The 115,343-nt window shown below is 33.5% G+C and carries 104 protein-coding genes, 3 tRNA genes, 1 rRNA gene and 2 pseudogenes (1 of these 110 only partly in view); 61 read left to right on the top strand and 49 right to left on the bottom strand.

From position 1 onward, the window contains the following. The 3 genes from ACFELV_RS07745 to ACFELV_RS07735 all read right to left on the bottom strand — a co-directional run. Positions 1–425, bottom strand: a 16S ribosomal RNA gene (locus ACFELV_RS07745); it reaches 1,078 nt to the left of the window's first position. A gap of 231 nt (positions 426–656) precedes the next feature. After that, positions 657–1,805, bottom strand: coding sequence for an FAD-dependent monooxygenase (locus ACFELV_RS07740; RefSeq protein WP_375327460.1), 1,149 nt, complete (start codon positions 1,803–1,805; stop codon positions 657–659). Beyond that, a complete protein-coding gene (locus ACFELV_RS07735; RefSeq protein WP_375327459.1) occupies positions 1,802–2,053 on the bottom strand; it encodes a monovalent cation/H+ antiporter complex subunit F in 252 nt (83 codons plus the stop codon). The genes ACFELV_RS07740 and ACFELV_RS07735 overlap by 4 nt, the downstream gene beginning before the upstream one ends. Before the next feature lie 75 nt (positions 2,054–2,128). Here ACFELV_RS07735 and ACFELV_RS07730 point away from each other — a divergent pair, with 75 nt between their 5' ends. Together ACFELV_RS07730 and ACFELV_RS07725 are read left to right on the top strand one after the other, a co-directional pair. Continuing rightward, the gene (locus ACFELV_RS07730) at positions 2,129–3,130 is read left to right on the top strand and encodes an NAD(P)/FAD-dependent oxidoreductase (RefSeq protein WP_375327458.1); all 1,002 of its coding nucleotides are present in this window, start codon (positions 2,129–2,131) and stop codon (positions 3,128–3,130) included. 2 nt (positions 3,131–3,132) lie between these two features. Further along, a complete protein-coding gene (locus tag ACFELV_RS07725) occupies positions 3,133–4,005 on the top strand; it encodes a bifunctional 5,10-methylenetetrahydrofolate dehydrogenase/5,10-methenyltetrahydrofolate cyclohydrolase (RefSeq protein ID WP_375327566.1) in 873 nt (290 codons plus the stop codon). A gap of 253 nt (positions 4,006–4,258) precedes the next feature. On the opposite strand, the gene iscX is transcribed toward ACFELV_RS07725, so the two are convergent. Continuing rightward, positions 4,259–4,468, bottom strand: a complete 210-nt coding sequence (gene iscX, locus ACFELV_RS07720; protein ID WP_375327457.1) for a Fe-S cluster assembly protein IscX — start codon at positions 4,466–4,468, stop codon at positions 4,259–4,261. 258 nt (positions 4,469–4,726) lie between these two features. Here iscX and nadC point away from each other — a divergent pair, with 258 nt between their 5' ends. The 4 genes from nadC (at position 4,727) to ACFELV_RS07700 (ending at position 9,282) form a co-directional block, all read left to right on the top strand. Further along, a complete protein-coding gene (gene nadC / locus ACFELV_RS07715) occupies positions 4,727–5,560 on the top strand; it encodes a carboxylating nicotinate-nucleotide diphosphorylase (protein ID WP_375327456.1) in 834 nt (277 codons plus the stop codon). A 99-nt stretch (positions 5,561–5,659) separates the two neighbouring features. Beyond that, positions 5,660–7,336 carry a Ulp1 family isopeptidase gene (locus tag ACFELV_RS07710; protein ID WP_375327455.1) on the top strand — a complete coding sequence of 559 codons (1,677 nt, stop codon included), beginning with the start codon at positions 5,660–5,662 and terminating at the stop codon, positions 7,334–7,336. Positions 7,337–7,464: 128 nt separating this feature from the next. After that, complete coding sequence (locus ACFELV_RS07705; protein ID WP_375327454.1) at positions 7,465–8,244, top strand: hypothetical protein; 780 nt, start codon at positions 7,465–7,467, stop codon at positions 8,242–8,244. A gap of 504 nt (positions 8,245–8,748) precedes the next feature. After that, a complete protein-coding gene (locus tag ACFELV_RS07700) occupies positions 8,749–9,282 on the top strand; it encodes a BON domain-containing protein (RefSeq protein ID WP_375327453.1) in 534 nt (177 codons plus the stop codon). Positions 9,283–9,567: 285 nt separating this feature from the next. On the opposite strand, the gene ACFELV_RS07695 is transcribed toward ACFELV_RS07700, so the two are convergent. Further along, positions 9,568–10,491, bottom strand: coding sequence for a murein hydrolase activator EnvC family protein (locus ACFELV_RS07695; protein WP_375327452.1), 924 nt, complete (start codon positions 10,489–10,491; stop codon positions 9,568–9,570). 87 nt (positions 10,492–10,578) lie between these two features. On the opposite strand from ACFELV_RS07695, the gene rpiB reads away from it, so the two are divergent. Beyond that, a complete protein-coding gene (rpiB, locus tag ACFELV_RS07690; protein WP_375327451.1) occupies positions 10,579–11,013 on the top strand; it encodes a ribose 5-phosphate isomerase B in 435 nt (144 codons plus the stop codon). Positions 11,014–11,405: 392 nt separating this feature from the next. On the opposite strand, the gene ACFELV_RS07685 is transcribed toward rpiB, so the two are convergent. From ACFELV_RS07685 to trmD, 3 genes are all read right to left on the bottom strand, one after another. After that, positions 11,406–11,618 carry a palindromic element RPE1 domain-containing protein gene (locus ACFELV_RS07685; protein ID WP_375327450.1) on the bottom strand — a complete coding sequence of 71 codons (213 nt, stop codon included), beginning with the start codon at positions 11,616–11,618 and terminating at the stop codon, positions 11,406–11,408. Between the two features lie 428 nt (positions 11,619–12,046). Then, on the bottom strand, positions 12,047–12,469 hold the full coding sequence (gene rplS, locus ACFELV_RS07680; RefSeq protein WP_375327449.1) for a 50S ribosomal protein L19: 423 nt from the start codon (positions 12,467–12,469) through the stop codon (positions 12,047–12,049). Between the two features lie 12 nt (positions 12,470–12,481). Continuing rightward, positions 12,482–13,186, bottom strand: a complete 705-nt coding sequence (trmD, locus tag ACFELV_RS07675; protein ID WP_375327448.1) for a tRNA (guanosine(37)-N1)-methyltransferase TrmD — start codon at positions 13,184–13,186, stop codon at positions 12,482–12,484. A gap of 670 nt (positions 13,187–13,856) precedes the next feature. Here trmD and ACFELV_RS07670 point away from each other — a divergent pair. Then, positions 13,857–13,933, top strand: a tRNA-Pro gene (locus ACFELV_RS07670). A 138-nt stretch (positions 13,934–14,071) separates the two neighbouring features. Further along, positions 14,072–15,745, top strand: a complete 1,674-nt coding sequence (locus ACFELV_RS07665) for a hypothetical protein (RefSeq protein WP_375327447.1) — start codon at positions 14,072–14,074, stop codon at positions 15,743–15,745. Between the two features lie 46 nt (positions 15,746–15,791). On the opposite strand, the gene ACFELV_RS07660 is transcribed toward ACFELV_RS07665, so the two are convergent. Continuing rightward, positions 15,792–16,586 (bottom strand): DNA adenine methylase, encoded by a 795-nt coding sequence (locus tag ACFELV_RS07660; RefSeq protein ID WP_375327446.1) that lies wholly within the window; start codon positions 16,584–16,586, stop codon positions 15,792–15,794. Positions 16,587–16,952: 366 nt separating this feature from the next. Between ACFELV_RS07660 and ACFELV_RS07655 the strand changes: the two genes are divergently transcribed. Together ACFELV_RS07655 and ACFELV_RS07650 are read left to right on the top strand one after the other, a co-directional pair. Continuing rightward, on the top strand, positions 16,953–17,921 hold the full coding sequence (locus tag ACFELV_RS07655; protein WP_375327445.1) for a sensor histidine kinase: 969 nt from the start codon (positions 16,953–16,955) through the stop codon (positions 17,919–17,921). Positions 17,922–18,066: 145 nt separating this feature from the next. Further along, a complete protein-coding gene (locus tag ACFELV_RS07650) occupies positions 18,067–19,899 on the top strand; it encodes an AAA family ATPase (protein ID WP_375327444.1) in 1,833 nt (610 codons plus the stop codon). A 289-nt stretch (positions 19,900–20,188) separates the two neighbouring features. Here ACFELV_RS07650 and ACFELV_RS07645 read toward each other — a convergent pair whose 3' ends face one another. Further along, positions 20,189–20,482 carry a hypothetical protein gene (locus ACFELV_RS07645; RefSeq protein WP_375327443.1) on the bottom strand — a complete coding sequence of 98 codons (294 nt, stop codon included), beginning with the start codon at positions 20,480–20,482 and terminating at the stop codon, positions 20,189–20,191. A gap of 581 nt (positions 20,483–21,063) precedes the next feature. Between ACFELV_RS07645 and ACFELV_RS07640 the strand changes: the two genes are divergently transcribed. Continuing rightward, the gene (locus ACFELV_RS07640; protein WP_375326208.1) at positions 21,064–22,143 is read left to right on the top strand and encodes an IS4 family transposase; all 1,080 of its coding nucleotides are present in this window, start codon (positions 21,064–21,066) and stop codon (positions 22,141–22,143) included. 87 nt (positions 22,144–22,230) lie between these two features. Here ACFELV_RS07640 and ACFELV_RS07635 read toward each other — a convergent pair whose 3' ends face one another. The 5 genes from ACFELV_RS07635 to ACFELV_RS07615 form a co-directional block, all read right to left on the bottom strand. Further along, a complete protein-coding gene (locus ACFELV_RS07635; RefSeq protein WP_375327442.1) occupies positions 22,231–23,400 on the bottom strand; it encodes a hypothetical protein in 1,170 nt (389 codons plus the stop codon). Between the two features lie 408 nt (positions 23,401–23,808). Next, positions 23,809–24,354 carry a hypothetical protein gene (locus ACFELV_RS07630; RefSeq protein WP_375327441.1) on the bottom strand — a complete coding sequence of 182 codons (546 nt, stop codon included), beginning with the start codon at positions 24,352–24,354 and terminating at the stop codon, positions 23,809–23,811. 20 nt (positions 24,355–24,374) lie between these two features. Further along, positions 24,375–25,331 (bottom strand): ParA family protein, encoded by a 957-nt coding sequence (locus ACFELV_RS07625; RefSeq protein ID WP_375327440.1) that lies wholly within the window; start codon positions 25,329–25,331, stop codon positions 24,375–24,377. A gap of 419 nt (positions 25,332–25,750) precedes the next feature. Beyond that, a complete protein-coding gene (locus ACFELV_RS07620) occupies positions 25,751–25,963 on the bottom strand; it encodes a DUF6933 domain-containing protein (RefSeq protein ID WP_375327565.1) in 213 nt (70 codons plus the stop codon). 54 nt (positions 25,964–26,017) lie between these two features. Further along, a complete protein-coding gene (locus tag ACFELV_RS07615; protein WP_375327439.1) occupies positions 26,018–26,476 on the bottom strand; it encodes a conjugal transfer protein TraD in 459 nt (152 codons plus the stop codon). A 353-nt stretch (positions 26,477–26,829) separates the two neighbouring features. On the opposite strand from ACFELV_RS07615, the gene ACFELV_RS07610 reads away from it, so the two are divergent. From ACFELV_RS07610 to ACFELV_RS07600, 3 genes are all read left to right on the top strand, one after another. Further along, the gene (locus ACFELV_RS07610) at positions 26,830–31,701 is read left to right on the top strand and encodes an AAA family ATPase (RefSeq protein ID WP_375327438.1); all 4,872 of its coding nucleotides are present in this window, start codon (positions 26,830–26,832) and stop codon (positions 31,699–31,701) included. Positions 31,702–31,923: 222 nt separating this feature from the next. Further along, positions 31,924–32,487 carry a recombinase family protein gene (locus ACFELV_RS07605; protein WP_375327437.1) on the top strand — a complete coding sequence of 188 codons (564 nt, stop codon included), beginning with the start codon at positions 31,924–31,926 and terminating at the stop codon, positions 32,485–32,487. Between the two features lie 75 nt (positions 32,488–32,562). Continuing rightward, positions 32,563–33,465: an Rpn family recombination-promoting nuclease/putative transposase gene (locus ACFELV_RS07600; RefSeq protein ID WP_375327436.1), complete on the top strand. Its 903-nt coding sequence runs from the start codon at positions 32,563–32,565 to the stop codon at positions 33,463–33,465. A 102-nt stretch (positions 33,466–33,567) separates the two neighbouring features. Here ACFELV_RS07600 and ACFELV_RS07595 read toward each other — a convergent pair whose 3' ends face one another. Together ACFELV_RS07595 and ACFELV_RS07590 are read right to left on the bottom strand one after the other, a co-directional pair. Beyond that, positions 33,568–34,281, bottom strand: a complete 714-nt coding sequence (locus tag ACFELV_RS07595) for a tyrosine-type recombinase/integrase (RefSeq protein WP_375326202.1) — start codon at positions 34,279–34,281, stop codon at positions 33,568–33,570. Next, positions 34,278–37,202 (bottom strand): Tn3 family transposase, encoded by a 2,925-nt coding sequence (locus ACFELV_RS07590; RefSeq protein ID WP_375326201.1) that lies wholly within the window; start codon positions 37,200–37,202, stop codon positions 34,278–34,280. Before ACFELV_RS07590 ends, ACFELV_RS07595 begins: the two co-directional genes overlap by 4 nt. 159 nt (positions 37,203–37,361) lie before the next feature. On the opposite strand from ACFELV_RS07590, the gene ACFELV_RS07585 reads away from it, so the two are divergent. The 4 genes and pseudogenes from ACFELV_RS07585 to ACFELV_RS07570 all read left to right on the top strand — a co-directional run bounded on the left by ACFELV_RS07585 (position 37,362) and on the right by ACFELV_RS07570 (position 42,498). Next, on the top strand, positions 37,362–38,303 hold the full coding sequence (locus ACFELV_RS07585) for a hypothetical protein (RefSeq protein ID WP_375327435.1): 942 nt from the start codon (positions 37,362–37,364) through the stop codon (positions 38,301–38,303). A gap of 7 nt (positions 38,304–38,310) precedes the next feature. Beyond that, positions 38,311–40,658, top strand: a pseudogene (gene pbpC / locus ACFELV_RS07580) (penicillin-binding protein 1C). A gap of 86 nt (positions 40,659–40,744) precedes the next feature. After that, complete coding sequence (locus ACFELV_RS07575) at positions 40,745–41,800, top strand: AI-2E family transporter (RefSeq protein ID WP_375327434.1); 1,056 nt, start codon at positions 40,745–40,747, stop codon at positions 41,798–41,800. 2 nt (positions 41,801–41,802) lie between these two features. Further along, positions 41,803–42,498, top strand: coding sequence for an HdaA/DnaA family protein (locus ACFELV_RS07570; protein WP_375327433.1), 696 nt, complete (start codon positions 41,803–41,805; stop codon positions 42,496–42,498). Positions 42,499–42,879: 381 nt separating this feature from the next. On the opposite strand, the gene ACFELV_RS07565 is transcribed toward ACFELV_RS07570, so the two are convergent. Further along, positions 42,880–43,959, bottom strand: a complete 1,080-nt coding sequence (locus ACFELV_RS07565) for an IS4 family transposase (RefSeq protein ID WP_375326208.1) — start codon at positions 43,957–43,959, stop codon at positions 42,880–42,882. 135 nt (positions 43,960–44,094) lie between these two features. On the opposite strand from ACFELV_RS07565, the gene ACFELV_RS07560 reads away from it, so the two are divergent. Next, positions 44,095–44,937, top strand: a complete 843-nt coding sequence (locus tag ACFELV_RS07560) for an IS4 family transposase (RefSeq protein WP_375326500.1) — start codon at positions 44,095–44,097, stop codon at positions 44,935–44,937. Positions 44,938–45,038: 101 nt separating this feature from the next. On the opposite strand, the gene ACFELV_RS07555 is transcribed toward ACFELV_RS07560, so the two are convergent. Continuing rightward, positions 45,039–45,476, bottom strand: a complete 438-nt coding sequence (locus ACFELV_RS07555) for a hypothetical protein (RefSeq protein WP_375327432.1) — start codon at positions 45,474–45,476, stop codon at positions 45,039–45,041. Between the two features lie 107 nt (positions 45,477–45,583). Beyond that, on the bottom strand, positions 45,584–46,027 hold the full coding sequence (locus ACFELV_RS07550) for a hypothetical protein (RefSeq protein ID WP_375327431.1): 444 nt from the start codon (positions 46,025–46,027) through the stop codon (positions 45,584–45,586). Positions 46,028–46,258: 231 nt separating this feature from the next. On the opposite strand from ACFELV_RS07550, the gene recJ reads away from it, so the two are divergent. The 3 genes from recJ (at position 46,259) to ACFELV_RS07535 (ending at position 49,498) form a co-directional block, all read left to right on the top strand. Further along, positions 46,259–48,040, top strand: coding sequence for a single-stranded-DNA-specific exonuclease RecJ (gene recJ / locus ACFELV_RS07545; protein ID WP_375327430.1), 1,782 nt, complete (start codon positions 46,259–46,261; stop codon positions 48,038–48,040). A gap of 113 nt (positions 48,041–48,153) precedes the next feature. After that, a complete protein-coding gene (locus ACFELV_RS07540; RefSeq protein WP_375327429.1) occupies positions 48,154–48,363 on the top strand; it encodes a hypothetical protein in 210 nt (69 codons plus the stop codon). A 55-nt stretch (positions 48,364–48,418) separates the two neighbouring features. Next, a complete protein-coding gene (locus ACFELV_RS07535) occupies positions 48,419–49,498 on the top strand; it encodes an IS4 family transposase (protein WP_375326208.1) in 1,080 nt (359 codons plus the stop codon). Here ACFELV_RS07535 and ACFELV_RS07530 read toward each other — a convergent pair. Genes ACFELV_RS07530 through hslV form a run of 3 tightly spaced genes read right to left on the bottom strand, consistent with a single transcriptional unit; the run spans position 49,489 to position 51,717 of the window. Further along, complete coding sequence (locus ACFELV_RS07530) at positions 49,489–49,797, bottom strand: magnesium chelatase domain-containing protein (RefSeq protein WP_375327428.1); 309 nt, start codon at positions 49,795–49,797, stop codon at positions 49,489–49,491. The two genes, ACFELV_RS07535 and ACFELV_RS07530, sit on opposite strands and share 10 nt — an antisense overlap. 22 nt (positions 49,798–49,819) lie before the next feature. Then, complete coding sequence (hslU, locus tag ACFELV_RS07525) at positions 49,820–51,160, bottom strand: ATP-dependent protease ATPase subunit HslU (RefSeq protein WP_375327427.1); 1,341 nt, start codon at positions 51,158–51,160, stop codon at positions 49,820–49,822. Then, positions 51,157–51,717, bottom strand: coding sequence for an ATP-dependent protease subunit HslV (hslV, locus tag ACFELV_RS07520; protein ID WP_375327426.1), 561 nt, complete (start codon positions 51,715–51,717; stop codon positions 51,157–51,159). The genes hslU and hslV overlap by 4 nt, the downstream gene beginning before the upstream one ends. 190 nt (positions 51,718–51,907) lie before the next feature. On the opposite strand from hslV, the gene ACFELV_RS07515 reads away from it, so the two are divergent. From ACFELV_RS07515 to ACFELV_RS07490, 6 genes are all read left to right on the top strand, one after another. Continuing rightward, positions 51,908–52,258 carry a DUF2628 domain-containing protein gene (locus ACFELV_RS07515; protein ID WP_375327564.1) on the top strand — a complete coding sequence of 117 codons (351 nt, stop codon included), beginning with the start codon at positions 51,908–51,910 and terminating at the stop codon, positions 52,256–52,258. Between the two features lie 21 nt (positions 52,259–52,279). Then, positions 52,280–52,633 carry an HIT domain-containing protein gene (locus ACFELV_RS07510; RefSeq protein ID WP_375327425.1) on the top strand — a complete coding sequence of 118 codons (354 nt, stop codon included), beginning with the start codon at positions 52,280–52,282 and terminating at the stop codon, positions 52,631–52,633. Positions 52,634–52,711: 78 nt separating this feature from the next. Then, positions 52,712–53,725 carry an aspartate-semialdehyde dehydrogenase gene (gene asd, locus ACFELV_RS07505; RefSeq protein WP_375327424.1) on the top strand — a complete coding sequence of 338 codons (1,014 nt, stop codon included), beginning with the start codon at positions 52,712–52,714 and terminating at the stop codon, positions 53,723–53,725. Further along, on the top strand, positions 53,725–54,696 hold the full coding sequence (locus tag ACFELV_RS07500; protein WP_375327423.1) for a hypothetical protein: 972 nt from the start codon (positions 53,725–53,727) through the stop codon (positions 54,694–54,696). Before asd ends, ACFELV_RS07500 begins: the two co-directional genes overlap by 1 nt. Positions 54,697–54,835: 139 nt before the next feature. After that, positions 54,836–56,599, top strand: a complete 1,764-nt coding sequence (locus ACFELV_RS07495; protein WP_375327422.1) for a type I secretion system permease/ATPase — start codon at positions 54,836–54,838, stop codon at positions 56,597–56,599. Positions 56,600–56,610: 11 nt separating this feature from the next. Further along, a complete protein-coding gene (locus ACFELV_RS07490; RefSeq protein ID WP_375327421.1) occupies positions 56,611–58,134 on the top strand; it encodes an HlyD family type I secretion periplasmic adaptor subunit in 1,524 nt (507 codons plus the stop codon). Positions 58,135–58,389: 255 nt separating this feature from the next. Here the strand turns inward: ACFELV_RS07490 and dnaN are convergent, their stop codons facing one another. Both dnaN and dapD read right to left on the bottom strand, forming a co-directional pair. After that, entirely contained in the window at positions 58,390–59,547 is a 1,158-nt protein-coding gene (gene dnaN, locus ACFELV_RS07485; protein WP_375327420.1) for a DNA polymerase III subunit beta, read from the bottom strand. A gap of 198 nt (positions 59,548–59,745) precedes the next feature. Beyond that, on the bottom strand, positions 59,746–60,570 hold the full coding sequence (dapD, locus tag ACFELV_RS07480) for a 2,3,4,5-tetrahydropyridine-2,6-dicarboxylate N-succinyltransferase (protein WP_375327419.1): 825 nt from the start codon (positions 60,568–60,570) through the stop codon (positions 59,746–59,748). 90 nt (positions 60,571–60,660) lie between these two features. On the opposite strand from dapD, the gene ACFELV_RS07475 reads away from it, so the two are divergent. The 4 genes from ACFELV_RS07475 (at position 60,661) to ACFELV_RS07460 (ending at position 64,505) form a co-directional block, all read left to right on the top strand. Next, positions 60,661–61,353, top strand: a complete 693-nt coding sequence (locus tag ACFELV_RS07475; RefSeq protein ID WP_375327418.1) for an MJ0042-type zinc finger domain-containing protein — start codon at positions 60,661–60,663, stop codon at positions 61,351–61,353. 46 nt (positions 61,354–61,399) lie between these two features. Continuing rightward, complete coding sequence (locus ACFELV_RS07470) at positions 61,400–61,885, top strand: RDD family protein (protein ID WP_375327417.1); 486 nt, start codon at positions 61,400–61,402, stop codon at positions 61,883–61,885. 254 nt (positions 61,886–62,139) lie between these two features. After that, positions 62,140–62,742: a recombination mediator RecR gene (recR, locus tag ACFELV_RS07465; RefSeq protein ID WP_375327416.1), complete on the top strand. Its 603-nt coding sequence runs from the start codon at positions 62,140–62,142 to the stop codon at positions 62,740–62,742. A gap of 596 nt (positions 62,743–63,338) precedes the next feature. Continuing rightward, positions 63,339–64,505: an ATP-binding protein gene (locus ACFELV_RS07460; RefSeq protein WP_375327415.1), complete on the top strand. Its 1,167-nt coding sequence runs from the start codon at positions 63,339–63,341 to the stop codon at positions 64,503–64,505. 96 nt (positions 64,506–64,601) lie between these two features. On the opposite strand, the gene ACFELV_RS07455 is transcribed toward ACFELV_RS07460, so the two are convergent. Together ACFELV_RS07455 and ACFELV_RS07450 are read right to left on the bottom strand one after the other, a co-directional pair. After that, positions 64,602–65,573: a D-alanyl-D-alanine carboxypeptidase family protein gene (locus tag ACFELV_RS07455; RefSeq protein WP_375327414.1), complete on the bottom strand. Its 972-nt coding sequence runs from the start codon at positions 65,571–65,573 to the stop codon at positions 64,602–64,604. Between the two features lie 633 nt (positions 65,574–66,206). Next, the gene (locus ACFELV_RS07450; RefSeq protein WP_375327413.1) at positions 66,207–68,879 is read right to left on the bottom strand and encodes an AsmA-like C-terminal region-containing protein; all 2,673 of its coding nucleotides are present in this window, start codon (positions 68,877–68,879) and stop codon (positions 66,207–66,209) included. 662 nt (positions 68,880–69,541) lie between these two features. On the opposite strand from ACFELV_RS07450, the pseudogene ACFELV_RS07445 reads away from it, so the two are divergent. After that, positions 69,542–70,869: pseudogene (locus ACFELV_RS07445) on the top strand (MFS transporter). Here ACFELV_RS07445 and ACFELV_RS07440 read toward each other — a convergent pair. Next, positions 70,826–71,521 (bottom strand): HD domain-containing protein, encoded by a 696-nt coding sequence (locus tag ACFELV_RS07440; RefSeq protein WP_375327412.1) that lies wholly within the window; start codon positions 71,519–71,521, stop codon positions 70,826–70,828. The pseudogene ACFELV_RS07445 and the gene ACFELV_RS07440 overlap by 44 nt on opposite strands. A 661-nt stretch (positions 71,522–72,182) precedes the next feature. Here ACFELV_RS07440 and rimM point away from each other — a divergent pair. Next, on the top strand, positions 72,183–72,689 hold the full coding sequence (gene rimM, locus ACFELV_RS07435; RefSeq protein ID WP_375327411.1) for a ribosome maturation factor RimM: 507 nt from the start codon (positions 72,183–72,185) through the stop codon (positions 72,687–72,689). 5 nt (positions 72,690–72,694) lie between these two features. Here the strand turns inward: rimM and typA are convergent, their stop codons facing one another. Next, positions 72,695–74,518 carry a translational GTPase TypA gene (typA, locus tag ACFELV_RS07430; protein WP_375327410.1) on the bottom strand — a complete coding sequence of 608 codons (1,824 nt, stop codon included), beginning with the start codon at positions 74,516–74,518 and terminating at the stop codon, positions 72,695–72,697. 117 nt (positions 74,519–74,635) lie between these two features. Beyond that, positions 74,636–75,856, bottom strand: a complete 1,221-nt coding sequence (locus tag ACFELV_RS07425; RefSeq protein WP_375327409.1) for a DUF5410 family protein — start codon at positions 75,854–75,856, stop codon at positions 74,636–74,638. A 489-nt stretch (positions 75,857–76,345) separates the two neighbouring features. On the opposite strand from ACFELV_RS07425, the gene ACFELV_RS07415 reads away from it, so the two are divergent. Both ACFELV_RS07415 and ACFELV_RS07410 read left to right on the top strand, forming a co-directional pair. Then, entirely contained in the window at positions 76,346–76,843 is a 498-nt protein-coding gene (locus ACFELV_RS07415; RefSeq protein ID WP_375327407.1) for a DNA-3-methyladenine glycosylase, read from the top strand. 33 nt (positions 76,844–76,876) lie between these two features. Next, positions 76,877–77,410 carry a 5-formyltetrahydrofolate cyclo-ligase gene (locus ACFELV_RS07410; RefSeq protein WP_375327406.1) on the top strand — a complete coding sequence of 178 codons (534 nt, stop codon included), beginning with the start codon at positions 76,877–76,879 and terminating at the stop codon, positions 77,408–77,410. A gap of 221 nt (positions 77,411–77,631) precedes the next feature. On the opposite strand, the gene ACFELV_RS07405 is transcribed toward ACFELV_RS07410, so the two are convergent. Together ACFELV_RS07405 and ACFELV_RS07400 are read right to left on the bottom strand one after the other, a co-directional pair. Beyond that, positions 77,632–78,627 carry a hypothetical protein gene (locus tag ACFELV_RS07405; RefSeq protein ID WP_375327405.1) on the bottom strand — a complete coding sequence of 332 codons (996 nt, stop codon included), beginning with the start codon at positions 78,625–78,627 and terminating at the stop codon, positions 77,632–77,634. Positions 78,628–78,739: 112 nt separating this feature from the next. After that, positions 78,740–79,819 carry an IS4 family transposase gene (locus tag ACFELV_RS07400; protein ID WP_375326208.1) on the bottom strand — a complete coding sequence of 360 codons (1,080 nt, stop codon included), beginning with the start codon at positions 79,817–79,819 and terminating at the stop codon, positions 78,740–78,742. A gap of 84 nt (positions 79,820–79,903) precedes the next feature. On the opposite strand from ACFELV_RS07400, the gene ACFELV_RS07395 reads away from it, so the two are divergent. Beyond that, on the top strand, positions 79,904–81,154 hold the full coding sequence (locus ACFELV_RS07395) for a YifB family Mg chelatase-like AAA ATPase (protein WP_375327563.1): 1,251 nt from the start codon (positions 79,904–79,906) through the stop codon (positions 81,152–81,154). A 25-nt stretch (positions 81,155–81,179) separates the two neighbouring features. Here ACFELV_RS07395 and ACFELV_RS07390 read toward each other — a convergent pair whose 3' ends face one another. Further along, positions 81,180–81,755: a cysteine hydrolase family protein gene (locus ACFELV_RS07390; RefSeq protein WP_375327404.1), complete on the bottom strand. Its 576-nt coding sequence runs from the start codon at positions 81,753–81,755 to the stop codon at positions 81,180–81,182. 73 nt (positions 81,756–81,828) lie between these two features. Between ACFELV_RS07390 and ACFELV_RS07385 the strand changes: the two genes are divergently transcribed. Beyond that, positions 81,829–82,539, top strand: coding sequence for a M48 family metallopeptidase (locus ACFELV_RS07385; RefSeq protein WP_375327403.1), 711 nt, complete (start codon positions 81,829–81,831; stop codon positions 82,537–82,539). Positions 82,540–82,630: 91 nt separating this feature from the next. Here ACFELV_RS07385 and ACFELV_RS07380 read toward each other — a convergent pair whose 3' ends face one another. The 3 genes from ACFELV_RS07380 to ACFELV_RS07370 all read right to left on the bottom strand — a co-directional run bounded on the left by ACFELV_RS07380 (position 82,631) and on the right by ACFELV_RS07370 (position 84,731). Next, complete coding sequence (locus ACFELV_RS07380; RefSeq protein WP_375327402.1) at positions 82,631–83,557, bottom strand: site-specific tyrosine recombinase XerD; 927 nt, start codon at positions 83,555–83,557, stop codon at positions 82,631–82,633. Between the two features lie 449 nt (positions 83,558–84,006). Beyond that, positions 84,007–84,081: transfer RNA gene (locus ACFELV_RS07375), tRNA-Cys, on the bottom strand. A gap of 107 nt (positions 84,082–84,188) precedes the next feature. After that, a complete protein-coding gene (locus tag ACFELV_RS07370; protein WP_375327401.1) occupies positions 84,189–84,731 on the bottom strand; it encodes a biotin transporter BioY in 543 nt (180 codons plus the stop codon). A 378-nt stretch (positions 84,732–85,109) separates the two neighbouring features. Between ACFELV_RS07370 and ACFELV_RS07365 the strand changes: the two genes are divergently transcribed. The 9 genes from ACFELV_RS07365 (at position 85,110) to ACFELV_RS07325 (ending at position 94,557) form a co-directional block, all read left to right on the top strand. Further along, the gene (locus tag ACFELV_RS07365; RefSeq protein WP_375327400.1) at positions 85,110–86,732 is read left to right on the top strand and encodes a hypothetical protein; all 1,623 of its coding nucleotides are present in this window, start codon (positions 85,110–85,112) and stop codon (positions 86,730–86,732) included. Positions 86,733–87,745: 1,013 nt separating this feature from the next. After that, positions 87,746–89,659: an NADH-quinone oxidoreductase subunit L gene (gene nuoL, locus ACFELV_RS07360; RefSeq protein ID WP_375327399.1), complete on the top strand. Its 1,914-nt coding sequence runs from the start codon at positions 87,746–87,748 to the stop codon at positions 89,657–89,659. A gap of 1 nt (position 89,660) precedes the next feature. Then, the gene (locus ACFELV_RS07355) at positions 89,661–90,005 is read left to right on the top strand and encodes a hypothetical protein (protein WP_375327398.1); all 345 of its coding nucleotides are present in this window, start codon (positions 89,661–89,663) and stop codon (positions 90,003–90,005) included. A 73-nt stretch (positions 90,006–90,078) separates the two neighbouring features. After that, complete coding sequence (locus tag ACFELV_RS07350; RefSeq protein ID WP_375327397.1) at positions 90,079–91,575, top strand: NADH-quinone oxidoreductase subunit M; 1,497 nt, start codon at positions 90,079–90,081, stop codon at positions 91,573–91,575. A gap of 151 nt (positions 91,576–91,726) precedes the next feature. Further along, a complete protein-coding gene (locus ACFELV_RS07345; protein ID WP_375327396.1) occupies positions 91,727–91,963 on the top strand; it encodes a hypothetical protein in 237 nt (78 codons plus the stop codon). Positions 91,964–92,017: 54 nt separating this feature from the next. Further along, positions 92,018–92,575, top strand: coding sequence for a glycoside hydrolase family 25 protein (locus tag ACFELV_RS07340; RefSeq protein ID WP_375327395.1), 558 nt, complete (start codon positions 92,018–92,020; stop codon positions 92,573–92,575). A gap of 155 nt (positions 92,576–92,730) precedes the next feature. Further along, the gene (locus ACFELV_RS07335) at positions 92,731–92,994 is read left to right on the top strand and encodes a hypothetical protein (protein ID WP_375327394.1); all 264 of its coding nucleotides are present in this window, start codon (positions 92,731–92,733) and stop codon (positions 92,992–92,994) included. Then, a complete protein-coding gene (locus ACFELV_RS07330; protein WP_375326263.1) occupies positions 92,970–93,926 on the top strand; it encodes a transposase in 957 nt (318 codons plus the stop codon). The genes ACFELV_RS07335 and ACFELV_RS07330 overlap by 25 nt, the downstream gene beginning before the upstream one ends. Positions 93,927–94,038: 112 nt before the next feature. Then, positions 94,039–94,557, top strand: a complete 519-nt coding sequence (locus ACFELV_RS07325) for a hypothetical protein (protein WP_375327393.1) — start codon at positions 94,039–94,041, stop codon at positions 94,555–94,557. Between the two features lie 9 nt (positions 94,558–94,566). On the opposite strand, the gene tsaD is transcribed toward ACFELV_RS07325, so the two are convergent. The 7 genes from tsaD to ACFELV_RS07290 form a co-directional block, all read right to left on the bottom strand. After that, on the bottom strand, positions 94,567–95,610 hold the full coding sequence (tsaD, locus tag ACFELV_RS07320) for a tRNA (adenosine(37)-N6)-threonylcarbamoyltransferase complex transferase subunit TsaD (RefSeq protein ID WP_375327392.1): 1,044 nt from the start codon (positions 95,608–95,610) through the stop codon (positions 94,567–94,569). Between the two features lie 10 nt (positions 95,611–95,620). Next, positions 95,621–97,069 (bottom strand): Asp-tRNA(Asn)/Glu-tRNA(Gln) amidotransferase subunit GatB, encoded by a 1,449-nt coding sequence (gene gatB, locus ACFELV_RS07315; RefSeq protein ID WP_375327391.1) that lies wholly within the window; start codon positions 97,067–97,069, stop codon positions 95,621–95,623. A 56-nt stretch (positions 97,070–97,125) separates the two neighbouring features. Next, the gene (gene gatA / locus ACFELV_RS07310; RefSeq protein WP_375327390.1) at positions 97,126–98,607 is read right to left on the bottom strand and encodes an Asp-tRNA(Asn)/Glu-tRNA(Gln) amidotransferase subunit GatA; all 1,482 of its coding nucleotides are present in this window, start codon (positions 98,605–98,607) and stop codon (positions 97,126–97,128) included. Positions 98,608–98,620: 13 nt separating this feature from the next. Then, a complete protein-coding gene (gene gatC, locus ACFELV_RS07305; RefSeq protein WP_375327389.1) occupies positions 98,621–98,923 on the bottom strand; it encodes an Asp-tRNA(Asn)/Glu-tRNA(Gln) amidotransferase subunit GatC in 303 nt (100 codons plus the stop codon). A gap of 45 nt (positions 98,924–98,968) precedes the next feature. Further along, positions 98,969–99,529 carry a ribosome recycling factor gene (frr, locus tag ACFELV_RS07300; RefSeq protein ID WP_375327388.1) on the bottom strand — a complete coding sequence of 187 codons (561 nt, stop codon included), beginning with the start codon at positions 99,527–99,529 and terminating at the stop codon, positions 98,969–98,971. A 184-nt stretch (positions 99,530–99,713) separates the two neighbouring features. Then, the gene (pyrH, locus tag ACFELV_RS07295; RefSeq protein ID WP_375327387.1) at positions 99,714–100,430 is read right to left on the bottom strand and encodes a UMP kinase; all 717 of its coding nucleotides are present in this window, start codon (positions 100,428–100,430) and stop codon (positions 99,714–99,716) included. Positions 100,431–100,704: 274 nt separating this feature from the next. Continuing rightward, entirely contained in the window at positions 100,705–101,154 is a 450-nt protein-coding gene (locus ACFELV_RS07290; protein ID WP_375327386.1) for a hypothetical protein, read from the bottom strand. A 359-nt stretch (positions 101,155–101,513) separates the two neighbouring features. Between ACFELV_RS07290 and ACFELV_RS07285 the strand changes: the two genes are divergently transcribed. Together ACFELV_RS07285 and ACFELV_RS07280 are read left to right on the top strand one after the other, a co-directional pair. Next, complete coding sequence (locus tag ACFELV_RS07285) at positions 101,514–101,762, top strand: AbrB/MazE/SpoVT family DNA-binding domain-containing protein (protein WP_375327562.1); 249 nt, start codon at positions 101,514–101,516, stop codon at positions 101,760–101,762. After that, entirely contained in the window at positions 101,755–102,141 is a 387-nt protein-coding gene (locus ACFELV_RS07280; protein WP_375327385.1) for a type II toxin-antitoxin system VapC family toxin, read from the top strand. The genes ACFELV_RS07285 and ACFELV_RS07280 overlap by 8 nt, the downstream gene beginning before the upstream one ends. Before the next feature lie 46 nt (positions 102,142–102,187). Here ACFELV_RS07280 and ACFELV_RS07275 read toward each other — a convergent pair. Continuing rightward, positions 102,188–102,277: transfer RNA gene (locus ACFELV_RS07275), tRNA-Ser, on the bottom strand. A gap of 159 nt (positions 102,278–102,436) precedes the next feature. On the opposite strand from ACFELV_RS07275, the gene ACFELV_RS07270 reads away from it, so the two are divergent. Further along, positions 102,437–102,637, top strand: a complete 201-nt coding sequence (locus ACFELV_RS07270; protein ID WP_375327384.1) for a hypothetical protein — start codon at positions 102,437–102,439, stop codon at positions 102,635–102,637. Further along, the gene (locus ACFELV_RS07265) at positions 102,619–103,086 is read left to right on the top strand and encodes a hypothetical protein (RefSeq protein WP_375327383.1); all 468 of its coding nucleotides are present in this window, start codon (positions 102,619–102,621) and stop codon (positions 103,084–103,086) included. The genes ACFELV_RS07270 and ACFELV_RS07265 overlap by 19 nt, the downstream gene beginning before the upstream one ends. Before the next feature lie 295 nt (positions 103,087–103,381). On the opposite strand, the gene ACFELV_RS07260 is transcribed toward ACFELV_RS07265, so the two are convergent. Further along, positions 103,382–103,690, bottom strand: a complete 309-nt coding sequence (locus ACFELV_RS07260) for a hypothetical protein (protein ID WP_375327382.1) — start codon at positions 103,688–103,690, stop codon at positions 103,382–103,384. Positions 103,691–103,843: 153 nt separating this feature from the next. Between ACFELV_RS07260 and ACFELV_RS07255 the strand changes: the two genes are divergently transcribed. Beyond that, complete coding sequence (locus ACFELV_RS07255) at positions 103,844–104,119, top strand: hypothetical protein (protein ID WP_375327561.1); 276 nt, start codon at positions 103,844–103,846, stop codon at positions 104,117–104,119. After that, positions 104,119–104,580 (top strand): hypothetical protein, encoded by a 462-nt coding sequence (locus ACFELV_RS07250; protein ID WP_375327381.1) that lies wholly within the window; start codon positions 104,119–104,121, stop codon positions 104,578–104,580. Before ACFELV_RS07255 ends, ACFELV_RS07250 begins: the two co-directional genes overlap by 1 nt. Before the next feature lie 350 nt (positions 104,581–104,930). Here the strand turns inward: ACFELV_RS07250 and ACFELV_RS07245 are convergent, their stop codons facing one another. The 3 genes from ACFELV_RS07245 to ACFELV_RS07235 are packed head-to-tail and all read right to left on the bottom strand — an operon-like array spanning position 104,931 to position 107,947. Beyond that, positions 104,931–105,944: a DUF2608 domain-containing protein gene (locus ACFELV_RS07245; RefSeq protein WP_375327380.1), complete on the bottom strand. Its 1,014-nt coding sequence runs from the start codon at positions 105,942–105,944 to the stop codon at positions 104,931–104,933. Then, positions 105,931–106,200, bottom strand: coding sequence for a hypothetical protein (locus tag ACFELV_RS07240; RefSeq protein ID WP_375327379.1), 270 nt, complete (start codon positions 106,198–106,200; stop codon positions 105,931–105,933). The genes ACFELV_RS07245 and ACFELV_RS07240 overlap by 14 nt, the downstream gene beginning before the upstream one ends. Beyond that, the gene (locus ACFELV_RS07235; RefSeq protein ID WP_375327378.1) at positions 106,187–107,947 is read right to left on the bottom strand and encodes a hypothetical protein; all 1,761 of its coding nucleotides are present in this window, start codon (positions 107,945–107,947) and stop codon (positions 106,187–106,189) included. Before ACFELV_RS07235 ends, ACFELV_RS07240 begins: the two co-directional genes overlap by 14 nt. A 386-nt stretch (positions 107,948–108,333) precedes the next feature. Here ACFELV_RS07235 and ACFELV_RS07230 point away from each other — a divergent pair, with 386 nt between their 5' ends. The 6 genes from ACFELV_RS07230 (at position 108,334) to pgsA (ending at position 112,135) form a co-directional block, all read left to right on the top strand. Next, on the top strand, positions 108,334–109,317 hold the full coding sequence (locus ACFELV_RS07230) for a DsbA family protein (protein WP_375327377.1): 984 nt from the start codon (positions 108,334–108,336) through the stop codon (positions 109,315–109,317). 150 nt (positions 109,318–109,467) lie between these two features. After that, positions 109,468–110,196: a F0F1 ATP synthase subunit A gene (locus ACFELV_RS07225; RefSeq protein WP_375327376.1), complete on the top strand. Its 729-nt coding sequence runs from the start codon at positions 109,468–109,470 to the stop codon at positions 110,194–110,196. Positions 110,197–110,358: 162 nt separating this feature from the next. Further along, positions 110,359–110,583 (top strand): F0F1 ATP synthase subunit C, encoded by a 225-nt coding sequence (locus ACFELV_RS07220; RefSeq protein WP_375327375.1) that lies wholly within the window; start codon positions 110,359–110,361, stop codon positions 110,581–110,583. Between the two features lie 5 nt (positions 110,584–110,588). Continuing rightward, entirely contained in the window at positions 110,589–111,068 is a 480-nt protein-coding gene (locus ACFELV_RS07215; protein ID WP_375327374.1) for a hypothetical protein, read from the top strand. Then, positions 111,068–111,565 carry an ATP F0F1 synthase subunit B gene (locus ACFELV_RS07210; RefSeq protein WP_375327373.1) on the top strand — a complete coding sequence of 166 codons (498 nt, stop codon included), beginning with the start codon at positions 111,068–111,070 and terminating at the stop codon, positions 111,563–111,565. The genes ACFELV_RS07215 and ACFELV_RS07210 overlap by 1 nt, the downstream gene beginning before the upstream one ends. Before the next feature lie 21 nt (positions 111,566–111,586). Continuing rightward, positions 111,587–112,135, top strand: coding sequence for a CDP-diacylglycerol--glycerol-3-phosphate 3-phosphatidyltransferase (gene pgsA / locus ACFELV_RS07205; protein ID WP_375327372.1), 549 nt, complete (start codon positions 111,587–111,589; stop codon positions 112,133–112,135). Positions 112,136–112,387: 252 nt separating this feature from the next. Here pgsA and ACFELV_RS07200 read toward each other — a convergent pair whose 3' ends face one another. Beyond that, complete coding sequence (locus ACFELV_RS07200) at positions 112,388–113,203, bottom strand: YihY/virulence factor BrkB family protein (protein ID WP_375327371.1); 816 nt, start codon at positions 113,201–113,203, stop codon at positions 112,388–112,390. Positions 113,204–113,789: 586 nt separating this feature from the next. On the opposite strand from ACFELV_RS07200, the gene ACFELV_RS07195 reads away from it, so the two are divergent. Beyond that, positions 113,790–114,998: an MFS transporter gene (locus ACFELV_RS07195; RefSeq protein WP_375327370.1), complete on the top strand. Its 1,209-nt coding sequence runs from the start codon at positions 113,790–113,792 to the stop codon at positions 114,996–114,998. Positions 114,999–115,343 lie beyond the last annotated feature (345 nt).

Here is a 115,343-nt window from a genome sequence, read left to right as displayed (position 1 = left end):
GAAAAGGGCTTTACAACCCTAAGGCCTTCATCACCCACTCGGTATTGCTGGATCAGGCTTTCGCCCATTGTCCAATATTCCCCACTGCTGCCTCCCGTAGGAGTCTGGGCCGTGTCTCAGTCCCAGTGTGGCTGATCATCCTCTCAGACCAGCTACAGATCGTTGGCTTGGTAGGCCATTACCCTACCAACTACCTAATCTGACGCGGGCCCATCCATCAGCGATAAATCTTTCCTCCGCAGAGAATATACGGTATTAGCATTTATTTCTAAATGTTATTCCGTACTGATGGGTAGATTCCCACGTGTTACTCACCCGTTTGCTACTAACTAATTTAAAGCAAGCCCTAAACTAGTCCGTTCAACTTGCATGTGTTAAGCATACCGAAAGCGTTCGTTCTGAGCCAGGATCAAACTCTCAAGTTTGATTCTGTCTACTTTTTTGTTCAAAAAATTGACAGGTTTAATTCATCACTTATTAGTGATAAGTACAATTTGCTGTCACTACCTATATCTGATTATTTACTTTTAAAAACAGCTATGACCTAAATGGCTCACCTTTTTGTCTAGAAGTGATTATATGTAAGTTCTCCAGCCCTGTCAATTACTATTTACCATTTTTGAAAAATTATTTTGTGCTTTTTGGCCTTGCTCGTTTTATCTTGCTCCTACCGCATATTGTAGTATAGAATTTTTAATAAATTGTACTTTATCGATAGTCCCAAAGCCCAAACGTCTTAAATACCATAAGATTTGTGAATGATTAGAAAAAATATTATTTAAATTTTCGGTAATCATATACATAATAAAATTATCTTCCTTCCTTAGAGTCTGATATTGAGTTAACGTTTTCTCACTTATGCCACTCACAAGAATTAATTGAGTTAAAGTGTCAATATCTTTTATTCCTTGATTTAAACCTTGCCCAGCTAATGGATGAATAATATGAGCGCTATCAGCTATTAATACTATTTTATTATAAAAATACTTGTTAGAGATACGAGCTTTCAAAGGAAAAGCACTAATTTTACTATCTAGCTCAATCATGCCTAAAGAATTTCCACAATTCTTATTTACTAAATACACTATTTCATCTTGGTCTAAATGCAGCAATAAGGGAGCTTGTTGGGCGGAGACAGTCCATATTACTGAGGAGTAATGCGGATTCTTTAAAGGTAAAACTGCAAAAGGTCCTAAAGGCATAAAATGTTCGACAGCACAATTTTCATGGCTTTTATTATGTCGAATATTAAAAGTCAGCGCAGTTTGGTTATATATTTTTTCTATTTTATTAGAAAAGTAATAAGAACGCACTTTAGAATTGACCCCATCACACACAACTAATAAATCACTTTGAATTATTTTGTCATGTTGATCATAGATTATAGTTTGGTCATTTTGACTCTCAACCTTTTGATAATCAAATTGATCTATTATCTCAATTAATATATTTTGTTTCACTTCTTCTAACAAAATTTTTTTTAAGTCGTTATTGCTGATAATATAACCTAAGGGATCATTGTTTTTAACATCTTTTAGCCATAATATTTCAGGGGCTTTATTATCCACAATATATACATCGAGCATTTTACTAGCAAATATTTCAATTTTAGGCCAAATATCAATATGATTTAAGAAGCTTACTGAAGCTGGAGTTAATGCTGTAGTTCTGGTATCTGCGCCAAAATTCATGGTGCCAATGGATTGATATTCAAGAATAGTAGTGGATATATTTCGTTTAGCAAAAGATAAGGCGGTCAGCATACCACTCAAACCACATCCTAATATTACTATTCCCTTTTTCATTTAGGTTGACCCATAAAATATTTTAAATAAGCGCTACTTGCTATAAAACTTAAAAGAAAATATATTAAAGCAATATCTAAATAAGAATTATTCATTTTAAAGGAGCCTAAAAAACAAATAAACAAGCTCACTATGTTAGTTAAGCTATTTAATAATAGAATTTTGCTAAAAATGTTTATCTCTTTAATTAATAACAAGACTATAACGATAATAAATAAGAGCATAAGAATTAAAAAAATATTTATCATAAAATCTACCACACTAACTATTTCAATAAAAATACTATAATTTTTTAACAAATTAATTTAATTTTACAAACTTATATGCACAATACTGATATTATTATCATTGGAGCTGGGCCAATTGGGTTATTTACTATTTTTCAAGCCGGAATGTTAGGTATGCGTTGCCATATCATTGATTCACAAGAAATAATAGGGGGACAATGTAGCCTACTTTATCCAGAAAAACCTATATATGATATACCGGCCTATCCTAAAATCCTGGCTGCAGACTTAATAAAGCAGCTAGAAGAACAAGCAAGACCTTTTAATGCTGTTTACCATCTTAACCAGCAAGCGATCCAAATGCAACAAGAGGAAAATGGTTTTAAAATTACCACTTCTAACAATACTATAATATTCTCTAAAGTCATTATTATAGCTGCGGGCAGCGGCTCTTTTGGGCCTAACAAGCCTCCACTTGTAAATATAGAGGCTTTTGAAGGAAAATCAGTATTTTATTTCATTAATAATCGTAATAATTTTGCTAATAAAGCAATAGTAATAGCAGGAGGAGGCGACTCTGCGGTTGACTGGACAATCTTACTAGCAGAAATTGCCCAAAAAATATATTTAGTACATAGACGTGAAAAATTTAGAGCTGCTCCAGAAAGTATCAGGCAATTACAAGAATTAGCAGTGAAAGGACAAATAGAATTAGTTGTGAATTATCAACTCGACCATTTATTAGGAAATGATGGACAACTCGAAGCAGTAGGGGTAAAGGACTTGACAGGGAATATTCGGATTTTACCTGCCAATATTTTATTGCCTTTTTTTGGCCTTGCTCAAGAACTAGGACCTATAAAAAATTGGGGGCTAAATCTTAAAACTAACCATATACTAGTAGAACCTCAATCCTTTGAAACAAATATTCCAGGAATTTATGCCATTGGCGATATTGCTCATTATCCCGGGAAACTAAAATTAATTCTAACTGGTTTTGCCGAAGCAGCTAGCAGTTTACATCATGCTTATACTCGAGTATTTGAAGGGAAAGCTTTGCATTTTGAATATTCAACTACCAAGGGAGTGAATAATTAGTGATACAACACAATAATGTGATTAATGGTAAATATTTTGCAACGCAAATCTTAGATAAGATAGCCGGGGACATAGCCATTCTAAAACAACAACACCAATTAGTACCTACCCTTGCTATTATACTAGTAGGCACTAATCCAGCAAGTACTATATATATAAGAAATAAGTTAAAAGCTGCAGAAAAAATTGGTATGAAAGCGGTACAAATAAATTTACCAGATGATATTCCCTTAAATCATATAATCAAGGAAATAAACTACCTAAATGAGGATTCCTCTATTTCAGGCATTATTGTGCAGCTCCCCCTCCCTCAACATATAGATAATAATTTAATTTTATCCGCTATTAATCCTAATAAAGATGTTGATGGTTTCCACCCAGTCAATGTTGGTTATCTACATAGTGGTTTAGGTAATGGTTTTATACCTTGTACTTCTCTTGGTTGTATTGAATTACTTAAACAAGTAGAGTCAAATTTAGCAGGTAAGCATGCAGTAGTGATAGGACGCTCAAATATAGTAGGAAAACCCCTAGCAGCTTTATTACTGAAAGAAAATTGTACAGTAACGATATGTCATGCCAGTACTAAAAATTTACCTCGCATAACTACCCAAGCTGATATAGTGATTTCCGCCATTGGGGCTCCCTTAAAATTAACTCACGAATATTTTCATTCTAATTCTATCATTATCGATGTTGGGATCACTAAGCTACCAGGGACTGATAAGGTAGTTGGAGATGTCGATTTTATAAATGTTGTTAATAAAGTACGGTATATTTCTCCAGTACCTGGAGGAGTTGGACCCATGACAGTGGCGTTTTTAATGCAAAATACTCTTAAAGCCGCAATGCAATCTCACAATAAACTTAAATAATCTATCGCATATATTTAGGTTGTGTGAAGGGGTTCTATAGTAGGTAATAGATAATACCATTCTACTTGAAACATGATTTTAATTATTAAAATCATGTTTTGAAGTAAATGAAAAAAGTTCAATGTCTTCGACGAAGCACTTGAGAGGAGATTTTATTTATTTTCCCGATCGATTCAAGATAAGAATAATCATTTTCACCCAGGACTTAAAGGTTAAGAAATAACCTTATATTACTCTTGGATAAGCTAATAATTTATTCTTGGAAATTATTATTTCTAATTTCTTCCCAAGCTTCAAGTATTTCTTTTAATACTTCTCTATTTGTTTCAACCTCATGATCGTCAAATTCACTTAGTGATTTTACTAAATCTTCAAGGTCTTGTAGGGTTAATTCAGATATATCTTCGTCGGGATAATTTTCTTCTAAATGAATAGCGATTTCTTCAACATCATTCCAATGCATTATTTTTACCTAATTATTTTTTTATAATATAAACCTTTTTGCCAAATTCACATTAGCTCGTATATTTGGGGTTAATTCTTGAACGCTGAAGAGTATACACGTAAAAAGATTTGACCCTATCTTATTCTTCCACTAGCCAACCGAATTATAGTTGTTTAAGTTTATTATGATTACTATTACCATTTAACCAGATCTATCAATAAATAATGTATTAGTATATATGTATATGAGTAAATTATTAAAGCCAGTGAGATTATTATGCAACTACATCTAACTTCACTTAAAAATTTTCTTGATAATACCTTATCCGAAGATTTGGGGATAGGAGGCGATATCACCTCGAAATATTTAATTAATGCAAACCAAAATATCGAGTTTTACATTAATGCACGAGAAAAAATGGTCCTTTGTGGACGCCCTATAGTAGCATATTTCTTTAATCATCACTCAAATATTGAATATCAATTCTTTGCAAAAGATGGTGATCATCTTGCTGCAGGTGGACAAATAGTAAAAGGATCTGGCAGGGCTATTGAAATATTAGCTTTAGAAAGAACTATTCTGAACTATTTACAGCATTTATCCGGTATAGCAACTTTAACTAACGAATATGTTAGTAAAATCCATAATAATAAAACTAAAATCTGTGACACCCGTAAAACCCTGCCCGGCCTTAGGCTACTGCAAAAATATGCTGTTACTTGTGGGGGAGGACGTAATCATCGTTTTGCTCTAGATAGTAGCATATTAATAAAAGATAATCATATAGCAATTTGTGGCTCTATTGAAAATGCTATCCACAAAGCAAAAGCGTATGCTCCGCACTATACGAAGGTAGAAGTAGAATGTGATGATTTAGTACAAGTACAAAAAGCTTTAGAATGTGGCGTTGATATTATAATGCTAGATAATATGAGCCTAGAACAAGTAAGCCAGGCAGTAAAACTCATAAATAATAAATGTTTAATTGAAGTCTCAGGGCAAGTAACCTTACAAACGATAGCTCAACTAGCTAATTTAAATGTGGATTTTATCTCAATAGGGCGATTAACTAATTCTGCTCAATCAATGGATATTGGTTTAGATATATAAATTTTACATTGTGCAATTTTTAAGCTATAATGAAGATACCTTAATTTAAGTTTATGATTTCTTAATTTAAGCCTATAGTTTAATTGTTGAGGAGTAAATATGTCAACCAATAAAGAAAAAAATAATGTAGTATTATTTAACATTAATGGTTTTAATGAGCCTGAAAACTATCCTTCACAAAAAGACTCGGATATATTCAATACAACTTTCAAAATATCAAATATTATTAAGCGCGGCACCACTACACAGGGCCACGATATTAGCAATATAAAGAATTTTATAGAATCAATATGGGAGGAAGTAGAGAAGCAAGGTGGCCAACCTGTAGTTAATATTCATTATAACAATAATATTCTACCCTCCTTCGATAATAAGGCCGTATCTTCTTTGATAGAACAACTAAAAAATACAGAGATCAAAGTTTGTTTGTCTTTTAACCATTATGATGCAGAGTTTGAGGCAAAAAAACTACCCTCTTTATGGAAACCGCTTTTTGCACGAGTTGATCAGGTATTTTTTGCAGATGCTATTGACCGAGAGGCTGCAATAGAGAAAGGTCACATCGCAACTGATAAAGCGACAAGTATTCAGTCAATCTCAACGTCTCTCAATTCAGAAGTAAAAAAATTACCGCCAGGGGATCGCCTTACTGTAGTAAATCTTCCCTTAGATAATGCTGATGTTATTACTGACCTGATTATGACTAAATTTAATATTGCCAGTGATAATGCAAAGGATAAAGAAAATCTAAAGGCTGGGATTCTGATTGAAGTAAACGAAATTTTACAAAGTAACGATAAAGTTCCCGAAAAACTAGGACAATACATCTCTGTTATATCACGCCAATTTGAGAAGGACCGCAGCATAGACCAAGACCGAACGATTTCTAATACTAGAGGTATCTACCAAGAAAATCCTATTGATATATATTTCAGCGTCCCACCGAACCAACAACAAAATACCTATAATATGCAACAGAAATTGCATGAAATTCAACAAGAAAATGCTCTCAGGTTAGAAGCTGTCTTAAATAGAACGGTAGCAGCACCAGCAATACAAAATTCCCTTCCTAATGCACCTATACATCAACCTGTTCTTGAACTAGAAAGTATTAATAACTTGACCGATCCAAAACATTTATACAGGGATTATGAAATTAGCAATATAATACGACGCTTCATTGATGAGCAAAAAGTTTCTGTTGTTGATTATGCTTCTCTTACAAACCCGGACTTACTCAACGAGACTATTATCCATTCTGTTCAAGAATTGCAAAATAGGACAAAAGAAGCGGTACTTATTCCTCTTAATACTGGTCATGAACACTGGCTTAGTTTAGCATTCAAGTGTGATGAAAATAATAATATACAATGTATTTATAATGATTCTACTGGGCATCCTATAAGTGACAGATCTGAGTTAATGCAAATAATTACAGGGTTTGTTCCTGTTGAGTCAATACTTGATCTAAAAACTCTTCAACAACAAAATGCTCAAGACTGTGGATCATTCGTTGTAGATAATTTAATTAAGATAGCAAAAGGAGAGCAAATTCTTACCGAAGAACAATCCAAAGGTACAATGGGTACAGAATTAAGGCAACAACATCATGCCGTTAATCAAAAACAGTTAGAGAAGCAAGAAACTAAGGCAGCATCATCACCAAGTATCGGAGTGGTTGAGCATATAAAACAAAACCAGCAAAACGGATTCTGTACCACCCCCTCTATTAGGAAGACCCCTTCGTTTCAGCAGGGGAGTGGGCGTGGACGGTAATTTTATTCCTTAAAGCTTATTAAAAACTTGCAAGTTGCTTTATTCTTTCTTAAAGTTTTTGCATTATGCTTGAATAATTTCAAAAATTATGGAAGAATAAATTTTATTAATTATGAAACCGGTAGAATATGTTCAATATATTTAAAATAAGCAATAAGATGTATAATTATACTGTAAAATTTTTTAAAGAACAAGATAGCAGAGCCTATGGTAAAGATGTTAAAAAAATGTTTCATAAGTTGCTTGACATATCCAAAGATGGGATCAGCGACTTTGCAACACATTATAAAATAGCGGAGCTGGCTATCAATTCAGCATATCAAAATATTTCAGATATATTCTGTAATAAAATGGTCCAGCTAGGAGAATTTATCGAGAATTACTCCCTACGTTTTTCTGCCCCCATTACTTGGTTCTTACCAAAACAAGCTAATAGTTGTGAGGCACAGAAGGAAACATCTATAGAGCCTGAAAGAGTACTGCCGTCAGCCCCGCCAGCTTATGAAGAATCAACTGCCTCTCATCAGCTAGCAACCTATAAGATAGCCACTCCGCAAGCCCCAGTATTACCATCAGCCCCGCCAGCTTATGAAGAATCAACTGCCTCTCATCACCTAGCAGCCTATAAGATAACCACCCCGCAAGCCCCAGTATTACCGTCAGCCCCACCAGCTTATGAAGAAGCCATTACCTCGAAGCCAACTTATGTTCCGCCATTTGCCACGGTAGAAGCGGCAAAAATTATATGTGATGTTTTTTCTATATATCAGACTCTTCTTAATTCAGTATTATTATACTCAAATCACCAAAAAGGTGCGGGGTTGTATACGGTCTTGACTCACATTCACCCCTCCGCTCTATCTTTAATAGAGTTAGTAGGAAGCGATACCGTAATCTTAGACAATTAATAAGGAAATTTTGACAGTACATCTTATTATTACTATATAGTTACTGAATTCTATGTAACAAGTGATACCGAATTCAGCTTTTGAAAATAAGCTCTATATTATCCCAATTCTTTTTATCAATTTATCGCAGTAATTCAAGTAGTAATTAACAAATCTATAGACTGTTTTGCTAATATTAAAATTACCCTTGATAAAAACAATGAATCTAGAGAAATATTAACAAATTTATAACAAAAAGACTAGACAGAGATTAATAAACAATGTTATCTTGTTAGCTATAATCCAATAGGTCGACCATATAAAAATTCTAGTTTTTGAGAGGAAAATTCCAATAAGAATAATTTATAGAAGATTTTAGCTAAAAAATTAGACAGAAGTTTTTGCTATTTGAATAGCAAAAATATTCTTAAGTATTTTTTATTTGACATTGTCTTTGCAGAATCTAGAGGCTCATGCCTAAAAAAATTTAACAATAATTTTTAACATCTAACTAAGGTAATAATTATGAACTTAAAAAAATTTAATATAATAGCGCTATTTATTGTATTTTTATTCAATATTAGTAGTGTAGGCGCAGCATTTGTAGCAAATGCTAAAGATATCGAAATTACCGCTGCCGTTAAAGCTAAATTGCTGCAAGCACATGATGTACCTGTGAAAGATATCAGCGTAGAAACTAAAGATGGAGTAGTAGAATTGAAAGGGGTAGTAGATACAAGCTTGCAATTTAATCATGTGGTAGAGCAAGTTGCTGGTATGAGCAATGTCAATGATGTAGTAACGAAAGACCTAAAAGTCAAAGATAGTAAAGCGCCGTTAGCTGATAGTATAATCACTATAAAAGCTAAAGCGAAAATTACTGCTTTGTCTATTGATAATAAGATAAGTGCTGCTAATAATTTACATGTTGAAACTACTAACCAGAAAATACATGTAGAGGGAACAGTAGGAAACAAAAATGATATTGAAGTTATTAAAAAGTCTTTGCTTAATATTAAAGATGCTAAATCTGTAGAAACAAATATAGAAGTCAAGTAATCACAACATCCTTATAAAGCTGGGTTCTGCAAGCGGGTTTTAATTTTGTCGTTTCTCAAAACATACTTTAAGTATCAATGTTTTAGGCAAAATACATTTACCCGCAAACATCAGAAGGCTTTCCTCCTCTTTTTTGCCGTCAATATATGCCTTGTTGATCTTCCTAGCTTACTTGGTATACTCTTGGCTCCTAGCAATTCTTGATTTTGATTCTATCGTCTATCAACTCTTCAGGTGCGAGCAGTATATCCTCAGTTGCTTTTAAGAATTGTTTGTCAACAGAACCTAATATTTTAAATATTTAAGAGGATCAATAGCTACTTTGCCTTCACGAATAGCAAAATGTAGCTGAGGAGAGTTGACTTCACCAGTATGACCAACATGCCCTATTATTTCGCCTTGAGTAATTAGATCATCCTTCTTCAGTATTAAGTCCTGTAAGTGAGCATAGGCGACATATAGATCTCCTTGCTTTAATTTTATTATTACTAAATTACCAAATCTCTTATCTTTACCTGCAAATGCTACTTTACCCACTGCAATAGAGTGGACTATCTCCCCCTCATTTGCAGCAATATTAATGCCCTTGCTCTCGCCGGTAGGGGTTTGTTCACCAAAGCGCCTAATAATCTTTCCTTCAACCGGCTTGATAAATTTAGAAGCAGTCAGTAATATAGCATTGGAAACCTTAGACTGCGCTAAATTTCTCTCAGTATTCTTCTTATTCAATAGCTCATTACTAACTGGTATTTTTATAAATTGAGATTTTTGTAGATCATAAGCTTGAGAAATATTATTTAATTTCTCTAATTCTGCAACTGTTCGACCATAATCATTAGCAATAGAAGCTAGTGTTTCTCCCTCCTGTACTTGATGGCGAATTAATTTTTCGCTATCAATTAGTTTAGGCATTATTATGGTGTTGGTGTCATCTTGGGCTAGGGTCTGCTCGTCATTAGGGGCTTTTAAGTAGCCAGTATTAGGGGTAAACGATATTTCATCTGGCGAAAGTTGATTATTTATTATTTCCTCTTGTCCATTCTCGAGCATTTTTGCATTCGTATGACTCCCTTTTGGAGATAAACTCATTTCAGACAAAGCGTTAGTATAACTTTTGCCATAATTATATTCAATCGGCGCAGATGCTTGGGTAGCGCAGCCTGAAATGATAAAGGGTACTAAACTAAAAAAAGCTAGATTAATCTTCATAAACTTACCAAAAATTTGCGATTTTATTATGCATTAATCTAACTTTAATGTACAATTATTTTTAAATTTTTTAGTAAAAAATTCGTTATGAAAACTTATAATATTTTAATAGCCAGTGACCATACGGGATTTATCCTCAAAGGTAAGCTTATCGACTATCTAGTGAGCAAGAATATATCAGTCCTGGATTATGGTACTAATAGTCAGTTAGCAGTTGACTACCCAGATTACTCTAAAAAAGTAGTAGATGGAATTCTAGAAAATATTGCTCCTTTAGGAATTCTAATTTGTGGGACAGGGATAGGTATGTCGATTGCAGCTAACCGTACTTCTGAAATTAGAGCAGCTTTATGTTTTGATTTATTTATGGCTGTAAGAGCAAGAGCTCATAATGACGCCAACATCTTAGTGCTTGGAGCGAAAATACCTGAGGAAGAGCTGGCCTATAAAATGGTAGATAAATTTTTGACTACTAGCTTTGAAGGAGGACGTCATACCGCCCGCTTATCAAAAATCAATTAATTACGGCCTGCAAACAACCTAAGCTTGTGTTGACAAAATTTTTATAGGAGTGATTTATAGCAGATTTTAATCGAAAAATAGTAGAAATTTTGCAGGAATAGTATATTTATTGCAAAAAATTTATACCATTTTGTAGATAAAATACGCATCAATCAAACTATAAAAATTTTGTCAACACAAGCTAGAAAATAGGTAGTTCATTTAATCGCAAGAATTAGGTTTTATTTGGCAAGGATGAGCGGGTAGAAGTACAATACTAGCATATTCTTCACCTTTCAAGAGTTTGTTTTTTTATTTTTGCAAAGTTTCACGTACTCACCTGCTGGTTACACCCTACGCACGTCTACTGCTTAAAATAAAATCCAACGCTTGCACCCATTGAGTATACAGGATCATAGCTGAATCCTTGATAAAATAGACTTCTTTTGAAACTCTACTGGCGATGGTAATTTGGACAATGAATCTAGGCTCAAATCCTCACTTACATTTAAGTATGCTGCGGCCCTACGCTCCGAGCCTTCTTCAAATTCCCTACCAGAAGCGAGCTCTAAAAGAAGTCTAATAAAAAAAACAAACTCTTGAATTCTCACTTCCTGAAGTGACATAATATGAATATTGAGAGCTTTGATTAACTTTTTAATATTTTAGAATTAATTTTAGAAGTGAACCAAGATTTATTTATCCTCATCTGATTGATTTTAGATAAACGCGTTAATATAGCTTAGATCAGTAGGATACAAACAAGGTAACATACCAAAGGCATTAATAGATATGCACACTTGGAGATACATATAGTGTCAGCACCTTAACGATTTATGCCATACATCTGCAGGAGATATGCGTGAAAGCATATTGGGAATTTTAAGTATATATAAGCAGTTAAATTTATTTTTATGGATTAAAAAACATTTAAAATGCAATGATGATCCGTGATATAGCAGTATCACTGTTCTCTTATCCCGTTCTTATTAATTCTCGTTTATCATATCAAATTCTACTGCAGAAATAGCTCATATAAAGTAACAGAGTGCCTTCAAGCCGCTCCTAGGGTCTTATGCGCTTTAAGGTTTACTCTCAGTTTTTCTTGAATTCTAGCTGCTTTTCCGCTTAACTTCCTTAAATAATAAAGTTTAGCACGTCTTACAATGCCATATTTAACCACCGTAATAGAATGAACCATAGGAGAACAAATCATAAATCTTCTTTCTACTCCTTCACCGTGGCTAACCTTACGAACAACCAATGAAGAAGCAATCCCACTATTTCTTCTAGCGATCACTACCCCTTCATATGCTTGTAATCTCTCCACTAATTTTTCCTTTCCATCTTTTTCAAATGATCGATCAATTATTTTTACCATAACTTTTACTGTATCACCAGCTTTAAAATCTGGAATTTGTTTGTTTGCTGTTAGTTTAATAATTTGCTGTTGTTCAAATTCTTTAATAATATCCATTAACTTTTGCTCCTACATAGCACTTAATAATTCCGGCCGACGTTTTTTAGTAATTTCAATAGATTGCTTCTGTTTCCACTCTTTAATTAACTGATGGTTACCAGACACCAAAACAGCCGGTACTTTTTTTTCTTTCCACTCTATTGGTCTAGTATACAAAGGACATTCAAGCAACCCATTAAATTCCCCATTCTTTTCAAAAGATTCAGATTGCAATGTTTCTCTATTGAGCAATACGTTAGGAAGTAACCTAATTACACTATCAAGGATAGCAAACGCTGCTATTTCCCCCCCCGAGAGGATATAATCCCCTATACTAATTTCTCCAATATTATACTCTTCAATTAGCCGTTCGTCAATCCCTTCAAAGCGTCCGCACAAAATTATTATTTGTCTTTCCTTAATAAAATCATGTGCCATAGCTTGGGTAAATATCTTCCCTCTAGGAGAGGGATAATATATTTGCACATCCTTTTTGTTAGAGAGTACATGATCTATACAATTGCCTACAACATCTGGCCGCATTATTAACCCACTACCACCCCCATATAGTTCATCATCAACTTTATAGTGCTTAGTTAAACCAAAATTCCTGATATTAACTATATTATAAGTCCAAATCCTTTTCCTCAACGCTTGTCCTGCAAGAGAATATTGTAAAGGACCAGGAAACATATCAGGAAATATAGTTAATATTGTGACGTGTAGTAAAGACATACAGAAAATATTAATAAAATTTATCAACAAAAAAATTGCTTTGCTTTATATTATAGTTTATATAATGAAACAATAGATAGCTATATGTTTTATTTATTTTAGGATCTGAACAGAATTGGTTAGTAGGCTTTTTAAGAAGATTTGTACCGAAGCAAATGGTGATTTTTGTAGAAATAGCCCTCCTATTTCAAAAAATTTACTTATCTCGGTAGGAGAAATATCTCTCAAGAATCCACAAAATTTTATTCATAATTAGAACTAGTGAGAGATACCAGAATAAATTATTAAGTAGGATAAACAAAAGGGATCTGAAGCAGCTGCTATAAACTCTATTTTATTTATTATTGGATTTTTTGCTGTAAGTTCACATAAGTAGTACCCTTTTATGAATTTAAAGTAGTGGCCACTTATGAATTTATGGGCTGTGAAAAAATAGTAAAAACTCCTCCCTGCAATCTTTTAGAATATTAAAAATATCTGTCATAGTTGAAGCTACCTCTCAATCGACATTGGCAGCAGAATAGGAGCGTATCAAAATAAGTTATAGCATACACTATAGTTAGGTATAGACAAGATGGTATGCAGAAAGCAAGATAGAGATTCATACTTGTTAGATCGTATCGTGTTGACACTTTATGGCTATAATACACAAAACTTACTTATTCTTTCTCGGGGCATAGCGCAGTCTGGTAGCGCATCTGGTTTGGGACCAGAGGGTCGGGAGTTCAAATCTCTCTGCCCCGACCATATACTTATCAGCTTTTTAGAGTTTCCTAATTTTAGCAAAAATTCCATATGCTGCATATATGCTGCTTTGCAATTAAGTTATAGGTACTATAATTGCTCTAAAACCCTTTCTGAATCTGATGTTCAGCAGGCAGGATTATGCAGCAATTAGTCAACTTTTCTCTCGCCCCCCACATTTCTACTTATAGTAACAACGATACTATCTTCTATAATTTCGTTGGTAATTTTGTGCCACCAGAGTGGCGGGATCTTCAAGGTAGTGGCGGTAAGGCTTTAAGTAAAACTGCGCGTCAACTCCTCTCTTTGATAGTTTTTCGCCTACAGGTTTGTCATAATAGCGGTAACAATCTGCAAGACGAGGAACTGCAAGAATCTTATCATTTCTTTGAGCAATCATTAGGAGTTTGTCAAAGGCGTATTAGGCAATGCATGCTTGAATTGCAAGAAGGAGGTTTTATTCATCTATATAATGCCACCGTTATCAAACAGCACATCAAATGTCGAAACACCCCATGCATCAAATTGGCAAAATTTTTTCAGCCTTACTCGAAAAAATTTTCGCATGAAGCTGAAAAAAGTTTCGGGTTAACCCGAAAAAAATTTCAGGCACACAATATTATAGATATTCATAATATATCTAGATCTAGCGAATCTGAGTTTCTAAAAAATGTTGTTGATAGAAATGAGCCAGTACCGTCACAAGAGCAAAAACCACTACAGGAGCAAGCAGAACAACAAGCAGTTACCTGTCATAAACCGCAAGAAAATTTTCAGCCTAAGAAGATGCAAGCAGAAGGGAGTATCAACCAAACTGAAGCGCTTGATGACAATACCAACCCAGCTGCAATATCGTTAGCTGCGACCCTTCCCTCGGTGATACAGAAAATTTCTGATTCCAATGCTAGTGAGATGGCAGTATCCCCTTACTTTTATGCTTTAGTGCCTGATATCAATAAGGGCTGGTTCAAAAGAAAAAGATTAGCAGATTTCCATCCACTAACCGAAGCAGATGCTGATTTACTGCAACTCCGCTCAAATAGAGAGTTTAACTTAAGTTTTATTAACAAGCTGTTACTAAAACTAGCAGAGCAATACCCTAACCATCATTTTTGTAACAAAAAAGTTGTGCTGAACTATATGGTCAAAGCCTTGGCGTATGAATTGCGAGAGAGTAGCAAAGCTAATAACAGCAATTTTCAGTTCAAATCTAACGATCCTGAAAAACTAAAAGAGCAATATTTAGAAAAGATAGAACGTAGCACGGATGATAGCAAGCAAGCACAATTAAAGCGGAAAATAGTAGGACTATTTGAGTCTAATACGGCTTATGAGTTATTGACTTCGTGCAAATTTAAAGGAGAAGAGCAAGATCAGTACCAACTGAAGTTACTAAAAGGTATTACCTTGTCAGAGCATATTCAAAACAAAATATTAGAGCAAGTACAAGCGGTTTATGGTAATAAAATTAAGCAGCTACAAATATTACCCTTTAAGCCCGTTACAGTACAAAAACAAGAGGCTAAAGACATTAATGATTTTGCAGGACTAAATAAGCTAGACCCCGATTCAGTATGGTATAAGGTTAGGCGATCTTTGCTTGAAGAACATGGAAAATATGCGGACAGTAGCACCTTCAGTAAATTAGCAGTGGTAGAGGAAGATCATATAGGCAAAAAAATAATTCTTAAAGCCACCACACCCTTTATTGATTACTTCGTAAGACAACGTTATATGGGAGATTTAAGGCTGGCTTTTCAAGCTCAAAATTTTACTTTTGAATTAGCTGATATGGATAAAAGTGGTAAGAATTAATAGGATTATAAAAACTGCTGGAGAATGCCTATTAATTAATTGACCTTCAATAATTTGTCATAATCACTTCATATGAGGTTTTGCGTTTCTCTGGGATAGAATATTTTATATCTACAGTACTGATGTTAAAGGCTTTATAGAGATTTCTGATAAAAGGGGTATCACTATTAGAGATCATGAGCTTAACCCCTTTGCTATCTAGTTCTTTAACAAAATCTCGCAATCTTATTTGTTCATTTTCATCAAAGGGTAAGGTGGTATAAAATGTCTCACCTGATTGGTGGTATGGTGGATCCAAATATACAAAATCGTTCTTTTTAGGTTCAATGAAGGAAAAATCTATGGCGTAAATGCAGGTATTAGCTAAAAAACTGCTACATTGGCGTAGTCTAGCATCAATATCAGAATTAGCATGGATTTTGCTCGAAAAAGACACTGCCAGTTTACCATCTTTCTTTACACGATAGATACCTTTAAAAGCATATCTATTAAGATATATGAACCTTGCAGTAATTTTGCTGGGGTTGTTAACATTGTTATCCCTAACCTGATAGTAATATTCTTTAGAATGGTTTTCTTGATGGGATTCCAGTAATTTACTCACCTCAGCTGGATCTTTTTTAACGCTATTATAGCTAGTAACTAAATCCAAATTAATGTCAGACAAAAAGCATTTGTTAAACATGTGCTTTACTTGGAAAAATAATGCACCACCACCCAGGAATGGTTCGTAATAATTATTGAGCCCTAATGGGATATGTTCAATTAATTTATCGGTAATTTTTCTTTTGCCACCAACCCATTGCAAAAATGGTTGGGGTTTATTGGAAGTAGCTGGCATATCATTACTAGTTTAATATCTTAATAAAAAATTATACCATAAATGCAACTGGAATGCCAGTGGCAGTGCGGGCTGTAGAGGGTTTTTCTGCTGTTGAGTGCAATATTATCACTGTATTTTTTTGGGTGTTTTTATGAAGTATAATTTCCTCCATGTCTCTAATTTGCAGCTCTTTAGAGTTGTTGGTAAAAATCTGAACAACATGCTTAAGAAATCCTCTGTACTCCTCATACTAATGGTGATATCTCTGCTGATTAGATACTACGCTAATGTAGTATTAAGCACAGAAGTTAAATTAAAACCGCAAAGTTAACATATTAACCTCTGTGCTACCCATTTGTTTAACCCAAACAGTACAGGAATAGTATGATAGATAATGTTAAAAATCAACAACAAGATCAAAAGCAAATTGCAGAAAAAGGTTGGATCGTACAATTTGCTCCAGTATTTGCCACACTGGTTCCAGCATCTGAGCATAGAGCTGATATCATTAGTTCTCACGAGAATTATGTAGATATTACTAAATTTAAAAACCTAGAATTAGAATTACAAAAAACAAAAGAAAAATTACAAACAACTGAACTAATTAAAATAGACTTAATCAAGAATATTGGTCATAGTATCAATGTTCCTTGTAATGGAATTTTTGCGCAAGTAGCTGTGCTCTATGAAATAGAGCACAATCCTGAAGTAAAAAATCATTTGGCTACTATTATGGATGGTGCTAAAGCACTGCTAGATTATTCTAATGATCTATATGAGTTTTTGCAACGTAATAGCGGATTAACTTCTATAGTGTTGCAAGCATTTAGCCCCAAGAAACTAGTGGAAGCAATTATTGCTAAAGCTGGGGCTGCAGCATTAAATAAGGGGATAAGATTAGTCTCTAATATTCATTATGAGATGCCAGATGTTTTGGTAGGTGATAGCTACCGCTTACAAGCAATATTAGATCAGTTAGTGGGTAATAGTATTAAATTTACTGAAGAAGGAGTTGTCGTCATTACCGCTAATCTATTTTCTGCTAGAAGTCTAAGACAAGATGAGAATGATTTTGATGTTTTGGAACAAGAAGATAGAGATCGGTTATTACAATTTATTGTCCATGATACTGGTATTGGTATCTCTGAGGAAAAACAACAATATATTTGTGAAGAGATCGGTAGCATTAGTTCTTCTACTCAATGTAAAGGGCTAGGTTTAGGTTTAATGTTTGTTAAACAGTTGATCCATGAAATGCATGGTGCAATTGAATTATCAAGTGAAGAGGGGAAAACCACTACTGTTGAGTGTAAAATACCGGTGAAACTGCCAAACAGTACTGATTCTGAATAGTTTTAGGCTAACAACATGGCTGAGCCTTACAAACTTACAGCCATGTATTATTTGCTTAAATTTATTTAAGTATCCAACTTATTTATGTTATAATTTCTTATATTTAAAAGATCTAGAATAATTCTCAAATATATAATCAACTAATATGATATCTAAACTTTCAGATACTAATATCACTAATACTGTTAGAAGCAACAATAAGCCGCCTAAAATGCTGGTAGGTACGGACGAGTTTTATGATTTAGTAGTTAATAGCGATGTATTTGTTGATAAAAGTTTAATGATTAAAGAATTACTGGAGGATCATGGTAAGGTTATCCTAATTACTCGGCCAAGGCGCTGGGGTAAAAGCTTAAATATGGATATGTTCAAGAAATTCTTGGAAATAGAAGTGGATGAGACAGGTGTCCCTTTACCGGAAGATCAGAAGTTAAATAACAAGCTATTTATTGGTGGTACAATAGATTTAGGTTTTGACGAAACTAAGGAGCTCAAGCCTTTAAAAATTGTTGGTATAGCAAAGGCAATGAAACGTCAAGGTCAATTTCCAGTTATTTCCATAAATTTCAAGGATGTTAAGGGAAGTAGCTACCAAGAGATTGAGAATGGAATAAGGAAGCAAATTATTAAGTTATTTGCGAAGCATTACTACTTAAGGCGTTATCTAACGAACGATATAGAACTACTAAATAATGCTCAAAAAGAAATATTAGAACGGTACTTCACGGGCACGTTTGATCAGGAAGACCTTAAAGATAGTTTAAAATTTTTAAGTGAATTACTTTTTATGCACTTTGGTCAGAAAGTGTACATACTAATCGATGAATATGATACTCCGATCAATAGTTCTTACCTCGAATTTGGCGATAAAGCAAAAGAGTTTAACGATGTTCTAAAAATATTCCGCGGCATGTTTGGTAGCAGCCTGAAAACCAATACACGTTTAGAAAGAGGTATCATTACTGGCATATTACGTATTGCAAAAGCTAACTTATTCTCAGATTTAAACAACGTAAGTGAATATACATTACTGGATAAAAAATTTGCTAAATTTTATGGATTTACCCAAACAGAAGTAGATGACTTATTAACAAAAGTACCAACAAAAACGAATCCTGAAGAGATTAAAGACTGGTATAATGGTTATACCTTTGGTGGAGAAATCATTTACAACCCATGGTCAATAATGCAATGTCTTGCACATGAAGGAGAGCTTGATCATTATTGGCTAGATAGCGGTGGGACAGGACTTGTTGACACAGCACTGTTGTCAGATGAGATGCAGGAAGATTTACAGAACTTAATTACAGGTAAAAATATAATCTCTTCTATCACTAAACAAATAAGTTTTGCTGACATCAATAAACCGGCAGGATTATTTAGTTTGTTACTATTTAGCGGTTATTTAAATCCAGCGGCTAAAGAACCAGAAGAGGATATTTATGAATTGTCTATACCGAACAAAGAAGTAAAATATATATATAAGGTTAGACTGTTACAGTGGGTTAGTAATAAGTTAAAAGTTGATAGCTCTTTCTATTATCCTTTTGCTAGCTTATTACCTGCTTGTAAGATAGTAGAATTTAAATCAAAGCTTCAGGAGCTACTATTAAATGCTACTAGTTTTCATCAGACTGGAGAGGCAAGAGCTGAGTTGTTTTACAGTGGTTTTATGTTAGGTTTGATTAATACATTAGCGTTTGGTTATATCATAGAGAGTGAACGAGAGACAGGAAGAGGTAGGGCTGATATTGTGTTGCTTCCTAAAATTGGCAAGAATGAAAACGCTATTATTATTGAGTACAAGGTCTCTAAAGCGGCAGAAGAACTAGAATCTGCAGCTAAGGCTGGTTTAGCACAGATTAATGACAAGAGATATGATACTAAAATCAAGGAACATAAACACGTTAAAAAGATCATAAAGATCTCTATGGCCTTTTGCGGTAAGGAAGTTGCCCTGCACTACCAAATCGATTAACTCTACCTTCCTATTCTACTTAGCTATTGCCTCCATGCTCAGTATTAATTGTATGTAGCCGGTATTTTGATCTCAGGATATTTCTCGAGTCTAGCTAGAAAATAACTGATATTGTCATTATCAGAATTCATCTCAAAGAAAAGCCCTATCAATACTATGATCAAAGTCTACCCCTTTTTCTTTTTTGGCTATGCGCTTTGCTTCAATTTGTTTCAACAATAAGTTATATTCTTTGCCTAATGTCGGAATAACCTCAAATACAGCCGCTTAAAACTATTAGCAACAACAGTTAGCCATTAGTTTTGGAGTTTGTTTTAGCAGCCCTGTGCTTTTTAGCTAATAATTTACGGGGATCCAGCGTGATGTTAGCTAATTGTATAAATTCCTTTAACATAGGATGCTGCTTATTCTGCTCATTCATAGCAAATAGTAGGAATCCTGCAAGGAGTTGATCATCAATAGTCATGGCATTACAACTACTGACAATCTCTAATAAATCCTCTCTACGAGTTATTAATACTTTCTGTTTTTTCTCCTCAATTTTCTTCAGTTTTTCTAGTGCTGTTACCGGGTCTCTTGGCATAATATATTCTCCTACATTTTAACAGAATAATCAATAATATCTTGGTACAGTTTAGTATACATAATAGTACAATATGTGTCAAGAAAAAGACCTAAATAATAGAAAAAATAAGAAAAAACCAATATACAAAATATTCATATTTTGTCAAAGAAAGTTGCTTTTGCTCTTCTCTATAAACTATAGGCTTAGTTCAGTGTTAATAGGATAAAGATGCTGGTTCAAAGAAAAAGTTTTTAAAGCTTGCATCACTATACTATCTATGGTTTTCTTATATAGAATTTACTTGAGCTTTAGATAAATCTTATAATAAATAACGCTACTAAGTAGCTAAAAACATGTAACATAATTACCGTAAATTATATAATAAATAGTATAAATAAAGTACAATATTGTACTATATTGTACAATAGACTGTATGGAGGAATAAACTTTGTACGATGTTTTTATTTCAACTGACAAGAGTAATAATATGACTAATATCATAGTACCCCACAGATTTTACAGGAGGGTTAAAATAATAAATTGAATAAGTGACTGAGAGTCACTAATCTCCGCTGAGAAACAAGCAACAGGAGGTATTAATGGACTCTCAATCACTATACCAAATATTATACATATTTTTAGATTGGCACCCAGCACGAATTAAAACATTTGCAGAATTAATTTGTGCAGTAGTAAAAGCTAAAACTGTGAGAATCAAAGAATTAGCACTGTATGTCGCTTCTAAAGGCAATTTGCATGCCAAGATTGTTAAAGTTGAGCGTTTGCTTTTAGAACAAAATATGTGCTTTATAAGTTTAGGGAAAATTATTGTTAAATTGCTCTGTCTAACAGGTAAAATTAGCCTTGCCATAGATAGAACCAGCTGGCAATTTGGTATTAAAAATTTGAATTTTTTTGTTGCAACTATCGTTTATGGTAATATTTCAATTCCTATAGCATGGTTGTTACTTGATAAAAAAGGCAACTCTTCTACTAATGAAAGAAAGAAATTGATTGAGCAAATTTTAACAATTATACCTAAGGAAATGATAGAGCTTATCCTTGCCGATCGGGAATTTGTTGGTGAGGAATGGTTGCAATATATGGGTGGAATCCAAAAATTACCTTTTGCTATCAGGCTAAGAAAAAGTGAGAAGGTCAAGCATTTCAACGGTGGCAAGATGAAGTTGAATAAATGTTTTGCCGATATGCAAATGGGTGACACTAAAACTATAGAAAGCAAAATTTACAATGGTATGGCAATTAAAATAACTTGTTTGCAATTAGAAAGAGAGCAACTATTTATTGCTAGTAATGTGCTTATTGGTGAATGTGCTTTGCTAGCATATAAGCAGAGGTGGAGCATTGAGCGACCTTTTCTGTCTCTCAAGTCATCTGGATTTAATATTGAAGATACCCACATTACAGATCAAAAAAAGCTGGAAAAACTATTTGCAATAGTATCTTTATCCTTAGCTATTTGCGTGCTTGCTGGTGACATTAAGAACAAAATTTATCCTATAAAGATCAAAAAACATGGTCGTAAATTATACTCATTATTTACTTACGGATTTGATTGGATAAAAGATTATTTTTATAACTCGTTAAGTGATACCCCTGCTATGTTGTTTTCATTACTACGAAAACACATTATGCATGCCTTTCAACTTCAACAATAAGTGTGGGGTACTATGATAATTCAGATGAAATTTCAGATGAAAAATGATTAGTTTTTTCAAAAAAAGTTTTTTCGCTATCTATACTATCTAAATCTTTAGTATTAGTGATATAAAGTATTTATTAATATATTGACAAGAATTGGAAACATATGGGTCATAATTGGAAATAACGCTTTCTGATGCTGGTTTAGCACGATCTTTCACTTCATTTTGTAAATGTTGTTGTATCGTATCTGGTAAAGTAACAGTAATACGCCAAACAGACTTATCATGCAGATTATCATCCTCATCGTCATTTTTCACAAAGAAACGTTGTCGAGTAATAAATCCTTTCGTATCTAACTCTTTAAGGGTTTTAGAGATGACAGACTTACTACAGGAGTATTTATCTTGCAGTTCTTTGTAAGTAGTAGTTAAAGAATAACTATTAGGTGGAGCAACGTAGTTAATGTAATCATCTGTCTTGATGTTATCAGATGTATACATAAACATCTCACTTAGTTCTGCAGTATTATTAGTATAATATTGACTAGTATTTGTAGTATTATTGTCACAATCCCTATGTTTTAAATAATATCTATAACCTATAGAATAAAAATCTAACCATAAAACTTTTGCGTGTTTACTTAAGTAGTTACAAGAAGTAATGAGTAAAAGTAGATCGTAGTTAAGTTTAATAAACATCTTAGTTCTATCAAGATAAGATATTTTATTTTCTAGATTAGGTAAGTAAGCGGTAGAAGTAAAGTTAGAATATAAAGAAGTATCAGTAGAATATGTACCAATATTAAATCTGTTGGGAGTATTCACTAAAGAGTTAAAGACAGAATCAGGCAAAGTAGGTGTAATAGTATTTTTCTTATTTTTACCATCCTTATTTTTGCTTCGATAAATATCAAAATAACCTTTCTGTTCTAAGTTTTGCTGCATAGTAAATATTTCAGCTACGGAACAATCAAGCTTTTCAGCCCATTGTTTGGCAGAAAGAGTGATACAGCGTTGTTTACCTTTATTGTGATTAATGATGCTTAAACTATAGGCTATGATGTAGAACAGTTTTTCAAGGTCACAGGGATGAGTGGTTGTAAGAATATGTTCTAATACACATGTAGTAATTGGGGTGTACGGTTTATTCTTAGTTACTATGGTGTGTAATGAGGTAAAGTCAGGGGTATATTGGGATAGGTTAGTAGGCAAATGGTAATTGTTTTGAAATAACTGAGTGCTGATTATTTCGTTATCTAGGGATAATTGCATTGTATGCTCCTTTTATGGAGCTAAGAACCAAGAAACTTGACTAATTACATATAACATATTACAATGCAACGAATAAGAAATATCCTGCTCAAGGTTATCTTATATATATCATATTGATATGTTATATGTAAATAAGGGGTTAAGTTCCATGTGTTCCTAGCTCCTTTTTTATTTATAGTATAAAAAATTACACATTTACCTATATAACATTAAAATTAATAAAAATTAAAAATAGTGAAGTATAAGATTTATCTATATTTAAGTTTCTTATATAAAAATAGATACAACTTCAACTTTGAAAAATCAAGCTTTTTTAGAAAAAATAAAAAAGTTTATTGAATTCGTGTCAAATATAGACATATGACGAACTTATATTGATGAGAGTAAATAATTAAATCTGTTGAAAGATTAAGAATCTAGATTATTTGAAAAGAAAGAATACACTTCTTTATTGAATTTATATCTTGCATATCCACCTCTACCATGTTTATTTTCATGAGGCTCTAATAATTTTTTAAATTTAAGTTGTTGCAATGCTCCTTTTATAGTATTGGAAGTTAAATTACACTTTTTTATGCATTCTTCCCTAGCAATGGCCTTTGTTATAAGATATGTGCTATCTTCCTCCTCTATTTGTTTAAGTAAATATTGCATTATTACTTTTTGTGCACCAAATAAATTTCTTAGCTCTTTTCTTAAGTCCAAGTTAACAGATTCTTGTGTTAATACCTCGCTCACTAATGATGATGATGATTGATCTATATTGTTACAAATTCCAAGTGTATCATGATAATGCACAGGAGTAATTTGTGTGTCTGTTGATAAATTGTTAGAAGAAGTAGAATCTATGATTTTTGTATGTTCAGGATTAAGTAAATCATTATCCCAAGGGCGGTATGCTTTCTTTTGAAAAAGTTTACTTGTTTCTTTTGTATGGTTACTTATTAATGGCATGAGTTATCTCAGTTGTTAGTTTAATTGTTCTGATGACTTAAACCCAATATTTCTTTAGTAAAAAGATCTATATCTTCTTTTGCAAACGTATTTTTTAAGGTAGAAAAAATATTATTACCTGAGTAAATTACATTGGGAAATTCTTGGCAGTTACGTATGAAGGTGCTACATATAAGATTTTTAAATAATTCATGATTCAATAAAGTACTAAGTACTTCACTAGATAATGCAGTTCTAGTATCAAATTTATTAAGCACAATTTTAAAACATAAATCTTTTTTAAATCGATGACTTATAGTATTTATTTCTTCAAATGATATTTTGAGTCCAGATAAACTAAATTGTTCGGGTGTGACTGGAGCAATTATAATATTAGATGCTAATGTTGCAGCTGCTACGGATTGTCCAAGTGCAGGAGGGCAATCTATTAAAATTAAATCATAATCCTGATAAATATCATTGATAAGTTCTACATATACTTTATCAATAGGATATTTATGTAACATAATATAGTTATCAAGTACTGCATTTTCTATCCTACTCGGTAAAATATCTAGCCCTTGTGAAACAGGGATGATGGTATTTTTTATAGGAATATTGTTGGCAAGAATATCAATCATTACTGGTGTATTTTTTGCATCAATATTAAAAGCTTGAGATAAATTTCCCTGTTGATCTATGTCAATACACAAAACTCTAGCCCCATATAGGTTTGCTCTTAAAGCTACAGAATGTGTAATTGAAGTTTTTCCAGTGCCACCCTTTACTATTTGGAAAGAAATAACTTTTTTATTAAAATGAATTTTAAACAATTCTCTTGCGGTTTCGTGTCCAAAGTAAACTCTATTTTGGTTTTTACAAGATAGTAAGTTTTTTTGTTTAAGTTGTTTATGAATGTATTGTAAGGTTACTCCTAAAAAATTAGCTGCGTCAGATGCAGTGATTTTAATATCTATAGTTTTGTTAACGGTACTCATTATTTCCTACATTGTATCAAGACAAAAGTATATATATATTATACTTTAATACTATTAATATAGTATATTATTACCACATATACACCATGTACATAGTATTGATACCCTATATATGGTGTATATATGCAACATATTAATACTATATTAATAGTATATCAATAATCATCTTACCTGTGTAATAACTTTTTCAATAATTTGATAGGAGTAGTATAATTTTTTGTAACTAAATTATCTTTTATGAAATGATTAAGCCAATGTTGACTGGCGAAGTCGCATAAGGATTGATTTATATCATTAATCTTTTTGGCATTAAATGTGAGAATATTTTGGAAAGTAGCTATATACCGTAAGGTGCTTTTGTCATTAGTTTTGGCAAAATATACTTGCTTTGATGGGTGAGTAAAGAACTCATATGCTTCTTATGCAATTGTTTCGTAATCCAAATTATTTAAGAACTCTTGTAGAAATACTGGAAAAGAGTCTAAAAGATTTTTAGTTCTACCAATTTCATAACTAGGAATAGCAAAAGCAACGCGTGTATTGATATGCATAAAGATGAAAACTTTCTTTCTAAAGATACGAGTAACATCTAGATACCAGTCATCTAATCTAGTAGTATTATTAGGATTGATTAATTTTTAGTTCTTGTGCCATTTTAGCGGTTAATCTGAATTGTGGTATAATTTTTACTCCTTAATAACCTGCAACTCATACTTCAAATCCCCAAGTCCATCTTTCAAATCTTGTAAATCAAGGACATAACCATACCACTCGCTTCTGAGATGATTCCATTTGAGGGAGTGACTTCTGATATGAGAGCGAATTTCTAAAGAAGGTTTTTCTGTTAATGTGAGAATGATAGCAGTTTTTTGTTGTTGTTCTTGATCAAAAGCTGTTTTGCCAGTTTTAGTCCATTGCTCTTGAATGTCAGATTGTTTTGTTAGAGATTCTTTTAAAGATAGCAGAGAGCCATATAAGGTATTGGTAGGTAAGTGATCAAGCTCAGCTTTCACAATTAACCCACCAAGTTCTATTAAATGACGAGTACGAGCTTTACGTTCTTTAAGTTTGAGTTTAGTTTCTTCAGCAATTAATCTATTTTTCTTTTGCTCTAATCGAAGTTTTTGTTCTGTTACCGTATGCATGTAGTTTAGCCCATTTAATATTAGAAATTATTATAGAACAAATTACTAAATAATTTAGTATGAAGCAAGAATAACTTATTCTGAAGTTAAAATTTATAGTTCAGAACAATTAAAGTAATAATAATTAAATTATTTTACTTATTTTCTTTTTCTTATTTCTAATTTTCGTCAGGTATAAGCATACTATTAAATATAGTAAAAGTAAGAACAGCATTAATTGCTAATGGTTACATTGATATAGTTAATAATAAATATATTAGACCACATTGTTCTAATAATTCCTCCATTATATTGCCTAATTTTCTTCTGATTTGATATAAAGTTCTAGAACTCACTTGTTAAGTAGTTATAGAATGGCAATAGCATTTGCAAGACCAGAATATGTAAGTAGAAGTAATAATAAGAATGCCTGTCTTAAAGGAGCATATAATGCTAGAACAATAGTAAAAGATATACAAACTGGTGTAATTTATAACTTTCAAAGTAGAAAAGATAATGTATATCATGAAATATTTTTACCAGAACATGTAGATCAAAAGTTCAAAAATGTATCATTATTTACAAATGAAATAGAGAGATCAGAGAATCGTAAAGATAGTCAGTTATGTGTAGAATGGTTAATTGCTCTACCAAAAGAAGAAGAGATAACTCTAGATATGAAGAAAGAAATCATAAAAGAGTTTATTGAAAGGAAAGGTTGGATAAGAGAAGGTTTAGGAGTGCAGTTAGATATACATAAGCCACATGAAGGAGATGTAAATTGGCATGCACATTTACTAGTAACAACTCGTAGATTTAGAAAAGATGGTTTGGGTTTTGAGTCAAAGAAGGCACGTGATTTGCAGCCTAAAGTATTAAATGGTTGTGTACAAAAGAGTATAGAAATAGATAATCATAATTTTTATAGGAAAGTATTAGAAGATAAAATCAAAGAATGGGGAGTGGATTTACGAGTTGATTTGCCTGGAGAGATAACCCAAGAACATATAGGTCCTGTACGTATGAGGAGTGTTCTTAACCAAGCAGCGGAGAGAAACGAGGAAAGGAGACTTGCAGAAATAGAGCATTTAGATTGCGGAGCTAGAGTGTTAGAGAAGGTAACGCGTCATATGAGTGTCTTTACTAAAGGTGACTTAATGAGAGCAGTGAAATATGTGCTAGATTTAGAAAGAAAAGAAAAGCTAGTAGAAGATGCTTTAGCAGATAACTCAGTAATAGCGTTGTACAGAGAAGATGGTAGTTGTACTGAGTATTATACTACGTCTGCGGTTAGAGTAGAAGAGCAGAAGATATTGCGTCTTAGCAGTTATGTAGCAAGTGTTCAGAATGTGTTTACGAGTAATCAAGATGTATCTAAACGTACAATTGAATCAATTGTAGCAGTAGAGGGCAAGCTAACAGAAGAACAGCATAATGCTTTAACTGAGTTACTAACATCTAAGTCGGCGTTACAAATAGTGCGAGGTAGAGCAGGGGTAGGGAAAAGCCATGTATTGGGTCAGATTGCTGCAATTGCTCTAGAGTGTAACATATATGCGATAGGAGTTGCCCCAACGCATAAAGCTAAAGAGGCGTTAGCTTCTGATGGTTTTAGGCATACTGATACGATTAAGGGGATGCTGTTTAAATTAGCTAATGGAAGATTTTATTTGCCAAAGAACAGTGTACTAGTAGTAGATGAAGCAGGGATGATAGGAAATGATGATTTTAGTGAGTTATTAAGGGTAGCAGCTACTCGCAAATGCACAGTAATTTTGTCAGGAGATGAGCGTCAGCTGACTAGCGTACAGCGAGGTGGGATGTTTGAGGTGTTGGCTAATAAATATAGAAGTAGTACGATATTAGATATTAAGCGTCAGGATAGCAACTGGGGTAAGAGGACGGCTATGGCATTATCCAATGGAGATGTTAGAAGTGCTGTGAGTATATTAGAAGAAGAGCAAAGGATTAAGTGGAGCTCTGATGCAATTCAGTCAATGCAAAGTTTAGTTGCCGATTGGCATAAGAGTAGTTACGCTATTGATGATAAAATAATATTAGCGGTAAGAAACAAAGACGTAGCAGCCTTAAATCATGGAGTACGTCAATATTTAAAGCTAGAGGGTAAGCTAAAGGGTCAAGAGATAGAAGTAGGAGGTGATCATTATATGAGAGGAGATCGTATAGTGATAAGTAGTACCAACAAGGAGCTTGGTATAGTCAATGGTGAACTTGGAGTAATATTAGATGTATCAACAAATAGATTTATTATATCGCTAACGAATCCAAACTATATAAAAGACAGTAAGGATAGCAAAAGCAGCAGTGAGTATAGAATGGTGGAATTCAATCCATCAGAATTTAATAGTTTTAAACATGGTTATGCAGTAACAATATTTAAGGGACAAGGTGCGTCGATAAAAGATGTATATGTCTACCACAATGGTTTTGCTGGTTTAAGGAACAGCTACGTTGCATTATCAAGAAATATCAGTGAGTTAAATTTGTATGTTAATAAGATAGCAACTTTGGGTAGAGAGAGTTTAATTAGACAAATGTCCAAGACGCTAGATAGTGGTAGTAGCTTAAATTACTTAACGAAGGAGGAAGCTAATCATAGCTTAGAAGATATAGATATCTTAAATAATATGAATGGTTTGAGTAGGTCTTTGGTAAAGATTTATGATTTTGCTGCAAATAATATAACCAAGTTAATGGATAAATATTTACCACAAGAGGAGTATTACAATTATAGAGAGCCTAGTAAGAGTATAGTAAGGGTAGAAGAGGTGTTTGATAGGGTATATGAAGAAAATCAACATATGGATGCTGCAGTAGAGACAAGAGAAGAGAAGCTGGTAGTAGGAGGTAACCTGCATAGTAGTCAAATTGCTACAGGAAAAAAATTAGGAGAAATTGGTCATGTTGCTAATACAAGTATTGTGGTGGATGATGTAACGTCTAGTGTATCTAATTCTAGCGTTAATGATAGAGGCATGTTAGAGGGTGATAAAGATGGAAACATAATAGCAATGAGCAGAAAAGGTTCATCAAAGGATAGATTTTACGAAAATATTGATTATAAGAGAGGTCAGGAGAATAAATGGGAGGAGAATAGAGAGCGTTATAGAAGTGAGGTAGATAATCTTAGAAGAGAGCTATCCATGCAAGCAGAGTCAGTAGTTGTAGATTTATTAGGAAATCCGAATAGAAAACTATCGAAGGGGTCAACCTTAAAGTACGGTAATAATGGGTCATTGGCAGTAAAGATTAGCGGCAATAAAGCGGGTACTTGGTATGACTTTAGCGAAGGTAAGGGAGGAGATTTGTTTGATCTTGTACAGCGTGAGAAGAATTATGATTTTAAAGAATCAGTGAGTTATTTACAAGATAGATTAGGGATGACTCCTAACAAGATGAGATCTAACTTACAGGTGGTAAATGATCATGTGATATCCGATAGATATGTAGAGCATTGTAAGCGAGTTGATAAGGAGAATTCTGAGGAGATAGTCAAGATACGCAAAGCGGAAGAATTATATACTAAAAGCAAAGAGCTAGAGTTAAGTTCTACAGCTGGACAGTATTTAGTACAAACAAGAAAGATTGATATTGATTTGGTAAAGGAGGATGCACTAAGTCACGATAGGTTAAATGATGATGGAATAAGTCGTAATAGTCTAAGTCAAGATATTAGAACGACTAATGTTTATGAGAAATCTGTTAAACGTAAAGTGCCTGCCTTGGTAGCTTTTGCAAGAAACACAAAAGGGGATATTACTGGTGGTCAGCAAATATTACTGGATAGCAAAACAAATAATAAAGCTGATGTTGATATTGTAAAGAGATCGTTTGGAAAAATAGCAGGGTCTTTTGTTGATGTAGGCAGTTTCAGCAATGGTGATATCAATAGTGAGTTCAATAGTCATAGTAACAGTACTAATACTAATAGCAATACTGATATTAGAAATAGAAGAAGCATCACCATTATTGCAGAAGGTCTAGAAACTGCTTTATCGGTCAAACAAGCTTTAGGTAATGATTCCGCTCATCAAGATAAACAAATAAAAATAGTTTGTTCGTTAGGCATAAGTAATATCAAGAATTATCATGCAGTATCAGGTGAGAAAATAATTATAGCAGCTGATAATGATGGAATCGATGCCGTAACAAACGTGACTATTGATACTGCCAAGCATGAATTAATAGAGAAAGGAGCATTTGTTGAAATAGTTCGTCCAAGTAACCCAGGTGACTTTAACGATATATTAAAGGACAAGGGGTTAGGAGAGGAGGAAATCCAACATTCATTTAGTAGAGCATTAACCAAGCATGCAGCCGTTACGTTGGAGCAATATTTTGGTAGTAGCAATGAAGGAGAGAAATTAAGTAAGCAAGAGCATGCTAATATTAGTTACATTCAACAATTTAAGATTAATGAAGAAAAAATAATAGATGCTTATAGGAGTAGTAATGTAAAGGGTAGTAGCGAACTTGATAGTACACGCAAATCGATAGAATTCGCTGATAATTTTGTTGATGAACATAAGGATTTGGTGAATGAAGCTAATAGGTATGGAGCAAAACTTGAAAGGCAAGAGCTAGCAGTATCATTAGTAGGAAAAAGTTATGAGGAGATGAAGCAAAGCCTGACAAGTGTAAGAGATAAATATTATACTTTTGCTCAGCTTGGAGAATTAGTAAAAGCTAAGCAAAGAGCCAACACACCGGAGCAAGCGTTCAAAGCCTTAGAAAATGAGCAGAAATATCTAGCTAGTTTACACGTTAATTGTAAGGAGTATGAGCATGATTATAAGGAGTATGATTATAATGGTGTTAGTCTGTTAAAGTCTATAAAGCATGCTTATCGTAATGAGAAAAACAATGTATTTGAACAGTTGAATAAATTAGGATCATCTATTGATAGAACTGCAATGCAGCCTAGAAAGATAACTAATACAATTAAGCATTCTACACATAGTGCTAGTGCGTTACAAAGTTTAACACAGCAATATCATGTGCATGTAATTGATAGGCTAAAGCAACATTTAAATGATATTCACTCAGGCAAAGAGATGATAATAGACGGGAGATCATTTACATGTCAGTTAAAGTTACTAGATTATGCATTAAAGGTGCATGAGAATAATGAGTTTTTTCCTCGAGAACATATACAGCAAGGTCGAGATAAATTTGCTGCCCAGCAAAGAGTAATATCAAAGGAGTTCGAAGGTCCTTCTTTGTAGTATAGAATTGTTTACTAAAAGTAGTGTATTTACAGGATTTAGGTCTAGTGATGCAAGTTACTTTTAGATATCTACTTGATGTCTACTAATTTATAAGTTAGAAGACAATAGAAAAAGCACTAAATATACTGTAGATTAAATGGTAAATCGGCATATAATAGACAATATAGTAAACAAATTGATTTAATAGACGTATTTGGATAGATAAAATGAGATTACTCAATGAGATTATTTGGCTATGCTAGAGTATCAACTTCTGATCAATCATTAGAAATACAAAAACAGGCTCTCAAAAAAGCTGGGGTTATCGAGTCAAGAATATTTTCTGACAAAACAACAGGTAGTAATCTTGAACGAGAAGGGCTAAAATCATTAATGGTGAAAGTTGAGGAAGGTGATGCAGTGTTAATTACTAAACTGGATAGATTAGGTAGGGATACTGCAGATATGATCAGCCTGATTAATCACTTTGATAAAATGAATGTAGGGGTACGTTTCTTAGATGATGGTATTAACACCGAAGGGGCTACTGGAAAAATGGTAGTAACGATTTTATCGGCAGTAGCACAAGCAGAACGTCTGAGGATTTTAGAGCGTACTAATGAAGGTAGGCTAGAGGCAAGAATTAAGGGTGTGAAATTTGGAGCTAAACGCAGGATTAATAGAAAGCAATTGCTGCAATATCATGAACAAGGTATTATTGGCACTAGTTTAGCTAAAAAAATGAGTATCAGTCGTGCTGCTGTGTATAAGATACTCAAAGAAGAGCGATCAAATGTTGGCTAAATGATAGATAACAAGTAAGTATAAACAATATGACAAAAATGTTAAAAAGATACGTCTTAAAATTAGGTAAGGAAAGTGGCTAATCGCTTAAAACATGATCAAATCTTTCGTAAAGCTATGGAAAATCCACTAGTATCACATGAATTTTTTGATACCCATTTACCTAAACATATTAAGGATTTAGTAGATTTTCCTAGCCTAAAAATGGACAATACAACTTTTGTTGAACCAAATTTGAGAGATACTATCTCAGATGTGTTATTTTATACTAAATTTGGTAAGCAAGATGGTTATCTGTACCTCTTAGTTGAGCACCAAAGCAGTCCCGATCATTTCATGGCTTTTCGTCTCTTCAAATATATGCTGAATATTTGTGATAGATATTTGACTGAGCATCCTAAAAGCAAAACTTTACCGTTAGTCTATCCGTTAATATTTTTTAATGGTATAGGAAAATATAAAGTATCTCGTAATTTGTGGGGGCTATTTGATGACAGCAAATTCGTTAGGGATATATGGGCAAATGATTATCAACTAGTAAATGTGCATGATATTGCCGATGAGGAACTGAAAAAAAGAGCGTGGTCAGGTATTCTCGAATTTTTTATGAAACATATAAAAAAACATAATCTATTAAAGAAATGGCAGGAAATAGCTGATATGTTACCTGAATTGACCAAAGTGACTATCGGCTACAACTATATTGAAATGATGCTCTGTTACACTTTGACAAAAATAGAGCAATCGGATAAAATTAAGCTAGAACAATTATTAACAAGCAAGTTAAATCAAGAAACAGGGAAGAAACTTATGGGAAGTTTAGCACAACATTGGGAACAAATAGGTGAAGCTAGAGGCAAAGCTGAACGAAATATTGAAGTAGCAAAAAATATGTTCTCAAATAATTACTCTATCCCTGAAATCTCTCGTATTACCGGTTTATCTATTCAGGAGATCAACAATCTGCTTAAATCCTAGTTCTTTAGTCAAAGGGGTAAGACCTTTGACCTTGATCATTCTATGGTTATTTTTTCCATAAGATAGGACTAGTGTTAAGGTAGCTGCGATGAGCCGCCACATTTAAACAGGGAATTCTTTAATCTTTTTTTCATACTCTGGTTGGCAGTCTACGAGTGATAATTTTGAATATATTTCAAGTGATTGACGACTATCATGCCCCGAATAAGGTTGGATTAATGCATCATCCACGCCTTTTTTCTTCATCCATGTAAAAAGAAAATGCCGTAATTTATGTGGTGATATTGAATTCTCAATGCCAGCTTCTTTTGTGTAATTCATTAATATTTTCCTAATACCTCGATCAGAATACGGTTTCTTCCAACTAGATTCAAATAGGTAAACTGTCTTATTTTTCTTTGCACTTTCAATGTGTACAGCTAATACTTCTGTAAATGCATTAGGAAACGGAACTATTCTATCTTTACTACCCTTTCCGTGGTTAATTCTAATTTGACAACTATCTAAATCTATATCTGATATTTTTATTTTTACCAATTCCGATACTCGTACCCCAGTATAAAGTAACGTCTTAATAATTATTACATGCTTCATATTTCTTGATTTCCATACAGCCTTATAATACTTACTAATTTCCTCTTCTGTTGGTACATAAGGTAATTTCTTTGTGGTGCTATTGTCTACTGTTATATCGAGTTCTTTACGAATATGTCTAAATAATTCTCTCAAGTAATTATAATCTGGTTGTTCCTTTTTTAAATCCTTCAAAAAGTATTTGGCTTTTTCTCTTACAGGAGTACGGTTTATTATTGTCATCGGTAATACCCCGACCCAGCTTGCGAATATATTAATATACGTTGGTTAAAATCAATTGGGAACAAACCGTATGGATTAATATGCGTTGAAAGTAACGGTGTTAATGCCCTGTAATCTTCAGGAGTCAGTTTGTTTCGCCAGTGAGGCTCAGATAATACTTGCTGAATAAGAAGAGTATTAATATAGACAATACAAGCTTGTAATAAATGTAGACATAATATTGATAATTCTTGATCACCAATATTGTTTGTTGTGAGCTCTCCTAGTTTCCCATAGAAAATAAAATCCATTATATAATTTAAGCGTTCTACTACATTCAACCCTTCATTGATTTCAATTCTAAGATATTCTGAATCTAGGTATTTACATAGGAAAATACTTTTATTTGCTTTACCAATTTCTAACAAAGTTCTATATACAGGATGTTCGTAATTATTATTACTAAAACGTTTTACTAATACATCAGGTTCTACAATACCCAATTTTAATGCTACAAGATGTTTAACGACTTCATTGTAATTCTCCTCAATTAATTTCCAATTGATACCACCTTTAATTATTTCAGAAATATATTGGTATTTCCATTTATCTCCAGATGCAACCCCATAAAGTTTTTGTTTATTTATTGCTTTTAATCTAGGTAGTAAATCAAAATCAAGTAAGTAGCTAATAGCAAAACCTATCACACTTTGACCATGAGTATCAACAAATACTCTGTTCATGTTCATCTCTGTATCATGATCAATTATACCTTTAATCATTGATCCTACTTCTGAAGATGAACAACTTTTTAATTGTGAATAAATACATAATGATTTCTTATCAACATGCCAATAAATCATTACTCCTCGACCTTGATAACGGTGATGCCACTCATTAATAAGATTTTGATCCCAACTACTTATCTTTGTTGAATCGCATGCTACTGATGTTGTTGCTTCTCCCCAAATATCTGGATTACGTATTTTGAGAATATTGTTAATAATTAGACGAATAGAGTTTCTAACATTTGTAGCATTAATATACCTCTTCTTAATATAACGTAAATCGCTGTAATTAACATCACCATTGGCAATACTTATTCTCTTCAATCCTGTATTGCTACCTATACCATATAAACACAATAAAAGTCTTTTTCTAAGGCCTGACGGTTCAATACTACTACTTTTAGCAATAGTTTCCATTTGCTGTGTAAAATTGGTAAGTAGATCAGTTTCTTTTAAAATATCAATAAGGTTTATACTTGACCACCTACCTGTAATTTCCTTTTGTAGTGCAATGATGTTATTTGGATCTTTTTGTGCTTCTGATGGGGTAATAGTAATATTCTTCCCAACAGTACTTGTCTTGATTTTAACAAGATTATTATTAGGTATTTTGCTATTTAGATTTTCTAAACCCCTTTCTAAGGCATTTTGTAACTTTGTAATAAACTCCTTATCATCTAAAGGTAGACCAAGTTCTTGATAATATTGTTGCTTTTTTTGTTCAAAATCTTTTGGTATATCTTCTTCAGGATTTCTATATCGATAACTTCTTTTAATCCATATTGCTTTGAAGTTTAAAAAACGCTTCAATTCTTCTAAAACGGCAAGCTCATAGTTATATTTATTAACTTTAATCACATCTTTATCTACTTGAACAACCATTGGATGCCAATTTGTAGGTATTATACCTTCAATAGGCGGCTCCGTTTCATAATACTCTGAGTCTGATTCATTCCAGTACTTATTAATAAATTCAACAGCTTTTAAAATCGGTTGATAACTAGAGTTATCTTCTTTTAACTGAAAAGTTTGTAGTATTGGTAGTAGTGTGGTTCTACTTCCATACGCATACTTTGAATGAATCTTATTTTGTACCTGTTGTTGATACCATTTACCGCGTTGCTGTAAATCAGTAATTATTGCTTCTAGTTTTTCTTTAGAAACTTCAGGGTAAATCTTATCTTCAATTGTACTTTTAGGATTGTTAATTGATAAAGATGCTAATTTCTCTAGAATATCAAATTTTCCATCAACACGCTTAACCTCCTTTACAATATAGTTATCTACGTATTTTTCAGAACTAGAACGCATACGTTTTATAAGCTTAATTAATGTATCAGCTAAACTATCTAATATTAGCTGCAATCTTATATAACAGAATATTGCCATAGTCGCATATTTTGCCACAGGGCTAAACTCTAAAATATTACTAGGCGATAAAGCCATGATACGATCATAATATTTCAGCAGTAATTTTCTATCTACTAAATCTACAATCGATTTGGGCAAAGTAATTTGTTTTAATAAAGCGATCTTATCCAAAGCAAAATTAACATTTTTTAGCCTAACCCCAGGTATATCATTTTTTAACTCTGATAATTCTATAATACCATTCTTTGACTGTTCGCTTTGTTCAAGGATTTGCTCAATCAAATAACAGTTATCTTGACTTAAACTTTTAAATATCTTTTCAAGAAATTTTTGTTCAAATTGATGCTTTGCTGAAGCAACATAACGATCCAACTGTTTTTTCTTGAATAGTACAATTTTATTTTGGTCAAAAAATAACCTAGTCTGCTCCATTAATAATTCATTAGATGGATAATGAGGTAGAATATTATTTGTTAGATATTCTGTAAATATTAAAACATCATTATTATTTGCTTGGCGATATCCCAAATATTTTCTAATATCCTGATGATATCTTTCGGCTGTTCTACCGCTCCAATTAAATTTTGAAAGAATAGACTCTTCAATATCCAACTCTGAAGCAATGGCTGATATTAATTTTAATGATATTGGTTTTTCTTCTGCTGCAGGGAATTTAATGTGAGACCGAAAATAAATTAACATTACTCCAAAAGCTAGTTGATTGATTTTACCAGTTTTTGTGTTGCATAGATTAAAATCTTCTAATGATAGTAAATTTGACATATATTATTTTGTATATTCCTAGAATACCTAATATCGGTACTATTTACGAACAATACTACCTATAATTAAATATTATGAGCTATATCTTTTAATATAAATATCAAAAAGTGTCAACAATATTCTTTTAGGAACTTAAAAAGTTAGAACTTTGCATTAAATGTGGCGGCTCATCGCAGCTACCTTAACACTGGTCCTACTTATAAGATGCTCCATATGATCCCTGAAGCGAATGAACTGTTGGATCGATTTAATTTAAGTGCTTCTATAAAGGCTGCTACTCAGCCTACGCAGTCTTATAATTATAGTTTTTATAGTAATTTAATTAAATATTCACAATATATTTACTTGCTATCGCTACATTTTCCTGAGAGGTTAGATAAATTGACTCATGAGCTTAGCGTTAGTATAGCAAAGTCAATCAATACTGGTTATAATACTATTGCGTCATCTTATGCTATCATGGGCAGTTTAGCCTATAGTAATACTATAAATAGCATAGGCGGTAATTCCTTTAAACTGCAGCAATATAGTACCCAAGCGGTAAAAGGGCAGGAACTGAGCTTAAAAGCTGCAAGAATTACTACAACCGAGCTGGATGTTATGACTAATAAGCTGCAGGTTATTTCGACTGCTCCTAATTTCTTTTATCAATTGCTAATAGCAGGTTTTGATAAGCAGGTGGGGAAGACAATCGAGGAAAATGGTATTGAGCTTGACCGGCAATATCTAGATGATGAAGGGCAAACAGTTACTAGTGTTAAGCTAGGCAGCACGTTAAACGTTTTATTAACTATCCGTTCAGTAAGCAATGATACTGTGCCAAACATAGCGGTAGTAGATTTGCTGCCAGGTGGTTTTGAGGTAGACTCTACCACAAATATTAAAACTAAATTACCAGCGAGCTGGGAACCATATTATGTTGATAAGCGAGATGATAGAGTAGTAATATTTGGTTCTGTGCCGGACTATAAGGTACAGTATCAGTATAAGATTAAGGCAGTAAATAAAGGTACTTTCACTATCCCCCCTTGTTATGGGGAGTCGATGTATATACCTAGTATTTATTCTAAAGGTATTATAGGTAGCATAGTAGTGGAATAGCCTTAAAATGACTTTACCTAGTGCTTATCCTCAAAGGATTAAGGGTTCCCAAAAATTGAGGATTCTACTCATAATTTCTATAGTAAGCACCATATTGCTTGCTAGTATAATCTCATATATTATGCTTATTAAACCCCCTTTGCTTACTGGGACTAGCTTCTCGAAAGTAGTACTGGATAGAGAGGGGGAATTAATGAGAATGTCCCTTTCGCCAGATCAAAAATATAGATTATATACACCACTGACGGATATTGCGCCAAAATTAATACAAATTATTCTATTATATGAAGACCAATATTTTTTTCAGCATATAGGAATAAATCCTGTCTCACTGTTCAATGCTTTTGTTAAGACCTATATCTGGGGTAACCGCAAAGTGGGCGGTTCAACTATTACTATGCAAGTAGCACGAATAAAATTTGCTATTAATTCCAAAAATATAATGGGAAAATTATGGCAAATTATTAAAGCAATACAATTAGAGTTACATTACACAAAAAATGAAATCTTAGAAGCATATTTAAACCTTGTCCCTTATGGGGGGAACATTGAAGGCATTGGAGCTGCAAGCTATATTTATTTTAGGCGCGCAGTAAAGGATTTGAATATAATTGATAGCGTCACTTTGGCAATAATACCGCAACATCCTGTTAAAAGATCTCCTACAAGTAATGGTCTATTTAACCCGGAACATATAATTTTGGCCAGAAAACATTTGTTTAATCGTTGGATTACAATTCACCACGAGGATAAAGTATACGAGGTTCTTCTTGATTTGCCAGTAAAGTTCAACTCTATTAAAGACTTACCGTTTTTATCTCCCCAATTTACTTTGTCCTTGCTCGCCAGTGATAGTAGTAATATTATATCCTCAACTTTAGCTAAGGATCTGCAAATTACCTTAGAAAAACAAATAACCACTTATGTAAATTCTTACAGTAATTATGGTGTGCGTAATAGCGCTGCTCTACTGGTTGACTTTATAACTATGGAGGTGCTAGCTAGTGTGGGGTCAGCTGACTTCTTTAATAGTGCTATTAATGGGCAAGTCAATGGCACGAAAGCTAAACGTTCGCCAGGCTCAACTCTTAAGCCATTTGTATACGCTTTAGCGTTTGATCAAGGTTTAATTCATCCTTTAACTATATTGCAAGATTTACCACGGCAATATGGGAATTATCTAGCAGAAAATTTTGATAGTAATTTCATGGGCCCTATTAGTGTCCGTGAATCATTAATTAAGAGTAGGAATATTCCGGTCTTATATCTTGCTTCCCAACTTCAGCATCTAACTTTCTATGAATTTTTGCAGCGTGCTAATATTACTAAACTGCAAGCTTTTCCCCATTACGGATTAACGATGGCTCTTGGTTCAGTTGAAGTAACTATGGAAGAATTAGTAAAGTTATATGCTATGCTAGCCAATTTAGGAGTGTATCAAAATATTAATAAAATTGTCGATAATCGCCCTAAGTCAGCAATCAGACTGTTAAGTAGAGAAGCTAGCTATTTAACATTAGATATTTTAAAGGATATAGGGCAACCAGGATTTAATTACAGTATGGCAAACCTTAATAGCAAGCTACCAGTTTACTGGAAGACAGGTACTTCAAGCTCATTTCGAGATAGTTGGGCTATTGGAATATTTGGAAAATATGTACTGGCAGTATGGGTAGGCGATTTCAGAGGAAATACACGCGGAACATTTGTTGGGGTCAAAACAGCAGCTCCCTTATTTTTTAATATAATCAATGCTATAATAGATAAAAAAGCTACGGAAGATTTGTTGTTAGATAAATTTCGGGAGCTAAAAATTACTAAAGTAGCAGTATGTGCTGACAGCGGAGAGGTCAATAATAATTTATGTTTGGTTAAAGCTTCTACCTGGTTTATTCCAGGAGTCTCGCCAATAAAGCTGATTGGTAGATATCGCACTACTTTGTTATCTACTACCTCTAACTACTTCCCGTCGGAATTACCAGCCATCACACCAGGAAACAAAATAGCTAGCTCTTACTTAAAAGATTTGCCCGCTTATAATACAAAAGATCCTAGCAACATTTCTTTAGGCAATAAAGAGGATAATCAGTCTTTAGCTGTTAATTATAAAAAATTAGAAATTACTTCTCCTTTAAAAAATGTGATATATTCACTAAAAAATAACAAGCAAATAGTGTTAGCTGCTAATCTGATCCTAGATCTAATGAAATTTTTTGGTTTGTTGATAATCAATTAATAGGGCGCAGCACCCCTAACCAGCCATTATTATGGACAGCAAAGCCGGGTAAAATGGTGTTACGAGCGGTAGATAATAATGGAGCAAGTGATACGCAATTAATAATAACAAGTTATTAGACTGCTTTGCAAGCTCACCTAAGCAGGGAAGGTGAAGACGCAATTCATGTTCTGTTGACAAAATTTATAATTATAAAGGATCAAAAATGATTGGATTAGATAAGGCTATTTTTTGGGTTATAGTGATTGGAATCATGGTGATATCTTTAACATTAATTTCCAATATTTTAACACCTTTTGTTATTGCAGCAATCATATCTTACCTATTACAGCCAGTAATTTATCATTTATCTATTCGCTATAAGTACCATAGAAATGTGATAGTCGCGATAATTTTTGTCTTATTTTTTAGTATTTTTATTGTAGTGGTAGCTGTTATATTGCCTATAATATATCAACAAATAACTCTGCTGATTAGTAAAATTCCTACTTATAAAGATTATTTGCAAACACAATTCATTCCTCTTATTACTGCTCAAATCCAAGCAGTAGAACCAACTATCGCTAATAAAATAAAAGATTTGATTAATAATTTTGCGAATGGATTATTTTCTTTAATGACGAGTCTAGCTAACAATATTTGGCATTACACTATGGTAACCATTAATGTATTTCTGGTCGTGGTATTAATCCCTATTATTTTATTTTATTTGTTGCGAGATTGGACAAAAATTATCACTACTATAGATAATTTATTACCTCTAAAAAATAAACAAAAAATTAAGCAAATATTACGAGCTATTAATAATACTTTGGCTGCTTATATCAGAGGGCAACTAAATGTTTGTTTAATATTATCAACTTATTATAGCATTGCTTTATGGATGGTAGGAGTAGACTTAAGTGTGTTGTTAGGTGTTTTATCGGGTTTTTCTATAATTATCCCTTTTATAGGAGTATTGATCACGTTCGTGCTGACCATGATAGTGAGTTATTTTGCTGTAGGGCTTGGTAATAAATTATTGTATATTGCCATTATTTATCTGATTGGTATATTCGTTGAGAGTTATATATTAACTCCTAAAATGATAGGCGATAAAATAGGACTACATCCTTTATGGATAATCTTTGCAGTTCTAGCACTTGGTAATTTATTTGGTTTTATCGGTATATTTTTTGCCGTCCCTATTGCTGGTATAATAAAAGTATTATTTTTAAGTAGTATTGAATTATATAAATCTAGTAAGTTTTATAAATCTTAAATATGATGCAAGATTCACAGATGCAAGATTCACAGCAATATATATTACCATTATTTGATAATGCTTTATATCCACTAGATAATTTTATTAACTCTCCTTCTAATCAAGTGGCTTATGAGGCAATTAACAACTGGCCGGTAATTTGGGGAATAAAACCATATGAATTAGTGCTGTTAATTGATGGTCCTGCTTCTTCGGGTAAAACCTATCTTACTAAAATATGGCAAAGTTTAACGGATGCTTTTGTGATTACCCAAGACTTAGATATATTAAGTAACGAGTTAATGAAGCGGTATAATGCTTTTATTATAGAGGATATAGAGCGGTTAGATGAGAGAAAAATATTGCATTCTTTTAATTTACTCAATGAGTCAAATAAATATCTATTAATGACTACTAGTAGCTCAAATAATAATTTTTCCTTGGCGGATTTGTCCTCGCGGATTAATAGCATCTTAAAGCTCAAAATTAACCCAGCTGACGATGAGTTAATCAAAAAATTAATCTTCAAATATTTTTCCGATCATTCAATCATGGTTAATGAGCAAGTGATTAAATATTTATTAATTCATTTACCGCGACAATGCGCTGAAATAATCAAATTATTAGCTAAGATTATCCACCACGCCTTAGTACACAAACATGCTATTACTATTTCCCTAGTTAAAACTGTCCTTTCTAATACTTCTTATGATTAAAAAGCTAGCTCGTTAATTTGCCAATCCTTTCCTTCTGTCAGGTTTTATTTATCATAGAAATTTTTCTTTAAAGAGCTTGTTTTATTTTTATTAATAATTTATATTGCTGCTGATTAAAATGTATTAATATTTTAATACACACGTTAATATTTTGATCATTATATCTTCACCACAACTATAGTTTAGTGTTTTTGTAAAATCAAAATGCAGAAGACAATTTTGTTAGTTAAGAGAATTTTTATTAATTAAGAAGGAGAGAAAAGATATGCCGCCTCTAAATAGAGCCAAAACCCCTATAAGTACTACATTGCAGCAGGGAGAGAAGGGGCAATTGAACAATATTACCATCGAAAATGTAAAGAATACCATAGTACCCCACACTTATTGTTGAAGTTGAAAGGCATGCATAATGTGTTTTCGTAGTAATGAAAACAACATAGCAGGGGTATCACTTAACGAGTTATAAAAATAATCTTTTATCCAATCAAATCCGTAAGTAAATAATGAGTATAATTTACGACCATGTTTTTTGATCTTTATAGGATAAATTTTGTTCTTAATGTCACCAGCAAGCACGCAAATAGCTAAGGATAAAGATACTATTGCAAATAGTTTTTCCAGCTTTTTTTGATCTGTAATGTGGGTATCTTCAATATTAAATCCAGATGACTTGAGAGACAGAAAAGGTCGCTCAATGCTCCACCTCTGCTTATATGCTAGCAAAGCACATTCACCAATAAGCACATTACTAGCAATAAATAGTTGCTCTCTTTCTAATTGCAAACAAGTTATTTTAATTGCCATACCATTGTAAATTTTGCTTTCTATAGTTTTAGTGTCACCCATTTGCATATCGGCAAAACATTTATTCAACTTCATCTTGCCACCGTTGAAATGCTTGACCTTCTCACTTTTTCTTAGCCTGATAGCAAAAGGTAATTTTTGGATTCCACCCATATATTGCAACCATTCCTCACCAACAAATTCCCGATCGGCAAGGATAAGCTCTATCATTTCCTTAGGTATAATTGTTAAAATTTGCTCAATCAATTTCTTTCTTTCATTAGTAGAAGAGTTGCCTTTTTTATCAAGTAACAACCATGCTATAGGAATTGAAATATTACCATAAACGATAGTTGCAACAAAAAAATTCAAATTTTTAATACCAAATTGCCAGCTGGTTCTATCTATGGCAAGGCTAATTTTACCTGTTAGACAGAGCAATTTAACAATAATTTTCCCTAAACTTATAAAGCACATATTTTGTTCTAAAAGCAAACGCTCAACTTTAACAATCTTGGCATGCAAATTGCCTTTAGAAGCGACATACAGTGCTAATTCTTTGATTCTCACAGTTTTAGCTTTTACTACTGCACAAATTAATTCTGCAAATGTTTTAATTCGTGCTGGGTGCCAATCTAAAAATATGTATAATATTTGGTATAGTGATTGAGAGTCCATTAATACCTCCTGTTGCTTGTTTCTCAGCGGAGATTAGTGACTCTCAGTCACTTATTCAATTTATTATTTTAACCCTCCTGTAAAATCTGTGGGGTACTATGGTGCTTTATAAGTTTAGGGAAAATTATTGTTAAATTGCTCTGTCTAACAGGTAAAATTAGCCTTGCCATAGATAGAACCAGCTGGCAATTTGGTATTAAAAATTTGAATTTTTTTGTTGCAACTATCGTTTATGGTAATATTTCAATTCCTATAGCATGGTTGTTACTTGATAAAAAAGGCAACTCTTCTACTAATGAAAGAAAGAAATTGATTGAGCAAATTTTAACAATTATACCTAAGGAAATGATAGAGCTTATCCTTGCCGATCGGGAATTTGTTGGTGAGGAATGGTTGCAATATATGGGTGGAATCCAAAAATTACCTTTTGCTATCAGGCTAAGAAAAAGTGAGAAGGTCAAGCATTTCAACGGTGGCAAGATGAAGTTGAATAAATGTTTTGCCGATATGCAAATGGGTGACACTAAAACTATAGAAAGCAAAATTTACAATGGTATGGCAATTAAAATAACTTGTTTGCAATTAGAAAGAGAGCAACTATTTATTGCTAGTAATGTGCTTATTGGTGAATGTGCTTTGCTAGCATATAAGCAGAGGTGGAGCATTGAGCGACCTTTTCTGTCTCTCAAGTCATCTGGATTTAATATTGAAGATACCCACATTACAGATCAAAAAAAGCTGGAAAAACTATTTGCAATAGTATCTTTATCCTTAGCTATTTGCGTGCTTGCTGGTGACATTAAGAACAAAATTTATCCTATAAAGATCAAAAAACATGGTCGTAAATTATACTCATTATTTACTTACGGATTTGATTGGATAAAAGATTATTTTTATAACTCGTTAAGTGATACCCCTGCTATGTTGTTTTCATTACTACGAAAACACATTATGCATGCCTTTCAACTTCAACAATAAGTGTGGGGTACTATGGTTTTTTTAACCATTTTCTATTTTTGTCCAGTAGTGTGATACGTCTGTACGCGCAGGTAGCGGGCACTCGTACTCCTAGTACTAATTTAGTTCCCGGAAATGGTATCACAATTTGCTCCAGTGAGATCACATTTAATATATAAGGTGACAAGATCATGTAAGGCGCAAGGCCCTAGTATGGTACATTCAAAGGGGCTTGTACAATTTACGGCGTCAGATAATTGCATCAATTTTTCTAGTATGGGGTGACATGCTGCTAAGGGCACGTGATTATAAATTATTTCATAACTATGGAGGTTTTTGTTATTTGTCATAGATTTATGAAAAACTTCATAATCGTTGAATAGCGCAGTACTAATTTGGGGAGTCAGAACAAGTTCGCTCACATTGTGCTGGCTTATAACCTCACAAAACTTCTTTAATTTTTTGCCACTGACATCTAATACTACCCCATCTGTGGCTTCTAATTCTATTAAATTTAGGCAATCATCCTGGACGTCATTTGTGCCGATCTCTTTAATCATTGACTACCTCTCTATATTATCTGTTTATACTTGGAAGGTATATACTCTTCGCCTTTCAAGAATGGACTATACAAAATTTTGGCACCTTCCCTCCTCAGGTTAATTTCTCATCCTTCTTGAGTAAGGTTTGCAAATTTGCCTGTTAGGCTGCACTCTACAGTTAGGGTAGCCAGATTATCTTGGAGTTGCAAGTCTGTATCTAGTGGTATAATAGTGCCTTGTTGACCTATAGTTACGGCTTGTTGTTGCAAGTGGCTCATTATAGCTTTTGCAGTTTCCGGCAGGAAATTCTTAAACTTTATTGAATAGCCAGACGTTCTATTATTTTCTTGCATACAGTTATTAAATTCCTGATAATATTTAATTAACGACTCGTAAGCGGCCGTTGGTAAAATAACGGTAGTATATTGTTTATTATTAACGTATCTCCAAAATTCTTGAAAATTATTTTTGTTAAATTCTCCTGTTAGTTGTGTTACCATCAAGCAATGAGGGCTCTCTATTTTTTGAGATATTTCTATTATGTTAGCCTTATTAAAAACACTTTTCATTTTCATCCTACTCTTGATCCCTCTATTAAAACTATAATATTAACTACATATAATGTAAAGTAATAATTAGCAATGGTTTTACAATAACAGGTTGAGTTGATTATGTGACAAATGTTATCACAAAAGTAAGTTGTTCAATTAATTATTAGTCAAAGCTAAATCTATAGTATATTCGTTAATCAATCTCTTAATAAACCTCAATGTGATATAAAATTAAAATTTTTAAATATTATGAACCCACAAGAAAATAAAATTTCAGTCAATAAAAGAACTTGGCAGCAACGATCTATTAATGAGTATGAAGCATTACAGCTTGCAAGGCATATAGGAGTCAGTGATTTATTAGCAAAGATGATACTACCGCGTATAGATTGTCTAGATCAAGCGACAAATTTTATCTCTCCTAAACTTAAGCACTTATTACCTGATCCATTTCATTTACTGGATATGCAAAAAGCTGTCGATAGGACTAGACAAGCGATTTTAAATAGCCAAAAAATTTGCATTTTCGCAGATTATGATGTTGATGGTGCTACTTCTTCCTCATTACTAAAAAATGTGTTTCAAGATTTAGGGCAAGTGGTTGATATTTACGTACCTGACCGAATTGCTGAAGGTTATGGTCCTACCATCTCTGCTATGCAAAAAATTAAAGATAAGGGGACGATATTATTGATCACTGTAGATTGCGGCGCAATGGCCCATGAGGCCTTAAAATATGCGAAGCAAGTAGGGCTGGATGTAATAGTGATTGACCATCATATGGGGCACGAGACACTGCCCGAGTCAGTAGCCGTAGTTAATCCAAATCGGCTTGATGAAACAAGTCCTTACACATATTTAGCGGCGGTAGGAGTGTGTTTTTTATTTGCTACCGCTTTATTGTCTGATCTAAAACAGCACAATTTTTTTGTGAATATTGATGATAGCAATTTAGTCCCTCCAAACTTAATGCAATACCTAGATTTAGTAGCCCTAGGCACTGTATGCGATGTGATGCAGCTGGTTAATTTAAATCGAGCTTTTGTAGCCCAAGGATTGAAAATCATGCAACACAGGAAAAATCTTGGAATAACGACCCTATGTGATATTGCGGGTCTGCATGAAAAACCTAATTGTTATCATCTAGGCTTTGTCATAGGACCTCGAATCAATGCTGGGGGAAGAGTTGGCAAGTCTAGTTTAGGAGCTAATTTATTATCGACGAACTGCAGCCTGGAAGCTCATAAATTGGCATCAGAATTAGAAACACATAATAACGAGCGAAAAGTTCTAGAACTGATAATGTTAGAGGAAGCTAGCAATATTGCATTAACCCAAGAAAATGATAGTAGTTTATTTATAGTAGGGGCAGGGTGGCACCCTGGTGTTATTGGTATTGTAGCTGGTAGGTTAAAAGAAAAATTTAATAAACCTGTTGCCGTTATTGCTTTAAATGATGGAATCGGCAAGGCGTCTTGTCGCTCAATAAAAAATATTGATTTTGGTAGTAAAATTATTAATGCCAAAACTAAAGAGTTAATAATAAGTGGTGGCGGACATGCGATGGCCGCAGGATTTACGGTATTAGAAGAAAAGTTAGGTGCATTACAAGAATTTTTAAATAATGAATTTAGGGGGGATTTAGCTAGTAATTTAACTCTAAATCATCAGGAATATGACTTAGAACTGACCACCGAGAGTGTGAATTTGCAATTAATGGAAGAATTAGCCAAATTAGAACCATTCGGGCCAGGCAATGTTGAGCCATTATTTAAATTTCAAGATCTATTTGTATTGAAAGCAGATATCATTGGCGAAAAACATATTAGATGCTTACTTGCCCCTTCTAAAGAAGCATTTGGCAGTAAAACTCTCGCTGCTATTGCTTTTAATAGTACTGCCACCCCTATCGAGAATATTTTACTTGCCCCTAAATCTTATAATATTGCGGTAATAGGTTCTTTAAAAATGAATTACTGGCAAGAACGACATACTATACAATTACAGATAAGGGATGTGATAATTATGTAAGAATTTAAACTATATTAATAAATAAATGGTTTGAACATATGAATTATTACCAAATAATAATTCATATGTTAGTATCATATTAACTATTTAGGAATAAATATAGTGGAGGAGATATGATTCCAGTAACGGAGATTGATATTAGTAAGTATGAGGGGGCTATTAAAAGTTTAAAGGATTTGCCTGAGAGTGGGTCGTGGGAACTTCCATACATCAGCCCCGAGGTATGTTTTGAGGAACTATATAATTTCTTAAAAAATTGTGAAAGCAAGGGTTTTGACATAGTACCCCACAGATTTTACAGGAGGGTTAAAATAATAAATTGAATAAGTGACTGAGAGTCACTAATCTCCGCTGAGAAACAAGCAACAGGAGGTATTAATGGACTCTCAATCACTATACCAAATATTATACATATTTTTAGATTGGCACCCAGCACGAATTAAAACATTTGCAGAATTAATTTGTGCAGTAGTAAAAGCTAAAACTGTGAGAATCAAAGAATTAGCACTGTATGTCGCTTCTAAAGGCAATTTGCATGCCAAGATTGTTAAAGTTGAGCGTTTGCTTTTAGAACAAAATATGTGCTTTATAAGTTTAGGGAAAATTATTGTTAAATTGCTCTGTCTAACAGGTAAAATTAGCCTTGCCATAGATAGAACCAGCTGGCAATTTGGTATTAAAAATTTGAATTTTTTTGTTGCAACTATCGTTTATGGTAATATTTCAATTCCTATAGCATGGTTGTTACTTGATAAAAAAGGCAACTCTTCTACTAATGAAAGAAAGAAATTGATTGAGCAAATTTTAACAATTATACCTAAGGAAATGATAGAGCTTATCCTTGCCGATCGGGAATTTGTTGGTGAGGAATGGTTGCAATATATGGGTGGAATCCAAAAATTACCTTTTGCTATCAGGCTAAGAAAAAGTGAGAAGGTCAAGCATTTCAACGGTGGCAAGATGAAGTTGAATAAATGTTTTGCCGATATGCAAATGGGTGACACTAAAACTATAGAAAGCAAAATTTACAATGGTATGGCAATTAAAATAACTTGTTTGCAATTAGAAAGAGAGCAACTATTTATTGCTAGTAATGTGCTTATTGGTGAATGTGCTTTGCTAGCATATAAGCAGAGGTGGAGCATTGAGCGACCTTTTCTGTCTCTCAAGTCATCTGGATTTAATATTGAAGATACCCACATTACAGATCAAAAAAAGCTGGAAAAACTATTTGCAATAGTATCTTTATCCTTAGCTATTTGCGTGCTTGCTGGTGACATTAAGAACAAAATTTATCCTATAAAGATCAAAAAACATGGTCGTAAATTATACTCATTATTTACTTACGGATTTGATTGGATAAAAGATTATTTTTATAACTCGTTAAGTGATACCCCTGCTATGTTGTTTTCATTACTACGAAAACACATTATGCATGCCTTTCAACTTCAACAATAAGTGTGGGGTACTATGAAAATATTCATACTACTTAATATCGCACAGGCAATGGCTAGATCAAAATGACTACCTTCTTTGATCAAGTCAGCTGGTGCAAGATTTATCAGTATTTTCTTGGTGGGTAATGCGAGCCCTATTGATGAAAGAGCAGCTCTAAGCCGTTCTTTAGACTCAGCAATAGTCTTATCTGCCAAACCCACAATAGTAAAATTGGGAATTCCAGGTGATATTTGTACTTGTACATCAACATCAATAATATCTATACCATTGAAGGTTAAACTTCCAAGATGCGCTATCATTTTATAATTTATAATTTCAAGTTTACAAAATAAATTTTACCAGATCAATATTTTGTACAATTTTTGATAGCTGTTTGTCTACAAAATTTTTATCAATAGTTATCTTTTTTTCATCTATATCACTTGCACTGAAACTTATATCTTCTAATAAATTTTCTAAAATAGTATGTAATCTGCGGGCTCCAATATCTTCTACCTCTGAATTAACATTAGTAGCATAATCAGCAATTTTCTCAATAGCCGGTTGGCTGAATACTAATTCTATTCCTTCAGTGGCAATTAAAGCTGAATATTGTTTTATTAAACTGGATTCTGGTTCAATTAAAATCTTAATCATATCTTCTTTGGTAAGAGAGTTTAATTCCACTCTAATAGGTAATCTGCCCTGTAACTCAGGTAATAAATCAGAAGGCTTAGATAGATGGAAAGCCCCCGAGGCTATAAATAAAATATGAGCGGTTTCTACAGGACCATATTTAGTATTAACTGTGGTCCCTTCAATTAATGGCAGTAAATCCCTTTGTACCCCTTCTCGACTGATTTCTGAACTTTTGCCTTCAGATTTTGAAGTAATTTTATCTATTTCATCTAAAAATACTATCCCATCATTTTCTACAAGTTGTATGGCGTCTTGAGTAATTTTTTCTATGTCAATCATTTTTTCTGATTCTTCAGCCGTAATAATTGCCATAGCATCTTTGACTAGAATTTTTTTATTTTTTGTTTTAGTGCCCCCGATCGCTTTGCCAAGCATATCAGAAATATTCAGGACTCCCATTGCGGCTCCTGGCATACCTGGGATTTCAAAATTAGTATTACTAAATATATTGCTTGTATCTGCTATAGTTATCTCAATTTCGGTATTATCTAATTCCCCTTTCTCCAGTTTTTCCTTAAATTTTTCTCTAGTCTCATTAGTAGCGGTTTTTCCTACTAATGCATCTAAAACTCTTTCAACCATTTTGAGATTTGCATTGTTAACCACTTCTTTTTTAGCATTAGTCTTTTGAATATTAACAGCGATTTCTACTAGATCCCTTATTATCGACTCTACATCCCTTCCGACATAACCTACTTCTGTAAATTTGGTAGCTTCAATTTTCAGAAAGGGCGAACCAGCCAACTTAGCCAGGCGTCTAGCGATTTCTGTTTTACCAACGCCGGTGGGACCAATCATTAAAATGTTTTTTGGCACAATTTCTTCTCTAAGAGGCTCACTAACATTTTTTCTCCTATAACGGTTTCTAAGAGCGATTGCTACGGCCTTTTTAGCTTTATTTTGTCCAACAATAAATCTGTTAAGTTCTTCTACAATTTTGCTTGGTGTTAATCCCATAGAGGCGTTGTTTGTATTAATATTCATATAACTTTTTCTAAAATAATATTATGATTAGAGAAGACGCAAATATCTGCTGCAATATGCATTGATTTCAAGGCGATTTCTTCTGCTGTTAAATCGTTGTTAAAAGACATTATGCCCCTGGCAGCTGCGAGTGCATATGAGCCGCCAGATCCTATAGCTGCCACCTCTGCATCTGGCTCAATTACATCTCCGTTACCGGTAAGAATCAGTATATTTTTTTGATCTGCTACTATCATCATTGCTTCTAATTTACGTAGATATTTATCACTACGCCAATCTTTTGCTAGTTCTACTGCACTTCTAAGAAGATGATAAGAATATTTTTCTAATTTTGATTCTAACTTTTCAAATAAGGTTAGTGCATCTGCTGTAGAGCCGGCAAAGCCCGCAATAATGCTATTATTATACATGGTTCTTAATTTTTTAGCAGTGGATTTTAAAATTGTATTACCATGAGAAACTTGACCATCAGCTGCAATTACCACATTACTGTTTTTTCGTATGCAAAGTATAGTGGTTCCGTGTAATATGTATGTTTTTGATGAGATATCTTGCATAATGATTTTTTAAATATTGATCTTTGTCTACTAATTAATTAATATAAGGATTGATTTATAGTCAATGTTCTATGCACTAGGTACTTTTTGTTTTTTAACTATTTTAGTATTAGTAAGTTTGTACCTAATGCAACGGCATTCACTACTTAATCTAAGTAATAACTTAATATCACAATTACAAGATTTGGCTATGAATATTTATTCAATATATGTTAATCCACAGAAAAAAAATAATAATTGTATAATTATTAAACAGGGATTTTCTTTATGTGCAGCAATTTTAAATATTGGTTGGGCACTTTATCACCGAATGTGGTTGTTATTACTAATCACTACTGTTACTATGATCATTGCGTTTAATATTAATAGTGCATACACGGAGATGATGGGACCAATAGCGATTATGTTGATATTTGGTTTTTGTAGTAACATTATGCGAGAATATGATTTAGAAAGAAAAAAATATCTATTAAATGATATAATATTAGCGCACTCAGAAATTGAAGCTGAATTAAAATTCTTAGAAAGATTAAGTCATTAATAGTGCTGGAGATTATAATATATGTATGATAAGAATAACATTTTTGCCAAAATTATTAATAAATCGGTGCCAGCCCATATCATCTATGAAGACAATAATATAATAGCATTTCATGACATTAAACCTGTAGCGCCAGTACATGTAATTGTTATACCTAAAAAGGAGTATATTGATTATAATGATTTTATTAGTAAAGCTTCTGAAGGTGAAATTAAAGATTACTTTTTTAAGTTATTACACATTATTGAATTGGTAGGCCTAAAAGAAGGAGGGTATCGTTTGATTACTAATAAGGGAGAACAGTCAGGGCAAAGCGTGTTTCATTTCCATTATCATATTATTGGTGGTAGCCACTTGTCTACTTTAATTGATTAATCTTGAGTATTTGTGGAGAATTTAGTATATAAGGGGTACCGCCTTATGCGTATATTAGGGCAATTTATTTGGTAAGTAATGGTAAAAAAATATAATGTTGCTGTAATAGGAGCTTCAGGTAATGTCGGCCGTGAAACATTAGCAATTTTAAGTGAACGGGCCTTTCCTATCAATAATATATATGCGGTAGCCTCAAGTGAATCTCATGGTAAAGAAGTAACATTTGGCACTAAGACATTAAAAATCGCTGCTATAGATAATATAGATTTTAGGCAAGTTGATATTGCCTTTTTTGCAGCAGGCTCTGAAATATCAAAACAATATGCCCCTAATATTGCCAAGCAGGGTTGTGTAATAATTGATAAATCGTCAGTTTTTAGGCTGGACCCAGAGGTGCCATTAATAGTTCCAGAAGCAAATTTGCGAGACTTAAAAAATTATACTAATAAAAATATTATAGCTAATCCGAATTGTTGTACTATCCCTATTGCTGTCGCATTAAAACCTCTAGATAATGCTGCCGAGATTAAAAGAATCATTATCTCCACTTATCAGTCTGTCTCTGGTGCCGGTAGGGCGGCAATGGATGAGCTATACAATCAAACTAAAGCCAAATATGTTTTTAGTGAAGTACAACCAAAAATTTTTCCCAAACAAATAGCATTTAATTTATTTCCTCATATTGGTAATTTTAATCATGAAGGCTCTACTAGCGAGGAGACCAAGATTGCGCGGGAGTTAGAAAAAATTATAGGCGTTCATATTAAAACTACCGTTACTTGTGTGAGAGTGCCAGTATTTGTTTCTCACTCTATGTCTATTAATGTTGAATTTCGAAAGCAACTTGATGCTAAGGAGGCAGAAGAAATCTTAAGAGAATCAGAATCGGTAGTGGTTAATTCTTATTTGAACGACACCCAATATGCCTGCCCGGTAGAGGCAGTGGGAGAAGATTTAGTGTATATTTCCAGGATACGACAGGACTATACTCAGGACAATACCTTGAATTTATGGATTACAGCTGATAATTTACGTAAAGGGGCCGCCTTAAACGGAGTACAAATTGCAGAAGAATTAATTAAAGGATTTTAATGAGTATTATAACAGTACTTCTAAGCAAAATAGAAAGTACGAAGGTTAAGTTTATTTCTTTAAAGTATCTAGGTGAGGATGGAGCATTACGACAAATTGATATTGCTGCAAAAAATTTACTAATATCTGAGGATTTTATATTAGTGAATAATATAAAATTACGCCCAATTAATGAATATTGTTTTGTTGATCCTTTCCGAAGTTATGCTACTCTCTTTTGTTTATGCGATAATTTGAGTGATCAATATAATGCGCGTCTTTTTTTACAGGAGAATATATTAGCTAATAATCATGTTAATAATATTACTGTTGAGCTAGGGATTAATTTTACGGTGATCAATAAATCTGAAAATTTTATATTTAAGGAACATAAATTAATACATTACCAAAATCAGGTAGAGCCTTATGATCAATTGGCAAATTTTCGGGCTGAAATACTTGATATACTTGAAAAAGTTGGTATCCCTACAGTTTTGCACTGTCATGCTCGTAAGTTCTCTAGCTGTTCTATTGTGATTAAAGCACATAATTTCCTTAATATAGCCGATTATTTAGTCATTACTAATTTTATTATTCAGAATGTAGCTGAGTCTTATGGGAAGGTAGCATATTTTGTAAATGATTTAAAAAATGACTTATATCTGTCATTTTCGGGAGAAGGATATAATAAAAAACTTGCTCCCACAATTATTTCCAATATAATTCACAATTTAGAAAATAGTGCTAATAATGTGTATTTTGTTAATCCGCTCACATATTCTGTAGCAGAAGTTGAAAATAGTTTAAAGTTAACAACCTATGATCATCACACGAATGCAGGACAAAATTCTGATAAACTACATTTAAAGCTGTATCAGTCTATTAATCCTTATCTTGCTATATCTTACTTAATGGTTTATGGTTTGAACAATAAATCGACAGGTAAGACTTCGCAAGAAATATTGGAATCTTACTTTGGGATTAATGACTAAGCAGAAAATAATAACAGGTAATTGAAGTAGCAAATAATTTTAAAGGTCTAGGTTGTTTTTTAGTAAAAAAATTAGTATATATAAATATATTAAGTAATAATTTGTCATTCGATCTATAAGTACAATATATAACGGTAATATGAAAAATAATAGCGCATCAGCAAATAGTCATAAAGTTAACAATCCTTTAAATGATGCAATTAATAAATGTAGAAGTGCCTTTTGGATAGTTTTTTGGTTTGCTTTTGTTATTAATTTACTAATGTTGATAACGCCTCTTTATTCTTTGCAAGTTCTAGATAGAGTAATAGGTAGCGGCAACTTATGGACGTTAATGTGGTTGTCAGTCATTATTGGGTCAATATATTTTATTTATGGGTTGTTGCAGGTGGCCCGTTCATTTACGCTTATTAAAGTTGGAGAGTGGTTAGACAAGACAGTGGCTCCTACAATTTTTGGTCACTCTATTTCGGCATCAGCAACTCGTACTAACACAGCAGCTAGCCAGTTACTTCGAGATTTTCAGACGGTCAAGACATTTTTAACTAGTACAGGAATTAATACTTTGTTTGATGCTCCTTGGAGTATCATTTATATAGTAGTAATATTTTTGATTCATCCATATATTGGCATTTTAACGTTGATTGGAGCGGTGATTATTGTATCTACCGCTTTTTTTAATGCGGCTGCTACTAATAGAACGTTGGGGGAAGCTACTGAGTTTTCAATAAAAGGCATGGTGCAAGCTGATATTGCTAATAGAAATTCAGAAGTAGTTGAAGCTATGGGGATGATGAAAAATGTTACAGCAAATTGGCATAAATTCAATATTTTATCGTTAGAGAAACAATCCATTGCTAGTTATCGAAATGGAGCTATTTCTAATTTTTCTAGATTTATCCGAAATATTATGCAAATGTTAGTAACTGGTATTGGAGCTTACGTTGTAGTAAGTACCAGGGGAGAAGCCATGACTACCGGTGGAATGATTATGAGTTCTATTATAGTTGGTCGAGCTTTAGCGCCTTTTGATAATGCGATAGAATTATGGAAAAGCATGAGTGGGGCTATTAAGTCCTATAAAAATATTAATCAATTGTTTAATTCATTTAATTCCCGGGATGAAGCAATGCCTATCCCCCACGTTGAAGGTTATTTGACTGTAGAAAATATTTATTATGCAATGCCTGTGCCTGCTCATATTCCGCAACCACCTTCCCCTCGCTATATTTTAAAGGGGGTATCGTTTGCTGTACAACCTGGCGAAATATTAGCCATTATTGGTCCTTCTGCTGCAGGTAAATCAACTTTATCTAAGGTGTTGGTAGGAGTCTGGAAAGCTTCATCCGGATCCGTACGGCTAGATGGAGGAGAAATATATCGTTGGAATAGAGAAGATTTCGGTAAACATGTGGGATATTTACCACAAGGGATAGAATTATTTAGTGGTACTGTTAAACAAAATATTGCTCGAATGTTGGAAAATCCTGACCCCGAAAAAGTAATTGAGGCCGCTAAAATTGCAGGAGCTCATGAAATGATTTTAAGACTGCCAGATGCCTATGATTCAGATATTGGGCCAGCAGGTTCCAATCTGTCGGGAGGACAAAAACAACGTATAGGTCTTGCTAGAGCATTTTATGGGGATCCTAAATTAATTATTTTAGATGAACCTAATGCTAACCTGGACGAAGCTGGAGAGATAGCTTTATCTAACTGTTTAAAACAGTCAAAGGTTAAAAATATTGCGGTACTGGTAATCTCTCATAGACCCTCTGTTTTGTCTGTAGTAGATAAAGTGTTGATATTACAAGACGGGGCGGTAGCCCTATATGGCACTCCTGAAGAAATGCATAATAGGATTAAAATGTTAAAAAGTGGTGTTATCCACATTAATGAGTAAGTTAAAAACATATGGAAGAAAAGTCAAATAATATTAAGCCCTCATTTTCGCCAGAACAATTGAAGCAACTTTTAACTTTACAAAAAGACTTGGCAAATACGAAGCAAACTAAGAAAAGCATTATATCTCCTAACTTAATAGTTAGTATTTCTAAAGGAATTCAGAATATATTATATTATCTGGATCGCTTTATAAATTTTACTACTAAAAAGACTGATTCTCAGCGTAACGATGTGTTACAAGTGGCTAGATCTCCAATTTTATTTGGAACTTATGTTATAATATTTTTTGTTTTAGTTGGGGGGATATGGGGGAGTTGCGCTCCACTTGATAGTGCAGCTGTAGCAGGAGGGATTGTAGTTGCAAGTAGCAATAGGAAAGTGATTCAACATCATGAAGGCGGAATCATCGCGAATATTTTTGTTAATCAAGGAGATATCGTTAAAGCAGGCGACAAGTTATTAGAATTAGAAGATGTGAAAATTAAATCTCATTATGAAAGTACTTTAAGCCAATATAGGCATGCTTTAGCTACTGAAAGTCGTTTAATTGCTGAAAGAGATGATAAAGATCAGATTGAATTTCCTGAATTCTTACAAAATGATATGAATTTACCTGAGGTCTCCAGGATTATTGATACTCAAAACAGTTTATTTCAGTCTAAAAAAGAAGTACATAGGAGTGAAAAGAATGCTTATCAGCAACGAGTAGAACAATTAAATAAAAAAATAGAAGGTCTAGAGGCAAGAAAACTTTCTTATATCAAAAACTTGGAAATAGTACATGATAGATTAAAAGCAATGCACACATTGCACAAAAAAGGTTTTAGCCCTAGAGCTGCTTTATTAGAATTGGAGTCTAAGGAAGCTCAATTCAAAAGCGAGATAGCATTGTCAGATACAGAAATCGCCAGTACTAGACATGCTATTTCCGAGAATGAAATTTCTATTCTTAACTTACAAAATAAAATTATTGAAAAAATATTAACTGAGCTTAAAGAAGCGCAGGCACAAGTAGTGCATTTAAAAGAACAATTTAATGCTTATAAAGATTCTCTGAACAGAGTGGTTATTCGCTCACCAGTAGATGGTATTATAAATGTACTGAATTTTCATACTATAGGTGGGGTAGTAGGCCCAGGTAATCAGATTCTAGAGATTGCCCCAACTAATGATAATTTAATAATAGAGGCACAAGTCCCGAGTAGGTTAATAGATTCGGTGCATGAAGGTTTAATAGCTAAAATTCGTTTTAGCGCCTTTAAATCAAGGACTACCCCATTATTCAGTGGCAAGGTGGTCAAATTATCTCCTGATATAGTGCAAGATAAAAGTCAGAAGGCTGGAGAAACAGTATATATTGCTCGGATTGAAATTAATATGGAAGAATTTAATAAGATTGCAAAAGCTAGGCATTTAGAACTGCATCCAGGTATGCAAGCGGAAGTACAAATTGTAACAGGTACTAGAACTTTACTACGATATTTGCTAGATCCAATTACTGATACCATGTTTAGATCGTTTAAAGAGAAATAATATATTGCTCGCATCTGAAAAGTTGATAGACGATAGAGAATCAACTGGAGAGTTAGACAGAGTAAAGCCTGAAGGAGCGAAAGCAACACAGATTATATCATTTCCGAAAACTCATTATCTACGTTCATCGTACTTCATGATCTTCTGTACTAATATGTACTGCTTGCGCTCCCTTGACCCTTTGGCTCCTGCTATTATCTTGATTTTAATTCTATCGTTTATCAACTCTTCAGGTGCGAGCAAGTATATATAGTGTCACACTTTAACTGGCATAATGACAAAGAGCTCAGTGGAGTTATCAACGGGTTTTAATAACATAGGGGAGGAAGCATTAGAAAAATGTAATTCTACCTGATGGCATTTTATCGCATTGGCTACAGCATTTAAACTGTCCATAATATATTTGGGGTTAAAACCTATAGACAAGGTCTCGTCAGAGGTAAATATACATAAGTTATTTTTCTCCTCGGAAGATGGTATAATTTCTTTCGCGGCTCCTCTGGCTTCTCCTGAAGCAGTTACTTCAACTGAATCTTGTGATAATATTAACTTAATTGCTTGAAATTTATCAATAGTGATGGTAGCTACCCTATCAATCACTTCCGATAATAATTTAGTATTCACAATAAGCTTATAATTATTCTCGACTGGAATGAAAGTGTGGTAATCTGGAAAAGTGCCGTCAATAAGTTTTGATACCATCACAATATCATTGCATACAAATTTAATTTTATTAACACTTAAGAAAATGTCCATATCAAGGTGGATGTTTTGAGCATCTTTAGCTATCTTGACAATTTCTTCTAAAGTTTTTTTAGGCAGAATAACACCAAATTCTTTTGTACTATCTCCTATTGGTACTATAGAAACTGATAGCCGATGACCATCAGTACTAACTGCGCTACATTCTCCTGCCTTAATACAGAAATATACCCCATTTAAATTATACCTAGTTTCGTCAGTAGAGATAGAAAATAAAGTGCTATCAATCATTTTAGCAAAATCTCGGCAGGAAATTTTAAAGGTATATTCGCTACTTACCTCATCCAGAGTAGGAAACTGGGTAACAGGTAAAGTTAATAAATTAAAGGTACAATTCTGCCCTAATAACTCAAGCTGTGCTGTTTCAGAAGATACACTAAGGGTTATATCATTATCGGAGATCTTTTTGACTATATCGCACAAGGTTTTAGTAGACACAGTGATTTCCCCCTCATTGACAATTTGAGCGGGGATCTTTTGGCTCAAATATATTTCCATATTAGTAGTGATTAATTCCAGCTTACCATCATTTGTGGATAATTTAATATTACTCAGTTCAGCAATGACGTTACGTTTTTCTACCACTGAACTGGCAAAAGTTAATGCATGCATTAGAGTTTTTGTTTGTATTATTACCTTTAAATTCTTCATACTACTACTTATTTTATTGTCAATTAAATAACCTCAATGCGCTATAAGCATTAATAATTCTTATAGCACATTAGCTTTGTTATAAGGCAAAATGCATACTCGAAACAGTCCTTCTGATGCATTTTAACTTTTTTCATCATTGTTTCTATATATTTCTCTGAAATTCGATGTAACAAGTTATATCGAATTTCAGGCTAACTATGTTCTTAATAAATCGTTTATAGATACTTTACTACGAGTAATCTGGTCTACTTGTTTTACAATGACTGCACAATATAAACTTGGTTTTCCTATGCTAGCGGGCATGCTACCAGGCACTACTACTGAATAGGGCGGCACTTTACCATATATTACTTTACCGCTTTCTCTCTCAACTATCTTGGTTGAAGCACCAATAAATACTCCCATACTGATAACACTGCCCTCTTCTACTATGACTCCTTCCGCTATTTCGGATCTTGCCCCTATGAAACAATTATCTTCAATTATCACAGGTTTACTTTGAATTGGTTCTAATACACCCCCAATACCTGTCCCACCAGAAATATGACAATTTTTGCCTATTTGAGCACACGAACCAACTGTAGCCCAACTATCGATCATCGTGCCTTCTCCTATGTAGGCTCCTATATTAATAAAGGAAGGCATAACTACCACATTTGGTGCGATATAGCTTCCTGTTCTTATAAATGCGCCAGGGACAATACGACTTAGGTGATGTTTAAGCGATGCTTCTGAGGTATCTTGCGAAAATCTAGGATTAATTTTGTCATACCATTTTATACATCCTGCCGAATAAACTCGGGAATCAGTAACAAGGAAATATAATAATATTGCTTTTTTTAGCCAATAATTCACTTGCCATTCTTGGTCATGTTTTTCACAAACTCTTATTATCCCTTCATTCAAAGCAGTGATAATGTCATTTAATATTTGTATTAAATGCTCCGTTTGCTTTGAACCTTTGATTAATTTGTCACGTTGAGTCCAAAATTCTTCTATAAGCTTTATATATTTTTGCATGGTATTTTTGATAAGTACTTGATAAAAATCATAAATAACTTTATTTTTAAGTCAACCTATACCAAAGCCTTAATTAGTTATGAAATTGTAATGAATATTACTTGCCCCCGTTGCCACACTAGCTTTGCCTTGCTCCCAGAACAAATAGGAATCAATGGGCGAAAGGTTAAATGTTCAAACTGCCAACATATATGGTACCAAAAACCAGAATTGTTGCCTGAGCCTGTTCTAAGTGCTAGCAATAAAGATCAACCTATTATTCCTATCAATAAACCCGCAGTTCTTTCTAACGATCATAAGGTTATATCTAACAGAAATGAGAATTTAGTGTATGCGAATAAAGGGGCTAACCTACCCGTGTTATTACCTATTACAATTCCGCAACATACTAATCTTTCATCTATTATATTGATTAATTTAATTTTTCTCTTATCATATATATTATTTCATGAAAAACTCAATATCCCTGCTTTAACTAAATTTTATGAGAACAAGGTAATTATAGAAAATATACAAGCTAACCACACATCAATTAATCATCAGCTTAAAGTTTCCTATAGAATCACCAATCACGACATTCATAATATAATAATACCTCTAATTAGAATTAGGTTATTAGACAAACGAGATATGCCTATCAAAACTTATATATTGGATCAAAAAGATATTAAATTATCACCCAAGCAACATATTGATATAAATACTCTGCTTGAGATCGTGCCGGCTTCTAGCACTGCTTTAGATATTACGCTTGGTAATAATCTAGATTTTATACTACAATAAAATTCTATAGAGTATATTTGAATTAATCACGAGACCTTAATACAAAATGAAAAAACAAATCATTTACCCCAATCTTATCCCTAGAATATTTGCCTCTACGCTAGACCTCTTCCTGTTGTCAATTCTTGCAACGCCAATCACTACCTTTATATCTTTTCAACTATCTGTATTACTGTTTAAGGTTAGTATTGCAGAAATATTAATTAAGGCTACAGAAAATCTAGAGGCTCTTTCAGTAATCAGTTCTAGTAGTTTGTTATTGTTTCTTATGTTAATGTCTCTTGTAAACCTTCTTATAGTCGGGGTATATTTTATTGGTTTTTGGATTTATTACGGAGCGACTCCTGGTAAGATGATCATGCATATGAAAATAGTTGACGCAGTAACCCTTGAGCAACCTCAAAAATGGCAATTCATAAAAAGGTTTGGTGGATATTTTTCCGCATTATTTGGTATTTGGTCTATAATGTTTTCTAAACAACATCAAGCCTTACATGATAAAATAGCTAATACGGTGGTGATTAAGCGGTAATTTAGACTGATTTATGTATAAACTTCGGTGAATGAACTTCAAGAAATGACGTATTCGTTGCGCCCTAAAGGCCTAAGGGTGCTTCCGTACTATATATGTGCATGCTACCCTCCTTGAATTTGCAACTGCCAGCTCTTCTTGAAGTTGATTCTATCGTCTATCAACTCTTCAAATCATAGGAGTATACATAAGTTTCTAAGAATAGGTTGTGTTGGCAACCTAACAGAACCAAGAGCAAGAAAAAATTTAAATCAATGGCGCATCAGTTAAATGAAATAGATCAATTGATCTATCTATTTTCTAAATTGCCAGGTCTTGGGCAGAGATCCGCTAGGCGTATAGTTTTGCATCTATTACAAGAAAAAGACATTAGATTGAAAAGTTTAATTTCTGCTCTTGTATCGGTAGATAACAATGTGTTGAAATGTACTATTTGTGGGAATATTGATTCAAACAACATTTGCAGGATATGCTTATCCAATACCCGCAATGATACCATTATAGCAATTGTGGATACGGTCGTAGAATTGTGGGCAATTGAACGGAGCGGTATTTTTAATGGCCATTACCATGTACTTGGCAATAACTTATCAGTAGCAAGTCGGCAAAACCCTACAATACTTAGGCTACCTGAGCTACTAATCAGATGTAAGAATAATAATATTAACGAAATTATGATCGCTACTAACTCAACTTTAGAGGGTCAAACAATGGCTTATTTTATTGCAGAATATTTTAAAGAATATAAAATTAAAATATCCAGATTAGCTAGCGGGATACCAATAGGTGGTGAACTAGATTATCTTGATGAAGGTACTGTATCAGCTGCAATAACCTTAAGGCAAATTTTTGAGTAAAGTGCTATTCTTTATACGTAGCAGTAATATTCCTTTAGCAAATTATAAGGTTCAAGCAAGATACGGTCTGCTCGGTCAACTTCCAGAATTGGTGTCCTCGTATCTAAAGTCGAGGGTGTTCACGTACTTAAGTGTCACACTACTGGACAAAAATAGAAAATGGTTGAAAAAACATATTATTTTAAGTACAAAATGTTATTTTTGAGATAATAATTGCTAAAAACGAGCTTTAGCAGATAACAATTTTTGTACTTTTTCAACCATTTTCTATTTTTGTCTAGTAGTGTGACTTAAGTGTACGCTCCGCGCGCCTACCGCTGGCAAATAAAATCCAACTCTTGCAATCCATTGAGTATATGATGAATACAAAAAGATTTAAGGTAGATTTTATCTTTTGCATAAACCTGATATTTATACTATTTTAGGAGAACATTTCCTTAGATATTAAGTTTTTGCATTATATTTAAAATCTTACGCAAGAACTCTAAATTCATTGCCCAAGTTATTGACCAAGGTATGGGTTGATAGGTAGGGATATTTTTGTTTTCTAATTTTTTCTATACTTATAGGTGAAGATGTTATCGTGGTTAAATACATTGAAAAATAATTCAAAAAATAAAATTTTAGAATTAGAAAAAAAGTTATTGGCACAAAATAACATTCTTGATCATATATCGCATGAAGTCAGATCTTCAATTCATGGAGTAAGTAATATATCTCAATTTTTACATGAAAATTGGGATAAAATTAGCGAGCAAGAACGTAGGAAACAAATTGCTATACTAGCTAAAAATAATCAACGTATTATCAAATTAACTGATGAATTATTAGATTTATCAAAGTTTAGTACAGGTAAGATGGTTTTTTATTTTACTAATATAGACTTATTGGCATGTATTAAAACAATAGTACAACAACTGATAGAATTAAATATATTTAACAATAAAGTGAAAATCGAGTTGGTGGATCATGGAATCAAAAGGGCTATCATTAAAGGGGATAAAGCACGAATTAATCAATTATTAAATAACCTATTTAATAATGCTATCAAATATACCAAAGAAGGAACAATTACTGCTACCCTCAATTCAATAAATTATGATAACAAATTATATTGGCGTTTTACTGTGGCTGATACCGGTGTAGGAATTCCGCCCACAGAGTTAGAATCAATTTTTGCAATTTTTACGCGCAGTTCTCGAACTAATAAAAATTTTGTAGGTACCGGTATCGGTTTAACAATCTGCCGAGAAATTGTTACAGCCCATAAAGGTTATATTTATGCTGAAAATAATTATGACATAGGTGCTAAACTAATATTTATGATTCCTGCTTATAATCAGAGAAAACCTCGACTACTTAAAAAACCTACTAAAACGCAATTCAATATACTTTTGGTGGATGACGAAGTAACTTGTCATGAATCAGCTAACTTAATATTTATGCATGAACAAAAATTTAAAATTATTAGTGCCTATACCGGCAAAGAGGCAATTAATCTAGCCAAAATCTTTTTCAATAAGATTGATTTAATTCTATTAGATATAGTATTACCTGATATCAGCGGTTATGAAGTATATAAGCAAATTAGAGCAGATAAAAATTCAGCATATATCCCTATCGTGTTTCAAAGCGGCTTAACTAACAATTACGAGGAACTTACGGCACTGTTAGATGAACCGAGAACCTATTTAATCCATAAGCCTTATCGGAACGAAGAATTAATAGAAATTATCACTCAAATTACTAATAATACTATTTAACCTGAATTTGATATAACTTGTTACATCGAATTCAGGTTATTTAGATGCTGTGATGTTTACAGAACCTAATATTAAATGATAAATATACTTACTTCCTTAACTGCTAGACAGTTTGCGTTTAGGTTTTAATTTAAGGTTGGTCGCCACCTTAATAGGGGGTTTAGCCTTTTGAGCATATGCGGTAGTTTTATTAGGAGCCCTTGGATTAGTATTTACTTTTGCTATATCTCTACGCTGCATAAGAGAGGGAGATGAATGAAAATGGGCATCTAATAATTTGATCGTTTGTTCATTTCTAAGTGCCGACGATTTACAACCTGTGACAATGGCTAACAAGGATTTATTTTGGCGAGTTGCCGCAGTAATAACGTTATAGCCAGCAGGGTTGGTATAGCCTGTCTTTAGCCCTTCTGCCCCGTAATAAGTTTCGTTTACTTTATTATGGCCTTTTATTATCTTCCCTCGAAAAACAAAACTATTCTTTGCAAAAATATGGTAATGTTTAGGAAAATCTCTCTTAATAGCAAGTGCTAATCTAGCAAGGTCTCTAGCAGTAGTTTTTTGAGCAGGATGATGCCAACCCGAAGCATTGGCAAAACGGGTAGATTTCATGCCAAGCTGCCTGGCACGATAATTCATTAACCCAACAAATTTCTCTTCGCTACCATTAATATTTTCAGCGACTACCACCGCTACATCATTAGCAGACTTAATAATAAGCCCCAATATAGAATCCTTTACAGTAATAGTTTCATGAGCTTTAAGTCCTAATTTACCGGGCAACATTTTTTCTGCTTTTTTTGAAACATATAATCTCTGATTCATTTTTAATTGACCAGAATCAATAGCCTCAAACAATAGGTATAAAGTCATTAGTTTTGTAAGAGAAGCAGGATAAATTTTAACATTAGAGTTTTTTTCATGTAATATTTTACCTGTTTTAAAATCTACTACAAGACTAGTAGGTGTAGGAGCAGATACAAGTTGACCTTGCCCATAAGCAGTATTAAAGCTCACCCCCATCATTATTACACTAATAATACAAAGCAATGATATTTTATTTAGCATAATCATAATTAAGGTTAATTACCGTGTTAAGTTATTTGGTCTAAATTCACTATATCTTACTTAAGATATATTCAATGGATTACAAGCGTTGGATTTTATATGCCAGGGCTAAAGAGAGAAAACGCCTATTAATCTACTAATTACATAGAAATGTTCACAGAACCTAAGGCTACTAACAAAATTTAATAATATCTGACAACAGATTTATATCCAACATATTATGAGAGTGATTCCCGGTTCTTTTTTATTAAGATAAAACAAAATAACCTGCCCTGGCAAGGCTAAAATTACTATTAGAATAAAAAAATTATCGTAACCTAATACCAAGTTGCTTTCAAGACAGTAGTAGGAGTATCAGTGGTAAGGTACGCGGAACCTAGTAGATCTAGGTGAGCACGACGAATCCCGAAATACGACGACCTAATGTGAAGGAAGCAATTTGGTATAACATTTTTACCAGCTTTCCTACATATATAGCAAGTGGCATATCGCTCACTATGCCTATTATGTGAAGGAAATTTTTGATCAGAAAATAATTGATAGGTTATTCTTTGTTCAGTATATATAACTAATTAATAGTAAATTTTCTAGCAAAATAATTAATTATCTTCATAGAGAGTGAAAGCTCTATAATTAAACATTATTGACATCCTGAATATTCTGCCGATCTTCCAGAAATTTTTTCAATTCATTATCATCGATTGTTTTCGTAGGGTTAAATATGCTCCCTTTTGCATCTAGTTGCAGCTTCATAGGGGGGATTTTCGTATCTCCTGCTATATCATCGCGTGGACTATTATGAAGATAAAATGTTAATATTGAAGTTAAGGTAATCGTATAATTATATATGTTAATAGCAAGCGCCGTTGCGCCACTAATATATTTAGTATTAAATAATACGTCTTTCAGTAGAGCGATACCCTTATTTAAACGTAGATTGCCATGTAAGGTAGATATCTCAGTTTGTCCCTGAGATATTGCGGTGGTTAAATCATCTTGTAATGATTCAGAGGTATAATTTTTGTTATTAACTTTTTCTACTAGCGTATCTAGAGAGAGATTATTAATTTTTGCATTTTGTACTATGAATGCAGATTCAGTAGTAAGGTTATATAATAATTTTTCTATAGTGTCTCCATTAGTAGAAAATTTGCCATTAATACTCATTCCTCCATAAGTATCTAAGAAACCTTTAGGAAGTAATAAGGAGAGCTGTGCTAAATTAATAGAGTTGAATGCATAAGCAAAATTTAAAGTATAGGGATTTATTAAAATACTACCTGCCGCTTTAAGTGTTCCTCCTAACATGTCTGCTTTAAGTTGACTAATATTAAATAAAGTATTATTATTCGCTAACGCTAATTTAAGATTTTGTAATAGTAATTTACCTTGCGACAGCTTGGATAAAGCACATTGCAATTTTAGTTCTACTTTATTTAAATCAAATTCATTTAATAACCTATTCCTTGAGTTCAACAAAGCCATGGGAGTTAATGGCTCTATAGCAAGAGCCCCATCTCTGATGTTAATCTCTAATTGTGGCTTAAGTTGAGCCGCAAGTAATTTAGCATTAAGATTAAGGTAGATGTCGTCTTTCCTTAAATCAAAGGTAGTAATTTCAATATTACCAGGAGCGATAGCAGCTACCAGATCTACTTTACCAAATGATCTATTCCCAAACATCAAATCGTTAATAGTTACATTAAAGTTACCAAAATATTGGATAGTTCTAATAGGAATATATTTAGTGAAATATGTTTCATCTTGCATCTCTTTGGTTAAGCTTTGAAGAAAATTGAGCATTGGAGAAATAATTGGATATCCAGGGTAAGATAAATCCAAGGCAGAAATGTCTAAGTTCCCCATAATATGTGGCATAGAACCAATAAAGCTAGTAGTAATATCACCGGTAACGGTAGTATTAGCTGTTTTTACTAAAAGATTCTGCAAATATATATCTATTAAAGTTAGTTTTAGATTTGACTGTAAAGTAAAAGGAGTAATTTGATTGCCATCTATTTCTTTATAGCCGCTAGCGTCTAATATCTTATTAAGGTTCTGATGTTGTAAGTAAATACTCCCTTCAAATATACTCCTTACAGAATTTTGCGTTACATTACCGGTAAGTTGGAAATTACCTCCAGATTGAATTGTCCCAGAAAAATCTTTAACAGCCAAACTGCGATTTTCTAAACCTAATAATAATTGAGTCTTGTTTAATATTTCGCCTCCTCCTAATATTATTTGATCTGCTGAAATAGTTGCGTCTAATATTTTATCGTCGAAAATAAATCTTAGTCCATAGGAGGAGGAATCGCTGAACTTACGGATAGTATCTGAAGGGGCGGTAAGAGCCGGAATATCTATTGTAGAAAAAGTTAATTTGATGGTACTACTTATATTCTGCATTTTACTTAAATGAAGAACACCTGTCCCCAAGATGGCAGCAGAATCTATACTTAAATTTTCAAGCTGTAATAATTGTTCGGTAGGTAAGATATCAAATTTTATTTTTACTATTTGGTGTTGATTGAATTTCATAAATAATGCTTTTAAATCTGGCATAAAATGGCTCAACACATTAGCTAGATTTTGTACTATATATTCACCTTTCCCACTAACTAACTTGCCCTCGTTATAGATTTCAGATACATGACAATTATAGTCATCATTATAAAGAGTTAAATCAAAGTTTACTTGCTTATCTTTTTGTTCTACGAAACCAGAAAAATGTAATACGCTATCTAATACCCCTTTAAAGACAAATCTATTAGTTAAGGAATTAACAGGAGTCAAATGGCAGTTACTTACAATCCCCAGAGATTCATGCTTATTATTGAATATAGTTAGGTTGATAATATGGAAATTAATATTACTAATATTGGTTGTGAGTAATGAGCTGATTATTTTATCATGATTGATAATGTTGAGTTCTTGTTGATCCCCGTATATTGTAGCATTAAATATTTTTACTGTTTTAATTTTAGGGGTTAATTTGAATAATGAATATATATCAAAATGTATTTCAACATTTTCTAGTACTAATTTTCCTTCTACCTGTACATGATCAATTAGTAAAAAAGGCGTAGGGAAGTTATTAATTTTAACCGTTTTGATAGCGTTAGTAGGTACCGCTAATTCATGTGCCAATGCTTTTACTATTAAATTAGTATCAATAGAATGAATAATTGTTACCATAGCACATGCTAATAATGACATAACTACAACAACAATGATTAGTATTCTTCTGACCATCAAGCCAAATCTTTTAAAACGCCCATTGGTTTCTATATCTATATTGTTCATATTGCAAGGATTAGAATTAATTGTGAATAACGTGCAAATGTAGTAAGACGTACATACCATTTACGTACGTATATGAGCAGAATTAAATCACTTGATAAAATGCAAAAACAATTCTTGAAAGCAATTGAGTATATTACTGTTCTGGATATTATCTAGAATTATCATAATAATGCCGAATCTAAATAATATTATTATATTAATTGCCGTTTAAAACCAAGCATATATTACCATTATAAATAGATATTGCCTGTTACGTAGATCCTTTTGTGACATGAAAGATATGCAGGATACTATTTAATCATAATTTATTAGCATGAATTGTAAAATTTGTTTATTTCATAGTTGATTTTTATAGTTTTTGATGTAACCTATAATTACAATATTATTTAAATAATTAAACTTACTAGTTATAAATATCTTGTTTAAGTACAAATAACCTCAAATTGTTACAAAAATTTAAGGCTAAAATGTCACTCTAGATATAAAAATTTTCTGTTTATTAATAATAATTAACTTAGTGTTTGGTGTTCTAGGTGATATAAGAAAACTTAAGGCCTATCATTATAAATCACTAATTCATATTAGGAAATTTACTCATTTTATGGTTACTAGCTGTGTTTTGGAGAAATAATTGATTATATAATTTAAAAATGTAAAGAAACATGAACAAATTCATTCAAACAGATGGTAAAGTTATTCTTGCCCAAACTCGTTTAACTAAGCAACAAACTGAAGCCGTAGGGTTACTTTCAATAGGCACATTTCTCGAGTATTTTGATTTGATGCTGTATGTACATATGGCTGTATTACTAAATGACTTATTCTTTCCCGATTACGATCAATTCACTAAAAAATTATTAGCTGCCTTAACTTTCTGCTCTACTTACGTATTAAGACCTTTTGGAGCGCTATTATTTGGCTATATTGGAGACTATATAGGGCGAAAGCAGTAGTAATAATTACTACATTTTTGATGGGGATCTGTTGTATCACTATCGCCACTATCCCCACCTATGCTGAAATAGGCATTACAGCCTCATGGGTGCTGATAGCATGTAGGATGATACAAGGGATGGCGGCCACTGCAGAAGTGCGAGGTGCAGAAATTTATTTGACTGAAAGCTCAAAACCCCCTATTCAATATTCATTGGTTTCTTTAATTACTGTATTTTCGGCAATAGGAACCACAGCGGCCCTTGGTGTAGCATCAATTTTTACCAGTATAGATAACCAAAATCCATCTAGTTGGCGCTTAGCATTTTGGGTAGGCGCAGGCATTGCCTTAGTTAGATCCGTTGCGCGTACTAGCCTAAAAGAAGCTGCAGAGTTCACTAATAAAAAGAAGCGGTTGCAAGAAAGGCTGACCGAAAATAAAGTGGCGTTCAATGAAGTCAATAAAGATATACTTGATCAACATGTTCCGCTCTTGACTTCTATAGCATATCTCTTTATTCAATGCGCTAGGCCTCCATGTTTTTATTTTGTATATATATATTGTGCCGATATTCTAAAACATGATTGTGGATTTTCAGCTAATGAGGTTATTACGCAAAATTTTTGGGTTTCTATAGTAGATTTGTTAGGAATAGTGGGGCTGACATACCTTGCTTATATGCACCCACTCAAGATACTAAAATGGAAGTTATATTTATTCTTAATAACAATTATTTTATTTCCTATAGTGCTATCGTATAGGATGAATTCAAATTACATTTTTATTTTTCAATGTTTAGCAGCCTTATTTGTATTTGATCATGTGCCAGCCTCCCCAATATTTTATAAATATTTTCCTATTTTCAAAAGATTTACATATACTAGTGTTCTAAGCGCTGTAGCTAAATTATGCACTTATTTTGTAACCTCTATTGGTTTGGCCTATACTACTAAATATTTAGGACCTGGAAAAGGGTTGTTGATAATAATTATACCAGTTGCTATAGGCTTTTTTATGGGAGTAACTTATTTCGAAAAAATGGAAAGGAAGACCTAACAGATTTCTCTAAAAAGAAATCTGTATTTTTGACTACCCCTAGCTTGATGTTTTGAATATAGCATTTTTCATATAAAGTATCACAAAGCCAAGGTAACTCAATTACCTCGCATAAGACTAAGAAATATTTAAGAGTTTCTTCTATAATTTTCTTAGCTTTTTCGGGGGATTTTGCTTCAATAGTTTGAATATTATGAAGACGATCAAATAATTTAATTAGCAATAAATCATATTTCTTTTGTTTAAATAATAAATTTAATATTTCTGCCGAACTAATCTTGCGATCTTTTTTGACTCTTGTAAGCTCTTCTACCTGCACTGCGACTGTTTCCCCAAAAATAGCTTCTATCATCTTTTCTGTCATTTTAGTGTCCTCAATAGTATCATGCAGGATACTAGTCACAATAATATCAGTCTTAAAGATATGGTCTGAAACCATATAGGCTACTTCTAACGGATGAGAGTAAAACGGCTCGCCAGACTGGCGTTTTTGTAGTCCATGATATTTTTTAGCATAAAAAATGGCTTTTTTAATTTCATGAATGTCAATTGGAGTATTCACCTCCTGATTTAACTGCATCAGCTTATTTAGTAACCTTTCAGTATATTGGCATAATTCCAGTTTTAGTGGCCAACTATCAATATCTTCCATAAAGTACAACAATTTATTAAAATTTATAATATTTGATATTATAATTCGAAATGCGATATAATCTATTGCCTCGAATTTGCCTGGTATATACTATAAAAACTTAAAACATTGGTAAAGCAATTTTCGGACATCACACTGCTTTAAGTATGCACTTTTCATTCTTTTAATAAACCAATTAAGCAGGCACTTATTTGTTATAATTTTGTTCATACAACCTATGATTATTATAGCATAATTCTCAATTATTATCTTCCCCATAACTGCTTAAGGGCTATAACAAAATTTTATAGCTATTAGCAACAAATATCCTCAACTAGGGAATCATAATTCAATAACAGTAACTTATTGATAGTAGGATCGTAAATACCCTCAGGCGTACAAAACACTGATGATATATTAAGGTAACGTAGCTCTAACCTGCATCTCTAATACTTGTAGCATTACGCATAGCATAAAGCCAATAATAATTAATCGCTGCTATTGCTTGCAGTACTATAGCGCAAAACATCTAAGAGTTTAGGGAAGTTGACCTTAAATTACTCTGCTTAAAGTCTTTTGCTTTAGAATAATTTTTCTTTGCCCTAACTTTTTTTTACCTAAAATCAATAAATATATAGTATTATGGTTACTAATTTATCACAGGGGTATAGGATTCAAGCCGATGTCTATCCAAGAACACTTAATTGTTATGGGTGTAATATTATCTGTACAAGGGCTTCAAGGTAATATAATAGTAAAATCTTTTACTAGCCCAAGCCTTAATATAATGAATATGCATTTAGTTGACCAACATAAACAAAAAATTATTCTAAAATTAATTAAGCAAAATGCTAAAGGCTATTTAATTTGCAAATTTAATAACATTGATAACAGAACAGATGCAGAAAAAGTGCAAGGGTTTCAGCTATTCAGTTATAGGTCGGATTTACCATTATTACAGCCTGATGAATTTTATATGGAAGATTTAAAAGGCTTAAAGGTAGTAGATCATAAACTATTTCCTCTTGGCAAAGTAATCAATACCTTAAATTTAGGAGCCGGTGATATACTGGAAATAGCATTCCTTAATAATAAAAAAACTGCATTCTTGCCATTTACTAAACAACTATTTCCCGTAGTCACTGAACAATATATTATCCTTAACCTAGCATATAATATACACGTATAAATTATTTAATCTTCATTCCGTTTTTCTGACTTTTTTCGCTCATTTGGATTGAGTATGGCTTTACGTAATCGTATTGATTTAGGAGTAATTTCTACTCTCTCGTCATTTTGAATGTAACTAATTGCTTGCTCTAATGTCATGATCTCTGGTGGAATAAGTCGCATTGCTTCATCTTTACCCGACGCTCTTACATTAGATAGTTGTTTAGCTTTTAAAGGATTTACTTCTAGATCATTATCACGATTATGTTCTCCAATAATCATTCCTTGATATACTGATTCATTAGGATTTATGAACATTTTACCGCGATCTTCTAAGTTCCATAAGGCGTAAGCCACTGACTCGCCATCGCCGTTTGAAATCAATACCCCATTACGCCTACCGTCAATGGCCCCTTTATATGGGCCATAACTATGAAAAATACGATTCATTACTCCGGTACCACGCGTTTCTGTTAAAAATTGCCCATGATAACCAATAAGACCGCGAGAAGGGCCTAGAAATGTTACCCTAGTTTTACCTCCCCCTGATGGACGCATATCAATCATTTCAGCTTTACGTAGTGCTAAAGATTTGACCACTACTCCTACAAATTCATCATCTACGTCAATCTGAATTTCTTCTATAGGTTCTAATTTTTTACCATGCTCATCCTCTTTAAATAAAACCCTAGGTCTGCTGATAGACAATTCAAACCCTTCACGTCTCATAGTTTCAATTAATATTCCAAGTTGCAGCTCTCCCCGGCCCGCTACTTGAAAAGCGTCTTGGCTTTCAGTGTGTTTTACGTGCAATGCCACATTACTCTCTATTTCGCGCATTAATCGCTCACCTAATACTCGAGCGGTAAGCTTGGTTCCCTCTCGTCCGGCTAAAGGTGAATCATTAACTCCAAAAGTCATAGATAACGTAGGTGGGTCTATAGGCAAGGAAGGCAATGCTTCCATAATTTCTGGCCCGCAAACAGTATCAGCAACAGTAGCATTTTGGATTCCAGCGATAGCAATAATATCACCTGCACACGCCCCATCTACTGCAACTCGTTCCAGTCCTTTAAAAGATAATATTTTACTAATCCGAGCATTTTCCAGGAGAGTACCATCTCTTGCTAATACTTTAACATTTTGATTAACCTTAATAGTACCACTATGAATACGACCAGTAAGAACCCGACCAAAATATGGATTATATTCTCGAGTAGTTACTAACATAGCAAATGGTGCTTCGGGATCAGCAATAGGAGCAGGAACATGCGATACTATTAAGTCAAATAAAACTGATAAATCTTTGGTTGTCTCGTCCAAGCTAGTACTTGCCCACCCTGCCCTACCAGAGGCGTAAATGATTGGAAAATCTAATTGTTCGTCAGTAGCTTCTAATGCCATAAATAATTCTAATACTTCATCTACTACTTCACTGACTCTTCTATCAGCTCTATCGATTTTATTAATGATCACAATCGGTTTTAAACCTAATTTTAAAGCCTTAGTTAATACAAATTTTGTTTGTGGCATGGTACCTTCTGAAGAATCAACCAACAATACTACCCCATCTACCATGGTCAGAATACGTTCTACTTCTCCTCCAAAATCCGCATGTCCCGGAGTATCAACTATATTAATACAAATACCCTTCCACATAAGAGAGGTACATTTAGCTAATATAGTAATACCGCGTTCACGTTCAAGATCATTTGAATCCATTGCTCGTTCTGCTACTGCTTGGTTAGCCCTAAAAGTGCCACTTTGCTTTAACATATTATCAACTAGGGTAGTTTTGCCATGATCAACGTGAGCAATAATGGCAATATTGCGAATAGCAGGGGACATTAAAACCTTTAATATATTTTTAGATTATAGATTATAAAGTAAAATAATAAAATTGGAATAGAGTTAATATGATATATTGTCTACCGGCTGATCATACTTTAGTTTCTATAGAAGAACCTAGTACCCTAAACCCATCAAGCATGTTAAGTAGTGCTCACCCTGAGGCAGATCATGGCTAGCAATATTTCCATCACTAAACACGTTATCCTTCGGCGATAAGCTACTTGATAGGTACGAATTGTGGGGCGTGATATTGTCTTCTAGTACTTCCTTGCGCTTGGACGTAATTTCTGTTAAATCTTTACAATGTTGTTCATAAAGATATTTTAATATTAAGGTGGTTATATCTTCACTAATTTTTACTACTTTACTATCTTTTACTTTACTTGAGCGTAAATTATTTTCTATTAACTTTATTATCTGCCCTTTTTGTTGTAATAAAATTTCTAATAACTCAGGGGTATAAGCTGCCTCTAATTGATCCGACAAGACTACTGTCAGTGTTGGTTTAACCTCTATAGACTTAAAGACCTTGGTCTTTAAGTCTAATAAGATATTGTTGACCTTTACCGCTTCTATACCATGATCAATGATGTCTTGTACTAATACTGGTATCAATATTTTTGTCATATTATCAGTATATTCATTAATCTTGCGGTTAGATAGCCTGGACTCGTCATTGAGTTCTATATGTTGACATGAGGCTGAGACATTATTTTCTACTAAATTAAGTACATGATGCCCATTTGGGTTCCTAAAATCATTTAATATTTCTATAAATTTTGCCGCTTTCTCAAAGCTATCTTTTACTACTTGACTATTTTTTTCTAACATTTCTACGTTATTATAAAATATCCAGCTAATACTTTTTGCTATCCTAGTATCCAAGCTATCTTTAGATTGACGTCCTGGGTAAAAACACTCGTTTAAGGTAGCATAATGATCTAAAATAGCAGCAGGAATTTTTGGTACTACAAAATTACCTTCTTGATCAAATAGCCAGGTCATACCAAATAATTCTCCTTCCTTACGGAGTAGTAATAATAATAATGATTCTTTTGGGGTACGTAACATGAAGCAATCATCTTCTTCGGATACTATAGAATTTGAGTGCCGTATTATTGCGGCATTAATCTTATGTAATGTTCCTGCTTCTAACTTTTGTGTTATTTGAGTCAAGCATTCTTTAAGCTTTTGATTGACTACAGGGTAGTTATACAATGTAAGAAAAGCATTAATATCATGATCAGTGATGTCTCCTGTGAATAATTTTCGGATGATTTGTTGTTGAATAATATTTTTGATCAATTGTAAATTAGAGTTAGACAGTATTGGCATGTGAGTTCTTATAAAAAAATAAATGTTAATTTTCCTTAAATAGGTAATAATTATTACCCAATAATTACTGCGGTATTATCGTCTCTTTAGAGACATTCGTCAATGTTAAAATAACCTATCCTTATACTATTATAGTCTTCGTTCTTTAGCTGGTGACACTTGATTTTGCAGGATTTTTGTTGTGCTCACGGATTCTTTTATACTGCTTTGCCAACCTCACCTTTAAATGCAAGTATAGTCAATTCAGGAGAAGTTGGTGCTAGGCGCGATGGAGCGAAGCCTATAGATAATAGGCGAGCGACGAGTAACGACGTCACCAACTTCTCATCAATTGACTATATCACCAGCCAAAGAACGAAGGCTATATTGGACTCCAGAGATGTACTTAAAAGGCAAGTAATATATAATAATTACAACTATTATTTGCTATATTGCTCTCCTCTGAATACTCTGCTATAATTTATAGTGCTAATTAATAATCTATTGATAATGCTTCCAAAAACATTTTATGAACGAGACACTCTGACCGTATCACAGGAATTACTAGGAAAAATCTTATGTTTTAATAACATCACTGCTCAAATTATTGAAACTGAAGGTTATAGAGGGGAAGACGATCCTGCATGCCATGCAGCAAGGGGGATGACTCCACGCACTAAAACTATGTACGGCCCTGCCGGCACTGCCTATATATATTTAATATATGGAATGTATTATTGTTTAAATATAGTAACAGAAAACGAAGGATTCCCTGCCGCTGTGTTGATTAGAGGAGTAATACAACAGACTCCTGTACCTTATTTATTGGATGGGCCAGGTAAATTATGTCGGGCTTTAGGTATTAATAAAGCATATAATGGGTGTGATATGACCCTTAACCAATCTTTTTGTGTTATTGATATAGGACATACTGCAAAATTTGTTAGTACTCCAAGAATAGGTATTAGCAAAGGACAAGACAAGCTATGGCGTTATTTAGCAATATAACCAAAACGTTTCAAATCTCTCTTTTGTATTCAAATGTCTCAAAACTATAAAAACAAACTTAGAGATTATTGCAAAACCATCATAAGAGATAATATCTATAAAATTCAAGCCGCTGAAACTCACCTAGCTATTATAAGTCAATTAAGTAGATTAATAGATTTATTAAATGTGACCCATGTTGGAATATACTACCATAATCAATATGAAATTAATATCCTGGATTTATTGCAATTAAGAACTGATTTGATATTTTCTCTACCTAAAATTATCGAAGATAATATTATTTACACCAAATATAGCCTCGGAGATAAACTAACAAAAAATAAATTTAATCTTTATGAGCCTAAGAGTTGCCAAGCAGTATATCCTAAATTAATATGTCTTCCTGGTTTAGGTTTTAGCAGTCAGGGTTATAGAATAGGTTATGGAGGAGGCTTTTTTGACCGCTATCTTATAAAACATCCGACAATATTCAAAGTTGGCATTGCTGTGAAAGAACAGTTACTACCGCCCTTCCCAACTAATAATTTTGATCAAAAACTTAATTATATTATTACCGAGGAATAAAAAATAATAAGTGAACAGGATGTCATATTATAGCCAAAGTGATTTAGTTGATGATACTTGAATTTTAAGGTGAGGTCGGCAAAGCAGTATTAGTTAATACGTGAGCACAACAAAAATCCTGCAAAATTAGCTAAATGCCGCTGGCTATATGGGAATGTTATTTTATAGCCCTGTCCTTCCATGAATTTAGCATGGGTTTTTGATAGTAGAGTTGATATTAATTACCGTCCTTCCCCTTCCCTTCCTGCAGATGGGGTGTTTACCTTGTTTAAGGACGTCCTAGGACGAGGAGTTGGTCTATTCACTATATGCTTAGATATTGTTGGCTGCAATTTCAATACCTGAATAAGATCTTCTCCTTCAAGAAGGCTGTTATTAAGCGCTGCTCCTCCAGGACTATTAGCTATTGCTGACTCGGGAGGATTATTGATTATGGGCTTACTACTGACGTCATTACTAGAGTTATCTTCTAGGGGAGACTCAATATTCTCCCAACTTGCCTCACTACCGTGGCTGGACCTTCGTGATGTATTGTGAGGATTTTCTGGTTCCCTCGTGGCAGGGGCCCCCCACGGCCTACTATCCTTTGGTGTAGTAGGTGTCAACTTAACTGTGCTGTCGAGTGCCACCTCATTCCTCTTGCTAACAGCTGTTGACTTTAGACTGAGTTGAATTACAGTTTGTTCCTCAACAAAATTATTCCAGCCCTCCGAAGATGCAGAACTCTGCCTATTCTCATTCTGATTATTTAATAATGTGGCGTTAAGGATTTGGTCAGCACATTCTTGTTGTAAAGATGGGTCGTCAGGGGCTACCTCAAAGATACGTTTTACATTGTTTTGGAGACTCCTTTGCCTGTGTTCCGTTTCACTAAGTTCATATTCTGGTTTATTCACTAACCCTACATGCTCTTTGTAAGAGTCTTGAGCATTGCTATTGTTTTGATGAGTTGAAGGTATCTTATAAAGAGATTCATTTGATAATATTCTTACGATGTTCCTTTTTATAGGATCTTTTATTATATCACTCTCTGTATATTTTTCTAGCAAAGTATTGAGTGTTTGATCACCTTGTGCCTTTGCTGCGGCAGTTTGCGCATCCCACCCTCTTGAAAAGCTACAAAACTCCTCACCTTTTTGTTCAGCAAGTTCTACAATATTATGGATTATCTTCCACGTTACTTCTTCCTTCCCGTGCTCGTTCGTTATATTATGCATAAAAGATCCTGAGTTTCCTGCCATATTAAAAAATGATACTTGGCCCTTTTTTGTTTCATATTTTAATTGTGATAGTTTTTCTTTATAATCAAAACCCCATAGTACCCCACACTTATTGTTGAAGTTGAAAAGCATGCATAATGTGTTTTCGTAGTAATGAAAACAACATAGCAGGGGTATCACTTAACGAGTTATAAAAATAATCTTTTATCCAATCAAATCCGTAAGTAAATAATGAGTATAATTTACGACCATGTTTTTTGATCTTTATAGGATAAATTTTGTTCTTAATGTCACCAGCAAGCACGCAAATAGCTAAGGATAAAGATACTATTGCAAATAGTTTTTCCAGCTTTTTTTGATCTGTAATGTGGGTATCTTCAATATTAAATCCAGATGACTTGAGAGACAGAAAAGGTCGCTCAATGCTCCACCTCTGCTTATATGCTAGCAAAGCACATTCACCAATAAGCACATTACTAGCAATAAATAGTTGCTCTCTTTCTAATTGCAAACAAGTTATTTTAATTGCCATACCATTGTAAATTTTGCTTTCTATAGTTTTAGTGTCACCCATTTGCATATCGGCAAAACATTTATTCAACTTCATCTTGCCACCGTTGAAATGCTTGACCTTCTCACTTTTTCTTAGCCTGATAGCAAAAGGTAATTTTTGGATTCCACCCATATATTGCAACCATTCCTCACCAACAAATTCCCGATCGGCAAGGATAAGCTCTATCATTTCCTTAGGTATAATTGTTAAAATTTGCTCAATCAATTTCTTTCTTTCATTAGTAGAAGAGTTGCCTTTTTTATCAAGTAACAACCATGCTATAGGAATTGAAATATTACCATAAACGATAGTTGCAACAAAAAAATTCAAATTTTTAATACCAAATTGCCAGCTGGTTCTATCTATGGCAAGGCTAATTTTACCTGTTAGACAGAGCAATTTAACAATAATTTTCCCTAAACTTATAAAGCACATATTTTGTTCTAAAAGCAAACGCTCAACTTTAACAATCTTGGCATGCAAATTGCCTTTAGAAGCGACATACAGTGCTAATTCTTTGATTCTCACAGTTTTAGCTTTTACTACTGCACAAATTAATTCTGCAAATGTTTTAATTCGTGCTGGGTGCCAATCTAAAAATATGTATAATATTTGGTATAGTGATTGAGAGTCCATTAATACCTCCTGTTGCTTGTTTCTCAGCGGAGATTAGTGACTCTCAGTCACTTATTCAATTTATTATTTTAACCCTCCTGTAAAATCTGTGGGGTACTATGGAATATTTTACCTACCGAAGAAATGCAGGAATATCTCGTAATAGGGGAATTATCACTAGATGGGACAATTCTACCAGTTACTGGAGCTTTAGCTGCTGCTATTGGAGCAGTAGCAAGAGGCAAAGGCCTTATCTGTTCAAAAGCTAATGGAGCGGAAGCAGCTTGGTCTGGTAATAATAGCATATTAGTTGCTCAGAATTTGATAGAGTTAGTCAATCATTTTAAAGGCACCCAAATATTATCGGCTCCTGAATTAGAGGTTGATAGAAGTGAAATCATCTATCCAGATTTTAAAGATATTAAAGGACAAAAAACAGCTAAAAGAGCTTTAGAAATCGCAGCTGCAGGAAGTCATAATTTATTGATGTTTGGCCCTCCTGGCGCAGGTAAATCTATGCTAGCTCAACGCATCGCTGGTATATTACCTAAAATGTGTCCTGAAGAAATATTAGAATGCAGCACTATCGCAAGTATTGCAGGTAAATTAGAAAATGGCAAACTTACTCGCACTAGGCCCTTTCGTGCTCCCCATCATTCGTGTTCAACAGCAGCTATGGTAGGGGGCGGGATTGGTAAAAAGGTCAAGCCAGGAGAGATTTCGCTAGCACATAATGGAGTATTATTTCTTGATGAATTACCAGAATTTCCCTCGCATGTTATAGATTCTTTAAGGCAACCAATTGAAACTGGTGAAATATTAATCGCTAGAGCAAACGCTCATATTAAATATCCGGCTAACTTTCAATTAATAGCTGCTATGAATCCTTGTAAATGCGGTTATTTAAGTGATCCTTATAAAGCTTGTTCTAAAGCTCCTAAATGTGGCAGTGATTATCAAATGAAAATTTCTGGTCCGATCATGGATCGGTTTGATCTGCATATAGAGGTAGGCTCAATTGATGCATATAATTATAATTTAACAGACACTTCACAATTAGAGAGTTCTAAGCAAATAGCGCAGCGAGTAGAGCAAGCTCGAGAAGTACAACTCACAAGATATGAAGGTTATAATATAAAAACAAATAACCGTTTAGATGGGCAGTTACTAATAGAATACGCTCTGCCGGTGGATGATGGAAAAGATTTATTGAATGAAGCAGCTACAAAATTTCGTATATCTATGCGAGCTTATAATAGGACTTTAAGAGTGGCACGCACTATAGCGGACCTTGATCACTCTAAAAATGTTCATAAAATACATATTGCTGAAGCGTTAAATTATAGGAAAATGTAGCAAGTTTTAGGTTGTATGAAAGTTTTTATAGCTTAATTGCAGTAGAACATATTTCATATACAGTTCTAACGTCACTAATCATCTTTAAAATGGACAGGGCTTTCTCTTGATTTTCTTCACTATTACTACCACAAGCATCACTTGCTATAGTTACTTTGTAGTTACGATCATGAGCATCACGAGCTGTTCCTTCAACCGCCAAATTAGTAGAGACACCACAGAGAATAAGATGGTTAATTTCATTAGCATTTAAAATTGCTTCTAGGGTAGTAGAATAAAACGCATTAATCCGATGTTTTATGACCACTAAATCTTGAGGCTGATAATCCAACTCCGCACTAAAGGCGGTACTATCATTACTTAATTTCAGTAAATTATTCTTTTTGTTATGGAGGAATAAAGGAGAACGATGAGCTAGCTCACTGTAACAATCACTAAAACCTATTTTAACAAAAATCAGAAGATGCTTTTCTTGCCGGCAGTAGTGCAGCAATTGATTAATGTTAGAAATAACTTTATGTTTTGTTAGATATGGTTTAAATTGAGCGTTTTCCATAATGCCATTAATCACATCTAGTATAACGCAGGCAGTCTTTAGCATATATCTCTCTTTAAAAAGAACCACAAAAAAGGAAGCATTAAAATTAATAAGTAGAAATAATAACTCTTTTACTATGCAGCATAACCAAAAACTAATAGACAATTTGATTACTTTAGAAAGGCAAGGCCCCCCTATCCAAGTACCAATAAGATACAGTAATAAAGCTAAAAATATTGCAATTAGAATCAGTAATAAAGGTCCTGAATTAGTATTACCTGATCGCAATCTTAATGCTGGCTATAATTTTCTTTTAAAAAAAGAGGAGTGGGTCAGGAAAAAATTGCAAAAATTTTCTAAAATAGAGATAGATCCTTATACCATTCCTATATTAGGAGAAACATATTCCCTGCAAATGATTAAATCTCTATGTAATAAAGTGGAGATTAATCAAAATATAATTCAAGTATACTCTATTTTAGCTAGGTATAACAATATATTAATAAATTTTTTACAAAAAAAGTTATTAGTGGAAGTTAACAGTGCTGCTACAATATTGAGTCAACAATATAATTTAAAATTTAGTAAAATAAAACTGATAAATAATAGTAGTAAATGGGGAAGCTGTAATAGCAGGGGAGTCTTATCATTTAACTGGCGGCTTGTTTTCGCCCCTAAAGAAGTGCTAGAATATGTAATAGTGCATGAAATGTGCCATATAATAGAGATGAATCATAGCCCACGTTTTTGGGCTTTAGTAGGAAGAATTTATCCAAATTATAAAGCGGCTAAGGTATGGCTTAAGCAGTACGGATTTATGTTATACCATTTCCTAAAACTAAATTAGCACAGGAGTACGAGTGTCCGCTCCCTGCGCGTGCAGACGTATACGTGAGAAGCAGAAGATCATGAATTACGACGAACGTAGATAATTAGTTTTAGGAAATGGTATTAGTAGCAAGAGGATGGAGAGCTACAGCTTGCTTTAAACGCTTAGGATGTACATGCGTATATATTTGGGTACTACTAATATCTGCGTGTCCAAGTAATTCTTGAATTACTCGAAGGTCGGCTCCTCCCTCTAATAGATGGCTGGCAAAACTATGGCGTATTTTGTGAGGAGAAATATTCTCATGGTTTAAGCCGGCACGAAGAGATATTTGCTTTAATGATAGAGCAAAATTTTGTCTAGTCATATGCCCACTAGACGCAGTAGAAGGGAATAAATATAGTTGACTATTTTTACATTTTGCGTTTATAAATTTAAAGCGTACCGCTAAATAATCTTGTAAGCTTGCGATAGCCTGCGGATTAATAACCACCATACGCTCTTTATTACCTTTGCCAGTTATGGAAAAGACATTTCTAATGTCATGTGATAGCTGATTCACTAAAATATTCGCTAATTTTATACTTACCAGTTCTGATACTCGTAATCCACTTGCATATAATAAGTTGATCATTGCTTTTAAACGAATAGAATTGGCAGATTTATCCTGATTACAATATAACAGCAAAGCTTTAATTTCATCAATTGATAAGATAGTTGGCAATAAAGCTTGATATTGCGGCAGATCTACCATTAAGCAAGGATTATAATCTATATATCTTTCACTAATTAAAAATTCATAGTAATTTTTAATTGCAGAAATTTTACGGTTCACTGATCTTGCATGCAGTCCTTTAGTAACAAAATATTCTATTAATTCCCGAATATCTGCTGTTTGAACATGCAGCTCTTCTAAATGTTTTGTTACTAAAAATTTCTGAAAATCTATTAGATCCGTTTTATAACTAATTACAGAATTAAGAGCTATACCACGTTCAGCCACCATCATTTCAAGGAACTGGTCTACAAATTCCATATAGGTCCTCAAAAACTCTCAATTAAACTGAAATAGGTATAAAGAATAAGCTATATACTCAATGGATTTCAAGAGTTGGATTTTATTTTAAGGGGTGAGCGCGCGGAGCGTACAAATAGTCACACTACTGGACAAAAATAGAAAATGGTTAAAAAAACATATTATTTTAAGTACAAAATGTTATTTTTGAGATAATAATTGCTAGAAACGAGCTTTAGCAGATAACAATTTTTGTACTTTTTCAACCATCTTCTATTTTTGTCCAGTAGTGTGACAAATAGTACGTGAGCACGTGAAACCCCGATAAAATGAAAAAACAACTCTTGAAAGGCGAAGAGTATACCGCACATTTACTTAATAATTCTCTATATGCTTGCAGGTCTTGAATCCAGCTTTACTCTTCGGCATGAAATCCAACTCTTGAAATCCATCGAGTATTACACTAATCTTGGAGGCCAGGGCCGGAATCGAACCGGCGCATTGAGGATTTGCAGTCCACGGCATTACCACTTTGCTACCTAGCCTAAACCCCTTGGATCCTAGACAATATTAAGAAAAAACGCAACTGATTTTATTCAAAAATAATAGGCCAATTAATTTTGCAAGTGAAGCAAATAAGCATTATATAAAATTAACTATATCTTGGCGGTTTAACAATACGAATCAATCCTATTAATAATATAGATTTAATTATACCAGGAATAATAAATGGTAATACTCCAGCATAGAAGGCTTGAGTGATCCCTAAAAATTTAGCAAGCCATAAATATCCCAGCCCCATAATTATTACATTGCCTATCAAACATAAGCACAGCTGCTCGATTAGTTTATTATTTACAATGGTCCCTTTTAACAGCGTCATCACATACACTGCAATTAGAAATCCTACAAGATACCCGCCACGTGGACCTATTATCCCTATCATTCCACCTGAAAATTGAGAAAATATTGGCACGCCTATAGATCCTAGTATTAGGTAAGCTAAGACCGTTAAGGGAGCATTAACCTTATTATAAACAAGTCCTATGAATAATACCGCTACTGTTTGCATAGTAATCGGTACGGGGGTAAGGGGTATTGTTATTTGGGCACAAATGGCCAATAAAGATACCCCAAAAAATATTTCAAGAATTAAAGGGGTGGCAGTTCTGAAGGCAGGTATATTCAATGACATAAAAATAACCTTTTAAATTTGCTAATTAGGAACGTAGCAAAGGATGAGTCTTTTGCTTACTTTAGCCTGCAAAATATACTTTAATCATTCTGCTGTCAAACAATTATAATAATAATTTCCTATTGATAGTTAATAATTATTATCATATTTCAACTTATTATATTCTAGCGCTCCCATCTCCACTATCCTAAGAATAGTAGATATTAATAAAAAATTTAATTACTTAAGGAAAAATTAATTGATTCCTTTAAAAAAATTAATATAATGCAGCGAACGAACGCCTAGCCTGTAACAGCCGGCAATTGTTAGCATTATCATATAAGATTATTGGCTAAATCAAAGCTCAGCTTCCTCCGTAACCTATAACATTACTACAAAATGTGGATATCTAACTATCTTCCTAATCGTACAACTATTGTAAAGCTTTGGTTTGGGTTTTTGCAGCTTTTATCTAGTAATTCTTCTGTAGGTGAGGCACGGCCTATTACCCCAGACCTAGCCTCAAACGCTTTATCTAAGAATCCACAAACTGCTGATCTCTCTGTCCCTAATCTACCCCAGACTAACGTGATTAATACTAAATTTGATTCATATCTAAAAGAACAGGAGCAAGAATTTGATTATTTTACATTATTCCAACAATCACCACTAGAATCCTCTAAAATATTTCAGGACTTGATGAAGGATTATATCGAAAAAGTACGAACCAAGAGGTCAGACAATAGAAAAGCTTTACAATCGAGAGATACTGCAGCTTTTGTTAAAGATCTGCCCCCATGTGATCCCTATAACCCATGGCCCCCATGCTCCCATCCCCCAGTAATACCGCCTCTTCCAAGTACTAAGGCCCCTGTCTCAAAAAAACCTGACATAGTAATCACATGTAATACTCAGCAAAACTGTATATTTTTTAATGTTCCTCTACACAGTAATTCTAAAGATTATCCAATCGTTTTAGTGTCAGATGAGGAGCAAATAACGACACTAAACTGTAATCAAGACCCAAAACTAATGGCCTGGCTTCACACAATGGGAGGAAGGAAGTATAGCGAATCTCGTGATAAAATTCTCTCTACATTAAAGAGCTGTACTACAGTTAATAATGACCCAACCATATCTGATGCGCACCATTCGCATACTGTAAAAAATCCACCTCCTAATTCTGTACTGGCTTCATGTAATAGCGCAAATTGTCAATTGACAGATCTTCAGTATCAAGATTTTGAGGGACCTATTAAAGTCATACTACGTGTGCAGGGGCAACAAGAGACTATCTTTCGTTGTGAATCAAATTGGAATCAGTATATACTACTGAACCGTAATATACCAACAGATCGCTTCCGGCAGGGACTGATTGCGGCAGGCTGTAAGAATACCAGCACGGACAATAGTGTAGGGGGAATTACCAATACCCGGAATCATCAAAATACAGAACTCGCCGCTAATAATGACCCTATCCCCCAATATGTTGCTACCACAGTAAAGAATAATCATCCAGAAGCGAGTGTATATTCTGATCACCATAATAATTTTACCCCCGCTAGCGATGAGGTAGCTAATACTACAAACTCTGCTCTCTACTACTTATGCTTTTTGTTATTAGTGCCGGTAGGGATTATAATCTGGAGGCTAGTATTATATTGCCATCACCAGAGAGGGGAGCAGGAGCAGGGTGATAGACTGGATGGCGCTGCCCTCACCTCTCGGCCAAAGATTAGTCTACCAATACCAAGGATGAGTGATACTCCTACTGCTCATGAGCCCGAAAATCCAAATCTACCTACTAAGCTTTCAAGCAGGCCACGAGGCCAATTTGGCCATTCTTTTTCTGTTGTGATGCCAGAGGAAGAGCCCCAAGAGCATGAGGGGGAGCATGATCCTCAGCTACCCCCCCCCACCTCTCCTTTTGCCTATTGTTGCACCCAAAAAGAGTTTCTTAACAAACCTTACAAACATACTATTTCCATCCACCTCCTCCCCCGTAGCGGAGCGACATTGTAAAAAAATTATGAAATCTGAGATATCGTCTCCATACCCTAATCCCGATAAGGAGGCAAATGTTAACGAGCACCATGAGCTCTTAGCACAGACTAACACTATTAACCCAGGACCGTCTACTCTTTACCCAAATAGGAACCAACCGCCTAACTTCTCACCGCCTCTGCCCCCTACAACACCAATCAAGCCGCAGCAGATAGTTACTGTCAGGAAGCAGCCCTCCAACGCAAATAAGTTATCCCCTGACCAGCAACCTAGTTGTTCATATGCTCCTCCTGTTTCCAGCAATGCTCCTACACTTAAAGCCTTGAAGCCGGACCCCTACCGTAAAATAGCTAAAAGCAAATACAAAAAGAGTCCTCCGACCGTTATCAAACATCCGATAATCCCTAAGGACCATGGACAGGATGATTTGAACACGGAGGGACCCTTATACGACGCGCCTCCTTTGGAGGCTCCGTCTACCCCTCGCACTCGACCCCCTCTAGCACCAAAACCTGTAAAGCCCCCTCATCCTCCAAGCGTCACACCTGATAAGGCTTTAGTTTATGAAATCCCAGAGAGGCAACTAGGTAAGCACTATTCTTCATCACAACAACAGGATGAAGCCTACTCCCCATCCCACCTGTGCTCAGAAGAAGTGTCCTGTGTAGGGCAGGGTTCAGGACAGGATGACCCACATAGCGAGTATCACGTGATACTTGATCCTCCCCAATAGTTATTCTCCTTCCGAATTGCTCCCTAAAAGCAGCAAAAAGCTACTATTAGCGCAGTTCGAAAGGTAGTGTTTAACTTTTTATTCGCATTCAAGATAATTATTATCCCGAATGCGCGTGATTTATGCTACAATTTTCGTATATTTGCATGAGACAAAAGCTAGACGAGCAACGATTAATAGTGTAGAAATAATAGGTGTAAAATATACTCCTTAAATAGCTATTGCCTTAGTCTATGTTCCCATTCTTGCGCTCATAGAGGGTATATAAAATATTTGGTAATTAAATATTGGAATAAAAATGATAACAAACGCTGCCATATTAATGGTTATGTTGCCATTAATTTCTGGTATCATCAATGGTGTGTTTTGTAGATCTATTAATAAAAAGCATGCTTCTTTCCTCTCCAGTGGCGCAATCATTTTAGCAGCGTTACTATCTATCTTAGTATTTTACCAGGCCGGTATAAACAATAAAATTATTCATGTTATCTTAGCAAAATGGTTAATAATTGCTAATTTAAAAATATATTGGGCTATTTATGTAGATCCACTTACTGCTATTATGTTTATAGTGGTTACTTGGGTTTCGGCAGTGGTCCATATTTATTCTTTAGGTTATATGGAGAATGATGAAGGATTAGTGAGGTTTCTCTCTTTTCTTTCATTATTTACCTTTTTTATGCTAGCTTTAGTATCAGCAGATAATTTTCTGCAATTATTTTTTGGCTGGGAAGGGGTTGGTTTATGTTCATATTTGCTAATAGGTTTTTGGTATAAAAAAGAAATAGCCAATCAAGCTGCAATTAAGGCTTTTATAGTAAATAGGGTAGGGGACTTTGCTTTTATAATAGGTATTCTTACTATTATTATTTATTTCGGTTCCTTAGATTTTGCAACTATTTTTAGCAAAGTAGATTCGGTGTCCCATACACAATTTATTAGCATATTAGGATTTCAACCTTTAGTGATTGATGTAATATGTTTACTATTATTCGTAGGTTGTATGGGCAAATCAGCGCAAATAGGTTTCCATATATGGCTACCTTCAGCAATGGAAGGCCCCAACCCAGTTTCTGCGCTGATCCATGCCGCCACTATGGTCACAGCGGGAGTATTTTTAGTCGCTAGATGTTCTTATTTATTTGAATATAGCCCTGCTATTCTGCAATTTATGGCAGTGATTGGCGGCGTTACTTGTTTATTTGCGGCCACTATTGCCATAATGCAGCAGGATATCAAAAAAATTATTGCTTATTCTACCTGTAGTCAATTAGGTTACATGTTTTTAGCGTGCGGGGTTTCTGCTTATAATGCTGGCGTTTTTCATCTTGTCACTCATGCGTTTTTTAAAGCGTTATTATTTCTATCCGCTGGTAATGTAATTCATGCTTGTCATGAGCAGGATATTTTTAAAATGGGTAATTTAAAAGACAAAATGCCGCTTACTTATTGTAATTTTTTAATAGGTTCTCTGGCACTTATAGGTATTTATCCCTTAGCTGGGTTTTATTCAAAAGATGCTATCTTAGAACTAGCGTATAGTAGTGGCAGGATAGGAAAAATAGTGTTTACTATGGGTATTGCTGCTGCTCTACTAACCAGCCTTTATTCTATGAAGATTATTTTGTTAGTATTCCATGGTAAAAGTCGGTTGAGTTTAGAAAATGACCATAAGGTGCATGAAGCTCCTAATATTATGAATTTACCTCTTACTCTTTTAACAGGAGGAAGTTTTTTTGCGGGAATGATAGGATATTATATCTTGTCAATAGATAAACCAAGCGGGTATTTTAGAAATAGTATATTCAATGTACATATTTATCAAAAATTAGCGCTACATCCACCGTTATTGATTAAATTATTACCAATTATTGTAGGATTGATAGGTATTATTTTAGGGATTTACTTATATCATAAATTTAAAAATCCTATAAAAAGTGGCTTCTTAAGACAGTTATTATTAAAACAATATTATTTTGAAGAAATTTATAAGTCTATTATTATAAAACCATTAGCGACCTTCAGTCAACTACTCAGTATTATTGATCAGCAAATTTTTGATCGGCTTGGACCCAATGGTTTGGCTAAACTGACTAATTATTTTAGTATAATAGTTAGTAAATCCCAGACAGGATATATATTTAATTATACCTTACATATGGCATTGTTTATTTTGCTGTGTATTACAGTATATATAATACGGTATTTGTAAAATGATGTTATTAGCTATTATTATAATGATGTCACCTATTATGATAATAGTAGGAAGTATTGTGCAATTGTACGTGCGCAATAAACCAGTAATTTTTGTAAATCCGCTACCTGCATTACGTAGGATATATAATATTATCGAGCAAAAATTTAGTAATAGATTTGGGCATAATGGTTTTATTAAGATATTTATTTATTTTAGTTTTATAGTATATATTACTGGTTCATTGATTCGGTTCTTAGCAGTGAGTTTATTATGGGGTGTTGCATTATTATTGATCGCACTCGGCCTTGTGACGGTATGTTATACTATGTATATATTTGCTATAGCCCATTTGAAATTTTAGTGTCCAGCATCGCCGCGTGCATAAAAATTCATAATAAATATACTTAAAAAATTTGTCTTAAGGATTGAGAAGAATGTTAGAACTACCAATTTTGTCAATAAGTATTTGTCTACCATTATTAAGTGGCTTATATATTCTATTATTTGTAGGACAAAGCAAATCACCTAATAAGCAAGTATATACCATGTATGTGGCAGTTTTAAGCTCGCTTCTGACTTTATTATCAACTATTTATTTATTAATACAATTTGATAATAGCTCTTATAATTATCAATTTATTGAGCAATATAGTTGGATTCCAGCGATAGGACTTGAATTTCATGTTGGAGTTGATGGTATTTCGGTATTTTTTATTGTATTAACCGCTTTTTTGACCTTCCTTTGTATCATAGCTAGTATATTTACCATACAAAAATATATTAAAGAGTTTTTACTTTGTTTTTTATTAATTGAAGCTTTTTGCATAGGGGCGTTTGCTTCTATGAATTTATTATTATTCTACTTATTTTTTGAAATTATCCTCATTCCTATGTATCTCATTATAGGAATTTGGGGAGGGGAAAATAGGATTTACGCAGCTTTAAAGTTTTTTCTTTATACATTTTTTGGTTCTGTATTTTTCTTGCTATCATTAATGTATATCTATAGTCAATTACATAGTTTTAATATAGTAAGCCTTAATGTTTTAGTACCCTTATTTCCCGTATCAATACAAAAAATATTATGGGTAGCAATTTTTGTAGCCTTTGCCATCAAAATTCCGATGTTGCCGTTTCATACCTGGCTTCCTGATGCACACGTTCAAGCTCCCACTGCGGGATCGGTTATTTTGGCCGGCATATTACTAAAGCTTGGCGCCTATGGTTTCTTACGGGTGTTATTACCAATGTTTCCAATTATATCTAAAGAATTTGCATTTTATGTATTAGTGCTCAGTGTATTTGCTGTAATATATAGTTCTCTTGTAGCGCTAGCTCAAAAAGATATGAAGAAGATGATTGCTTATTCATCAATAGCTCATATGGGTTATGTAACTGGAGGAATTTTTAGTCTTACAGAAGAAGGAATTAAAGGAGCAATATATCAAATGCTTAGTCATGGTATAGTAGCGTCAGCACTATTTTTGATCATTGGTACTTTATATGATAGACTACATACCAAGGAAATATCAAAATATGGGGGAGTAGCTAATAGAATGCCTATCCTGGCGGTTTTTTTTATGATCTCAACACTAGCCTCGATAGGGTTACCTGGCACTAGCGGTTTCATAGGTGAATTTTTTAGTATTGTAGGTATTTATAAATTTAATATGGTGATAGGTTTTTTTATTGCTCTAGGTATAGTTTTAGGGGCAATCTATATGCTAAAATTATATAAAGACATTATGCTGGGACACGAGAATAATGACAATGTAAGCAAAATGGAAGACTTAACTTACTATGAAATATTAGCGATTGCTCCCCTTTGTACTATCATTATTTATCTAGGAATTAATCCGACGATAATTATTAACATGTTACATACTTCTGTGGATAAAATTCTATTACAGTATATCTCCTATGGTTATTAACAGCACAAGGTGGAATCACGCTTCAACTATTAACTTTTAAACACCTCTTAATATTTTTAATGTATAAGCCAGCCAGTTTTATGTTTATTGCTTGTAATAGTAGTACAACTATTGTAAAACCAAAACATACGCTACTAAAGAGGGATGAACAATGGAAAGGAAAACCAATACTCATATCACAACTGAATCAAGAGAAACAGATCGAGAAAGAGAAAAACGTTTAGATCAAGAAGAGTCCGCTAAAAAACTTAAAGCGATTATATTTGTAGTTATACCTCTTTTAATTGCTTTTTTGGCATTTAGCTACTTTTTTCTTAATTCACTAGAACAAAAGAGTAAATTGTTAGAAACCCAAACAAAAGCTGAAAGCAGTCAAGAAGCAGAATAAATAAGGGAACAAATAATTACATTTAAGATTAACACCAGATTTTAAAGTTTATATATGATTAAATATGAAAAAGCTATTGATGTATCATGGCATCAAGGAGATATTAACTGGCAGAAAGTAAAAAATGCCGGGATTAAGCATGCGATGATTAAGGCTACCGAAGGTTTTACTATTCAAGACCATAAATTTTTATATAACTGGGCCAAAGCTCAAGAAAACGGCATTCAGCCTAAAGCATACCATTATTTTAAAGCATTATCAAGCACCCCTGTCGCCCAAGGCATTAATATCAGCAATGTGTTAAAACAGTGTGGCTTTAATGTCGAGAAAGACATATTAGCTATTGATGTAGAACAACAAGGAAATGAACGTGCTACCGCTGATCAAATAGCTCATAACCTTTATGAGTTACTACAAGTTCTGGAAAGCAAGCAATTTAGCAATATATACATTTATTGTAGTAATAATTACTGGGAACAAAAGGTGCATTGGCAAGAGTATGATTTTAGTAAATATCCTTTATGGATAGCAGCTTGGCATGACCCTAATAACCTTCCTCAAGACCCACAAATCCCCACTACATGGCAAAATAAAGGGTGGGCTTTTTGGTAATATTCTGATCGTGGCAAAATTGATGGAATCGAATCCTATGTCGACTTAGATTTTGTCAAAGGTTAAAATATTTTAATATTTTCTCTGGCTGTTATGCTATACTCAATTCTGAAGGGAGTTTAAAGGTAGATAACAAATATAGTGAGGGTAATATTATGGCATATGAGGAGATTAAAGGAATATTAGAACAAATAAAGAACACTGAGAGGACGGATAAGGTTTTTAACTTATGGGATCAGTGTCGCTCCATCGTCCACGACAATCACATGCCTACTGAGGTGGTGACATCCTTACTAAGGGAGAGTGGTATAGACCTTACCACCCGACTTAAATTGCTAGAAGTAAAAAAGCGTGATAATATGATCTCCAAATATAATAATCATTGGAGAATAAGATGCGAATATTTACTGGAGGAGTAGCTCATATAGCAAAGGTAATTGAAGAGGATTTAGGTAGTCGAGTTACTGGTTTGCATAAGTCGCATATAAGTGGGATTGCTGATTTGGCAGCATCTGCATTAAGCTGTAGCAGCGTCAATAGTGGAGAGTGGATTGCGGTATTGCCCCGTAAGACAGGAGATGTTAAATCGAAAGAAAGGTATATTAGTAGATTGTTATCTAACTGTTTGATAGAACCTAAGCCGGTTATGCATGGTTTTGTTCCGGAAATAATTACGATGGCCGCTAGCAAAGAAAAGACTGCTATATTGATATTGGACCAAAGTAAAATATCCACTAATTTTGAATGTTTGATGATTTCGTTGAGAGTTGGTGAAAGAGCCATGCCAATTGCATGGAAGGTTGAAAAAACTCAAGGAGCCATTGGCTTTGAGGTGCAAGAATCATTAATCAAGGATGTAGCTAAAATGATACCTGAAGGTGTTAAGATCTTGCTTGCAGCCAATCGGTTTTATGGTACACACTCGTTAATTAATTTATGTCAATCTCTTGGATGGAGCTATCGAGTAAGACTTAAATCTAATCTTATACTGATGCAAGAAGGAGGGGAAATCACTACAGGTGATGCAGTCAATATGAAGCTGACATCTTTAGAAAATCAAACTTTTCACAATACCAATGTTACAACTAATATAGGTATTTTACAAGAAGCTGGTTGCAAAGAGCCGTGGATTATTGCTATGGATTGCCTACCATCAAAATACAGAGTACTTGATTATGGGATGAGATGGGGCATAGAATGTATGTTTTCTGATTTTAAATCACGAGGATTTTCTATAACCAAAACACATTTACAGCATGAAGATAGGATTGAACGTCTTATTTTAGTACTGACTGTTGCTTTATTTTGGGCTATCTCTACTGGGGCTATATCTTCAAAAAAAACTTTATAGATCCACAATATCACTATTTAAACAGGGCTTAAGATTCTTATTACATGCCGCTCTCAACCTACCTGAAATACCTAAATTATGGCTCTATAAATATTCAGTCGGGTGGTAAGTATTGAACCCATTTATAGAAAAAGCAAATGTAGCAGCTGATAATGTTATTCGTCATAAAAACGGTGAAAAATTGTCGATTGTGGAGTTATCGCAGTTTCAAGAGATTAATCAGAGTCAACATAATTTGTTAGTTACAAAAATAAGAGAGAAAAACGCTCATATTAATGCTCCACAGGCGATAAATACGTTAAATCATTACATGAGAGAGAATTGGCTTGAACGTTTAGGTATTAGTAAAGCTATTGAAGGTACTGAAACTGAAGCGAAAAAAGGTGTGCCGTGGAAGGAGGGGGAACCCAGTTTGGTTACGTTACCTCAGGGCGTATTGCAGAACATAGGAAAATTTATTCAGTACAATCAGATCAAACCATCTCCCAAGCCAAAACGCAATGAAAGTCCTACGAGTACTCCTCCTACCCGGGTCCAGGAAGGCCCCCATGCTGCAAAAGAGACAGGGCGGAGAAGCAGTGCATCTTCACCCTCCACTTCTAGCAAGGGGAACGGGAGAAGGGGGGTATAACCAGGAAAATTATAATTCTTCCAAGCTCCATCTTGCTCTAGGGCAGAAACTTAAAGGGTTAGTGAGATTATTTTGTAATCTCTCTAGCCCAGCAAAAGCAATCATAGCAGCGTTATCCGTGCATAATTGTGGAGGAGCGACTACAAATTGGTATCCTAGCTTCTCTGCTTGTGCTTTTAGGATAGTACGCAAATAGTGATTAGCGGCTACCCCGCCAGCTATCACAAAGGTTTTGTGAGGTAAAATAGACTCGTGCATAAATGTTTCATACATAGCGATGCTATGATGCATTTTGGCGGATAGGATTTCTCCTACCACATACTGGAAGCTGGCAGCTATATCATTAATTTCCAGCTCTCCTATAGGCTCTAATTTCGATATTAACATACGTACTGCCGTTTTTAAGCCAGAGAAGGACATATTACAATTATTTTGATTAATAATTGGTTTAGGTAGAGTATATTGATAGGGATTACCAAATTGTGCTCGTGCTTCAATTTTTGGCCCCCCAGGGAAGGGTAAATTTAGCATTTTTGCTACTTTATCAAATGCCTCTCCCACAGAATCGTCGATCGTTTGGCCTAAAATTTTATACTTGCCTAGCTTCTGGACCGCAATAAATTGGCTATGACCCCCGGAGACTAATAAGAGTAAATAGGGAAAATGAGTATCATTAGTTAACCGACAGGTTAGTATATGCCCTTCAAGATGATTAACCGCAATAAATGGCTTGTTTAATACGCTAGCAAGAGTTCTACCAAACATTGAGCCAACTATCACTCCGCCAATTAAACCAGGACCAGTAGTAGCCGCAATGCCATCTACTTCTGCCAGAGTAAATCCTGACTCTCTTAACGCAGCAGCCAGTGCTTTTTCTAAATTATGCAAGTGAGACCTGGCAGCAATTTCAGGCACTACTCCTTGAAATAACGCATGTTCTTTATTTTGAGAGATAACGATATTTGATAAAATATCTCTGCTTGCGGTAACTATGGCAACGCCAGTATCATCACAACTAGACTCAATACCTAATATTTTAAGTGACTCTTTCACAATAATAAATTTATTGCAGTTTATCCTGTAATAAGCTATTCACTAAAGTAGGATTTGCTTTACCTTCAGTTTTTTTCATTACCTGACCTACAAAAAAGCCAAACAATTTGTCTTTACCATTTTTATAATCGTTCACAGCTCCCGAATTGTTTAATAATATTTCATCAATTATACTAGATAAAATGGTAGGGTCAGATAGTTGAACTAAGGCTTTTTCTTTTATAATATCTTGGGCATTTTGGCCAGTTTCAAACATGGTTTCAAACACTATTTTGGCAATTTTGCCAGAAATTACTCCCTCTTCTATTAATTTTACCATTTGTGCTAGCATTTGAGGAGTAATTTTGCATTCACTTAAATTCATTGAATATTTGTTCAGTTGTCCAAATAATTCACTAATAATCCAGTTAGCCAATATTTTAGGACTGCATAGTGGGGCTGCTGCCTCAAAATATTGGGTGACGAGCTCATCTGCTGCTAGCACTTCTGCATCATAATTACTTAAACCATATGCTTCTTTATACCTTTCAATTTTCTCATCTGGCAGTTCAGGCAATTCTGTAGTTAAGTGATCAATCAATTCCTCAGATATAATTAAAGGTAATAGATCTGGATCAGGGAAATAACGATAATCATGGGATTCTTCTTTTAACCGCATTCTCCTAGTTTCACCAGTATTATCATCAAATAATCTGGTCTCTTGTAGTATTATATGACCGCTTTCAATTAAACTTACTTGTCTGTTTGCTTCAAACTCAATAGCACGCATGATATTACGAATAGAATTTAAGTTTTTAATCTCACACCTTACTCCTAATTTGGCATCCGGCAACCTAACAGAGACATTAGCATCACAACGCAAGGAACCTTTTTCCATATCTCCATCACAACTTCCTATATAACGTAGTAAAGTTCTAAGTTTACGAACAAATTCTGCTGCTTCTTCCGGAGATCGCAGGTCAGGTTCAGTAACAATTTCCATTAACCCTATACCAGCTCTATTCAAATCAATAAAAGTATAATAAGGCGATTGATCATGAATAGATTTTCCTGCATCCTGTTCTAAATGCAATCTGTTAATCCGGATTCTTTGCAAACCTCTCTCTGCTGTTGCGATATCTAAGTACCCATCTTGCACAATTGGAGTGTAGAATTGCGAAATTTGATAGCCAGCGGGTAAATCAGGATAAAAATAATTTTTACGGTCAAAGCGTGAGTGTAAATTAAAGCTAGCATTAAGCCCAAGTCCTGTTTTAATTGCTTGATGAACACAATATTCATTTAATACTGGTAAAGTCCCTGGCATAGCGGCATCAATTAAAGAGACTTGAGAATTAGGAACCGCTGCAAAGGCAGTTGAACTAGAAGAAAAAAGCTTAGACTTAGAGGAGATTTGCGCATGAATTTCTACTCCTATTACATACTCCCATGTCCCTGTATTGCCAATAATGTAAGACATTTTAAATCCTAATATATGAATTATGTATGGTAAATAAGTTTTTGTAAATGATAAAATTACCTTGTATAAGCAAAATTTATATCCTGTACACCCCGTTCTATAGCAGCGGCTACTCGCAGAGTATCATATTCATTTAGGGGTTTACCTATTATCTGCATCCCCAGAGGTAAACCACGAGGGGACAAGCTCACCGGTACAGAACAGCATGGCAAACCCGCAAGGCTAGCCGGAATAGTAAATAAATCATTTAAATACATTGTTACTGGATTATCCTGTTTTTCTCCTAAATTAAAAGCCTCAGTAGGTGTGGCAGGTAAAATTATCGCCTCTACTTTTTTAAAGGCCATCTTAAAATCATTGGCAATTAAATAACGTATTTTCTGGGCTTTCAGGTAATAGTCATTTATAAATGATGAAGAAAGTAAATATGTGCCTATCATAATACGCCTTTTAACTTCTGCACCAAAACCAGTGGTCCTAATTTGTTCATACATTTGATCTATAGATGTCACTTGGTTTTCTACCTGCAGCCCATACCTTATACTGTCATATCGTGATAAATTGGAGGAAGTTTCAGCAGGCGCTATAACATAATAAGCAGCTAAAGCATATTTAGAATAGGGCAGGGAAATATCAATCATTTCTGCTCCTTCATGCGTCAAAATATCAATAGTCTTTTCCCACATTCTAATAATATCTGGATGCACTCCCTCTTGCTGCATAAGTTCTAAAGGAATCCCTATTTTGGCCCCTTTGATACTTTTTTGACAAGCTGATTGTAATTCGGGTACAGAAGAATTGACCGAAGTCGAATCTTTCTCATCAAATCCCATTATTGCCTGTAACATTAAAGCAGCATCTTCTACTGTTCTAGTTAATATCCCAGCTTGATCAAGGGAACTAGCAAAGGCTATCATCCCATATCTAGAACAACGGCCGTAGGTTGGCTTAAACCCTACAGTTCCTGTATAACTAGCGGGCTGGCGTACAGAACCTCCAGTATCACTACCTAATGCCGCCATAGCTAGAAATGCGCTTACTGCTGCTGAGGAACCACCGGATGAACCACCAGGCACTAAGGGAGTACCAGGAGCGTCTATGGCTTTCCAGGGGCTAATTACGGGACCAAAATAACTGGTAATATTAGCTGAACCCATAGCGAACTCATCCATATTAGCTTTGCCTAACATTACGGTGCCATTATCTTGCAGTTTATAACTCACAGTAGCATCGTAAGTAGGAATAAAATTACTTAGCATTTTGGATGCCGCAGTGGTTAAGATCCCTTTAGTACAGAATAGATCTTTTATAGCTATAGGGATGCCTTCTAATGGTCTTGCCACCCCATTAATATAATTTTGATCGGAATTTTTAGCTTGCTCTATAGCGATATCTATTGTTTCAGTAATATAAGCATTTAATTCTTTTTGTTTTCGCATTTCTGCAATATGAGCTTGTGTTAACTCAGTCGAGGTAAATTCCTTATTTTTTAAAGCATTAAGAGCTTGCGCTATAGTTAGTTTGTTTATATCTGACATATATTATATTTTATTACTCCACTACTTTTGGTACGACATAACATTTTATTTTTCGCACAAGCCCAGCTTTTTCTTCAGGCAGATTAGCAAATAATTGCTCGGAAATATCACATGTTTCTACTTCATCCTTACGCATTCGTTGACCCATAGGACAAACAGAAGTTAAGGGTTCAACATTATCGCAGTCTATTTCTTTAAAAATATCTATCATCTCCATAATATTAGATAATTGGTTAGCATACATATCTAATTCCTCTTGCGTTAATTGAAATTTTGCTAACTTTGCTATTTTTTTTAATTCTTCCTCTGTAATCATCTAATTGCCTAACAAATTAATTTGAGTATACACTAATTAATTATATTAAATAGTCAATATCTCCTGTTCTTTTTGCTTAACTTGTAAATCTATTTTATTAGAATATTCATCAGTTAGTTTTTGTATTTCTTCAGATAGTTGATGATAAGTATCTTTGGTAATACTATTATCTTTTTCTAATTTTTTTAGATCTTCATTGCCATCTCGTCTAATATTACGTAGAGCAATTTTAGAATTTTCACCATATTTATAGGCCAATTTTACCAGCTCTTTACGTCGTTGCTCAGTAAGAAGAGGAATAGTCATTCTGATTAACTGGCCATCAGAGGAGGGCGTAAGGCCAAGATTTGCTTCAACAATAGATTTTTCTACCACTTTTACCATAGATTTATCCCACACCTGTACTACAAGAGTTCGTGCCTCCGGAGTGGATAGGCTGGCTACTTGTGTTAAAGGCACTTTACTCCCATATGCTTCTACTTGCACCGGATCCAGTAAGTTAATAGAAGCTCTACTAGTTCGCAAGCCTTGTAATTCATGATCTAGCACTTTCATCGAATTATCCATTTTTATTCGTAAATCTTTAGATATCGTGTTATCCATCATTTTCCTCTCTATAAATAGTCACTAAATTTAATTTGTTATAGTCATCAATATAAGATAAATTAGGGACGCTGGCAGAGGTGCGAAGCTGAGAAGATACGTTGGTAGAGCAACGAGCGAGCACGTCCATAGTTTATATTAATTGACTATATAAAAAGCCCTATAGCTTAGCTGTGTAAGTAGCATACTAATTTGCTTGAATTTTAGTATAGTCTCCTTGCCCTTGTAGTATTCTTGCAAAATTACCTTTTTCTTTAATAGAAAATACTATTATTGGCAAGTTATTTTCCCTCGCCACAGCTATAGCTGCAATATCCATAACTTTTAAGTTATTATTTAAAAGATTAGCATAACTTATAGTATCATATTTAGTAGCATTAGGATATTGGGTAGGATCCGCATCATATACTCCGTTTACTTTAGTGCCTTTTAATAATAAGTCGCAGTTCATCTCAATGGCACGTAATACACCAGCGCTATCAGTAGTACAAAACGGATTACCAGTACCTCCTGCAAAGATTACTACTCTGCCTTTTTCTATATGCCTTTTCGCCTTACGACGAATATAAGGCTCGCACACACTCATCATTGGTATTGCTGATAACACTCTAGTAAATACCCCTAGGCTTTCCATAATATTTTGTAAAGTTAACGCATTGATTACTGTGGCCAGCATACCAATATAGTCACCTGCTGCTCGTTCCATACCAAATTGCCCATCTGTGCCACGATAGATATTACCCCCTCCTACCACAATCCCAATCTCAACACCAAGCTGTAGTGCTTCTTTTATATCTTCAGCTATTCTGATAATTTCTGAATATTCATGGCCATACCGCTGCCCCCCCATTAAGGCTTCCCCTGAAATTTTTAGTAACACTCGCTTGTATTTTAAAGAGGCCATATCTTAATTTTACCTGTTACCATAATAATGCGTTTGATACCTAATAAACTATAGGTGTAAAAAACCAAATTACTTGAAGTATTATTTTTGTCAAGTTTTCTTCTGAGTTTAATGTAAAGGAATATCTGAATTTAACGTAAAGGAATATAATAAACAAGACTGCTCTGAAATACAAGAAAGAGATTACATACCTAAATGATGGAAGACATAGTAGGTAATTGCAGAACTAGCTTAGATGCCCAATTAATAATTACAAACACTGATATGTTAGATGCTAACATAGCCGGGCATCATATGTACCTACTAAAAAAAGTTTTAATCGGTCGTTACTAGCAGCATCTACATGTATTTCTATTGGCCCATCCTTATTTGGAGAATACATGGAACCTATAGATAGTTCTTTTACTGCTGGTGTGACCATCAATTGTACAGGGTTATGAGTATAATTATTTATAAACCTAATATCAACCGAGTCACCATGGGGGCCGTTACCACTACTATTCACAGTAATACTGTGAAAAGGATTGGTCATCTTGAGTAAAGTTAAACCAATACTTTCAGTATGATCAGGACCCATACCCCTAGTTGCTTGAAAAGGTGACAATGCATTATGTTCCTCTCTATCTAATCCTTCACCTGTAAGTAAATTAGAGGATTGCCATTCTATATATCTAGTGATACTACGCATTGTAGAAGGGGATCCTGATTCTGGTGCTTTAGACATAAAAAACCTCCTTTAATTTAGTTATTAAATATTAGTAACTAAATACTACCATATTTATTTTTTTATAACAAAAAGTTATAAAAATTTATTAAAACAATTGTAATATTTATTTGAAACTTATGAGGGGGCTGACGATAAATTTACTGATACCGCTACAATGCTGAAAACCACCACTCGTTACCTGAGTGGGCCGTAGTGAACAATTTCAGAACCACGATACACACAAAGTTATTAGTTGTTCAAATACTTAATTTATGGTAATTATATATTCTTTGTGTTTTTTAAGCTTTTAATATAATATGAATTTATGCGTTGGAAAATTTAATGTATAGTTATTATTAATGGTCAATATTAAAAATATGTACTTAGAATATAAAGTTACTATTGGAGAAAATGGTAGATTAATAATACCGGCTAAAATTCGTGAACACTGTGCGATTTCCTCAGGAGATCAACTGATGCTAGTACTGAGTGAAGAGTTAAAAATAATTCCTATAAAAAATATGGTGCATAAATTTCAGTCATTTATCAAATCTCGTAATAAAAATAATATTTCATTAGTGAATTCTCTAAAAGAGAGTAGATTGGAAGAATACAATAATGAGTAAGTGTGTATTAGATGCTTCAGCTATTTTAGCCTTACTTAATTTAGAACCAGGAGCAGAATTAATAGAACCAGTATTACCGTCTTCTGCCATGTCAACAGTTAATGTAGCGGAAGTAATAGCAGAGTTAGACAAAAGACTTGATATTAGCCCTGAAGAAAGTAAAGAAATGGTTCATACGATGATTAATCAAATTATTCCTTTAGACTTTAATCAGGCTGTAGAAATTGGGCGCTTGAGAAGATGTACTCAAGAATTTGGTTTATCTTTAGGAGATAGGGCTTGTATATCCTTAGCGTTATCTACTGGCTGGCCAATTTATACTACTGATAAAATTTGGTCAAAACTAAAATTAAACTGTCAAATTATTGTAATACGCTAATTTAGTCATCAATGGTGACAAAAATGGTGAAAGCCTCGTAGGAACATGGAGGATAGGGTGGGATTCGAACCCACGGTACGGTTGCCCGTACGCTAGTTTTCAAGACTAGATCCTTAAACCACTCGGACACCTATCCGAAGTTATTCATACCAGAAAGATATAGCAAATTCAAGATATAAGTCAGAGTTTTATATAAAATCCATTTTTAGTTTAAATTGCTTAGCACAAAATAATTTAGATGATATAATAAAATTACTATCTCATAATCAGCTTATAGTTCAAACATGGAATATTTATGAACAACACAGAAGAAGTAATTGCTACTGCGCAGCAATATTTTGCAAGAGCCATGGATACAAAAGAACAATTAAAGCATTTAACGTCTGCACAACAGCGAATAGAACAACAAGATATAGCTAATGATTTGTTCTCTGCTTTAGTTTTAGGCCATCCCAAAGCAGCTACCGCATTATCTCAATGTTTTTTTATGGCATAGGGGTCCCTAAAGATTCATACTTTGCTGAATTTTTCTTTGAGCTTAACCGAAAACTTCAAGGAGGCAAATGTAACAAACTCAGTATCGGGGTGCAAGCGGTGGATAAAGTAAAAGCAGTAGCCAAATATATTAAGGATATAGGAAAAATTCCACCAGAGATAATGTTATCTGCAAAAAACTTTGATGCCGCAAGAGAATTTTGTAATAAACTTATTGGTCCATCTCAAGAATTTATTGCTATTAATAAATTCTTTGCTGTACCATCTACAAGAGGAAAAACAATATTAGAGTTATTAACTGTAATAAATGATAGTAATTACCATATGATGGCAGATATGCCTGTTGCTATAGAACCGATCTCACCAGTGGTTGTGCCTTTAGGCACTATTACTGGGGGCGATGAGGAGAGGCATACATCCTATGAATGTTGTCCTTGTGTAATTTTATAACTAGGTTGTGTTGCAAATTTTTTAGTAGACTTTTTGAGCAGGTGGTGAATTTTGCAAGTCAATAGTCCATTATTTCAAAAAATTTATCTATATTTGCGGAAAAACGTGCCAAAAAAGGGCCTAAAAAATTTTGTAAACGTGAGGATTTGAACCTAGATTCATTGTTCAAATTACTATCACCAGTAGAGTTTCGAAAGAAGTCTAATGAATTATGCAGGTAAAGTTATTCAATAAACCAGATATAGACCAAACAAATTGTTCTATAATCTATATTATGGAAAGTAAGTATAATATTTTAATTGTAACCGGTATTATTGTTAAGAAAATTTTTTGCTGCCTCCGATTCACCTGTATAAATTATATTTTTATAACCAAGACGAATTGCACTAAATAAAGCTGCGTGATCATCTCCTACATGAATAATAATTTTGTTAATTTGTGGAAATTCCTTAAGGAGCTTTTTAAATATATAATCTAGAATTAAGATACCATAATATCTTGTACTACCTCTTTTATTAATTAACACAATAGGATCTGAAAATTTTAGCAAAAATTCCCGAGCTTGACTGAGATTTTCTACAGTATAAATGATTGATGGGGTCATTTTTATCTCCTTATATATTTTCTATAGAATCTTATATTTAATTTTATTAATAGTCTTAAAAAAAGATTGAAACTATTATTACCTCGATGTATTATATTGTATACGAGGAGAAAAATTAAATAAATCTAGACAAGGAGTCTTGCCGTGAATGATATGCATACTAAATCTGCTAAAGAAGACGTTGAAGGTATAAAAAAAGATATAGAAAGTTTAGTGACCCGTTTAGGAAATATTAAGGATAAATCTAGTGATATTATGTCAGAGCAGTTTGATAATCTAAGTACTGTTATGTCGTCATTCAAAAATAAAGGTGTGGAAAAAGGACAAGATGCACTAATTGATATATGTGCTTCTACCCGCAGTCACCCAGTAAGAAATCTAGCCTATGCTTTTGGTGCAGGTATTTTACTGGCTTTCTTTATTAAATAATGGACATAAATTCAATGTTTAAAGCTTTATTAGTTGAATGGCTAAGGCCATACGTTGTAGAACAACAAGAGTCGTGTACTAAACGTACTGTATATGCCCTAAATGTTATTGGGGTAGTGCTACTGATAGCAGCGAATTATGTTTATTTCTACTTTCCAGATAATTCAAATATTATTATTTTAATGAGCGGTGGTACTTTGTCAGTGATAGTTGCAATGTTGATTGAAAGTTTACGGTGCTATTCCCAATATAAGAATAGGTATAAAACTTTTAATGCTTTGAAAAGCTCAGGTCAGGAAGTAGTAGATGTAGCGACTACTAAGATTAGTAACTTAATACCTTGGAGTAAATTGGTAAGTTGTTTACCAGTGCTTGTGCGGGTAGTGCCTGCTAGTGTAGTGACAGTAATAATGTATAAAATTATTAAAAAAGCAATATTGTCAAATCTTACTAAAAAATAATACCAATTAGCTCTTTTCTTGGTTCTGTGAACAACATGTCTTATGTCATGAGTAGATTTTAGAAGCATTTTCGCTCGCAGAACTACATTTTCTGATTTTATCGGGGGTTTAGCTATGCTCACATACTATTTTATAGCATAAAACGTTAAGGTACTGACCTTATATGTGTGTCCATGTGTGCATGTCTATATTGATCTAAGCTTCTAAGCTATACGCTCTGCGCACTCACCCTTTAAAATAAAATCCAACTTAAAATCCATTGAGTACCACCTTACTAACTTATGATATACCACACCCTACTAAACTAATCCGCCGGATGCATTGGAAAACATAAGCTTAGCTCTTGCGTCCTATTCCGATTTCATCAGTTTCTGAGCCACCTCATCTTCCAGCCATTCTCCTGTTTTTAATAATCTTTGCTGTTGAAACTGCATCACCTCAGGAGAAGAAGTATCACTTATATTAGTAATGGCTAAATATTCTACCCCATAATAATCTAAATCTACTGTTCTAAGTAGGTAATTAATTGCTTTTATTTCAGATTCCACACTATCAAAAAATATAATATTCTTCAAGGGAAGATGTATGATGCTAAGAAATTGTTCAAGAGTAGCCGCGTGGCTAATAGTACTAGTAAAAATTATGCCCTGGTAGAACAAGGGAGAATTGATATTGGTTTCCTCAAACCTAAATATTTCCTTATTATTAACCTTCTCAGTAAATTTGATCCCTAAATTACTTAGCTGCTGGTATTGCCATGCCGGAAAATTGTTAATCTGTTTACAAGCAGGATTCACTTTAATAATACCTAAAACTAATGCACCCGTAGCTTTCAGCTGATTTATAAAATGGGGCCACTCTTTCTCTACCAGTATCATTTGGCGTTGCACTATTAGCTTAGCAATAGCTTCATTGGCCATAAAAGGCGCATATTTGGCGGCAGCCCTTAACTCTTCAATAAAACCTCTATAGGCACTACCATAATTAAACATTTTAGATTTAGGCTTAATTATAGTATTATCAATACTAATTAACACTAAGCTAGTTTTATCAATTTTTGGCAATAAATTATTGATTAGCTCTGAATTGATAGAATAAGTGGATAACATTTCCGCAAAGCCAATATTTATATTTAATATTATCCAGCTGAATAATATTAGACTTCCTACATAAATCGATCTAGCTGGTGATTGTGTCGGCACAATTTGCCTCCCTTCTTCCTTACTTAGTCTCATGCACACAGCTTGGCTCGGCTTCGTTTTTCCTAAAAGCCCTGAGGGATTTTTTAACTTATGAAACAAATCTATTGTTAACTGCCCTCTTCTATAATGATTTAAGGAGGTTATTAAATTATTTGGTCTCATAAGGATTTACTCTAATTGTTTTTACTTGATTTAATTCTTTACTGTTGAATGACTTTTCGGAAGTAAATAATGGTTTAAAGATAGCATTTTTGACTTCAAATATTATTAAAATATCTTGAGGAGAATAGTCTGACAATAAAGCATTATAGTCCTCTTTTACTTGGACTAAATTCGTAAACTTAATTATTTGACCGTTAGCTATTATCGGGGAAAACAACATTATATAGCTAATAACAAATCTATTATAAAGACGCATTTAAAGACTTCTTAATATTGTTAAGCATAGTAATTTCATCCTTCCTTCTAGTAAATATATAGTATAATATTTTCCCCAGAGTCATACGTTTTTTTACCTGCAGTAATAATTCTTGTTTTACTATAGAATGAATTGTCACGAAATGACCATCCAGTAAGAATTGCATCAAAGCTTGTAATTGAGCAACAGTAAAATTATTCAATAATATTTGAATAATAAGTTTAACATATGCTCCAGGAGTTTGAGTATTTTCTTTTCTAGCATATTTCTTAAAATTTAAGCTAGACATCTTATTTAAATATCTATCCTGAAACAATTCGATAAAATTAATCTCAGATAATTGCTTTAATATTTCTTCCCGTTCATTATGAATTACTCTAAGAGTTGAATCGGAGTTAACATTTATCTTATAATCTCTATAATCCGAAGCAATTTTCTGTATTATGGTGCGTTGAATAAACGCAGAACTATTTATATTGATTTCATTCAACGCAATGATATTGTTAAATAAAAGTTGATACCTATTTTTTAATAAATTTTTAGTAAAACTATCCAAGGCCCCATATCTTCGGATGACTTTATTGTGAATACTAGCCGTTAATTTTGATTCTAGAGAAGAAATCATTAAAGAAATAGTATGACCATTTTGAATATTTTGAGTCAGTGCCTTTCTAATATGGCTTAAAATATAAGATAGTTCAGGACTATTAGTGACCGAGGTAATTATGATAGAGTCAATATGTTTAGTAATGTTAATTAACACTTCATGCAAAAAAGCACTTCTCTTTAATAAAAATTTTTCTACTATAGCAAATTCAGCATTTTCTATCTGATGTAATATTGTATTATAACTTTCAAATAATTTAAAAAGTTCATATCCATTAATATTAATTTTATTATCATGGGCCCTAAATTTTGCCTCCTCATATATTTTCACTAAAATCTTACTATAAAGCAAAGAAGGATCATTTATATCTTTTAGTCTCTTATATAAATTCACTAAACTGGCATTGGGCAATTCTATCAGGACATTATGGTCATATAACAAAAAATTAATAATTTTTTTTAGCGCCTCCTCATAGTCTTGTACCTTATCTTTCTTCAATAATAACAATATATTAGAGTGAAATAATAAAATATTAGACAATTTTTTACTACTAACTATACGATCAACTTGCCATAACTCTTTTATTAAGAGCATTTGATCCAAGAAGTCATGGTGTTGTTCTCTCAATAAAATGTCGACGTTTAAAGCAATAGTGTATGCTTGGAATTTATTGAACGGTTCTTGAGGATCAGGCCCTGGCTTAATTACATTACAACATTGCTGGATTAAATTTTCTGTTAATTCCTGCACTTTCTGTATGCCAGTATTTACTTCCACTGTTTCACTATAATTATTGGTATAATGATCCAGATATTCTATTATTTGCGTAAGATCAGTGGTTAACTTGGGAATTTCTCCTACTTTAATAGCTTTTTGCTTTAAAGTATCAATTGCTTGGTACCCCTCACCCTGCAGAAAGGATGATAGATGCTTTTGAGTATCCACGGTAAGATAATTCAATAAATCAATATTTTCTTGTAAAATATTGATAAAGCGAGTAGTATATAAAGCTTTTTTTACTATACGCGCATATTTATACGCTATTAGCAATTCAGCGCTAAAAGACACAAAAGCGTCCTTTACCCGTTGTAATATTTTAAGATAATGATCATTAATAACGTTAGTATCAGAATTTTCCACAATAACAAACAATATTATAGGTGCATAGCTTTTGCATATTAAACTATTAGTGCATTGACCCCAAGGGCGACAAGACAAATATAGGATTTATTTACCTTAGTACTACCATTTTAACCCTATATTAATAGCAAGCTTGGTAGAATGATAGCAAAAAATTTCAATACTTAAATATATAACTCTAATAATTCATAAGGAACATCTCATTCCCCTCAGTGTACGGTAAGAATATGATTGTAGTTTCACATTGAGGCTATATCTCAAATTGTAGAGACCATACATTAAAAATTTACCTCACTATCTCAGTTTTTTAGTTGATTAAAAACAAATAAGGCTTTATCCTTTTTAAAATTTTGTTTAACTGCAATATAAAGATTATCTAAATTATTATGCCTAATATTCTTATTATTATCAGCTCATTATGCTTATTAATATCGTGTACAGAAGATAAAGATAACTCTAAGAACCCGAATAATAATATTGATGACTCTCCTGTCTTAACAACACCAGCTACTCAAGAAATTAGCTCAACATCTCCTCTCAGAGAAACAGTTGGGGAGTCCTCTAACGAGCATACTACTAATATTTCTGCGGATTCTGTTGCTGCCGGTACGCCCTTAGAATCAGAAGAAGCGAATCCTATATTAAACTCTAAAGAAGCAGGCGCTCTACTGCCCCCTCCAGATTCTAATAATTCTGTTACTAGCCAAAATAATATAGATACTTCTGACGAACCTGCTCCTTCTGATACGCCCCCTCCTCTACTGCAGAAGGAAGAGGATAACGCTCCTGCAAATAACAATAGAGAGAATAATGAAACTTTTGAGGCCCCTACTTTTAAAGTGAATAAAAATGATATAGTACTAGGTAATGCTAATTCCGAGGTAGTATTGATTGAATATTATTCGCCCACCTGCCCCCATTGTGCTTACTATAATAAAGCAATTTTACCAGCTCTAAAAAAGAAATATACTGAAACTAACAAAATTGCTTATGTAATCCGGGAGTTTATTGGCAATAAAGAAGATTTAGATGCGGCAATTTTACAGCGTTGTGCAAATAATCTTGATAGTTTTCTAAAATTTCAAGCAGTTATATTAGAACAACAAGATAAATGGGCGGGCAATAACCGCTATCGTGAGTTACTGATAAATATAGGGAAAAGCGGCGGTATATCTGCTGAGGATTACGAAACATGCCGGAAGGATGATAAAATTGTTAAAATATTGATAGCTAATACTAACCTCGCTAATAATGCCCCACATTTCATAGGAACTCCGACATTTTTTATTAACGGGCAACAAATATCAGGTGGGTATAGCCTAGAAAATCTTTCTAACCAACTAGATAAAGCTTTACAGCAAACTAAATAGGCACGATAGATAAGACACACATTGTTAGCTGTGTTTCTATTCTCTTACGGAGTATGTGGTCCATAAATTGTCAAATCGTTAATTTTTATATTTTGGCGCCTCATTTCTTTCTTACAGTACTGGAGCTAACACAACTAAATATTAAGCCAAATGTCTCTTAACCCTTTAGAACAATTTACCATTAAAAAGCTAATAGTAATTAAGTTACTTGGTTATGATATTAGCTTTACCAACTCCAGTTTTTATATGCTTACTGCTGCAGTATTAGCGTTATCGTATTTTTACGTGGCGCTAAAAAAACAGGCAATTATCCCTTCTCGCTTACAAATTAGCGCAGAACTAGTATATATTATGATTACCAATATGGTAGAACAAAATGTTGGAGAAAAAGGACGTCGCTTTATCCCTCTAATTTTCACTTTGTTCATTTTTATCTTACTATGTAATTTACTTGGGATGCTACCTTATTCCTTTACTGTTACTAGTCATATTTTGATCACATTTGCATTAGCCACTATAATATTTACACTAATCACAATTACCGGATTTATTACTCATGGCCTACATTTTTTATCGCTATTTTTACCGAAAAATATACCATTATGGCTAGCACCACTAATGATTATATTAGAATTATTTGCTTACTTAGCAAAACCTATAAGCTTATCATTGAGATTAGCTGCCAATATGATGGCTGGTCATATATTAATCAAAGTAATAGCAGGCTTTGCCGTATCATTAATAATATTTCTAAAATTTTTACCAATACCGTTAATTATTGCTTTAATTGGCTTTGAAGTATTTATAGCCATACTGCAAGCATATATCTTTACTATTCTATCTTGTGTATATTTAAATGACACTCTAAATTTGCATTAGATTCTGTGAACATTTCTATGTTAATTAGTAGATTTATAGGCAAAATTGTCTCGCAGTAAGGCAACCTACCTAAGAAGGCAGTCACATTTATAAAAATTTACTTTATATTTACACCTTATCCTAATATACTCATTGTTAAAATTTATCTTTAGGAGTTTACTTATGGATGCAATATCTTTAAAATATATTGGCGTAGGGTTTATGGCTATAGGAATGTGCGGTGCAGCTATAGGAGTATCTAATATATTTAGCACCTTATTATCCTCTATTGCGCGCAATCCTTCTGCTACTGATCAACTACAGCGAATGGCCTTAATTGGTGCTGGCCTTACTGAAGCCATGGGATTATTTTCATTTGTAATAGCCATTTTACTGATATTTTCATAAGATTTATGCCTCAATTTGATATTACTTTTTTTTATTCCCAAATTTTTTGGCTTGCGATTATTTTCAGCGGTTTATATTTTTTAGTACACAAGTTTATTACCCCGCTAGCGCAAAAAATTTTAGATAATAGGCAATCTGTGATCAATTCTAATATTGCCCAAGCTGAAAGTATTACAGCTAAAGCTAAAGAACTACAGCAACAATATAATAATGAAATCCAACAAATCCAACATTTAGTAGAAAATATTAGGCAAGAAGAACTAATCAAAATGCAAGCTTCTTTTTTAACTAGAAAATACCAACTCACTAATGAGTTAAAAGCGCAAATTATGCAAAATAATAGTGAGAGTACAGAACACTATAAATTATTTTGGGAGCAACAAGAACAAAACTGTATTAATTTAGCGCGGTTAGTAATCACAAGGGTGACCAACCAACCAGTAAATTTAGAATTATTGACACGTTTATATAAGAAGATACTATAATGTATTTATTTAATGAAGATTTTTGGTTAGCTATATCTTTTTTGATTTTTGTGTATTTAGCTTATCATCCTATAAAAGATACAGTATTAAAATCATTAGACCACAAAATTCTTGTGATTAAACAACGAGTTTCAGAAAGCAAGAAGATGACTGAAGATAGGGAGTTGCTATTTGCTAACGCCATAAATCAGGTACAAAAAATTGACGTTCTAAGAGAAGAGATGTTAAGAAAAGGACAAGAAGCTACTGAAGTTATTATCGAAGCACAAAATAAAGAAATAGTAAAGTTTTTAGAAAATAAAAAGCAGAATAATAATGATTTAATTAATATAAATAACTCAAAATCAGCAGAGCTTCTCCATGCAGAATTTTGTAACAAAATAATAGAATTAGCCATCCTGTATTTACGCACTACTCAAAACGAAGGCAAATTGGATATGGAAATCGCAAGACAATTTATAGAAGGGGAAACGTCCACGAATTCTAATCATCACTAGGCAGCAAAACTACGTAACACAATGAACATTGATAAAAATTTACCTAATTATCTGACTATAGCGCGCATTGCTGTTATTCCAATCATCATAATGTCCTTCTATCTAGATAATTCTAAATTTGCGCATAGGCTTGGCGCCTTACTCTTTGTGTTAGCAAGTATTACCGATTTTTTTGATGGTTATCTTGCACGCAAATTTAGCTTGGTGTCAAGTTTTGGGGAAATGTTTGATCCAATAGCTGATAAATTATTAGTAGGTTGCGTAATTATTATGCTAGTTAAAAAAGGTAGCGCTGGCGAAATTCCTTGCTTATTAATTTTAATACGCGAATTTTTAGTAGCAGGATTACGCGAGTTTCTAGCTTTAATTAAGGTTAATCTGCCGGTATCCCGGTTAGCTAAAATTAAAACATTTATCCAAATGTTTGCTCTTACCACTTTGATTCTAGGATCTAAAGGTTCAGGATTCGTATATATGGATTTAATCGGGCAGATTGCGTTATGGATTGCCGCCATTTTAACTATTATTACTGGCTACTCCTACCTAAAGCTCTGTAGTAAATATTATTGACTTATCTCTATTTATTTCACTGCTTTGATATCCATTAGACCTCTTGCATAACCTAAAGATAATTGAGGAATTTTTAGGAAAAACGAAGTCGAGCCGAGCTGCGTACTTAAATTGTACGTGAGGAACAGAGATGAGCTTTGACAACAAAATTACCAATTAGATTAGGTTATGCAAGAGGCCTATTGAATATACATGCATAGCAACTGAGTTATACTACCGGACCTTGTATTGTATTTTTTACGGCAGCAATCGCTATTCTTTTTTATATAAATAATTAAATTCTGCGCCATAAATAAACATCATATTAATAATATAAAAAAAAATTAAGGTTACTATAATACTACCTAGTGAGCCATATATTATACTTACCTGATTATAATAGACTAAGTAAGTAGAGAGCAAATATCCACTTATTATCCATAAAACTACCGTCAACAAGGCCCCAGGTATTACTTCGCTAAACGTTAATGGAACATTTGGAATGATATAATATAGTAATGAGGCAGTAATAAATAAGCTACAAAAAAGTATAATATATCGCAGAATATTTAAAGTGTGCTTATGTTTTTCCATTACTGTTACTATTAATGGCAATTTTGTTAATATTATTGGCACTATTACTAGGAGTAGCATCATTAAAGAGATAAATATGCTAATAACCAAAAATTGAGCTATGCTAAGTAGTCTACGCCTTATATAAGGGGGCGGAAATTTTATTTCATAGACCCGATTTAAAATTGTTCTTAAACATTCTACAAACGATGAAGCAGTCCATATACTGCCAATTATTGCTAAAGTCATTAAACTTTGAGGCGGACTTTTCCCTAATTCATTAATTCGGGTTTTTAGCCCATCAGTAGCAAGCTCAGGCATACTATCTAAAAAAATAATTATAAAATTTTTGCCCAATTCTGACGCTCCTACAAAACTTGTGAGCGCTAATAAAAAAACTAAAAAGGGGAATATTGATAAAAGCACCATAAACGACATATAACCTGAATGCTCTACCCCATCATGTTCAATTGTTCTAAAAGCTGCCTGATATAGGCATTTGATAATCTTATACATTAATAATTTCTGTTTGTATTTTATGATATGCTCATAATGAATAATAATTTTTAATCATAGAGACAAAAACTTGTTTATTTTAAATAGAATACCTGACCTTAAATCAATAAATATATTGTTTTCTCATTTTATCATATATTCTTAAAGAATTGTCTCATACCAAGTTGCTTTCAAAACAGTAGTAGGAGCATGAGTGGTGAGGCGCGCCGAACCTAGTAGATCTAGGTGAGCACCACGAATCCCGAAATACGACAACCTAATGTGAAGAAAGCAATTTGGTATCAGTTAATTGGAGCCTATTGCATTTACTGCTAACTGCTAGAAATAAAATTTTCGCTTAAACATTTTAAACAGATTTGTACCGAAAATATAGATAATATTATAGAAAGACTCTACTATTACAACAAATAATTACCAAACAACTAGGTTGTGTTGACAAAAAATTTAACGTAACCTGTTCATTAATTAACGTTTTATTCATAAGACTGCCGTAATACTGGCAGTAAAAATTAGTTAATTACCACCTAAAGATATTTTTGTTTTAAGAATATTGCTAGATATTAATATTTTCATCATTAAAATAAATATGGCTCATAGAAATATTTTACTCCTTTTGTTACTACTTATTACTGTAAGTAGAGCCGCGCTAGAACTTTATATTCCATTATTACCCGCTATATCGCATTACTTTAATGTGTCGGAAATATATACACAATGCTCTATTACTGCCTATTTAATTGGGATGGGAGGCTCTCAATTTATTTATGGACCGCTTTCTGAAAGATACGGGAGGAAGAATATTATACTTTTAGGTTTAGTAATATTTATTATAGGCAATATTTTATGTGTTACAGCTAAATCAATTAATATACTAATTTGCTCTCGTTTATTAACCGGGATAGGAGGTGGCGTAGGGTTTAATATGGTTCGAGCCGTTGCAGCAGACATATTTCAGGGCAAAGAATTAGTAAAAGCATTGTCTAGTATAACTATAGCCTTAGCCATTACCAGTATGCTTGTTCCACTAGTGAGTAGTTATATAGCAGCATATTCTAGTTGGCATGGCAGTGTCATTTCCATTGTGTTACATTCTAGCATACTATGCGTAATAATTTTTAAATATTTACCTGAAACAAATAGCAATATTAAAACAGTGCCATTAAATCTCAATTCCGTATGCAATAATTATTTCTCTTTATTGCTAAATAAACCATTTATGTTAAGAGTATTAATTTCAACATTAGCACTGTCTGGGATAATATCATATACGCAAATTAGCCCTTTTTTAATTATAGAGGGGTTAGGGTATTCTTCTAAAGAATACAGTGTGGTATCTCTTTTCATTACTACGGCGTATCTAATATCTGGATATTTTATGAAGGTTTTTTTACCGAAGTTAAGTACCACGACAATATTGATAATAGGCACCTTATTGCTTATAAGCTCAGGCTTATTTATGCTTATGCTTTTTTTACTAAAGATGTACGATATATGGAGTATTATTATACCCACAATGATTTATATAATGGGGGCTAATATTATTATTTCTCACAATAATGCAGAAGCATTAAGCTCATTTGCAGCTGGCTATACATCCTCAATAATAGGGGGAGTACAGATGCTAGGTTCAGCTTTAATGAGTACTTTATTAATCAAATTTTTACCTCATGGGCAGTTAAGTTTAGCATTAATTTTTGGGGGACTTGGGTTAGTATTATTTGTAGTGGTGGGTTTTAGAATACTAAAAACAAACCGGAAATATCAACATATTGATCCGCCTATTAATAAAGTCTAGACTTACTCTCTTTAAGGCGAATTATTATTAAGTTCAATATTTAGCGTCTCATCTCACATTCGATACAAATCAATTTCAGTTTTTATACTGTTGCATTACCTCTCATAAAATTGTCACACCCCTTTAGCAAATATTAAGAAATAATCATTACACAAATAATTAAAATAAATTAACTATTACAAAGAGTTATGATAATATATTTTAATCTGTGTCTCTTCTTTATAGAAATATCTGAAAGATAGTGAGTACTGTCTCTTTAATCTCGTTTGATATGTTCTCTTCACCTATACCTTTTTTATGAATTATTTCTTCTATTTTGTCTTTCATTGTTATAATACCCTCATA

The sequence above is a fragment of the Candidatus Tisiphia endosymbiont of Nemotelus uliginosus genome (assembly GCF_964264835.1).
In the GTDB taxonomy this organism is placed as follows: domain Bacteria; phylum Pseudomonadota; class Alphaproteobacteria; order Rickettsiales; family Rickettsiaceae; genus Tisiphia.
Note: the sequence above shows the minus strand (reverse complement) of the source record. Positions and strands in the feature narration are given on the sequence as shown.

Coding starts and splice junctions, on each gene's coding strand:
- ACFELV_RS07330 (WP_375326263.1), top strand. CDS start 92,970: ATGCGAATATTTACTGGAGGAGTAGCTCATATAGCAAAGGTAATTGAA.
- rpiB (WP_375327451.1), top strand. CDS start 10,579: ATGAAAACTTATAATATTTTAATAGCCAGTGACCATACGGGATTTATC.
- ACFELV_RS07415 (WP_375327407.1), top strand. CDS start 76,346: ATGCTTCCAAAAACATTTTATGAACGAGACACTCTGACCGTATCACAG.
- ACFELV_RS07655 (WP_375327445.1), top strand. CDS start 16,953: ATGATAGATAATGTTAAAAATCAACAACAAGATCAAAAGCAAATTGCA.
- gatA (WP_375327390.1), bottom strand. CDS start 98,607: ATGTCAGATATAAACAAACTAACTATAGCGCAAGCTCTTAATGCTTTA.
- ACFELV_RS07705 (WP_375327454.1), top strand. CDS start 7,465: ATGTTCAATATATTTAAAATAAGCAATAAGATGTATAATTATACTGTA.
- dapD (WP_375327419.1), bottom strand. CDS start 60,570: ATGCAAAAATATATAAAGCTTATAGAAGAATTTTGGACTCAACGTGAC.
- frr (WP_375327388.1), bottom strand. CDS start 99,529: ATGATGGATAACACGATATCTAAAGATTTACGAATAAAAATGGATAAT.
- typA (WP_375327410.1), bottom strand. CDS start 74,518: ATGTCCCCTGCTATTCGCAATATTGCCATTATTGCTCACGTTGATCAT.
- ACFELV_RS07710 (WP_375327455.1), top strand. CDS start 5,660: ATGTCAACCAATAAAGAAAAAAATAATGTAGTATTATTTAACATTAAT.
- ACFELV_RS07370 (WP_375327401.1), bottom strand. CDS start 84,731: ATGTCATTGAATATACCTGCCTTCAGAACTGCCACCCCTTTAATTCTT.
- ACFELV_RS07595 (WP_375326202.1), bottom strand. CDS start 34,281: ATGACAATAATAAACCGTACTCCTGTAAGAGAAAAAGCCAAATACTTT.
- asd (WP_375327424.1), top strand. CDS start 52,712: ATGGTAAAAAAATATAATGTTGCTGTAATAGGAGCTTCAGGTAATGTC.
- ACFELV_RS07565 (WP_375326208.1), bottom strand. CDS start 43,959: ATGGACTCTCAATCACTATACCAAATATTATACATATTTTTAGATTGG.
- ACFELV_RS07425 (WP_375327409.1), bottom strand. CDS start 75,856: ATGCCAATACTGTCTAACTCTAATTTACAATTGATCAAAAATATTATT.
- ACFELV_RS07355 (WP_375327398.1), top strand. CDS start 89,661: ATGATGTTATTAGCTATTATTATAATGATGTCACCTATTATGATAATA.
- ACFELV_RS07730 (WP_375327458.1), top strand. CDS start 2,129: ATGCACAATACTGATATTATTATCATTGGAGCTGGGCCAATTGGGTTA.
- recJ (WP_375327430.1), top strand. CDS start 46,259: ATGAACCCACAAGAAAATAAAATTTCAGTCAATAAAAGAACTTGGCAG.
- dnaN (WP_375327420.1), bottom strand. CDS start 59,547: ATGAAGAATTTAAAGGTAATAATACAAACAAAAACTCTAATGCATGCA.
- ACFELV_RS07405 (WP_375327405.1), bottom strand. CDS start 78,627: ATGCATAATATAACGAACGAGCACGGGAAGGAAGAAGTAACGTGGAAG.
- ACFELV_RS07665 (WP_375327447.1), top strand. CDS start 14,072: ATGCAGCAATTAGTCAACTTTTCTCTCGCCCCCCACATTTCTACTTAT.
- ACFELV_RS07685 (WP_375327450.1), bottom strand. CDS start 11,618: ATGTCACTTCAGGAAGTGAGAATTCAAGAGTTTGTTTTTTTTATTAGA.
- nadC (WP_375327456.1), top strand. CDS start 4,727: ATGCAACTACATCTAACTTCACTTAAAAATTTTCTTGATAATACCTTA.
- ACFELV_RS07540 (WP_375327429.1), top strand. CDS start 48,154: ATGATTCCAGTAACGGAGATTGATATTAGTAAGTATGAGGGGGCTATT.
- ACFELV_RS07470 (WP_375327417.1), top strand. CDS start 61,400: ATGAAAAAACAAATCATTTACCCCAATCTTATCCCTAGAATATTTGCC.
- ACFELV_RS07630 (WP_375327441.1), bottom strand. CDS start 24,354: ATGCCATTAATAAGTAACCATACAAAAGAAACAAGTAAACTTTTTCAA.
- ACFELV_RS07450 (WP_375327413.1), bottom strand. CDS start 68,879: ATGAACAATATAGATATAGAAACCAATGGGCGTTTTAAAAGATTTGGC.
- ACFELV_RS07220 (WP_375327375.1), top strand. CDS start 110,359: ATGGATGCAATATCTTTAAAATATATTGGCGTAGGGTTTATGGCTATA.
- ACFELV_RS07495 (WP_375327422.1), top strand. CDS start 54,836: ATGAAAAATAATAGCGCATCAGCAAATAGTCATAAAGTTAACAATCCT.
- ACFELV_RS07350 (WP_375327397.1), top strand. CDS start 90,079: ATGTTAGAACTACCAATTTTGTCAATAAGTATTTGTCTACCATTATTA.
- ACFELV_RS07365 (WP_375327400.1), top strand. CDS start 85,110: ATGTGGATATCTAACTATCTTCCTAATCGTACAACTATTGTAAAGCTT.
- ACFELV_RS07260 (WP_375327382.1), bottom strand. CDS start 103,690: ATGACCCCATCAATCATTTATACTGTAGAAAATCTCAGTCAAGCTCGG.
- ACFELV_RS07230 (WP_375327377.1), top strand. CDS start 108,334: ATGCCTAATATTCTTATTATTATCAGCTCATTATGCTTATTAATATCG.
- ACFELV_RS07280 (WP_375327385.1), top strand. CDS start 101,755: ATGAGTAAGTGTGTATTAGATGCTTCAGCTATTTTAGCCTTACTTAAT.
- ACFELV_RS07390 (WP_375327404.1), bottom strand. CDS start 81,755: ATGCTAAAGACTGCCTGCGTTATACTAGATGTGATTAATGGCATTATG.
- recR (WP_375327416.1), top strand. CDS start 62,140: ATGGCGCATCAGTTAAATGAAATAGATCAATTGATCTATCTATTTTCT.
- ACFELV_RS07385 (WP_375327403.1), top strand. CDS start 81,829: ATGCAGCATAACCAAAAACTAATAGACAATTTGATTACTTTAGAAAGG.
- pgsA (WP_375327372.1), top strand. CDS start 111,587: ATGAACATTGATAAAAATTTACCTAATTATCTGACTATAGCGCGCATT.
- ACFELV_RS07380 (WP_375327402.1), bottom strand. CDS start 83,557: ATGGAATTTGTAGACCAGTTCCTTGAAATGATGGTGGCTGAACGTGGT.
- gatC (WP_375327389.1), bottom strand. CDS start 98,923: ATGATTACAGAGGAAGAATTAAAAAAAATAGCAAAGTTAGCAAAATTT.
- rplS (WP_375327449.1), bottom strand. CDS start 12,469: ATGGATATTATTAAAGAATTTGAACAACAGCAAATTATTAAACTAACA.
- ACFELV_RS07610 (WP_375327438.1), top strand. CDS start 26,830: ATGGCAATAGCATTTGCAAGACCAGAATATGTAAGTAGAAGTAATAAT.
- ACFELV_RS07500 (WP_375327423.1), top strand. CDS start 53,725: ATGAGTATTATAACAGTACTTCTAAGCAAAATAGAAAGTACGAAGGTT.
- ACFELV_RS07440 (WP_375327412.1), bottom strand. CDS start 71,521: ATGGAAGATATTGATAGTTGGCCACTAAAACTGGAATTATGCCAATAT.
- ACFELV_RS07605 (WP_375327437.1), top strand. CDS start 31,924: ATGAGATTATTTGGCTATGCTAGAGTATCAACTTCTGATCAATCATTA.
- ACFELV_RS07625 (WP_375327440.1), bottom strand. CDS start 25,331: ATGAGTACCGTTAACAAAACTATAGATATTAAAATCACTGCATCTGAC.
- hslV (WP_375327426.1), bottom strand. CDS start 51,717: ATGCAAGATATCTCATCAAAAACATACATATTACACGGAACCACTATA.
- ACFELV_RS07590 (WP_375326201.1), bottom strand. CDS start 37,202: ATGTCAAATTTACTATCATTAGAAGATTTTAATCTATGCAACACAAAA.
- ACFELV_RS07635 (WP_375327442.1), bottom strand. CDS start 23,400: ATGCAATTATCCCTAGATAACGAAATAATCAGCACTCAGTTATTTCAA.
- gatB (WP_375327391.1), bottom strand. CDS start 97,069: ATGTCTTACATTATTGGCAATACAGGGACATGGGAGTATGTAATAGGA.
- ACFELV_RS07285 (WP_375327562.1), top strand. CDS start 101,514: ATGTACTTAGAATATAAAGTTACTATTGGAGAAAATGGTAGATTAATA.
- ACFELV_RS07515 (WP_375327564.1), top strand. CDS start 51,908: ATGAATATTTATTCAATATATGTTAATCCACAGAAAAAAAATAATAAT.
- ACFELV_RS07550 (WP_375327431.1), bottom strand. CDS start 46,027: ATGAAAAGTGTTTTTAATAAGGCTAACATAATAGAAATATCTCAAAAA.
- ACFELV_RS07210 (WP_375327373.1), top strand. CDS start 111,068: ATGTATTTATTTAATGAAGATTTTTGGTTAGCTATATCTTTTTTGATT.
- ACFELV_RS07410 (WP_375327406.1), top strand. CDS start 76,877: ATGTCTCAAAACTATAAAAACAAACTTAGAGATTATTGCAAAACCATC.
- ACFELV_RS07335 (WP_375327394.1), top strand. CDS start 92,731: ATGGCATATGAGGAGATTAAAGGAATATTAGAACAAATAAAGAACACT.
- rimM (WP_375327411.1), top strand. CDS start 72,183: ATGTCTATCCAAGAACACTTAATTGTTATGGGTGTAATATTATCTGTA.
- ACFELV_RS07255 (WP_375327561.1), top strand. CDS start 103,844: ATGCATACTAAATCTGCTAAAGAAGACGTTGAAGGTATAAAAAAAGAT.
- ACFELV_RS07455 (WP_375327414.1), bottom strand. CDS start 65,573: ATGCTAAATAAAATATCATTGCTTTGTATTATTAGTGTAATAATGATG.
- ACFELV_RS07240 (WP_375327379.1), bottom strand. CDS start 106,200: ATGCGTCTTTATAATAGATTTGTTATTAGCTATATAATGTTGTTTTCC.
- ACFELV_RS07250 (WP_375327381.1), top strand. CDS start 104,119: ATGGACATAAATTCAATGTTTAAAGCTTTATTAGTTGAATGGCTAAGG.
- ACFELV_RS07245 (WP_375327380.1), bottom strand. CDS start 105,944: ATGAGACCAAATAATTTAATAACCTCCTTAAATCATTATAGAAGAGGG.
- nuoL (WP_375327399.1), top strand. CDS start 87,746: ATGATAACAAACGCTGCCATATTAATGGTTATGTTGCCATTAATTTCT.
- ACFELV_RS07225 (WP_375327376.1), top strand. CDS start 109,468: ATGTCTCTTAACCCTTTAGAACAATTTACCATTAAAAAGCTAATAGTA.
- ACFELV_RS07735 (WP_375327459.1), bottom strand. CDS start 2,053: ATGATAAATATTTTTTTAATTCTTATGCTCTTATTTATTATCGTTATA.
- ACFELV_RS07345 (WP_375327396.1), top strand. CDS start 91,727: ATGGAAAGGAAAACCAATACTCATATCACAACTGAATCAAGAGAAACA.
- ACFELV_RS07645 (WP_375327443.1), bottom strand. CDS start 20,482: ATGCCAAGAGACCCGGTAACAGCACTAGAAAAACTGAAGAAAATTGAG.
- ACFELV_RS07340 (WP_375327395.1), top strand. CDS start 92,018: ATGATTAAATATGAAAAAGCTATTGATGTATCATGGCATCAAGGAGAT.
- ACFELV_RS07290 (WP_375327386.1), bottom strand. CDS start 101,154: ATGTCTAAAGCACCAGAATCAGGATCCCCTTCTACAATGCGTAGTATC.
- ACFELV_RS07400 (WP_375326208.1), bottom strand. CDS start 79,819: ATGGACTCTCAATCACTATACCAAATATTATACATATTTTTAGATTGG.
- ACFELV_RS07195 (WP_375327370.1), top strand. CDS start 113,790: ATGGCTCATAGAAATATTTTACTCCTTTTGTTACTACTTATTACTGTA.
- ACFELV_RS07640 (WP_375326208.1), top strand. CDS start 21,064: ATGGACTCTCAATCACTATACCAAATATTATACATATTTTTAGATTGG.
- hslU (WP_375327427.1), bottom strand. CDS start 51,160: ATGAATATTAATACAAACAACGCCTCTATGGGATTAACACCAAGCAAA.
- ACFELV_RS07700 (WP_375327453.1), top strand. CDS start 8,749: ATGAACTTAAAAAAATTTAATATAATAGCGCTATTTATTGTATTTTTA.
- ACFELV_RS07615 (WP_375327439.1), bottom strand. CDS start 26,476: ATGCATACGGTAACAGAACAAAAACTTCGATTAGAGCAAAAGAAAAAT.
- ACFELV_RS07200 (WP_375327371.1), bottom strand. CDS start 113,203: ATGTATAAGATTATCAAATGCCTATATCAGGCAGCTTTTAGAACAATT.
- ACFELV_RS07535 (WP_375326208.1), top strand. CDS start 48,419: ATGGACTCTCAATCACTATACCAAATATTATACATATTTTTAGATTGG.
- ACFELV_RS07740 (WP_375327460.1), bottom strand. CDS start 1,805: ATGAAAAAGGGAATAGTAATATTAGGATGTGGTTTGAGTGGTATGCTG.
- iscX (WP_375327457.1), bottom strand. CDS start 4,468: ATGCATTGGAATGATGTTGAAGAAATCGCTATTCATTTAGAAGAAAAT.
- ACFELV_RS07510 (WP_375327425.1), top strand. CDS start 52,280: ATGTATGATAAGAATAACATTTTTGCCAAAATTATTAATAAATCGGTG.
- ACFELV_RS07555 (WP_375327432.1), bottom strand. CDS start 45,476: ATGATTAAAGAGATCGGCACAAATGACGTCCAGGATGATTGCCTAAAT.
- ACFELV_RS07490 (WP_375327421.1), top strand. CDS start 56,611: ATGGAAGAAAAGTCAAATAATATTAAGCCCTCATTTTCGCCAGAACAA.
- ACFELV_RS07660 (WP_375327446.1), bottom strand. CDS start 16,586: ATGCCAGCTACTTCCAATAAACCCCAACCATTTTTGCAATGGGTTGGT.
- pyrH (WP_375327387.1), bottom strand. CDS start 100,430: ATGGCCTCTTTAAAATACAAGCGAGTGTTACTAAAAATTTCAGGGGAA.
- ACFELV_RS07570 (WP_375327433.1), top strand. CDS start 41,803: ATGATGCAAGATTCACAGATGCAAGATTCACAGCAATATATATTACCA.
- ACFELV_RS07215 (WP_375327374.1), top strand. CDS start 110,589: ATGCCTCAATTTGATATTACTTTTTTTTATTCCCAAATTTTTTGGCTT.
- ACFELV_RS07650 (WP_375327444.1), top strand. CDS start 18,067: ATGATATCTAAACTTTCAGATACTAATATCACTAATACTGTTAGAAGC.
- ACFELV_RS07270 (WP_375327384.1), top strand. CDS start 102,437: ATGAACAACACAGAAGAAGTAATTGCTACTGCGCAGCAATATTTTGCA.
- ACFELV_RS07265 (WP_375327383.1), top strand. CDS start 102,619: ATGTTTTTTTATGGCATAGGGGTCCCTAAAGATTCATACTTTGCTGAA.
- ACFELV_RS07575 (WP_375327434.1), top strand. CDS start 40,745: ATGATTGGATTAGATAAGGCTATTTTTTGGGTTATAGTGATTGGAATC.
- ACFELV_RS07695 (WP_375327452.1), bottom strand. CDS start 10,491: ATGAAGATTAATCTAGCTTTTTTTAGTTTAGTACCCTTTATCATTTCA.
- trmD (WP_375327448.1), bottom strand. CDS start 13,186: ATGTCTTTACTACACGTCACAATATTAACTATATTTCCTGATATGTTT.
- ACFELV_RS07530 (WP_375327428.1), bottom strand. CDS start 49,797: ATGATAGCGCATCTTGGAAGTTTAACCTTCAATGGTATAGATATTATT.
- ACFELV_RS07475 (WP_375327418.1), top strand. CDS start 60,661: ATGAATATTACTTGCCCCCGTTGCCACACTAGCTTTGCCTTGCTCCCA.